The organism is Chryseobacterium capnotolerans (assembly GCF_021278965.1).
Classification (GTDB): Bacteria; Bacteroidota; Bacteroidia; order Flavobacteriales; family Weeksellaceae; genus Chryseobacterium; species Chryseobacterium capnotolerans.
Genome location: NZ_CP065589.1, coordinates 62,672 through 178,014, shown reverse-complemented (window position 1 = coordinate 178,014; position 115,343 = coordinate 62,672). Strand labels below are relative to the sequence as shown.

At 35.1% G+C, this 115,343-nt stretch carries 106 protein-coding genes, 1 tRNA gene and 1 pseudogene (2 of these 108 running past the window's edge); 57 read left to right on the top strand and 51 right to left on the bottom strand.

The features are described from left to right. Positions 1-196 carry the 5' end (the start) of an MATE family efflux transporter gene (locus tag H5J24_RS00780; protein WP_068944810.1) on the bottom strand. The gene continues 1,199 nt to the left of window position 1, outside the view, so the window shows 196 of its 1,395 coding nt (coding positions 1-196); it begins with the start codon at positions 194-196; the stop codon falls past the left edge of the window. A gap of 216 nt (positions 197-412) precedes the next feature. On the opposite strand from H5J24_RS00780, the gene H5J24_RS00775 reads away from it, so the two are divergent. The 5 genes from H5J24_RS00775 to H5J24_RS00755 all read left to right on the top strand — a co-directional run bounded on the left by H5J24_RS00775 (position 413) and on the right by H5J24_RS00755 (position 4,155). Then, positions 413-997 (top strand): DUF2975 domain-containing protein, encoded by a 585-nt coding sequence (locus H5J24_RS00775; protein ID WP_068944811.1) that lies wholly within the window; start codon positions 413-415, stop codon positions 995-997. 2 nt (positions 998-999) lie between these two features. Beyond that, entirely contained in the window at positions 1,000-1,203 is a 204-nt protein-coding gene (locus H5J24_RS00770) for a helix-turn-helix domain-containing protein (protein WP_068944812.1), read from the top strand. 11 nt (positions 1,204-1,214) lie between these two features. Then, positions 1,215-1,658, top strand: coding sequence for an ankyrin repeat domain-containing protein (locus H5J24_RS00765; protein ID WP_068944813.1), 444 nt, complete (start codon positions 1,215-1,217; stop codon positions 1,656-1,658). 169 nt (positions 1,659-1,827) lie between these two features. Next, positions 1,828-3,582 (top strand): aspartate--tRNA ligase, encoded by a 1,755-nt coding sequence (gene aspS / locus H5J24_RS00760; RefSeq protein WP_068944814.1) that lies wholly within the window; start codon positions 1,828-1,830, stop codon positions 3,580-3,582. Between the two features lie 36 nt (positions 3,583-3,618). Next, positions 3,619-4,155, top strand: coding sequence for a hypothetical protein (locus H5J24_RS00755; RefSeq protein WP_068944815.1), 537 nt, complete (start codon positions 3,619-3,621; stop codon positions 4,153-4,155). 12 nt (positions 4,156-4,167) lie between these two features. On the opposite strand, the gene H5J24_RS00750 is transcribed toward H5J24_RS00755, so the two are convergent. Continuing rightward, positions 4,168-5,436 carry an adenylosuccinate synthase gene (locus H5J24_RS00750; protein WP_068944816.1) on the bottom strand — a complete coding sequence of 423 codons (1,269 nt, stop codon included), beginning with the start codon at positions 5,434-5,436 and terminating at the stop codon, positions 4,168-4,170. Positions 5,437-5,715: 279 nt separating this feature from the next. After that, on the bottom strand, positions 5,716-6,288 hold the full coding sequence (locus tag H5J24_RS00745; protein ID WP_068944817.1) for a Crp/Fnr family transcriptional regulator: 573 nt from the start codon (positions 6,286-6,288) through the stop codon (positions 5,716-5,718). A 226-nt stretch (positions 6,289-6,514) separates the two neighbouring features. Between H5J24_RS00745 and H5J24_RS00740 the strand changes: the two genes are divergently transcribed. Then, a complete protein-coding gene (locus tag H5J24_RS00740; protein WP_068944818.1) occupies positions 6,515-7,063 on the top strand; it encodes a hypothetical protein in 549 nt (182 codons plus the stop codon). Between the two features lie 57 nt (positions 7,064-7,120). Here H5J24_RS00740 and H5J24_RS00735 read toward each other — a convergent pair whose 3' ends face one another. From H5J24_RS00735 to H5J24_RS00705, 7 genes are all read right to left on the bottom strand, one after another. Then, positions 7,121-7,972 carry an IS3 family transposase gene (locus tag H5J24_RS00735; protein ID WP_068944819.1) on the bottom strand — a complete coding sequence of 284 codons (852 nt, stop codon included), beginning with the start codon at positions 7,970-7,972 and terminating at the stop codon, positions 7,121-7,123. A 14-nt stretch (positions 7,973-7,986) separates the two neighbouring features. Next, a complete protein-coding gene (locus tag H5J24_RS00730) occupies positions 7,987-8,256 on the bottom strand; it encodes a hypothetical protein (RefSeq protein WP_068944820.1) in 270 nt (89 codons plus the stop codon). A gap of 116 nt (positions 8,257-8,372) precedes the next feature. Beyond that, complete coding sequence (locus tag H5J24_RS00725) at positions 8,373-9,218, bottom strand: mechanosensitive ion channel family protein (protein WP_068944821.1); 846 nt, start codon at positions 9,216-9,218, stop codon at positions 8,373-8,375. A 319-nt stretch (positions 9,219-9,537) separates the two neighbouring features. Then, positions 9,538-10,272 (bottom strand): SDR family NAD(P)-dependent oxidoreductase, encoded by a 735-nt coding sequence (locus H5J24_RS00720; protein ID WP_068944822.1) that lies wholly within the window; start codon positions 10,270-10,272, stop codon positions 9,538-9,540. A gap of 267 nt (positions 10,273-10,539) precedes the next feature. Next, positions 10,540-10,884 carry a preprotein translocase subunit YajC gene (gene yajC / locus H5J24_RS00715; protein WP_232815967.1) on the bottom strand — a complete coding sequence of 115 codons (345 nt, stop codon included), beginning with the start codon at positions 10,882-10,884 and terminating at the stop codon, positions 10,540-10,542. Between the two features lie 10 nt (positions 10,885-10,894). Continuing rightward, complete coding sequence (locus H5J24_RS00710) at positions 10,895-11,404, bottom strand: DUF1573 domain-containing protein (protein WP_068944824.1); 510 nt, start codon at positions 11,402-11,404, stop codon at positions 10,895-10,897. 1 nt (position 11,405) lies between these two features. After that, positions 11,406-12,311: a transcription antitermination protein NusB gene (locus H5J24_RS00705; RefSeq protein ID WP_068944825.1), complete on the bottom strand. Its 906-nt coding sequence runs from the start codon at positions 12,309-12,311 to the stop codon at positions 11,406-11,408. Between the two features lie 91 nt (positions 12,312-12,402). Here H5J24_RS00705 and H5J24_RS00700 point away from each other — a divergent pair, with 91 nt between their 5' ends. Further along, a complete protein-coding gene (locus H5J24_RS00700) occupies positions 12,403-14,064 on the top strand; it encodes an ABC transporter ATP-binding protein (protein ID WP_068944826.1) in 1,662 nt (553 codons plus the stop codon). Positions 14,065-14,163: 99 nt separating this feature from the next. Next, a complete protein-coding gene (locus H5J24_RS00695; RefSeq protein WP_002976288.1) occupies positions 14,164-14,499 on the top strand; it encodes a DUF3276 family protein in 336 nt (111 codons plus the stop codon). 110 nt (positions 14,500-14,609) lie between these two features. On the opposite strand, the gene H5J24_RS00690 is transcribed toward H5J24_RS00695, so the two are convergent. Both H5J24_RS00690 and H5J24_RS00685 read right to left on the bottom strand, forming a co-directional pair. Then, positions 14,610-19,499: a DUF4132 domain-containing protein gene (locus H5J24_RS00690; protein WP_232815966.1), complete on the bottom strand. Its 4,890-nt coding sequence runs from the start codon at positions 19,497-19,499 to the stop codon at positions 14,610-14,612. A 183-nt stretch (positions 19,500-19,682) separates the two neighbouring features. Further along, positions 19,683-20,117 carry a hypothetical protein gene (locus H5J24_RS00685; protein ID WP_068944828.1) on the bottom strand — a complete coding sequence of 145 codons (435 nt, stop codon included), beginning with the start codon at positions 20,115-20,117 and terminating at the stop codon, positions 19,683-19,685. Positions 20,118-20,172: 55 nt separating this feature from the next. Between H5J24_RS00685 and H5J24_RS00680 the strand changes: the two genes are divergently transcribed. Then, complete coding sequence (locus H5J24_RS00680; protein WP_068944829.1) at positions 20,173-20,451, top strand: hypothetical protein; 279 nt, start codon at positions 20,173-20,175, stop codon at positions 20,449-20,451. Positions 20,452-20,483: 32 nt separating this feature from the next. On the opposite strand, the gene H5J24_RS00675 is transcribed toward H5J24_RS00680, so the two are convergent. The 11 genes from H5J24_RS00675 to H5J24_RS00625 all read right to left on the bottom strand — a co-directional run bounded on the left by H5J24_RS00675 (position 20,484) and on the right by H5J24_RS00625 (position 30,971). Continuing rightward, positions 20,484-20,559 (bottom strand) — tRNA-His (locus tag H5J24_RS00675). Positions 20,560-20,594: 35 nt separating this feature from the next. After that, complete coding sequence (gene bshB1, locus H5J24_RS00670) at positions 20,595-21,314, bottom strand: bacillithiol biosynthesis deacetylase BshB1 (protein ID WP_068944830.1); 720 nt, start codon at positions 21,312-21,314, stop codon at positions 20,595-20,597. A gap of 81 nt (positions 21,315-21,395) precedes the next feature. Then, positions 21,396-23,048 carry a tetratricopeptide repeat protein gene (locus H5J24_RS00665; protein ID WP_068944831.1) on the bottom strand — a complete coding sequence of 551 codons (1,653 nt, stop codon included), beginning with the start codon at positions 23,046-23,048 and terminating at the stop codon, positions 21,396-21,398. A gap of 91 nt (positions 23,049-23,139) precedes the next feature. After that, on the bottom strand, positions 23,140-24,018 hold the full coding sequence (locus tag H5J24_RS00660; protein ID WP_068944832.1) for a PstS family phosphate ABC transporter substrate-binding protein: 879 nt from the start codon (positions 24,016-24,018) through the stop codon (positions 23,140-23,142). Beyond that, positions 24,008-24,205 carry a C4-dicarboxylate ABC transporter gene (locus H5J24_RS00655; protein ID WP_185124664.1) on the bottom strand — a complete coding sequence of 66 codons (198 nt, stop codon included), beginning with the start codon at positions 24,203-24,205 and terminating at the stop codon, positions 24,008-24,010. Before H5J24_RS00655 ends, H5J24_RS00660 begins: the two co-directional genes overlap by 11 nt. Positions 24,206-24,281: 76 nt before the next feature. After that, the gene (locus H5J24_RS00650; RefSeq protein WP_068944834.1) at positions 24,282-25,124 is read right to left on the bottom strand and encodes an energy transducer TonB; all 843 of its coding nucleotides are present in this window, start codon (positions 25,122-25,124) and stop codon (positions 24,282-24,284) included. Between the two features lie 27 nt (positions 25,125-25,151). Beyond that, positions 25,152-25,718 carry an ExbD/TolR family protein gene (locus H5J24_RS00645; RefSeq protein WP_068944835.1) on the bottom strand — a complete coding sequence of 189 codons (567 nt, stop codon included), beginning with the start codon at positions 25,716-25,718 and terminating at the stop codon, positions 25,152-25,154. A 10-nt stretch (positions 25,719-25,728) separates the two neighbouring features. Continuing rightward, positions 25,729-26,337: an ExbD/TolR family protein gene (locus H5J24_RS00640; RefSeq protein WP_068944836.1), complete on the bottom strand. Its 609-nt coding sequence runs from the start codon at positions 26,335-26,337 to the stop codon at positions 25,729-25,731. 57 nt (positions 26,338-26,394) lie between these two features. Then, positions 26,395-27,258 carry a MotA/TolQ/ExbB proton channel family protein gene (locus tag H5J24_RS00635; RefSeq protein WP_068944837.1) on the bottom strand — a complete coding sequence of 288 codons (864 nt, stop codon included), beginning with the start codon at positions 27,256-27,258 and terminating at the stop codon, positions 26,395-26,397. Positions 27,259-27,498: 240 nt separating this feature from the next. Continuing rightward, on the bottom strand, positions 27,499-30,312 hold the full coding sequence (gene leuS, locus H5J24_RS00630) for a leucine--tRNA ligase (protein WP_068944838.1): 2,814 nt from the start codon (positions 30,310-30,312) through the stop codon (positions 27,499-27,501). Positions 30,313-30,491: 179 nt separating this feature from the next. Beyond that, positions 30,492-30,971, bottom strand: coding sequence for a lipocalin-like domain-containing protein (locus H5J24_RS00625; protein WP_068944839.1), 480 nt, complete (start codon positions 30,969-30,971; stop codon positions 30,492-30,494). Positions 30,972-31,169: 198 nt separating this feature from the next. Between H5J24_RS00625 and H5J24_RS00620 the strand changes: the two genes are divergently transcribed. The 3 genes from H5J24_RS00620 to H5J24_RS00610 are packed head-to-tail and all read left to right on the top strand — an operon-like array spanning position 31,170 to position 33,553. Continuing rightward, positions 31,170-32,147 carry an acyltransferase family protein gene (locus H5J24_RS00620; protein ID WP_068944840.1) on the top strand — a complete coding sequence of 326 codons (978 nt, stop codon included), beginning with the start codon at positions 31,170-31,172 and terminating at the stop codon, positions 32,145-32,147. Between the two features lie 24 nt (positions 32,148-32,171). Then, the gene (locus H5J24_RS00615; RefSeq protein WP_068944841.1) at positions 32,172-32,927 is read left to right on the top strand and encodes a glycosyltransferase family 2 protein; all 756 of its coding nucleotides are present in this window, start codon (positions 32,172-32,174) and stop codon (positions 32,925-32,927) included. After that, entirely contained in the window at positions 32,927-33,553 is a 627-nt protein-coding gene (locus H5J24_RS00610) for a calponin homology domain-containing protein (RefSeq protein ID WP_068944842.1), read from the top strand. The genes H5J24_RS00615 and H5J24_RS00610 overlap by 1 nt, the downstream gene beginning before the upstream one ends. On the opposite strand, the gene H5J24_RS00605 is transcribed toward H5J24_RS00610, so the two are convergent. The 7 genes from H5J24_RS00605 to H5J24_RS00580 form a co-directional block, all read right to left on the bottom strand. After that, complete coding sequence (locus H5J24_RS00605) at positions 33,545-34,783, bottom strand: 3-deoxy-D-manno-octulosonic acid transferase (RefSeq protein ID WP_096788323.1); 1,239 nt, start codon at positions 34,781-34,783, stop codon at positions 33,545-33,547. The two genes, H5J24_RS00610 and H5J24_RS00605, sit on opposite strands and share 9 nt — an antisense overlap. An 11-nt stretch (positions 34,784-34,794) precedes the next feature. Further along, positions 34,795-35,259, bottom strand: a complete 465-nt coding sequence (locus H5J24_RS00600) for a DUF1648 domain-containing protein (RefSeq protein WP_068944844.1) — start codon at positions 35,257-35,259, stop codon at positions 34,795-34,797. Positions 35,260-35,262: 3 nt separating this feature from the next. Then, complete coding sequence (locus tag H5J24_RS00595; protein WP_068945220.1) at positions 35,263-35,979, bottom strand: C40 family peptidase; 717 nt, start codon at positions 35,977-35,979, stop codon at positions 35,263-35,265. Positions 35,980-36,065: 86 nt separating this feature from the next. Further along, entirely contained in the window at positions 36,066-36,713 is a 648-nt protein-coding gene (locus H5J24_RS00590) for an O-methyltransferase (RefSeq protein ID WP_068944845.1), read from the bottom strand. A 129-nt stretch (positions 36,714-36,842) separates the two neighbouring features. Beyond that, the gene (locus H5J24_RS26090) at positions 36,843-36,998 is read right to left on the bottom strand and encodes a CCPGW family putative bacteriocin (protein WP_407918889.1); all 156 of its coding nucleotides are present in this window, start codon (positions 36,996-36,998) and stop codon (positions 36,843-36,845) included. Positions 36,999-37,486: 488 nt separating this feature from the next. Then, positions 37,487-39,982 (bottom strand): M1 family metallopeptidase, encoded by a 2,496-nt coding sequence (locus H5J24_RS00585; RefSeq protein WP_068944846.1) that lies wholly within the window; start codon positions 39,980-39,982, stop codon positions 37,487-37,489. Between the two features lie 193 nt (positions 39,983-40,175). After that, on the bottom strand, positions 40,176-41,009 hold the full coding sequence (locus H5J24_RS00580; protein ID WP_068944847.1) for an OmpA family protein: 834 nt from the start codon (positions 41,007-41,009) through the stop codon (positions 40,176-40,178). An 87-nt stretch (positions 41,010-41,096) separates the two neighbouring features. Here H5J24_RS00580 and tilS point away from each other — a divergent pair, with 87 nt between their 5' ends. The 8 genes from tilS (at position 41,097) to H5J24_RS00540 (ending at position 49,712) form a co-directional block, all read left to right on the top strand. After that, positions 41,097-42,449, top strand: a complete 1,353-nt coding sequence (gene tilS / locus H5J24_RS00575) for a tRNA lysidine(34) synthetase TilS (protein ID WP_068944848.1) — start codon at positions 41,097-41,099, stop codon at positions 42,447-42,449. Then, positions 42,422-42,982, top strand: coding sequence for an RNA polymerase sigma factor (locus H5J24_RS00570; protein WP_068944849.1), 561 nt, complete (start codon positions 42,422-42,424; stop codon positions 42,980-42,982). The genes tilS and H5J24_RS00570 overlap by 28 nt, the downstream gene beginning before the upstream one ends. Positions 42,983-43,061: 79 nt before the next feature. Beyond that, complete coding sequence (locus tag H5J24_RS00565; protein WP_068944850.1) at positions 43,062-44,021, top strand: redoxin domain-containing protein; 960 nt, start codon at positions 43,062-43,064, stop codon at positions 44,019-44,021. Between the two features lie 299 nt (positions 44,022-44,320). Further along, positions 44,321-46,390, top strand: a complete 2,070-nt coding sequence (locus H5J24_RS00560) for a protein-disulfide reductase DsbD family protein (protein ID WP_068944851.1) — start codon at positions 44,321-44,323, stop codon at positions 46,388-46,390. Between the two features lie 325 nt (positions 46,391-46,715). Further along, complete coding sequence (locus H5J24_RS00555) at positions 46,716-47,105, top strand: ExbD/TolR family protein (RefSeq protein WP_346729942.1); 390 nt, start codon at positions 46,716-46,718, stop codon at positions 47,103-47,105. A gap of 159 nt (positions 47,106-47,264) precedes the next feature. Beyond that, positions 47,265-48,047 (top strand): alpha/beta fold hydrolase, encoded by a 783-nt coding sequence (locus tag H5J24_RS00550; RefSeq protein WP_068944853.1) that lies wholly within the window; start codon positions 47,265-47,267, stop codon positions 48,045-48,047. Positions 48,048-48,051: 4 nt separating this feature from the next. Then, positions 48,052-48,864 carry a hypothetical protein gene (locus H5J24_RS00545; protein ID WP_068944854.1) on the top strand — a complete coding sequence of 271 codons (813 nt, stop codon included), beginning with the start codon at positions 48,052-48,054 and terminating at the stop codon, positions 48,862-48,864. Between the two features lie 44 nt (positions 48,865-48,908). Next, complete coding sequence (locus tag H5J24_RS00540; RefSeq protein WP_068944855.1) at positions 48,909-49,712, top strand: patatin-like phospholipase family protein; 804 nt, start codon at positions 48,909-48,911, stop codon at positions 49,710-49,712. A 67-nt stretch (positions 49,713-49,779) separates the two neighbouring features. Here the strand turns inward: H5J24_RS00540 and H5J24_RS00535 are convergent, their stop codons facing one another. Further along, positions 49,780-50,784, bottom strand: coding sequence for a DHH family phosphoesterase (locus tag H5J24_RS00535; protein ID WP_068944856.1), 1,005 nt, complete (start codon positions 50,782-50,784; stop codon positions 49,780-49,782). A gap of 235 nt (positions 50,785-51,019) precedes the next feature. Between H5J24_RS00535 and rpmH the strand changes: the two genes are divergently transcribed. Together rpmH and H5J24_RS00525 are read left to right on the top strand one after the other, a co-directional pair. Beyond that, positions 51,020-51,178, top strand: coding sequence for a 50S ribosomal protein L34 (rpmH, locus tag H5J24_RS00530; RefSeq protein ID WP_039365072.1), 159 nt, complete (start codon positions 51,020-51,022; stop codon positions 51,176-51,178). 154 nt (positions 51,179-51,332) lie between these two features. Continuing rightward, positions 51,333-52,043 (top strand): cell division ATP-binding protein FtsE, encoded by a 711-nt coding sequence (locus H5J24_RS00525; protein WP_068944857.1) that lies wholly within the window; start codon positions 51,333-51,335, stop codon positions 52,041-52,043. Between the two features lie 39 nt (positions 52,044-52,082). Here the strand turns inward: H5J24_RS00525 and H5J24_RS00520 are convergent, their stop codons facing one another. Genes H5J24_RS00520 through H5J24_RS00510 form a run of 3 tightly spaced genes read right to left on the bottom strand, consistent with a single transcriptional unit; the run spans position 52,083 to position 54,827 of the window. Beyond that, the gene (locus tag H5J24_RS00520) at positions 52,083-52,787 is read right to left on the bottom strand and encodes a tRNA1(Val) (adenine(37)-N6)-methyltransferase (RefSeq protein WP_068944858.1); all 705 of its coding nucleotides are present in this window, start codon (positions 52,785-52,787) and stop codon (positions 52,083-52,085) included. Continuing rightward, the gene (locus H5J24_RS00515) at positions 52,787-54,241 is read right to left on the bottom strand and encodes a sensor histidine kinase (RefSeq protein ID WP_068944859.1); all 1,455 of its coding nucleotides are present in this window, start codon (positions 54,239-54,241) and stop codon (positions 52,787-52,789) included. The genes H5J24_RS00520 and H5J24_RS00515 overlap by 1 nt, the downstream gene beginning before the upstream one ends. Before the next feature lies 1 nt (position 54,242). After that, a complete protein-coding gene (locus H5J24_RS00510; RefSeq protein WP_068944860.1) occupies positions 54,243-54,827 on the bottom strand; it encodes a riboflavin synthase in 585 nt (194 codons plus the stop codon). A 48-nt stretch (positions 54,828-54,875) separates the two neighbouring features. Here H5J24_RS00510 and pdxA point away from each other — a divergent pair, with 48 nt between their 5' ends. The 13 genes from pdxA (at position 54,876) to H5J24_RS00445 (ending at position 66,194) form a co-directional block, all read left to right on the top strand. After that, positions 54,876-55,967 carry a 4-hydroxythreonine-4-phosphate dehydrogenase PdxA gene (gene pdxA / locus H5J24_RS00505; protein WP_068944861.1) on the top strand — a complete coding sequence of 364 codons (1,092 nt, stop codon included), beginning with the start codon at positions 54,876-54,878 and terminating at the stop codon, positions 55,965-55,967. An 84-nt stretch (positions 55,968-56,051) separates the two neighbouring features. Further along, positions 56,052-56,582, top strand: coding sequence for a YceD family protein (locus H5J24_RS00500; protein WP_068944862.1), 531 nt, complete (start codon positions 56,052-56,054; stop codon positions 56,580-56,582). A gap of 67 nt (positions 56,583-56,649) precedes the next feature. After that, the gene (gene rpmF / locus H5J24_RS00495; RefSeq protein WP_002976251.1) at positions 56,650-56,853 is read left to right on the top strand and encodes a 50S ribosomal protein L32; all 204 of its coding nucleotides are present in this window, start codon (positions 56,650-56,652) and stop codon (positions 56,851-56,853) included. A gap of 127 nt (positions 56,854-56,980) precedes the next feature. Further along, positions 56,981-57,466: an acetyl-CoA carboxylase biotin carboxyl carrier protein gene (gene accB, locus H5J24_RS00490; protein ID WP_068944863.1), complete on the top strand. Its 486-nt coding sequence runs from the start codon at positions 56,981-56,983 to the stop codon at positions 57,464-57,466. Between the two features lie 98 nt (positions 57,467-57,564). Beyond that, positions 57,565-58,920 (top strand): acetyl-CoA carboxylase biotin carboxylase subunit, encoded by a 1,356-nt coding sequence (gene accC / locus H5J24_RS00485; RefSeq protein WP_068944864.1) that lies wholly within the window; start codon positions 57,565-57,567, stop codon positions 58,918-58,920. A 213-nt stretch (positions 58,921-59,133) separates the two neighbouring features. After that, positions 59,134-59,706, top strand: a complete 573-nt coding sequence (locus H5J24_RS00480) for a Crp/Fnr family transcriptional regulator (protein ID WP_232815965.1) — start codon at positions 59,134-59,136, stop codon at positions 59,704-59,706. Between the two features lie 77 nt (positions 59,707-59,783). Further along, positions 59,784-60,905, top strand: coding sequence for an FAD-dependent monooxygenase (locus H5J24_RS00475; protein WP_068944930.1), 1,122 nt, complete (start codon positions 59,784-59,786; stop codon positions 60,903-60,905). 60 nt (positions 60,906-60,965) lie between these two features. Beyond that, positions 60,966-61,517 (top strand): YdcF family protein, encoded by a 552-nt coding sequence (locus H5J24_RS00470; protein WP_068944931.1) that lies wholly within the window; start codon positions 60,966-60,968, stop codon positions 61,515-61,517. A 23-nt stretch (positions 61,518-61,540) separates the two neighbouring features. After that, entirely contained in the window at positions 61,541-61,843 is a 303-nt protein-coding gene (locus tag H5J24_RS00465; RefSeq protein WP_068944932.1) for a hypothetical protein, read from the top strand. A gap of 342 nt (positions 61,844-62,185) precedes the next feature. Beyond that, on the top strand, positions 62,186-63,436 hold the full coding sequence (rocD, locus tag H5J24_RS00460) for an ornithine--oxo-acid transaminase (protein WP_068944933.1): 1,251 nt from the start codon (positions 62,186-62,188) through the stop codon (positions 63,434-63,436). A gap of 2 nt (positions 63,437-63,438) precedes the next feature. After that, complete coding sequence (locus H5J24_RS00455) at positions 63,439-64,236, top strand: DUF5672 family protein (RefSeq protein WP_068944934.1); 798 nt, start codon at positions 63,439-63,441, stop codon at positions 64,234-64,236. Between the two features lie 2 nt (positions 64,237-64,238). Continuing rightward, complete coding sequence (locus H5J24_RS00450) at positions 64,239-65,237, top strand: WaaS/CpsH family glycosyltransferase (RefSeq protein WP_068944935.1); 999 nt, start codon at positions 64,239-64,241, stop codon at positions 65,235-65,237. Positions 65,238-65,243: 6 nt separating this feature from the next. After that, positions 65,244-66,194, top strand: coding sequence for a glycosyltransferase family 2 protein (locus H5J24_RS00445; RefSeq protein WP_068944936.1), 951 nt, complete (start codon positions 65,244-65,246; stop codon positions 66,192-66,194). A gap of 16 nt (positions 66,195-66,210) precedes the next feature. Here the strand turns inward: H5J24_RS00445 and H5J24_RS00440 are convergent, their stop codons facing one another. After that, positions 66,211-66,987: a class I SAM-dependent methyltransferase gene (locus H5J24_RS00440; RefSeq protein WP_082811297.1), complete on the bottom strand. Its 777-nt coding sequence runs from the start codon at positions 66,985-66,987 to the stop codon at positions 66,211-66,213. A gap of 26 nt (positions 66,988-67,013) precedes the next feature. Further along, positions 67,014-69,089, bottom strand: a complete 2,076-nt coding sequence (locus H5J24_RS00435; RefSeq protein ID WP_167387040.1) for a glycosyltransferase — start codon at positions 69,087-69,089, stop codon at positions 67,014-67,016. A gap of 375 nt (positions 69,090-69,464) precedes the next feature. Between H5J24_RS00435 and H5J24_RS00430 the strand changes: the two genes are divergently transcribed. Continuing rightward, positions 69,465-70,508, top strand: a complete 1,044-nt coding sequence (locus H5J24_RS00430; protein ID WP_068944939.1) for a glycosyltransferase — start codon at positions 69,465-69,467, stop codon at positions 70,506-70,508. A gap of 196 nt (positions 70,509-70,704) precedes the next feature. On the opposite strand, the gene H5J24_RS00425 is transcribed toward H5J24_RS00430, so the two are convergent. Further along, positions 70,705-71,469, bottom strand: a complete 765-nt coding sequence (locus tag H5J24_RS00425) for a hypothetical protein (protein ID WP_082811298.1) — start codon at positions 71,467-71,469, stop codon at positions 70,705-70,707. A gap of 458 nt (positions 71,470-71,927) precedes the next feature. Between H5J24_RS00425 and gltX the strand changes: the two genes are divergently transcribed. Both gltX and H5J24_RS00415 read left to right on the top strand, forming a co-directional pair. Further along, positions 71,928-73,655 (top strand): glutamate--tRNA ligase, encoded by a 1,728-nt coding sequence (gltX, locus tag H5J24_RS00420; protein ID WP_068945228.1) that lies wholly within the window; start codon positions 71,928-71,930, stop codon positions 73,653-73,655. Positions 73,656-73,704: 49 nt separating this feature from the next. Next, positions 73,705-74,661: an acetyl-CoA carboxylase carboxyltransferase subunit alpha gene (locus H5J24_RS00415; protein WP_045501208.1), complete on the top strand. Its 957-nt coding sequence runs from the start codon at positions 73,705-73,707 to the stop codon at positions 74,659-74,661. 56 nt (positions 74,662-74,717) lie between these two features. Here H5J24_RS00415 and H5J24_RS00410 read toward each other — a convergent pair whose 3' ends face one another. After that, positions 74,718-75,266 carry a DUF6759 domain-containing protein gene (locus H5J24_RS00410; protein WP_232815964.1) on the bottom strand — a complete coding sequence of 183 codons (549 nt, stop codon included), beginning with the start codon at positions 75,264-75,266 and terminating at the stop codon, positions 74,718-74,720. Next, complete coding sequence (locus H5J24_RS00405; protein ID WP_232815963.1) at positions 75,266-75,481, bottom strand: hypothetical protein; 216 nt, start codon at positions 75,479-75,481, stop codon at positions 75,266-75,268. Before H5J24_RS00405 ends, H5J24_RS00410 begins: the two co-directional genes overlap by 1 nt. Before the next feature lie 144 nt (positions 75,482-75,625). On the opposite strand from H5J24_RS00405, the gene tsf reads away from it, so the two are divergent. From tsf to H5J24_RS00355, 10 genes and pseudogenes are all read left to right on the top strand, one after another. Further along, complete coding sequence (tsf, locus tag H5J24_RS00400) at positions 75,626-76,450, top strand: translation elongation factor Ts (RefSeq protein WP_068944942.1); 825 nt, start codon at positions 75,626-75,628, stop codon at positions 76,448-76,450. A 250-nt stretch (positions 76,451-76,700) separates the two neighbouring features. After that, positions 76,701-79,988, top strand: coding sequence for a T9SS type B sorting domain-containing protein (locus tag H5J24_RS00395; RefSeq protein WP_167387041.1), 3,288 nt, complete (start codon positions 76,701-76,703; stop codon positions 79,986-79,988). Positions 79,989-80,191: 203 nt separating this feature from the next. After that, entirely contained in the window at positions 80,192-82,924 is a 2,733-nt protein-coding gene (locus H5J24_RS00390; RefSeq protein WP_232815962.1) for a T9SS type B sorting domain-containing protein, read from the top strand. A 113-nt stretch (positions 82,925-83,037) separates the two neighbouring features. Continuing rightward, positions 83,038-86,433, top strand: coding sequence for a T9SS type B sorting domain-containing protein (locus H5J24_RS00385; protein ID WP_068944945.1), 3,396 nt, complete (start codon positions 83,038-83,040; stop codon positions 86,431-86,433). A 193-nt stretch (positions 86,434-86,626) separates the two neighbouring features. Then, positions 86,627-87,432 (top strand): annotated as a pseudogene (locus H5J24_RS26085) (hypothetical protein). 247 nt (positions 87,433-87,679) lie between these two features. Next, the gene (locus H5J24_RS00375) at positions 87,680-88,114 is read left to right on the top strand and encodes a hypothetical protein (RefSeq protein WP_232815961.1); all 435 of its coding nucleotides are present in this window, start codon (positions 87,680-87,682) and stop codon (positions 88,112-88,114) included. Continuing rightward, on the top strand, positions 88,002-88,454 hold the full coding sequence (locus H5J24_RS00370) for a DUF6759 domain-containing protein (RefSeq protein WP_232815960.1): 453 nt from the start codon (positions 88,002-88,004) through the stop codon (positions 88,452-88,454). The genes H5J24_RS00375 and H5J24_RS00370 overlap by 113 nt, the downstream gene beginning before the upstream one ends. Positions 88,455-88,554: 100 nt before the next feature. After that, on the top strand, positions 88,555-89,232 hold the full coding sequence (gene trmB / locus H5J24_RS00365; protein ID WP_068944947.1) for a tRNA (guanosine(46)-N7)-methyltransferase TrmB: 678 nt from the start codon (positions 88,555-88,557) through the stop codon (positions 89,230-89,232). A gap of 21 nt (positions 89,233-89,253) precedes the next feature. Then, positions 89,254-89,949, top strand: a complete 696-nt coding sequence (locus H5J24_RS00360; protein ID WP_232815959.1) for a DUF6759 domain-containing protein — start codon at positions 89,254-89,256, stop codon at positions 89,947-89,949. Beyond that, on the top strand, positions 89,946-90,383 hold the full coding sequence (locus H5J24_RS00355; protein WP_068944949.1) for a DUF6759 domain-containing protein: 438 nt from the start codon (positions 89,946-89,948) through the stop codon (positions 90,381-90,383). The genes H5J24_RS00360 and H5J24_RS00355 overlap by 4 nt, the downstream gene beginning before the upstream one ends. 259 nt (positions 90,384-90,642) lie before the next feature. On the opposite strand, the gene rpsB is transcribed toward H5J24_RS00355, so the two are convergent. The 3 genes from rpsB to rplM form a co-directional block, all read right to left on the bottom strand. Next, the gene (gene rpsB / locus H5J24_RS00350; RefSeq protein WP_034692922.1) at positions 90,643-91,404 is read right to left on the bottom strand and encodes a 30S ribosomal protein S2; all 762 of its coding nucleotides are present in this window, start codon (positions 91,402-91,404) and stop codon (positions 90,643-90,645) included. 207 nt (positions 91,405-91,611) lie between these two features. Then, a complete protein-coding gene (gene rpsI, locus H5J24_RS00345) occupies positions 91,612-91,998 on the bottom strand; it encodes a 30S ribosomal protein S9 (protein ID WP_047373582.1) in 387 nt (128 codons plus the stop codon). 6 nt (positions 91,999-92,004) lie between these two features. Next, entirely contained in the window at positions 92,005-92,460 is a 456-nt protein-coding gene (gene rplM / locus H5J24_RS00340) for a 50S ribosomal protein L13 (RefSeq protein ID WP_027375420.1), read from the bottom strand. 490 nt (positions 92,461-92,950) lie between these two features. Here rplM and H5J24_RS00335 point away from each other — a divergent pair, with 490 nt between their 5' ends. Further along, entirely contained in the window at positions 92,951-94,075 is a 1,125-nt protein-coding gene (locus tag H5J24_RS00335) for a DUF3667 domain-containing protein (protein ID WP_068944950.1), read from the top strand. A gap of 37 nt (positions 94,076-94,112) precedes the next feature. On the opposite strand, the gene H5J24_RS00330 is transcribed toward H5J24_RS00335, so the two are convergent. Further along, positions 94,113-94,529: a hypothetical protein gene (locus H5J24_RS00330; RefSeq protein WP_315094549.1), complete on the bottom strand. Its 417-nt coding sequence runs from the start codon at positions 94,527-94,529 to the stop codon at positions 94,113-94,115. Between the two features lie 172 nt (positions 94,530-94,701). On the opposite strand from H5J24_RS00330, the gene H5J24_RS26080 reads away from it, so the two are divergent. The 4 genes from H5J24_RS26080 to H5J24_RS00315 all read left to right on the top strand — a co-directional run bounded on the left by H5J24_RS26080 (position 94,702) and on the right by H5J24_RS00315 (position 100,107). Next, positions 94,702-95,037 (top strand): cobalamin-dependent protein, encoded by a 336-nt coding sequence (locus H5J24_RS26080; protein ID WP_429832047.1) that lies wholly within the window; start codon positions 94,702-94,704, stop codon positions 95,035-95,037. Beyond that, positions 95,037-98,048 (top strand): methylmalonyl-CoA mutase family protein, encoded by a 3,012-nt coding sequence (locus H5J24_RS00325; RefSeq protein ID WP_429832045.1) that lies wholly within the window; start codon positions 95,037-95,039, stop codon positions 98,046-98,048. Before H5J24_RS26080 ends, H5J24_RS00325 begins: the two co-directional genes overlap by 1 nt. 93 nt (positions 98,049-98,141) lie before the next feature. Continuing rightward, positions 98,142-99,023, top strand: coding sequence for a hypothetical protein (locus H5J24_RS00320; protein ID WP_068944953.1), 882 nt, complete (start codon positions 98,142-98,144; stop codon positions 99,021-99,023). 109 nt (positions 99,024-99,132) lie between these two features. After that, the gene (locus H5J24_RS00315) at positions 99,133-100,107 is read left to right on the top strand and encodes a hypothetical protein (RefSeq protein WP_068944954.1); all 975 of its coding nucleotides are present in this window, start codon (positions 99,133-99,135) and stop codon (positions 100,105-100,107) included. A 106-nt stretch (positions 100,108-100,213) separates the two neighbouring features. Here H5J24_RS00315 and H5J24_RS00310 read toward each other — a convergent pair whose 3' ends face one another. Then, a complete protein-coding gene (locus H5J24_RS00310) occupies positions 100,214-102,946 on the bottom strand; it encodes a M16 family metallopeptidase (protein WP_082811301.1) in 2,733 nt (910 codons plus the stop codon). Between the two features lie 126 nt (positions 102,947-103,072). Between H5J24_RS00310 and H5J24_RS00305 the strand changes: the two genes are divergently transcribed. Further along, the gene (locus tag H5J24_RS00305) at positions 103,073-103,783 is read left to right on the top strand and encodes a Dph6-related ATP pyrophosphatase (protein ID WP_068944956.1); all 711 of its coding nucleotides are present in this window, start codon (positions 103,073-103,075) and stop codon (positions 103,781-103,783) included. 63 nt (positions 103,784-103,846) lie between these two features. Here the strand turns inward: H5J24_RS00305 and H5J24_RS25810 are convergent, their stop codons facing one another. Both H5J24_RS25810 and H5J24_RS25805 read right to left on the bottom strand, forming a co-directional pair. Continuing rightward, on the bottom strand, positions 103,847-104,470 hold the full coding sequence (locus H5J24_RS25810) for a pyridoxal phosphate-dependent decarboxylase family protein (protein WP_346729979.1): 624 nt from the start codon (positions 104,468-104,470) through the stop codon (positions 103,847-103,849). 26 nt (positions 104,471-104,496) lie between these two features. Next, complete coding sequence (locus H5J24_RS25805) at positions 104,497-105,210, bottom strand: pyridoxal-dependent decarboxylase (RefSeq protein WP_346729939.1); 714 nt, start codon at positions 105,208-105,210, stop codon at positions 104,497-104,499. Positions 105,211-105,431: 221 nt separating this feature from the next. Here H5J24_RS25805 and H5J24_RS00295 point away from each other — a divergent pair, with 221 nt between their 5' ends. Then, complete coding sequence (locus H5J24_RS00295) at positions 105,432-106,538, top strand: serine hydrolase domain-containing protein (protein WP_068944958.1); 1,107 nt, start codon at positions 105,432-105,434, stop codon at positions 106,536-106,538. A 95-nt stretch (positions 106,539-106,633) separates the two neighbouring features. Then, positions 106,634-107,164: a 2'-5' RNA ligase family protein gene (locus tag H5J24_RS00290; protein ID WP_068944959.1), complete on the top strand. Its 531-nt coding sequence runs from the start codon at positions 106,634-106,636 to the stop codon at positions 107,162-107,164. 25 nt (positions 107,165-107,189) lie between these two features. Here the strand turns inward: H5J24_RS00290 and H5J24_RS00285 are convergent, their stop codons facing one another. Both H5J24_RS00285 and H5J24_RS00280 read right to left on the bottom strand, forming a co-directional pair. Then, positions 107,190-108,551 carry a T9SS type A sorting domain-containing protein gene (locus H5J24_RS00285; RefSeq protein ID WP_068944960.1) on the bottom strand — a complete coding sequence of 454 codons (1,362 nt, stop codon included), beginning with the start codon at positions 108,549-108,551 and terminating at the stop codon, positions 107,190-107,192. After that, positions 108,548-109,036, bottom strand: a complete 489-nt coding sequence (locus H5J24_RS00280) for a hypothetical protein (protein ID WP_068944961.1) — start codon at positions 109,034-109,036, stop codon at positions 108,548-108,550. The genes H5J24_RS00285 and H5J24_RS00280 overlap by 4 nt, the downstream gene beginning before the upstream one ends. Positions 109,037-109,222: 186 nt before the next feature. Between H5J24_RS00280 and ruvC the strand changes: the two genes are divergently transcribed. Then, the gene (gene ruvC / locus H5J24_RS00275) at positions 109,223-109,777 is read left to right on the top strand and encodes a crossover junction endodeoxyribonuclease RuvC (protein WP_068944962.1); all 555 of its coding nucleotides are present in this window, start codon (positions 109,223-109,225) and stop codon (positions 109,775-109,777) included. A gap of 82 nt (positions 109,778-109,859) precedes the next feature. On the opposite strand, the gene H5J24_RS00270 is transcribed toward ruvC, so the two are convergent. The 3 genes in view from H5J24_RS00270 to H5J24_RS00260 are tightly spaced (at most 50 nt apart) and all read right to left on the bottom strand, a layout consistent with a single transcriptional unit that may run on beyond the window. Further along, positions 109,860-110,318 (bottom strand): hypothetical protein, encoded by a 459-nt coding sequence (locus H5J24_RS00270; protein WP_068944963.1) that lies wholly within the window; start codon positions 110,316-110,318, stop codon positions 109,860-109,862. Beyond that, on the bottom strand, positions 110,318-112,552 hold the full coding sequence (locus tag H5J24_RS00265) for an RHS repeat domain-containing protein (RefSeq protein WP_232815958.1): 2,235 nt from the start codon (positions 112,550-112,552) through the stop codon (positions 110,318-110,320). Before H5J24_RS00265 ends, H5J24_RS00270 begins: the two co-directional genes overlap by 1 nt. 50 nt (positions 112,553-112,602) lie before the next feature. Further along, positions 112,603-115,343, bottom strand: partial view of a SpvB/TcaC N-terminal domain-containing protein gene (locus tag H5J24_RS00260; protein ID WP_232815957.1) — the 3' portion only. 1,657 nt of this gene lie beyond the right edge of the window; only the last 2,741 of its 4,398 coding nucleotides appear in the window; its start codon lies beyond the right edge, outside the window — the gene reads right to left on this strand; it ends in the stop codon at positions 112,603-112,605.

Genomic DNA, 115,343 nt, shown 5'->3' with positions numbered 1-115,343 from the left:
CCGTCTGAATGGCAAAACCACTCTCCTTCAGATGTCCTACAAAATACAAGTCTACCAATGCAAATACTGACTCCATCGCCATTTCCAACATCATAGGAATGGCAAGAAGCAGAACAGCACTCCTGATATTTACTTTTGTAAAATCAGTTTCTTCTCCACTAAAGGCTTTTTTAATAAAGTCAATATACTTTGCCATAATTCTTCTTTGTTTGAAATACAAAAATATTCATTCAGAAACAATTACGGATTAGCATATGGAAAGTTTTTCAGGCTAAAAAATATGATCTGCTTAATAAATACTGGTGTATTGATGGTAAGAATTAATATTATACAATATAACAAGAGCAAAAAAACAATATTTTTTTATTGTAATACGATAATTATTTATACATTTACAACAAAATAACAGTATATGAAACTCATTGGAACAAATTCACTATCTACAATCTTAAATAAAATACTGCTCATAGGATGCATTGGTCAATTGCTGTATTTAGGCTATCTCCTCTTTGGATTTATGGTCATTTACATCAATCAGAATACTGGTACAGATTATTTATCTGAGATATTTAAGCTTGGTAATTTCAATAACGAAGGAGGAAAACCTGTTTCTGATTCTTTAAAATTTCAATTCAGCATACCATTCTCCGATTCCGTTACTACAGGAGATTATAATTTACATACTCTATTTTCTATTCTATTTTTCTTAGGGTTCTACAGTGTATTCACTTTTTATTTATTTAAAATATTTAAAGGAATGAGCAATGATATTATTTTTAACAAGGAGGTAATTCGTTCACTAAAGCAGTTTGCCTTTCTTAATATTCTGTTTATCCCGCTGTTTTCAATCACTCTATACTTTATAAATCAATCTGTGTATGATATTGATCCCATGTTTATATTAATTCATCTATCCATGGGAATTGTTATTCTCTTCATCATAGAGTTCTTTAAAAAGGGATACGAATTACAGATACAAAACGACTTAACAATATAATTATGCCTATCATTATCAATATTGATGTAATGCTCGCCAAACGAAAAATGCAGTCTCAGGAATTGGCAGAAAAAATAGGTATTACTCAGGCTAATCTTTCCATTTTAAAAACCGGAAAAGCCAAAGCTTTAAAAATCTCAACCTTAGAAGCCATTTGCACTGCGTTGGACTGCCAGCCAGGTGATATATTAGAATTCAAACCATAAAAATCAATACTATGAAACAATTTCAAACACTCAAAAAAACATTTCTTTCCCTATTGATAATATTCTCTGCTATTAGCTATAGCCAAGAGCTAACCCATGAGCATAAGCAAATGCTGAAATATGATAATACTGCTTATTTTGCAACAATTATCAACAAAGAAAATATGAATACCTGCTATCAAATAGAAAATAATAGTTATACTTTACTGGGGCTGGCTATAAAAATGAACAGCCAGCAAGTATTTCAAAAACTTATTGAGGAAAAAGCAGATCTGGAAAAAGCTTGTGACGGAAAAACACCATTAATGTTTGCTGCTAAGTATGGTCATGCAGATTTCACTAAAAAACTTCTGGCCAATGGTGCTAAAAAGGATACCAAAACAGACAAAGGATATACAGCACTGGATTATGCCCGAAAATATGAAAAACCGGAAATCATCAAACTTCTGGAATAAAATTCATCTTTATTTTTTACATAAATGTCCATTAAAAGACAAACCCAATATTCAAAAGCTTCCTTTTCGGAAGTTTTTTTGTTTTAAAAACCTTCAAAAATCTTATCTTTGCAAACGTAAAAAAAGGTTCTAAGCTGAACCTTAAACATTGAACTTTAAACAAATAATTATGTTTCGATCACACACCAACGGAGAGCTATCTCTGAAAAATCTGAATGAAGAAGTTACACTATCTGGATGGGTACAGACTATCCGTGATAAAGGATTTATGATTTGGGTAGATCTTCGAGATCGTTACGGAATTACCCAGCTGGTATTGGACCAGGAGCGTTCTTCTGCACAATTAATGGAAGAAGCTAAAAAATTAGGCCGTGAATTCGTTATTCAGGCTACTGGAAAAGTAATTGAGAGAGTAAGTAAAAATCCTAATATTCCTACAGGAGAAATTGAGATTTTAGTTGAAAAACTAACCATTCTGAATGATTCTCAGCTTCCACCTTTCACTATTGAAGATGAAACTGATGGTGGGGAAGAATTAAGAATGAAATACCGTTACCTGGACATCAGAAGAAATCCTGTAAAAGATAAATTGATCTTCCGTCATAAAATGGCTCAGAAAGTAAGAAATTATTTATCTGATGAAGGTTTTATTGAGGTGGAAACTCCTGTTTTGATTAAGTCTACTCCGGAAGGGGCAAGAGACTTTGTCGTTCCGAGCAGAATGAACCCGGGACAGTTTTATGCTCTTCCACAGTCTCCACAGACTTTCAAACAGCTTTTGATGGTAGGTGGAATGGATAAATATTTCCAGATTGTAAAATGTTTCCGTGATGAGGATTTAAGAGCCGACAGACAGCCGGAATTTACACAGATAGATTGTGAGATGGCTTTTGTAGAGCAGGAAGACGTAATGAACGTTTTCGAAGGAATGACCAAAACGCTTATCAAAGATATTACAGGTCAGGAATTTGGAGATTTCCCAAGAATGACCTTCGCAGATGCAATGAGAAAATACGGAAATGACAAACCGGATATCCGTTTCGGGATGGAATTCGTAGAATTGAACGAGCTTGTAAAAGGAAAAGACTTTAAAATATTTGATGAAGCTGAACTGGTTGTCGGAATCAATATTGAAGGATGTGCAGACTATACAAGAAAGCAGATTGATGAGCTTGTGGATTGGGTAAAACGTCCACAGATTGGTGCTTCAGGAATGGTTTGGGTTAAATTCCAGAATGACGGAGTGAAAACCTCATCGGTAAACAAATTCTATAACGAAGAAGATTTAGCGAAAATCATTGAAAAATTCGGAGCTAAAGAAGGTGACTTAATGTTGATTCTTTCTGGAAACGAGAACAAAGTAAGAGCTCAGCTTTCTGCATTGAGAATGGAGCTTGGTAACCGTTTAGGGTTAAGAAAAGGAAACGTATTTGCACCACTTTGGGTTGTTGACTTCCCTCTATTAGAATGGGATGAAGACACTGAAAGATATCACGCAATGCACCACCCTTTCACATCTCCAAAACCTGAAGACATTCACTTACTGGAAACAGATCCTGGAAAAGCAAGAGCCAACGCTTATGATATGGTACTTAACGGTAACGAAATCGGAGGTGGATCTATCAGAATTTTCGACAGAGATCTTCAATCTAAAATGTTTGACCTGTTAGGATTCTCAAAAGAAGAAGCAGAAGCTCAGTTTGGATTCTTAATGAATGCATTTAAGTACGGAGCACCGCCACATGGTGGTTTAGCATTCGGATTTGACCGTTTGGTAGCGATCCTTGATGGAAATGAAGTGATCAGAGATTATATCGCATTCCCTAAGAACAATTCCGGGCGTGATGTAATGATTGATGCGCCGGCTTCCATTGCTGATGCACAACTTGATGAACTAGAGTTAAAATTAGATTTAAAAGCATAAATTTAAAGCGGGGTATTTGCCCCGCTTTTTTATACTATGGAAATTTTTATTCAGATACTTACTTTAATTAAATATGTATCATTTTTAGGAATTGCAATATCTATAATACTGATCCTACTAAAAAAAATAATATATCATCCTCCCAACACAATAAATCAAGTTAAAGTAAAATCTTCAAAATACCAATCCATATTCGGTTTATGCCTTTCATTAAGCATTGCCTGTATTGTAGGCAGCAAAGCACTTATAAAAGAAGACTTTCAAAAAATGCTGAAAGAAAATAAGATTCTCTTAGTAGAAATCAACGGATTTTCTTTCGTTCAGGAAGATGCCGCTGACCTTTTCACAAAATTTGAAGGTGATCCAGGGCGTTTTCATTGTGAATCTTATTTAGGATATATTACTTTTGAAAATAATGAATCAATTCCTATCGAAGTTATTCAACATTGTTATGAGGAAAATAAATACATTATTGTCTCCAGGAAGTACTCAACTGATAGTACCATTGGAATTATAACGACTTCAAAGTTCAATTATATAAAAAATAAAATTTCTTCTACTGATCAACAATAGTGCTCAAGATATCTATCTCATTTTCAAAATCTCTTCTCTTCCCGGACCGATAGAAAGGTAGGTTACCGGAACTCCTACTTCTTGTTCCAAAAAGGAAAGAAAGTTCATCAATTCCTGTGGAAGAGCAGAAGGATCTTTAATCATTGAAAAATCAGCATTCCAGCCCTCCAGCCATTGGAATACAGGTTTAGCATTTTCAGGAAGTGTTCCGGCAGTGGTTTCAATAGTTCCATCCTCCAACTCATAATGAGTACAAACTGCTACTGATTTTAATCCGCTTAAAACATCCGCTTTAGTCAGAACCAATTGGGTAACGCCATTGATCATTACTGCATATCGTAAAGCAGGAAGATCTAACCATCCTGTTCTTCTCGGACGACCAGTGTTAGAACCAAATTCATTGCCCTTTATTCTGATTTCCTCACCCATCTCATCAAACAACTCCGTTGGGAATATTCCGTTTCCTACTCTTGTACAATAAGCTTTGGCAATACCATAAATCTCACCGATCTTTTTCGGAGAAATACCCAATCCACTGCAAGCTCCAGATGCAATCGTGGAAGAAGAAGTTACATAAGGATAAGTACCATGATCTATATCTAATAATGTGGCCTGAGATCCTTCTCCTAATATTGTTTTTCCTTCAGCTAAAGCTTTGTTAAGGAATAAGTCAGTTTCTGCACAATTGAATTGCTTTAAAAACCCTACCGAGTTAAAAAATTCTTCACGAATTGATTCTAAAGATGGTAATTCCATTCCTCCATCAGCCAAAAACTGATAGTCTCTCTTCAGAATATGATCTACCTTTTCCTCAAAATCCGGTAAATACATATCTCCAATTCTTACATTCTGTCTTAAAATTTTATTGGAATACGCCTGAGCAATTCCATTCTTTGTTGTTCCTATGGTTGTATAAGCCGGATTTTCTTCCATGAAAATATCCATAAGCTTATAAGTAGGCAGAACAAAATGAGCCTTTTTAGAAATAATCAGATTTTTCTCTGGCTGAAGCGTTTCATCAAACTTCTTTAGATTCAGAATTTCATTTTTAAAGCTTACAGGATCAAGAACAGTTCCCGTCCCGATCACATTCTGTACTCCCTGCATAAAAATTCCTGAAGGAATCATTTTAAGAGTGATTCTCTTACCGTTTCTTTCAATACTGTGGCCAGCATTCGAGCCACCATTAAAACGGGCTGCAATATCATAATTTTCACTGATAAGATCAATAAACTTTCCTTTTCCTTCATCTCCCCATTGAAGTCCTAATACAATATCCATATCATTATTTTTATGATGCAAAGCTATGGCAGTTTAAAAGAGAGACCATTGTCATTTGGCAAAAACGTGTGTTGCAGGAATTTATAATACAAATATTTATGAATTTGATCCGAAATTTATTTTTGGGGTTTAATAGGTTTTGGCTAAAAGCCGATGGAATATTTTGTTAATAATAGAATGAGCTAAAGTCCATTCCTATTGAATTTACCATTCGCATGTATATATTAAACAAAAAATAAGAAGATCGGAGACCTTGTATTTTACTATGAGAAGACTGTATTACTCATTGATCGTTCTCCTGATCCTGCTCAACGACGAAGGCGTCACCCCAAGATAAGAGGCCAGCATAGATTGGGGAACCCTATTGGCTAATCCCGGATAATGAGTGAGAAAATGAATGTACCTGGATTTTGCATCCTGATTAAGCATAATGCTTGCCACTTTAAGCTTATTCTCAGCAACAAAACCATGAATACGGGCAAATAAAACAGGCCATATTGCTATTTTTTCCTCTAATATTTTAAAGTGACTAAGATCAATAACAAGTAAAACGGCATCGGTAATTGCTTCTATGTATTCATGAGCAGGAAGCTGATCGGTAAACCCCTGAAAGTCTCCAATAAAACGACCTTCATAAATAAAATAACGGGTAAAATCATCACCCTCTTTATTATAATACAGAGACCGGAATACTCCTTCTTTAACAAAAGCAATCTTTTGACTTACTTTTCCTGCTTCTACAAAAATTTCGCCTTTCTTTACAGCAATTTCCTGAATACCCTCTGCAATCAGAAGTTCATCCTGTGGTTTTAATAATCCGAATTTTTTGATGTAATTGAAAAGCTCTTCCATATTATTTTATCCACAGAATGTGGAAAAGTAAAGGTATAAAAGTAGAATGTAAAAACAATTGTCATTTGGCAAAAAGAACTTCCTTTTCATATTCTTTAGCTTGGATAAATTATCGTATTCTGGCTTATAGGAAAGGATTAAATATAAATCGAACTTATTCTGATCTGCACTGAAAATCATCAAAGAATATTGATTATTTTCTATATTTTTGCCCAAAACTATAATTATGGACGAACCTATTAAACTGGAAGTTCCTTTTAATGAAAATGCAGAACGCGAGCAACAACAATTTTTCTTCCGCTACAAATGGAAAAATGGGTTTACTGAACTTAAAAAATCAATTATATACTCGATAATATTTCTGTTTCTAGGCTTTTTTTCTCAATCAAAGTTTATTAACAGTAATCCTGCTTCTACTGTATTCAGATATGCAGGGTTTATTTTTCTGGGTTATATCTTCTTGCTTCTTTATCAATATTTCACACGCAAAAAGAAGTTTCATGAACTCATGGAAGAACAAATCAATGATATTAAACGAAAGGATGAAAAATACAGTGTTGTAATTCTTAATAAAGATAGTATTACTATAGAAAATTCATTGAGTACAATGGGAGCTGTATGGAATAAAACCAGCTATAAATTTGTGGATAAATACCTTATTTTAGGTATTCTTAATAACAGCCTTCATTTTATTTTTACCGAAAATGACTTTAAGGAAAATGATTATAAGACTCTCATTGGGTTTCTTGAACAATATGCAAAGAAAGAAAAGTAAAAAATATCATGACTAGTCCTGAAAATCTGATAAAGATTATAGGACAAAAATAGATAATTAAACCAGAGCAAAGTTTTTTTTGCTTTGGTTTTTATTTTTATAAGTTCTCATTCTAATTTTTGTCTGTTTATGCATTTGATTTGGGGTTAAATAATAATTTGAAAAATGAGGACGTAGATTATTATAGGTTTCAATGGATTCATCTACTAATTTTCTTCTTAAAGCATTGCTTATATGATGTCTATCAATATTAAATTCATGCTTCAAAATACCATTTATCCTCTCTGCCACTGCATTTTCATAAGGATCTGAGTTCTGTGTCATGCTGCATTTTAATTGATGTTTTTGCAAAACTTTCTGATATTCATTCGAGCAGTATTGTAAGCCACGATCAGAATGATGGATTAATGAGCCTACCATACCTTTGTGATTCTTTAAAGCTCTTTTCAATGCTATAAGACTACTTTCTGTATTTAAATTATCTGCTACAAAATGCCCCACTATTTTCTTTGAATAAGCATCAGTTATTAAGCTTAAATAGCTTGGATCTTTTCTGTTTCCTATGTAAGTAATATCAGCAACCCAAACCTGGTTGGGCCTTGTGATCTGATAGTCCAGAATCAAATTTTTGTGCTTTCTGAAGCGATGATGGGAGTTGGTAGTAACATGATAATTTTTCCTAGGTGCAATTAATAAGTGATTGGCTCTTAGGATATCAAAAAACTTATCTCTTCCCACTTTCATAGAGCTTAGGGATTCTTGTAACATAAAATATAGTTTTCTGCCTCCTAATCGGGGCATTTTAACACGAATACTCTCTACCAGCTCTACAACCTCTGAAGCCCTGTTCCTACAAATTTTTGTACGCTTGATACTTCTATAATAGATTTGTCTATTTAACCCTAACAATCCACAAGTAAAAATCAAAGTTTCTTTTTCTTTACTGCGGAAGTCATCGATTGTTCGGGTGGTGAGTTTTCCATGGCATAAGGTCTTTGGTTTTCCCAATCAAAGTTACCATATTTTCTGAGCCAATTTAAAATAGTCCCGTGAGATTGTATACCATATTTCTTGCGACAAGTACTAATGGTAGATTCTCCGGATTCAACTTCTTTTACTATTTGAAGTTTTAAACTTAAACTGTAATCTTTCTGTGTACGTTTGATGTACTCTGATTTTAATTGTTCTTCCATAACGATTTGTTTTTGTGTATCGATATTTCAGGACTAGACATCATTTTATAATAAAAAACTCCTGCATTACTTTAATACAGGAGTTTTTTATTATTTGTTTAAATTATTTTAAAGAACTATTTATTGTAAACATGGATATCTCTCTGTGGGAAAGGAATTCCGATTCCAGCCTGATCTAAAGCTTCTTTACAATCAATGATAAGTTCTTCGTTCAGTTTCCAGAAATTTTCTGTATTGGCACTCACTCTCACAGATAGATTAATCGCGCTATCTCCTAATGCAGTTACCATTACCTGAGGTGCTGGCTCGGAAAGAGCATATTGATTCTTATGAATTACTTTCATCAAAACTTCTTTCGTCTGTTTAAGATCTGCATCATAAGCAACTCCAATATCCAGAGAGGTCCTTCTTGTTCCTAGCTGAGTAAAGTTGGTAATACTGTTATTAGAAACCACTCCATTAGGAATAATGATTAATTGATTTTGTGGAGTAATCAGTTTCGTATGAAAAATATCAATAGCATCTACTGTTCCTGAAACACCAGAATTAGTGGAAATAAAATCTCCTATTTTAAATGGTTTTAATAATAGAATAAGGATTCCACCAGCAAAGTTTGTCAAAGATCCCTGTAAAGCCAGACCTACCGCTAAACCTGCAGCACCAATCATGGCTACAAAGGCAGAAGTCTGCACTCCTAATTGAGTAACTACTACAATAAAGAGAAGAATATTAAGCCCCCAATTGATAATATTAAGTAGGAAATGCTGTAAAGAAGCTTCCATATTACGTTTTTTGAAACCTTTCGCAACAAGTTTCTTAATGATTCTGATCATCCATGATCCGATCAGGTAAATCAATAATGCAGAAACCACGGCTGTAAAGATTCTCGGAGCCCATGAAATGGCTGAAGTTATTAAGGTATCCCAATGTTTTTGAATGTTGTTCAATTGTAAATCGTCCATTTTTTATACTACTTATTTTATATATTACTATAGATATTCGTTCCTTGAACGACAAGATTTCAAAATGAATCTGAAGAGAAAGCATCGTTTTTTCAAAAAAAATGTAACCTTAACTCTTTGGAAGTTAAAATCAATGGTTATATGCATCACAATAGATTGACAGCAGAACAGATAATTTCTGCTTACTCAATGATTATTTTAGAAATTGAATCTTGCGGGAAGAATAATTCGGGGGTATCATTACAAAAAAAATACCGAAGTCTCTTTTCAAGGGAAAAATCTTCCTTAAAATAAATTTTCAACCTTAAAAATTAAAAAGCTATGGCAGTTTTGCAGCCAGGCTTTCCGGTAAAAGTCTCAGGATATGATAAATAATTTTCCATTTAAAATTAGGAACGATGGTAAAGGAATTTCCGGCATTCACAATGAATTTTGCCACATAATCCGGTTCCATGATTAAGGATTCATTCAATTCTAGTCCTTCATTAATTTTTGTACGGATATACCCTATCACCAAAACATTCACTGTAATTTTTCTGAAAGCCAATTCTTGTCTTAATCCCGCCAGATATTGGGTAAATGCAGCCTTTGTACTTCCATATACAAAATTACTTTTTCTGCCTCTCACTCCGGATAAGGAAGATAGACCTATGATTCTTTCCAGGTTTTTATTGCTTTCGTCCATCGCAATTATATTCAGAATAGAAACGCCCCCCATATAATTAACCTCCATCATTTGCTTGGCTCCTTTAAAATCTCTCAAAGCTTTTTGATTATCAACGAGAAATCCTGCCGAATATACTACAATATGAGGTTTTACTGGAAGTTCACGGTAAAACTGTTGATGAGAATTAAAATCTGCAGCATCAAAATACAAAACCGTTACTTTGTTCTGATCCAAACTATTTGACACGATAAAATCTTCTAATGATTTTGTGTTTCTGGAGGCCGCTATCACAGAAAATCCTTTTTCAAGGTATTGGATGATGCATTGCTTCGCTACGTCTGAATTAGCGCCTAGAATGAGAACTGTTTTGCCTGTGTTTTGATTCATAAGGCAAAGATAATTTTTTATTGACTATTAATTTCATGGATAGCCATACAAATGGATTGATATACTTATGATGCTTTTGGGAAACTTATCATTCTCAGATTCTTGATTATGTTTCGCTTCATTCAGAATGGCACATACAGGTTTTTAATCGAGATGTCCTTAACAAATATGTAATTATATATAAAAAAATTGCGGCGGGTGAACTTCGTTCACCCGCCGCAGCTAAATATTTTCAAACTGAATTAAATTATTTTTTTTCTTCAGTTTCTATTTCTTTTTATCTGCTGGTTTATCGGCAGTTTTTGCTTTATCTCCAAAACGACTTTGAGTCATTTCTCTGGAAACAGCAGCTTTTTCAAACTTCAGTTTTCCGGATAATGTTTCGATAACAAAACCGTCATCCTGAACCTGAGCAATTCTTCCGTGAAGACCTGAAGTAAGCACAACTCTGGTTCCTACCTTAAGTTCTTCCTGAAAGTTTTTTTCCTGTTTCTGCTTCTTCATTTGTGGTCTGATCATCAGGAAATAAAACCCTACAAACATCACACCCATCATAATCAGCATCATAGATGAAGAACCTTGTGGCTGTGCCTGTAAAAATAATGTTAACATATTTTTTAAATTATGGTTGAATGTTCGCAGTGAACGTTAATTTGATTGGAGACTTTTCTACGTTTGCAAAAACATCTGCATATTTCTGAACGTTTCCATCAAAGTTTGAAGAGTCAAAATGTAATGTAATTTTTCCTTTTTTACCTGGCATGATAGGCTCTTTTGTAAAATCAGGAGCTGTACATCCACATCCAGGCTTCACTTCAGAAATAACCAAAGGATTTTTCCCTGTATTGGTAATTTCGTATACGTGCTCTACTTTATCTCCTTTTTTAATTTTTCCAAAATCGAAGTTGCTTTCAGATAAAGCAATAGAAGTAGATGGTTCGTTAGAAACCGGTGCAGCAGGAGTTTCTCCTGTTACAGGTGCAGCTGTAGAATCAGTTGGTGCAGGAGTTCCTGCAGCCGTAGAGTCAGTAGTGACTGCATCAGCGCTTTGAGTTTCTTTGTTTTCTTTTTTACAAGAAACTAATCCAAAGCCTATAATTGACAAGGCGATAATTGATAACGTCTTTTTCATTTTATATTCTATTTTGATCTTTACAATATTTATCTAAAATACCATTAATGAAGATATTCGAACGGTCTGTAGCAAACACTTTTGCAATCTCAATATATTCATTAATAATTACTCTTGAAGGGGTGAAGGCGAAGTTATCAAGCTCAGCAATAGCAGTTGAAAGGATTACTTTATCCATTAGGGAAATTCTTTCAAGATCCCAGTTTTCCAATCTTTCTTCCAGCTTTTTCTCGTTGTTTTCCCAGTTGTTCAGGGTATCTTTCAATAATTTTGCCGCGAAAGTTTTGTCATCTTCATCTTTAATCATTTTGATTAAAGTTCTGCTTTCTTCATCTTCTCTTAGGAACCCGATTGTTTTTTGTACCATGGAATTGGCAATATGGATATCGTCATACCATGAAAGTTCTTTATCTCCAAGATAATCGTGGAAATCATCATTTTCAGCAATATATCTTAAAAATAATTTCCCGATAAACTTCTGATCCTCTTCAAAAGAAAATCCTTCTTCTTTCATGAAATCCTGGTAACGTTTTCCAGCAGTAATTCTTTGGAAAGTCTTTACCAATAAATCATCATGCATATCCCACTTCAACTGCTTGTGCTGACCTGTGAAGAATAATCTCTCTGGATTTTCTTCCAGCTTAAGCAATACCTGGTTGTTGATGAATTTTTGGTTAGGATTAATATCAGCATCGGTTTTAAGATATTTATTCTTACCGATTTCAATTTGATGTTCAGCTAATTCTTTTAGACCTACTAAAAAATTAAGCTGATAGATATAGAGATAATAGATTTTCTCTATTCCAGCGAACATGTTTTTCTCTAAAACATCAAATTTTACAGGGTTCTGATAGTATGAATACACCGCCTGTACTACTTTTTCACGAATTTGTCGTCTTCCTAACATTCAAAGAGCTTTTTAATGAGTGCAAAGATACAAAATTTAAAATTGATGAGATTCGTAGTCTGATGACATTTTTGTAATTTTGTAAAACTATATGAAAGCGCTAAAAACCTTAAACCCCTATTTTTGGAAACACAGAATCCTATTGTTTTGGGGTGTATTATTTATCATTGCCAGTAATTTTTTCAATATATATAAAGTTCAGTTTGTAGGAAAATCCGTAGATGAGCTTACCAAAAGCGGAAATCTTGGTTTCAATCAGCAGGTACTTATTTATGTCGGAATTATTGTAGGCTGTTCACTTTTAACAGGATTCTTCACTTTTATGATGCGGCAGACCATCATTGTGGCATCCAGAAGAATTGAGTACGAACTTAAAAATAAGATCTACAGACATTATCAGGATTTATCTTTAACAGACTATAAACAGACTACTATTGGGGATTTAATGAACCGATTAAGTGAAGATGTAGTGGCGGTAAGAATGTACCTTGGTCCTGGAGTAATGTATGTGGCCAACCTTATTGTTCTTGTACTGATCACTGCTATCTATATGATAAAGACAGATGCATCCATGACTTTATGGACTTTGCTGCCTCTTCCTATTTTATCATTTGCTATTTATAAGGTGAGTTCAATTATCAATAAAAAGTCGAAGGTAATGCAGAAAAGCCAGTCTGCCATTTCAACTTTTGTACAGGATAGTTTTTCAGGAATCCGTGTTGTAAAATTTTTCGCAAGAGAAAAATATATTCAAAAAAACTATGGAATAAAAGTTACTGATTACCAGAATAAAGCTTTGGACCTTGCCAAAACAGAAGCTTATTTTTTCACCATTATTCTGTTTGTAATCGGCTTACTGAATGTTGCCATTATCTGGATTGGAGGAACAAAATATATTGCTGGAGAATTAAGCATCGGTAAAATAGCTGATTTCTTCATGTACATTAATACACTGATCTTCCCATTTTCTATGGTAGGCTGGGTAACGTCTGTAAATCAAAGAGCAGAAGCTTCTATGCAAAGGATCAATGAATTTATGGATAAAAGGTCTGAGATCATCAGTACTAACTTTGAGACATATCCTATTAAAGGAGATATTGAGTTCAGAAATGTATCGTATGTTTATCCCAATACGGGTATCAAAGCACTGGAGAATTTAAGTTTTAAAATCAAAGCCGGAGAATCCCTTGCCATTATGGGGAAAACCGGAAGCGGAAAGTCTACTATAGCACTTCTTTTATGCAGACTGATCGACCCTACTGAAGGAGAAATCCTTATTGATGGTAAAAACCTTAAAGAACATAATCTCGAGAACTATAGAAACTTCATTGGGTACATTCCTCAGGAAAGCTATTTATTCTCTGATTCTATTGAAAATAATATCGGATTTGCCATTGATCATCCATCTCATGAGAAAGTAATTGAGTATGCTCAGATTGCAGATGTCCACAAAAATATTGTTGAGTTTAAGGAACAATATAAAACACTTGTTGGTGAACGCGGAGTCATGCTTTCGGGAGGCCAAAAGCAAAGAATTTGCATTGCCAGAGCCCTGATTAAGGACCCAAATATCATTATTTTTGACGATTCTTTATCGGCTTTAGACACCGAAACAGAGCAGAATATCCTTGAAAATATTGACCGAAAAATCAGTAATGCGACCTCCATAATTATCACACACAGAGAGTCTAGCGCTCAAAAAGCAGACCAAATTATCAACCTCACCGAAATTACCAATTCTGTAACCGCATAGCTGTTTCGTTCCTAATTGTTAAATAAATCATAAAAAAAATTTTGTGATTAAAAGAATTCTTTTATATTTGTTCTTAACAAGATTAAAAAATATCTAACAATGAGTGAATACAAGGAACGCCATGAAAATGAAATTTTCACGAAGGTGTTAAAAGCAGGAAGAAGAACTTATTTCTTTGATGTGCGCGAGACGAAAGCAGGAGATTATTATCTTACCATCACTGAGAGTAAGAAAAATTTCGGAGAGAATGGGGAAGCTACATTCGAGAAGCATAAAATTTACCTTTACAAGGAAGATTTTAAGAGTTTTCAGGAGATGTTTAATGAGTCCACAGATTTCATCATTAATGAAAAGGGTGAGGATGTAATTTCAGAAAAACATGACAAAGATTTCAAAAGCAGATCTTATACAATAGATTCTGACGACGAAGTTTAAAAAAAGAATATCTAAAAACACAAGCATCTGGAAAAGATGCTTTTTTTTATGCTCTGAAATTAGCTTATGGCAAAATAAAAGGTACACTTTGAGAAGCATACCTTTCTATTTTATACATACTCTCGCTTGATCTGCGACAATATAGTTGGATCCTGAATTTCATTGTCCTTAGCAAGTAATAATACTTTAGACAATACTTCTGCTGATTTCGGATCATCATCTGCAAAAGGTAGGAATAATCGTCCTCGATGCTGAGAATGAACCGGAAGTATAGATAAATACAGTCCTGGAGTCTGATGTACAACAGCACTTCCTAAATGCACACTGTATTCTGCCATCTTCCCTTTTATTAATACATGAGCTCCTTCAATTCTGACATTATCCAGTTTAAATAAACGGGCTGTCTCTCTCATCAGCACGGCTCTCATTTCAATAGATGAATGACTGGCTTCAGGGTCTACTCCGCCTACATGGGCCACGGAAACCACCAGATCTACATCCCGCATTACCTCAGAGAATAATCTTGGATTAATTTCTTCAAAAGGAATATTCTTATAATCCTTTAATGAATGGAATTCTATCGTTTCCAGAGTCGGACTTTCTATATCTGCCGGAGAAAACCAGTCTGCCATGGCATACAGCTTCACCTGGAACCCTTCTTTATGATACACTTTCTGCAATCCCTCCTCATAATCTACCTTCCAGCCTCTTGTTTTTAGCAATGCCAATGTTTGCTTAGGCTGAATCTGATGTCCTGCATATCTGCGGGAAATAGATTTTTCCTTCAATTCATCAGGAGTCGGAACATACAATTCTCTGAAGATCTGCTTGAACGGCTGAATAAGCTTTTCTTTAAAGCAATAATGCTGATAATCACTCCATACAGAATGTTCATGAAGGTCTATACAATGTGCAATACGTAAAGTATTTTCTTCATTTAATTTCTGGATCTCGCCATGAGCATTAACAAGAATTCCATCATGGTAGAAACCTATTTTATCATCGTTGGAAATAAATACTAGCTTCTCTAAATGTTTAACAATAATTGGATGTTCAAAAAGAGTTTTAATTTCTTTTAAGAAAAATTCATCACCTCTTATCATAGCTTCTTCTAACCCTTTTCTGGAGCGGGTCCATTGTTCCCGCATGGCCTTCCGATTGTTGGTTAGTTCCACAATGGATTTATCTTTCTTAATTTTCGGCGGAATAGATTTCAGCTGTTTATCATCCCTGAATACAACCAGTTCCGCTTTTCCATTATCCTCTATAATCAAACCTACAGTCACACCATCAATGGTCACTTGAGTTTCTTTTGATAAAAGCAATTGAATCTGCTTGGTTTCCATAGCCCATGTCAATCTTATCGGATCAGGATACCCTGCATTTCTTGCCAGGTTTTCAAGAGCCACACGAATTGCTAAAGCTTCACTCGACTGCTTCATAGAACCAAACTCTTTACTCTCTTTTTTGAATTGCTGAATGTATTCGTATCTGCTCAATACATCCTTTTCCGGATTTGTTTTGCTCAAAGGAACAAGCCCATAGACACGAAGATAATCCTGATCACGCTTGTCTTTTACTTTAGCTGTTACTTCCTTGATTTTTAAGCTTCCGGATAAGGTATCAGAATACAACCTTGCTCTTCGGTGTCCGTTTCCGTCTGAAATGTATTTTGCAGACTCATATAACATCTCCCAACGGGCTTTACCTAATTCTTTATAGGCTTTTGTAAACCAATCTTTATCTACTGCTCCATCTTTAAATTCTTGAATATCGACTGATGAATATTTGGCAACCTCACTTTCCAGTTTAGCATTCTGTTCTTCATACGCTCCGGTTTTCGTATGGGCATGCATCCACCAAATCGCGGAATCCAAGCCCTTCCACCCCAAATAGCTACTAACAAGTGACTGCCATTGCGGTGCATACACTGCAGCCTGAATCAAACGAAGCTCAGAAATTTTTTCTTTCTTCATGATTTCATTAAATCCCTTCTGTGTATCACTTTCTAATGGATAACATTCGGAAATTAATTTAGAGAATAGCTTTTGCTTGGTCATACTTTGATTACCATAGCTATAAATATAATTGGCATATAAACCTGATTTACCAAGTCCTTTCAGAATCTGTGCAAAACGCTGGGCTCCATATATTGTCTGAAAATCCTGTACAAAATGAGATACAGCAGTATTAGCATCTCCCCTTATAAGTTCTATGTCAAGGAATTTATCCTGAATTTCCACAATCATAGGTTTCAGGAAAGGAAACTGTTCAAGATATTTTTCTTTATTGTAATAATTAGTTTTCACCGTAGTAAGTTCTCTTATTGCTGAATCAGCGGTCAGAATCCCTTCATACAGTTCTTCTTTTGTGATGAGTTTTAATTCATATGCTTTACAGAAAAAATAAAAATCAGGAACAGATTTTTTAATATTTTCTTTCAAACCATTATACTGCATCCATCGGTATAAATTCCATTGCTTGGTATGTTGTTCATCGGTAAGATTTGTTTTTGGAACAGCCCATAAGAAAGGCATGAAAAAATCCAGTTTCTGCCAGCCATTTCCCTGGTCCTGGTAGTAATAATCATTACTGTCTTTTCCTTTATAGCTGATAACATTTTCAGGAAGGTTAGCAAAAATTGTACTGGTAGCATCTAATGCAAAATCTATACGCTCTTCAAATACGAATTTATCCCTTAACGACTGCAGAATCATGATGATTGGATTTTCCCATGCATATCTTCCTTTCAGAGGATTTATTAAAAGATCTTTGTAGTAGAATACATAATTCTCCATAAAATCTCTGAAAATTTTTCTGTCACAACTCTCAGCCAATGTCAATAAAAATAGATCTCTAGGCTGTAATCCTGAATCCAGATACCATTGTTCCCAGACCTCATGCAAAGGATAATTTTGCGCCATTTGCTCCAAAGTAAACCCCTCTGTATTCCTTTTAATTTGACGGAAAGTATTTCCCATCAGCAAAGTTGTTACAGAGCCATCCCATTCATCAGATTCATATTCATGATCTTTATATTGAAGAAATAAATCATTAAGCTTCTTTATTTCCGCTTTTATCTCATCCATAGGTTTTGTAAACCCATATTTATCTTTTTTAACAGCCTGTGCATATATTGAGTTTGATTCTACTTTTGGCAAAGCAAACTTTGATATCACACCAGGACTATAAAAACCATATCCATTATCTTCAGAAAGAATGGTCTGATCGCCGGATGGGTTGATCTGATCCAATAACCCTTGCTCTCTTTCTGTTATTTTTGGTCTTTCAGTATATTGTTTGGTCCAATTGGTAATCTGAGCAGATACTCTTTTTTCATTTTGAAGCTGAAGCATAATGTCCAGAGATGCTGCACGTTGCTCCAGATCTCCTTTAACCATCAATTCATCGACTAATGGAGAAATGACACCATCTTCCTGCTGAAGAACTAATTCTATAAGCTTTTTACGAAGTACTCCACCTTTTCTTTTAAATAAGTCAAAGAAAGCCATGATTTCTTCTTTGCTTAAAGGGTCTTGCAGCAATACATTAATTCCGGAGGCTACCAGTGCCTCTCCTCTGTCTTTTAAAATTTTAAAAGCAAATTCTTTTTGGAAAGCTGTTACTTTCAGTTTCTTTTTTCCTGTTGCATACGACAGGGAGTAACAGTAAAACTCACGTAATATATTCCGGGTCAATAATTCACGTAGTGAAAGGTCAAATTGGTCAAAATAAGAAAGTAGCAGATCCAGCTTATCACTATCCTCTCCTACCAAATAAAACATGGAAGCATACAGATCACTTTTTTTGAAAGTAACATTCAGCCATGAGAATACCTTTGCTTCAAATTTCTTTTCCTTAATCTCAATTTTTTGAGTCAGCTCATGAAGTTTTTCAAAGAAGTCCGGATAATCTCCACTATTGATAAAAAATTTCGTTTCTGTATTAGCACTCAGTAGTGTTGACATAGGGTCACCAGCAAAAGCCAGTACTTCTAAGTTACCATTCAATACAGCTTTATAATACAAAGGCATCTGAATGTAGGGGTCAGCTGTTTCTGTGGCAAATTTAATAGCCAGGCATTTCTTTTCCGTATCACCTTTATCAAATAGCTCATGCAGATAAGGAACTGTTTTTTCAACATCCCATACCGCCTGTACCCACAGTGCCATATAGACTTCGTTATTGTTCTTACTTTTTACCGCTGTTGAAATTTCTGTTGGATTTTTAAAGTAATGATCCGCTAATGACAAAATACTTTTCACTACAGATTCTTTTTCTGCTTCCCAGCCTAAGCCGGTCCAGGTATCTACAGCCCTTACAACAGATGAAAATCGGGTAAGTTTTTGCTCAATAATTACATTCGTCATATATTCCAAAGCCCCAACGCTTGTTTCATCCAAAGCTTCAAGGATTGTCTGCCGTAAGCCTTCCTGCCTTTGAGCAGCCAGTAAAAGCTTTTCTACCAATTCCCAACATTTCTTCTGCTCACTATTGAGTAAAGCTTTGATAATATTCAGAGAAACTTTTCCTTCTGGATGCTTATTAAAAATAACATCTTCAATTAATTGATAAATAGCTGTATTTCCAGTATCTATTGCGGCAGACCAAATATAAAAACGGCTTGAATTATGCGTAAATTCATTATCATAAATAATTTGTTCTTCTAAAGACAAGTCAAAATTCTGATCTCCATTATAAGAATAAATACAAGGAAACATCATCAGTTCCCGTATAAAGTTAACCTGATTGAGGAGTGTATAATCTTCACGGTGAGGTGCCCGGAACGAACGTCTGAAATAACTGCTCTGATACATTTTATAAGGCATTTTATTCCATACATATTTTACCAGCTCAGCATTCTCCCCAAAGAAATAAACCAATAAATCATAATAATTCGGATCTTCCCAAATATCAGTTTTGATATATTCTTTAAGTTTTTCAGCGTCTTTTGAACCTAAGTTTACTCTTTCAAAATAATTAGGCTTACCTTTCAGCAATTTACCTAGCTCTGCTACTTCTTTTGTAAGGATAGGTCTGCCTGGAAAGAGCGAAGAAGGAACTCCTTGTTCAGAATGTTCTAACAGGTCTTTCCTCTGCTTTTCATAAAAGTTTTTAACAAGTTTTTTTCGATTCTAATTTTTTTGTGATTTCCATGTATCTTGTTTATTAATATAGTTTGACTACCAATAACTTCCTGCCAAAAATGCAAGTCTGATAAAGGTAAATGGGTGTTGTAGATTCAAATCGATAGCTTGGTTAAGTTTTTCAAGTTGTTCATCATTGTAAAATACAGCAAACATCCCGTCTTCAAATGCCTGAATTGCATTATCCTGAGCTTTTTGTACATCTGCTTTTTTAAGATTATAAATACTTCCAAAACCAACCTTACCCGTATCCGTAAGAATGTTCAGATAATTGTCTGTGGGAATTTTGGTATCATCTTCGTCTTCAAGTTCAAATGATTGAGCATTAAACTCCGCTACCTGCTGCTGAACGATGAGCCTTAGTAAATTTTCTAATGAAATATTGGAGTCTTCATAATCGATTTCTATTATTTGTTCCGAAAGAACAGGATGTTTCCTGCCCAACTGCTTTACAGTGACTTTTATTTCCATATTTGAACTTAGTGTGTTTAAATATAGTGAAATTTAAAACCCTTATTGTATCAAATTGAGATTTCATGACGAATATCAAGGTTTTGAAAATGAGATAGGAATAAAAAGTAAATGGCCAAACGGGAGTTTTGCTTTGCAGTTGAATCGTAATAAGATGAAAAAAGAAATTAATGCTATTACTTATGAAATTAACCCTGATAAAACGGTTAGATCGCAAAAAGCAACACCATTTTTAGGCACTGACGTAGGGTGTATGAGTAAGCAGAGGGAAAAAGCTTCTGTGAAAAAGATAAAAAAAGGATATTATTTCACCATCAAAACAGATACAAAATAAAAAAGTACACTTTCAAAAAGTGTACTTTCTTTGGGTGAATGAGGGGTCTCGAACCCCCGACCTTCGGAACCACAATCCGACGCTCTAACCAACTGAGCTACAATCACCGTTTTCTGAGTGCAAATATAGGACAAATTTCTCAACTACCAAACAATTCCATCAAAATTTTTCAAAGAAATTAATCTTTCTGACGTAAAGCCCTCAGCGTAAGTAACTCCCGATAACCGCCCTAAATCCTGTGCACGGTAAGTTAAACTCTCAAAGAAGTCTTTTGTAGTAATTGGAGTCTCAGGTTCCTTAGAAGTAGGATCATAAAATTGGGTTTTGTAAGCCATACATGATGCAATCTTTTTATCAAGAAACTCTGAAATGTCAATAACGAACTCCGGTTTAATATCTTTCCATTGGATATAATGAAAAACATGCTTAGGCCTCCACACTTCCTGAGCTTCCCCGTCTATTACAGTCTCAATTTTTCTCAGCCCGGACAAAAAGCACGCATCCGACACTAATTTCGCTCCTTTTGCATGGTCTGGATGTCTATCATCAATAGCATTGGCTAAAACGATTTCTGGCCTGTATTTGCGAATCATTTTTACAATCCTCATTTGGTATTCTTCGGAATTCACCAAAAAGCCATCTTTCATTCCCAGATTCTCTCTTGCGGAGAGTCCAAGAATTTTGGCAGCATCTGCCGCTTCAGCTTTTCTTGTTTCATCTGTACCTCTTGTCCCGAGTTCTCCCCTGGTAAGATCTACGACAACACATTTTTTTCCTTCAGAAACCAATTTAGCAATTGTTCCTCCACATCCTAATTCTACATCATCAGGATGTGCACCAAAAGCAAGTATATCTGTTTTCATAATATCAAAGATAAGTTTAAAATAAAAACTTCCCAAACATTACGAATGGGAAGTTCTTATATCTATAATTTAAATTTTAAATTATTTGTTGATCTCTGCATTTAATTTTACAGCATCCTGATAAGTAGGATCTAGCTGTAAAGATTTAGCAACATAATCTTTTGCTTTTGCAATATCAGAATCTTTGCTCATGTAAGCTACTGCAAAATAAGCGTAAGCAAGGGTCTGCTTATTAGCTTCCTGATCAGCAGGTTTTACAGTGCTGATGAATTTTTCGTAAGCAATCTTCGCCGCGTCATTATTACCTGCCTGTTGGTAAGAATATCCCTGGCTGTAATAAGCTGGAGCCCAATCAGGAAGAAGTGCTGACATTTTCTGCCATGTAAGAATTGCTCCACTCCAGTTTTTAGCATCCTGATAAGCAGTGGCTAATTTGAATAAAGCATCAGAATCCTGGCTATTAGCAGCTACTTGCTTCTTCAATGCTTCGATTGCCGGGTTTGTAGGTCCTTTATCAACATCGGCCTGAGAAGCACCACCACCTCCAGCGATATTTGCCAATTCTAAATCCCACTTCATTGTTTCGTCTTTCGCAGCTTTAGCAATAGCAATTTTTTGCTGAGATTCCGCAGTTAAAGCAGATTTTTTAGCAGCATCTTTCTCATCTTTTGCTAATCCGGCAGCGATAAGTCCTTGTAGACCTTCGTCAGCTGGCAATACTCTTGTTTTTTCAGCTTGAGAAACAAAAGTATCCATGTTTTGTTTAGCACCTGCATAGTTTTTATCTGCGTACTCCTGGTAAGCTCTTAACTTGAACTTAATAGGATCTTCAATTTTATCAAAGATCTTATCTAATACTGTTTTAGAGTTTGCGTAGTCTTCATTAGTGAAGTATAATTTTGAAATCTCCAATTGAGTATAGGGATCTTCGTCAGCATATTTTGTATAATTGATAAGGTCTTGTGTAGCCTTAGCATTTTGCTGGTATCTGATATCGTATCCAGCTAATGCTTTGTATGCAGGGGCATAAGTAGGGTCTACAGCGATAGCTTTATCAACACTTTCTTTCGCTTTCTGCCAAATTTGTGCAGCCATCCATAAAGTAGCCATTCTTGTATAAACGGAAGCTTTATTTTTAGCTAAAGGTAATGCTTTGTCATAAGCGGACATTGCTTCACCCGGAGATCTTTTTAATCTGTAGGCATCTCCTAATGTATAATAGTAATGTGCAGGAACTCCTTTCTTCTCAGCTTTTTCAATCGCCTTAGTCAGGTACTGAATGGCAAGGTCCGGAGAACTGTTCTTTTCAAATAAAGTTAACGCTTCTGCTGCTCTGAATAATACTTCAGCATCTTTTTCTTTAGAATCGGTTACTATTTTCTGAATTTCTGCAACAGCGCTTTTATCGCCTTTTCCTAATTTTACGGTAGCTAAACCGATTTTGTTAACAAAGCTTTTAGCATCAGCAGCTAAACCTTTATTAAAGTTTTCAGTAGCCTTTGCATAATCAGGCTCTCCTTGCTTCAGGAAGGTATTTCCTAAATAGAAGTAGTTCTCAGCGGTAGGCTCTTTAGCGATCATATCAGTGAAGTTTGTTTTTGCCTGAGCAAATTTATCACTGTCTATACTGTTAATACCATCCTGCAATGTCTGTGCAGTGGCAAAACCGGTAAAAAATACCACGGCTGCTCCAAAAGCAATCTTCTTTACATTCATATTCATTATATCTTTCATTTTATATTTTCTAATCAATTGAGTTATATTCTACACAATTTTCAGACCAAAACACTTTATGGATTGGAGGTAAATTGTGAAATTGTATTTTTTAACGCATCTGTACCTCTCTTTTGTAGAGGTTATAAGGTTGCAAACCTTCTTTCTGTACAATTTTTTGTCCCAAATGGGTACATGAGAATCTTATAAATCCATTGGCAATATTGAATCCACTTTCGTTATTAAGGAAATAAAGAACTCTTGTAAATGGATATTTCATGGTGCGAAGTCCTTCGGAATCGGCATTGTATGTTATTCCTTTATCGACTACCGGAAGTACTTTAACCATTTCTCTAAGTTTCTCTGAAGTTTTATCGTAAGGACGGCTGAAAGTATTAAGTCCTATAACGCCTATTTTATTCGGATATTTTCCTAATTCCTCTATCACCTTCTGATTTCCAGGAATAATGGAAAATTTAAGGTCTTTAGGCTGTTTTTTAATTTTCTCAGCCACAAAATTAAGATTACTGGAATTTGTCCCGTCAAAAATAAAATCTTTTTTTTCAGAAAGCAGGCCATTAGTGATCTCATCTATGGTAATACTTTCTTTCGGAGAGTCTTTTGGAACCACAAAAACCACAGCGTCTGCGGCAAATCTTGCAGGAAGGAATTTTAATTCTGTTCTTTCTTCGTAACTCTTTATTTCTTTTGCAGTCAGATTTCTGGACATCACAATAATTTTTGCTTTGTCATTCAGTAAATCCACAAACCCTAAGTCTTCTTTTTTGGTTTCTACTTTAATATGTGTTTCAGGATAACTGATCATGTAACCATCAGCCAATGCTTCTGTAACACTCTGAAAAGACTCATCAGTAAGAATTGTAAGATTGCCTTTATTATAAGAAGGACTTGTATCATCCTTTTTTTTGCAGCCTATCAGTATTACACTAAAAGCAAAAACAGCTGCAGCTTTAAAAAAGCTATTCTTCATCTCTGGATTTTTTGATTTGTGAAACGGCTCTATAGATTCTGAATACACCATAAAGCGCAAATACCCCACCTAAAGCATAGGCAACAATAGGGTCTAAAATAGTAAAAAAGAATCTGTAGACAATGACTACAATTCCTAAAACAATATAAAACAATCCCGCGATAAGGGATAACCACTTGAACATCATGTAACAAAAATACAAAAAAAATAAAAGAGAAGCATAAGCCTCTCTTTTTATTTATATTCTGAATGAATAAGTTTAATTATTCAAAGTTCATCGTAAATGGTACGCTATAGTAAGATCTAACGCTCTCCCCGTTTCTTTTCGCAGGAGTCCATTTTTTAAGTTTCTTAACTACACGAATTGCTTCATTGTTGAAGTCGCTATTTGGAGATTTCTCTTCAATAGTAACAGCGGAAACAGTTCCGTCTCTTTCTACAACGAACTTAAGCTTAGCTTTAAGGGTACCTTCACCTCCTTCCATTAATGAAGTATCGAAGTTTTCACCTAAGAATTTTCTTAATGCGCCCATACCTCCAGGATATTCTGCAGATTGGTCTACATCTTTGTAGATTTCGTTAGGGTTATTCGCTTTCACTTCCACAGTTGCAGTTTTTGTACCTGTAGATGGTGGTGGCGGTGGTGGTGTATAAGCCGGAGCTTTTACCCCCTCCTGATTATTCAAACCAGTTGTAGTTTCCAACTGCTTAGAAATTGGTGGAGGTGGAGTTTCAATTTTCGGAGCTTTTACAGGCTCTGGAACCACGTTCTGAATTACCTCAATTTTTGGTTCCTCTTTTGGAGGAGGTGGTGGTGGAGGTGGTTCTTCTTCTTTAGGCTGCTCAATAATCGGGTCCTCTTCAACAATATTCAAAAGATCTGCCTTAACTTCTGTTTTAGGCGGAGCTGTAAGATTCTTAATTGTAAGATAGATGAACGGAGATAAAGCTACCAAAAGAAATATAGATGTTCCAACAATAAATGATTTTGTCAGAAGTCTAGGATACTGATGTCTAAGATCATAGGCACCATATTCCTTGTTTCTATTTTCAAATACAATCTCATCTAAAGTAAGATTTTGACCGTATACATTTTCATCTGCCATAGATAATATAACAATTTTATGGTTAAATTACTTTGTAGCAGCCGGTGCAGCAGCACCACCTACTTTTCTCTCATAAACAGCTTTTTCCCAAGGTTTGATATCAGTAACACCGTACTGCTCACTTTTGGTAATTGCCATTTCGTCAAGAATATCAACAAAGTTCTTATATACAGCATCGTCAGTTGGCTTAATGATCACAGTAAATTTACTTTGATCTGCAGCTCTAGATTTTGCCTGTTCAATTATTTTTCTAATTCCCTCTCTGTCAAAACTAGTTTCCATAAGAGTCTGGTCATTCAAGGAAGTTGCATCCTGCTGGTGCCAAAACACTTTATTGTCTTTTCCTAGTAATATAGAAATTGAATTTGAAAGCTTAATTTCTGTTGGAGGTGGTTTTTGTTTTTCATCTTTCGGTTTAGCCGGAAGACCCAAATCCATTACATTCGGTTTACTAAAAGTTGACGTAAACATAAAGAACATCAATAGTAAGAAATTAAGGTCAACCATCGGAGTCATATCGACTCTGGGGTTGTTTTTCTTGGATCGAACCTTGCCACCCTTGGCACTCTTATCCTGTACTTGTACTTCTGCCATTTCTTATTAATTATTCATTAGGTTTACCTTCTTGTGATGTAATCAACCAAAATTTAAGAAAATCGATATCTCTTAAACCCTCAAATAGGCTTTTAACTTTAGGGTATTTAGTCGTAACGTCACCTTTAATGGCTAACTTGTAGTCAGGGTTTACGCTTAAACTTTCTTTTACCCAATCAATTAATTGCTTATTTGTACTATCCATAGGAATCCCTGTAGGACTCTTGTAACTTTTTTGCTCATCTTCAGGCATATCCAAATAACTTTTCAATTGGTTCATTGGAACTCCAATTGCCTGAACTTTCTGGAAAGCTGCTTTTTGATTATTATCAAAAGTAACGCCATACTTTTGACCCATCTTATCTAAAAGTGCAAGTCTTTCTGATGCATTTTCTACTGGCTGGAAATAAAATTTTCCGTCCGGTGTAGCATTGATAGTCATTAAACTAGCATCAGGAAGTAATTTTTCCGAAATTGAAGATGGCGGTTTGATCTGCTCCACATCAGGTTTTTTAAACTGCGTGGTCATAATAAAGAACGTAAGTAATAGGAACGTAACGTCGCACATCGCGGTCATGTCCGTAACTACTCCATGTCTTTTTGGTTTAATTCTCGCCATTATTTTTTATATAATTATTTTTTAAACTTCTTTTATTGTGCAAAACACAGTTCCATCTTAGTGGAATTCAGCAAAAGACTGTTGGATGCTCATTGCGATCTCGTCGATCTTATAAGTTAATCCGTCAATTTTAGAAGTAAAGAAGTTATAAAGAATAATCGCTACTGCAGAAGTACCAATACCTAACGCCGTGTTAATCAAGGCTTCAGAGATACCGATTGATAGAGCTGCTGCATCTGGAGTACCTCCTCCAGCACCTAAAGCAAAGAATGCTCTAATCATCCCGATTACCGTTCCTAGTAGTGCTACTAACGTTGCAACAGTACCTAATGTAGAAAGGATCATCATGTTTTTCTCAAGCATTGGCATCTCAAGAGTTGTAGCTTCTTCGATAGCTTTGTTAAGCGCTACCATTTTCTGCTCTTTATTTAAAGTAGTATCGTGAGCAAGTGCTTTGTAAGTAGTAAGACCTTCTTTTACAACGTTCCCTACAGAACCTTGTTGTCTGTCACACTCTTCTAGAGCTTCGTCAATTTTGTTTCCGTTTAGTAAGCTTCTTACTTTTACTACAAAGTTGTCTACGTTACCTGTACCTGAAGCTTTGTTTAATACAAAGTATCTTTCAAATGAGAAAACAATAACAGTAATCATGAATGTTACAAGTAATGGTACAATAATACCTCCCATGTAGATCATCCCTAAAAACCCTTCTGGATGCATCTCTTTACCTTCTACATCAGAAAACGCTACTGATGCACCTGCTAATCTTGGATCAGCTTTAAAATTACCTGGGTTACCTAAAACGAATAACCAAATACAAATCCCTATTACTAATAAGATAGGAATAATAACAGCTGGATTTAAACCTCCCGCTTTTCTAGCAACTACTTGCTCATCATTTTTTGAAACATTCATTTCCATATTTAACTAAATTATATTGTTTTAAAATTTTACAGGGTGTAAATTAAAGGCAAAATTAATTAAAATGCAAGAGTCTTAATTAAACATTTTGATATTTTTTAATAAAGAAAATTTAATACGATTTTGATATTATAATTATTCGCAATTATTTTATTTATTTTCCTCAAATTTAACATTTGAGTTAAAAAATCTAAAAAATAAGGACTTCATTTTTTTTAATTTCCCAATGTTAATTTTTTTTTAAATTACGATATTCACAATACGGTGAGGGACTACAATGATTTTTTTAGGGGTTTTACCCTCCAAAATCTGTTGCATTTTCTCATTTGAAATCACCAAATCTTCTACCTCCTTCGCAGATAATTGAGCCGAAAGAGAAATTTTGAACTTCATTCTACCATTTATGCTTACCGGATACTCAATTTCATCTTCTACCAAATATTCCTCATTTAATACTGGGAATTGTTCAAATTCTATGGATGTATCATGTCCTAATAAACTCCACAATTCTTCACAAATATGAGGCGCATATGGAGAGATGATAACGGCTAACGGTTCTAAAATATTGCGTTTGTTGCATTTTATTTTCTGAAGCTCGTTTACAGCAATCATAAATGAAGATACTGATGTATTGAAAGAGAAGTTTTCAATATCGTAAACAACCTTCTTTATTAAAGTATGTAAAACTTTATACTCAGCTTTTGTAGGTTCTTCATCAGAAACTTCAAATACATCTCCATTGAAATAAAGGTTCCAGAATTTTTTAAGGAAACCATATACTCCACTTAATCCTTGTGTATTCCAAGGTTTGGACTGCTCCAATGGTCCTAAGAACATTTCATACAGTCTTAATCCGTCTGCTCCGTATTCTTCACAGATGTCATCAGGATTCACCACGTTGTATTTTGACTTGGACATTTTTTCTACTTCACGATCTGTGATGTATTTTCCATCTTCCAAAATAAATTCAGCTTCTGCATAGTCTGGTCTCCATGCTTTGAATGCTTCAGTATCCAATTCATCAGATGTTCCTTTTAATAAGGATACGTCAACATGGATCTGCTGAGTTTGATATTCGCTTGCTAAATTTTTAGATACATATTGATTAGTACCATCAATTCTGTATACGAATGCACTCATCCCAAGAATCATTCCCTGGTTGATTAATTTCTGGAAAGGTTCATCATGGTTGATATATCCTCTGTCTTTTAAGAACATATTCCAGAAACGGGAATACAATAAGTGACCGGTTGCGTGTTCGCTGCCTCCTATATACAGGTCTACCTGTCCCCAGTAGTCTGAAAGATTTTTTGCGGTGAACTCTCCATCATTCTGAGGATCCATATATCTAAGGAAATACCAAGAGCTTCCAGCCCACCCCGGCATTGTAGATAATTCTAAAGGGAATATAGTCTGGTCATCAATTAGATCTGTAGCGACTACTTTCTGATTTACTTCGTCCCATGCAAATGTTTTAGCATTTCCTAGTGGTGGATCTCCATCTTCAGTTGGCAGATATTTTTCAACTTCAGGAAGTTCTAATGGCAAAGCAGAAACTGGTAATGTGTATGGCATTCCATCTTTATAATAGATAGGAACCGGTTCTCCCCAATAACGCTGTCTTGAGAAAATCGCATCACGCTGTCTGTAGTTCGTAGTTCCGTGACCGATTCCTTTCGTTTCAATTTCTGAAATTATTTTTGATTTGGCATCATTATAACGCAATCCGTTTAAGAAATCTGAATTTACACAAACTGAGTCTTTAGATTCAAAAGAATTTTCCTGAACGTCTTCTTCTGTTTCTACAACTTTTTTAATTTCTAAATTAAATTTCTTTGCAAATCTGTGATCACGCTCGTCATGTGCAGGAACAGCCATTACAGCTCCTGTCCCATAGCCCATCAATACATAGTCTGAAATATAGATCGGCATTTTTGTTCCGCTGAAAGGATTGATTGCATAACTTCCTGTGAAAGCTCCGCTCACGTTTTTCACGTCAGACATTCTATCTCTTTCAGTTTTCTTGGAAGTTTCTTCTATATATGTATCTACTTCTGCTTTTTGAGCATCAGTAGTAATTGTATCTACTAATGGATTTTCCGGAGCAAGCACCATAAAGGTTGCTCCAAATATAGTATCAGGTCTTGTGGTGAAAACCTCAACAATTTCGTCATGACTTTCTACCTGGAACTGAACCTGTGCTCCCTGAGATTTTCCAATCCAGTATTCCTGAGCATCTTTCAACGGTTGCGGCCAGTCTAATGTAGAAAGACCTTGTAGTAATCTTTCAGAGTATGCGGAAATTCTCATGCTCCACTGCATCATTTTCTTTTGGAATACAGGGAATCCTCCTCTTTCAGATTTTCCGTCTTTTATCTCATCGTTTGCCAAAACGGTTCCCAATGCAGGGCACCAGTTTACAGTCGTCTCTGCTCTGTATGCAAGACGATAGTTTAATAAGATATCTTCTTTATCAAGATCAGAAGCATTAGTCCATTCTTCAGCCGTGAAATTCAATTCATCATTTTGATTGGCATTTAACCCTTCTGTTCCTTTTTCTTCAAAATGTTTGATTAGGGTTTCGATAGATTCTGCCTTATCTGTATTTTTATTGTACCAAGAGTGATACAACTCAATAAAGATCCACTGTGTCCACTTATAATAAGATGCATCTGAAGTTCTCACTTCTCTGCTCCAGTCAAATGAGAATCCGATTTTTCTTAATTGCTCTTCGTATCTGTTAATATTTTGTTCTGTAGTGATGGCAGGATGCTGTCCTGTCTGGATTGCATACTGCTCAGCAGGAAGCCCGAAGCTGTCATAACCTACCGGGTGGAGAACGTTAAACCCTTGGTGTCTTTTATATCTCGCATAAATATCTGACGCAATATATCCTAGTGGATGCCCTACGTGAAGTCCTGCTCCGGATGGGTACGGAAACATGTCGAGTACATAAAATTTAGGTTTATCGGTATTGTTGGAAGTTTTATACGTTTGATTATCCTCCCAGTATTTCTGCCACTTTTTTTCTATCTGCTGATGATCGTAAAACACTTTATATAGATGTTTATATGTTAGACTTTAATATTGAATTGTTTTTCTTGAAAACAAGACTCACAAAAATAATGATTTTAAAGGAAATAGAAATTTAATTTATGATGAATTACAATTCCTTATTAAACAGAAAGATCCCACCCGAAGATGAGACCTTTATTATATCTTGAAGTATACTATTAAGGCTGAGGCTTTACTCTTTTAAAAGTAATCGTTCTTGTTTTATATATTGTAGGATCTTCAGTTTCTACTCTTATTGATAAGTTGAGTGTAGTTGCATCCAATGTCATCACTTTTGTATTCTCCGGTGCTACGACTCCCTGATATTTTATCTGAAGAGTTTTACCGCTTTTGTCATAGCTGTAAGTAAAGTTTTTATCAGGTAAAATATTACAGGCTGTTCCTGTAATAGGATCTTCCACATCTATTCTTTTTCCAGCTACTTCCGTATTGAACCACCATCTGGATTGTTTCTGGCAGTCGGTATACGTAATCACATCTGAAATTGGCTGCTCCCCTACCTCAACAGTAGTAACCACCTCTTTTATCGGTTGCCAGAGTCCAATAACGGGTTCATCTATAACAATATCGTTGCTATTATTACATCCGGTGGTCACCAATAATGATAAACCAAAAAATAGTAGTGCTAATTTCTTCATAGATCAATTTTTTCAAGCGCTAAAATTATAATTTTTTTGATTTATATTACTATTTTTTGTGAAAAATTATTTCATCAGCTTTTATTTATACATATTTTAAAACATCAAGCGGTCATATTGCCTTTATTTAAAAAATATTGAACATATGAAAACTCCTCTGTTTTATTAAAAAAGTTATTTTTGTAGGAAAGAAAAAAAATGCAAGCTATAACGAAAAACAATTTTGACTTCATCCGTGTTCTCCTCGCTTTTATTGTCTTTGTAGGGCATTTGGGTGCTTTAAGCGCCTCTGAAAAGCTTTCATTTTTAACGCATAGCCCTGTTGAAGTTGCTGTTTTCTCATTTTTCATTGTAAGTGGTTTTTTAATTGCGAGAAGCTACGAAAGGTCTTCCAGTTTAAAAAGCTATGCTAAAAAAAGGTTCAACAGAATTGTTCCCGCTTATTTACTTGTTGTATTTCTTTGCACTACATTATTGAGTCTTGTCAGTACTTTACCTTTCTCTGAATATTTCAGCGATACACAGGTCTATAAATATTGGTTCTGGAATTCAATATTCCTCAACTTTAAGGCGCCTTGGCTTCCCGGTGTATTTGGAAACCAGGCTGTAAATGGGGCATTATGGACGCTTAAGATCGAAATGTGTTTTTATATAGCTGTCCCATTGATGTTTTTATTGTTTGGAAAAAATAATAAATACCGTACTACCAGCTTAATTGTTCTGTATTTTCTTTCTCTGATTTATCTTAATTATTTCGAAATGACTGGAAAAGCCTCTATTTCCAGACAGCTTCCAGGCTCATTATGCTATTTTATCGGAGGAATGCTTTTGTATTTTCATTTTGATAAATTTATTCAACATAAAAATGTTCTTTTTATTATTGCTATCGTTACGGTTTGGATTGATCTTATTTTTGATATAAAGCTATTCTCACCCATGATGATTAGCATTATTGTTCTATACATTGCTTATTCTTTTAAATTCCTAAATAATTTCGGAAAATACGGAGATTTCACTTATGGAATTTATATTTTCCACTTCCCTATCATCAGAGTATTTGCTACGTTGGGACTTTTTGCCAACTACAATCCATACCTTATGAGTATTGTGTGTATGTTTGTGGTGATTGGAGTAGGAATTGCTTCATGGCACCTTTATGAAAAAAGATTTTTATAATTTTACCGATATTTTACAACACGAATGAAAGACTTAGTCTCCATTATCACCCCCTGCTACAATTCTGCTGATTTCATTGAAGAAACGATACAGTCTGTCCTTAACCAAACCTATGAAAATTGGGAATGGCTGATTACTGATGATCTTTCTAAGGATAATACCGTTGAAATGATCAGAAAATACAACGATCCGAGGATCAAGCTTCAGGTTCTGGAGAAAAACGGAGGTGCGGGAAATGCAAGAAACAACAGCCTTGAGAGAGCTCAGGGCCGATATATTGCTTTTCTGGATTCTGATGACTTCTGGTATCCTGAATATCTGGAAACGATGACAGAATATATGCAGGAACATCATGCCGAGCTTGTCTACTGCAATTATTCAAGATGTGATGAACAGCTTCAGCCTATATTAAAAGATTTTCTTGCAGATAAAATCGTTACTTTTTCCAACCTATTGAAGACCTGCCGACTGGCTCCAGTTTCCACAATGTATGACACAAAAAGAGTCGGGAAATTTCTGTTTCCTGTAAAAAGCAAGCGCGAAGACCATGTAATGTGGTTAAATCTATTGAAAGTAATTCCGGAAGGGATGCCTATCAATAAGACAATGGCTAAATACAGAATGCGCGAGAATAGTGTATCTAGAAAGAAAAAAAATATTATTAAGGACCAGTATCTGGTTTATAAGGATTTTATGGGATTCTCCACTTTAAAATCATTGTATTATACAGCAAACTGGGCGGTAAACGGATTCATGAAATATTCAAAAATATTCAACTAATGGAGTATTCAAAAGAGTTTAAAGCGGCATTGAGTGCATTTTCCAGCACAGAAAAGGATAAACTTATTTTCAGACTCCTGCGAAAGGATAGATTATTATCTAAAAAACTGTATTTCGAGCTTATTGACCCGGAAACTACCGACGATAAAAGAAATACAATGGAAAAAGATGTGGAAGAAAAAATTCTCCTGGCATCAAAATACATTGGCAACACTAAATATTTCCTGACTATTATCCGGAAAATTAGTGCAGAAATCACTGAGCATATCAAAATAACAACAGACAAGTTTGGTGAAGTTTCCCTGAATCTGCTGATGGTTGATAAAATTTTGGATTATAATACTGATCTGAGCAGACAACGGTTTGATAATGTTTACAAGCTTTACATTTACATCATCAATAAGATATTCAAATCTCTGACTTTAATTAGGAAACTGGATGAAGATTACTGGATGGAATTTGATGAGCTTTTAAGAAGCCTGCAACAAAAGGTTTCCGAAAACCATTATCTCCAAAAGCTATGCATCAATAATGGTCTTGACCTTAACTGGTTTGAATCTGAAAGCATTCCTGAAAATATCGAACAAATCATGAAGGACATCAAAAGTCAGGGATTCTTAAGATAAAATCTTCTGAAGGATCATTTGTGTAGAATTCGGTTTTTCATCAACAAAATTCTTTGCATTTTCAGACATTCCTGCAAGCTCTTCTTCATTATCCTCATTGGCAAGGAATAAAACGAATTCTGCAGCCGTAGGATCATCTGTGAAAGATTTCCCGCCGTTTTTACTGATAAGATCATCAGCTTCAGGATTCTTTTTATAATGACTTCCAAAGATCACAGGAACCCCAAAAGTGGCAGCCTCCAGAATATTATGAAGCCCCGCAGCATGGAATCCACCACCTACAACTGCTATATCAGCATAGGAATATAGTTTTGACAACAGCCCTATGCTATCTATAATCAAGATTTGAGAATTAAAGGTTAAAGGCTCAGAACCTTTAATTTTGCTATACAATAAAGCATCGGGAAAGGTATTTCTCAGGTGCTCCACTCTCTTCAGATCATGAGGGGCAATGATTATTTTGATGGTGTTGTTTTTACGGGAAACCATTGCTGCAATTTTCTCTTCTGCCTGCCATGAGCTTCCAAAAACAACCGCTTTACGGTCTGCTATAAAGTCTGTAATATATTCAACATGATTATCACGATCCCGCAGCTGTTTCACCCTGTCAAATCTTGTATCTCCTGTTACAGAAGATTTCACCAATCCTACGCTTTTAGCCAAAGCCAATGAGAATTGGGTCTGGTGGAAAAACCAGTCTACATCTTCTTTAAGCTGTTTTACAAACCATTTTCCATAAGAGGTAAAAAACGATTGATGCTCATAGAACAAGGCAGAAATCACATAGATCTTTGCTTGTTTTTCTTTCAGCGCCATAAACAGGTTATACCAATAATCATATTTCACCGTAAAAAATAGTTTAGTATCGAATTGTGCTATAAATTCGTTTACAATACTCTTTTTATCAAATGGTAAATAGCAGATCACATCTGCAATATGTTTCTTTTTAATTACATTTTCATATCCTGACGGGGAAAAGAAAGTCACCAGAATCTTATGATCGGGCAGCTGAACTTTAAGTTCTTCCAGCACAGGCAAACCTTGCTCATATTCTCCTAAACTGGCAGCATGCATCCAGATTACTTTATCTGTTTTTGAAAAAGCAGATTTCACCTTATCTAAAGACTCTTTTCTTCCATCAACGCCTTTTTTAGTTTTATCATTAAATAATGAAAAAACCTTCATTCCAAAAATGAGAAGACTGATAAATATGTTATAAAGTAAATTCAATTTTGATAGATCTAGTCGTTTGATTTTGTTTTACTATCTCGAAGTGATTTTATGAGTCCTATGGCAATTACAGCAAACAATAATCCTAAAATATAGAAAACAGCATCACTAAGCTCTGTCTGTCTTCCTTCTGCAACACGGATACTTTCAACAACGATATCAAGAAACAGTATCATTATGGGAAGTTCCAGAGAAAACAGATATAGTTTCAGCGTTCTTTCATTGCGGAAACTTTGAGGTACATTCACAAGCGGTGAATTTGGATCTTTTATTCCAATAAAAAGGAGATGAATAAAAGCAGCAATGCATGGCAAAATCCAAATTGTAGTTTTCCCGGATTCTCCATCTACATTTCCATGAACATCAAAATGGGTAGGGATAATTTCAGGTAATCCAGCATACTTGATTCCTGTAAAAACCCAGATTACAATCAGTAAAAGAGTATTCACAATTAATAATATACTGGAAACTCTCATGTTTTACATAATGCTTTTAAGCACTCTCAGTTTGTGAGTATGTTTGTTCATTTCCTTATTAAAGATTCCGGTAGAATCCAGCGTATCAATTCTTACCTTTCCTGAAGCATGAATAATCTTCTGGTTCTCCAGCATAATCCCTACATGAATAATCTTTCCTTCAGCATTTTCAAAGAATGCTAAATCTCCGGGCTTTGTCTCTTCTACAAAAGTAAGATCTTCTCCTATCTCTGCTTGTTGTGAAGCATCTCTTGGAATTTTAATCCCATGAACTTTGTACACCAATTGAGTAAATCCGGAACAGTCTACCGCGAAAAAGCTTTTACCACCCCATAAATAAGGAACATTAAGGAATTCTTTAGCTGTAAGAGCAACACTTTCCCTTATATCATGACTTCTTCTTGAAGCCACTACCGGAAACTCCACTTCAGATCCCATAGAAAGTAAAGTTTTGCCATCATTCATCAATACAGAGGAAAAATCTTCTGTAACAACAGTCACTTTTCTATTGGCCAGTTCTTCATCTGTTACCATTTTCAGCTGTTTGGTATCCATCCATCCTTCATAGCCATCATAATGCATCTTTATTTTAGTCCAGTTTTTATTAACTTCTAAAATATCTGCACTTTCTCCAAACAATATTTCCGTAACAATTTCAGCTCTGTCTGAACCTTCTGCACGAACCGGCGCTACTGTTACGATACAAATTCCTTTATTCATTTTATTCATTTAGAAATTAGGAAAATTAAGAGATTTAGAAATCACATGTATGCTTTATTTCTAAATCTCTTACTCTTTTCATTTGATTACTTCCTGCGAAGGAAGTTGACTCCATCCCGCAAAGGTAAAATAAGATTTTCAAAATCTTCGTCTTTTGCCACTAAATCGTTCAACTCCTGAATAGACTGTGTAGATTTCATCTTAGGATTTTCTTCCAAGACTTTTCCATACCATAAAACATTATCAAACATCACTACTGAGCCTGATTTTGTATGAGGTTTGATCAGTCTGAAATATTCTGCATAATTTTCTTTATCGGCATCTACAAAGATCAGGTCAAAAAATTGATCTGTTTCTTTTAAAAATTCTTTAGCATCCTGAAGCCTGAAATCGATCTGAGCAGCATATTCACTGGATTCAAAATATTTTTTCGGCAGATAAGCCAGATCTTCATTTACATCCAGTGTGGTAATTTTACCATCTTTTGCTAATCCTGAAGCCAGGCACAACGTAGCATATCCGGTAAATGTACCAATTTCAAGAATGTTTTTAGGCTGCAGCATTTGGGAAATGATTGTTAACAACCTACCCTGCTGATAACCCGAAATCATATGAGGTTGTGTTGTTTTCTGATAAGTTTCTCTTCTCAGCTTTTTCAGAATTTCTGATTCTGAGGAAGCATGTGCTTCCAAATATCTATCCATTTCAGGATTCTTTTCTTCAAAAAAACTCATACCATTTTAATTTAAACAAATTTACGGATTTTAAACTTCTTTTTAACCAAACCGCCTCTGTTCAGTATTAGATACAAAAAGAGAGGATTATTTCCTCTCTTTTGTATCTAATTTTTATTTAAAAAATAATTATAGAGCTATACAATATTGTCTTATACCAGCACAAACCCATCCTGGGCAACACTTTGTCTGTGGACTACTACAAAATATCTGTGGATTACACCCATTAATAGCGCCTTTTACAGTTTTCATTTCTCCTCTTGAAAGTTTTTTTGAATTTTTCATAATTATTTTGTTTAGTATTAATTTCCTACTCTTTAAGATTTTCGGATCCCTCTCTTTTTATTTCCTTTTATGGAGATTTAAATATACACATTCTTTTATTAATCAGACAATTATATTTAAAATAAAATATTATATAGTATTTTATCATCTAATGTTCGGGAAAAAACCCATACAAAATACCGGGAAAATACGGATGTTATTTCCGCGGTAATAGTTATAAGTTTGCAAAGAGAACGAAGGGGTAAAAACACTAGAAAACAAAATGATTGCAGAAGATCAACCACAAACTAATCATGAGAATCAAAAAAAGTACCTCCAAAAGGAAGTACACAATCTTCTGCAAAAAACAAGACTGAAATATCCAATCATTTTTTACGACGAATTATTTCCTTTCTAAAAAAAGAAGAATTAATTTGATTAAAAAAATTTCCCGAATTTCTTCGGGATTTTTTTTTTGAAAGGTTTCAAATGATGAAATCCTACAAACTTTATTTATATTCTTCTATAAGTTGTTTCAATGCAATAATCTGCTTATTAACACTTTCTTTGTGTTGCGGATTGCTTTTTAAATATTCATTCTTTTTATTCAATCCGGCTTCCAGCATATTATAGATTGCTTTTTTCGTCTCAACATTTTTCATCATTTCAGATTTTGCCTGAATTAAAATTCTGACAATTCCTTCTGTAGCCTTGCTATTATCAGACTCCATAATCCTGTTGAATCCTTCTTCCGCAACTTTACCCAATTCCGGATTATTAGGTTTTATTAATGGATAAAATGCCACAATGGAAACAATATATTGCATTTGGGAATCTATTTTATTTTCAACAACAATGGGAAGCATTCTGATGATTATGTCTTTAGAAGCCCCTGAGAGATCCAGCCGATCAATCACTGTTTTCATTTTTAAAGAATCTGTGGTATTGATGGCAATTAATGAATTTGCTTTTACCGCATTGGACACCGCATCCATTCCTTTTTCGAATAATGGAAGATATTTTTTATTTTTGGTCTTTGCCAAGGCAGAAATAGCAGCAGCCTGTACCAATGTTCTTGGATCTTGAGTCGCTAACTTCTCAACATCAGCCACCAGATTTTTATTTTGATTTGAATTGGTAAGATCTAATATCTCCAATGCTTTAATTCTGATTCTGAAGAAAGGGTCCTTTAATGCAGCTGATAATAATTTAATAGACGCGGGGCTGTTTAAGTCATTCTTAATTCCAGCAAGTGCTTTATACCGGCTCAAAAATTCTTTGGAATAAGTAAATTGTAAGAGATTTTGTTCCGCCGTCTTTTTATCTGCAATTTCAGAAAGCAATATCCCATCGGCATTGATATTGATCAAATCAGGTTTTCCAGAAACATTAAAGCTTAAAGTATTTCTTGCTTTAGCATTGATCCATACATTATACCGCGTTGGTTTTCCATTATCATACACATCTATTGCTAAAGGAAACTCAAAAGGCTTTTCCTGTAATTGATTAATAACTACTTCCACCTGCTTTTTAACAGGCTCAAAAGTATATGAATACTCTAATTTGGGATTACCACTTCCATAATACCACTGGTTAAAAAACCAATTAAGGTCTTTTCCTGATATTTTTTCAAATGATAATCTTAATTGCTGAGCCTCCGCGTTTTTATATTCATAAGTCTTTAAAAAATCACTTGTTCCTGCGAAAAAAGCATCATCACCCAAATAATTTCTCAGCATATGAAGAATTCCACCTCCTTTCTCGTAAGATACCACATCAAAAACATCTTCAGGAGCATCATAACTGAACCTTACAAGATCTTTCTTACAATCCTCAGGACTGTTGAAATATTTATTAACATTAGACATTAAATGATAATCTGCCTGATCTTTTCCGAATTTGTATTCGTTCCAGAGATATTGAGAGTAGTTGGCATAGGATTCATTCAGCGTAAGATTACTCCAGCTCTCTGCGGTTACCAGATCCCCGAACCAATGATGAAACAGCTCATGAGCAATATACTCCTCCCATCTATTTTCATCGATCAGTTGCCCCGGCTTCTGCATAACTCCCATATTATGAAGAGTAGCAGTAGTGTTTTCCATGGCTACACTTGGATAATCTCTTGCAGAAATTTGTGAGTATTTTGGCCAGGGAAAATCATAATTTAATTTTTTAGAGAAAAACTCCATCATTTCAGGCGTATGTCCATAGATCTGCCTTGCATAAGGCTCATATTCCTTTTCCACATAATAAACTATAGAAATATTTCTCCATTTATCTTTTACGATACTATATTCTCCTACTCCCATAAAGAAAAGGTACACCGCATGCCTTTGATCCATTACCCAATGATCTGTTCTCATATTTCCGGACCCTTTTTGGGATTCTTTTAAAACGCCATTAGAAAGCGTAATATATTTATCAGGAACTGTCATATAAATTTCCTGAGTTGTCTTTTGATTAGGCTTATCTATCGTAGGAAACCACACTGATGAGTATTCAGATTCACCATCTGTCCAGATCTGAGTGGGTTTATCAGGATCTTTTCCATTCGAATTGATGAAATACAGCCCCTTGGCCGGGCTCCCCTGCTGTTCAACTACATTAGGACGGGACGTATACTTGATATAGACAGTATAATCCTGATTCCGGTTATAGGTTTTATCAAGATTAATTTTAAGAATATTGTTACCATAATAGTACTTTAACGGAGTCCTATCCCCGCCTCTATCTATTGCCACCTCATGAATCAACATCCCTTTTGCATCCAGCACCAATGAGTCTGATGGATAAAAATAAGGTGAAGCTGTAAGCCATTCTTCACCATTCATTTGTTCATTCTGATAATCAAAATTTACTTTCAGTTTGGTGTGCTTCAGTTCTGTACTTTTTGTATGGGTTGCTTTATATATTCTTTCTCTTCCTGAAGTCTCCGTTTGTGCAAGAGCTGTTCCGGTTAAAGAAGATCCTAATAAGCTTACCAATAGAATAATTCTTTTCATATCACTATTATATTTATGGTAAATTCTTGATAAGTGGCGGCACCCCTCAGCAACAACACATCTCATTGATTTCCAAAGACTATATCAATTATTTTCTAAATAAGTAGAACTCTTTCTTTAAAAGTTACATCCAATTTACTGCATAAAAAAAGATCCCAAAAATCGGGATCTTTTTTACTGTATTTATCAGTAATTATTTTTTGGGAGCAATATCCATTAGTTTCATGAACTCATCCAGCTTAGGCATAATGATGATTTCTGTTCTTCTGTTTTCTGCTCTTCCGGAAACGCTCATATTAGTAGCTTTCGGATTGTATTCAGAACGTCCTCCTGCTGTAATTCTTGCAGGGTCTACTCCAAACTGAGTCTGAAGAACCTTAGCAACAGAAGTACCTCTTAATGCAGAAAGATCCCAGTTGTCTCTTGGCAGGTTTGCAGAATTTAATGGAGCATTATCTGTATTTCCTTCAATCAATACTGAATATTTATCATAATCATTGATTACTTTGGCTACTTTACCCAGCACTTCCTGAGCCGCCGGTAAGATATTGTAATCTCCTGTTTTGTATAACATTTTGTCTGAAAGGGAGATCATTACTACTCCTTTCAATACTTTTACCTGTACATCTTCATCTGATACATTATCTAAAGATCTCTTCAGCTTGTTAGACAAAGCGAGGTTTAAGCTATCATTTTTAGCATTGCTTGAAATCAACTGCTTGATATATGAATTGGAAGCATTGATCTCTCCCACAAGTTTATCAATATTAGCAGAGCTTTTTCCTGTATTGGATAGACATGCATCTAATGATGACTTTAAAGCATCATGCTGGCTTTTTAATAAATTATTTTCACCTGTTAATGCAGAGTTTTGAGATTTCAAATCCTGAATTTCTCTCTGTCTTTCTCCGATATTTTCAATACATTGCTTATAGTTTGTGCTTAAGGCATCATACTGCTTCTTGCTTACACAAGAGGTCATCCCCAACGCCATTGCAGAAACCGCTAAAATTTTTAAAATCTTCATAAGTAATCATTTTTAGACTACTCAAAGTTAGGAAAATTCAATTGAATTATATGGATTATCTTTGTATAAAAGAAATTCTCAACACCTATGTTGAAAAAATCAAGCTTTAAAAAACAATTAGAAAATCTTATTCACCAGCCTGAAAAACACACCTATCTTTTAGCAGTGAGCGGTGGGGCTGACTCTATGGTGCTGGCCTCTTTATTCCTTGGTTCCAGGGACAAAAAAGAGAATCCAGCGTATTCATTTCAAATAGCTCATATCAATTATAAACTTCGTGGAGAAGATTCTGATAGAGATCAAAAAGTGGTACAGGATTTTTGTGAGAAAAATCATATCAGGTTTCACCTGTATGAAGTTTCGGAAAAGGATAAAAAACCGGAAAATTCCATTCAGCTCTGGGCAAGAGAACTTAGATATGCATTTTTTAAGGAAATTCAGGAAAAGGAAAAACTGGAATTTCTGGTTACTGCCCATCACCTAAACGATCAGCTGGAAACGTTTATCATTAACCTTTCCAAAGCAGCAGGAATTAATGGACTGAGTGGCATTCCTGCCAATGACAACCATATTCTTCGTCCACTTTTACAGTTTTCTAAGCAGGAAATTTATCAGTTTGCAGCAGAAAACAAGATTGAGTTTCGGGAAGATTTGTCCAATACAAAGAGTGATTATCTAAGAAACAAGATCAGAAATGACATTGTTCCAAAATTACAGGAAATCAATGATCATTTTCTGGAAAACTTCAAAAAGAGCTCTTCATATCTAAACCAGACCAAAGATTTTGTTCAAAAACAGATTCAGGAAATAGAAAATCGCCTTACGATATTTAACCCAGACCATAAAATCTTATCAAAGGAAAAGCTGGATCAGGAAAGTGATTTCGTGAAATTTGAAATTCTAAAAAAATACGGGTTCAATCAGGAAGAAGAAATCCCTAAATTTTTTAAGGCAGAAAATAACAGTTCTTTTTTTTCAAAAGAATATCAGTTGATAATCAATCGTGATGAACTGATTTTTATGGAGAAAAATAATGTTTCGAAAATCGAAGAAGAAATCATACTGATCAATCATTTTGATTTTTCCGAAAACCAAACCATCATCAATCTCGTAGATCATATTGAAAACATTAATGAAATCAATAAAAGATTTGAATGGGATTTTGATGTTGAAAAGCTTCAATTTCCACTCTATTTGAGAAAACAGCAGGATGGAGATGAGTTTTATCCAATAGGTTTTTCGGGTAAAAAGAAAGTTTCTAAATTTTTTAGAGACGAGAAGCTATCTATTCTGATAAAGGAAAAGACTTGGTTATTGTGTGATTCAAGAAACCATATTCTGGGAGTAATCCCACTGAGACAGGACCGCAGATATCAGACTGATAGAAATACTCAAAAAAAGGTAACTGTAGTATGGACAGAAGAACAACTAACTCGTTAGCGGTTGATGATTTTAAAAAAGACAGCAATATAGCTTTTGGTGTTTTATACCAACAGTATTTCGGGTATACAAAAAAATTTATCCTTAAAAATAAAGGTAATCAGGAAGATGCAGAAGATATTTTCCAAGATGCCATGCTAATCCTTTATGAAAAATTGCATGCTGACAATTTTAAGATCCAAACCTGCCTGGGAAATTATCTCATTGGAATTTCTAAGAATTTGTGGTTAAAAAGATTGAGAAATAGAAATTTTTATGTAGAGTCTCCTGAAAACTATTTAACAGACAATTACCAGGAAATTACCTCTGCTATCGAAAATGAAAAATATTATTGGGAGAAGCTGGTTGGCTATGTTCAGTCTATCTCTCTGCACTGCCAGAATCTGATCCATGATATTTTTATTGAAAATAAAAGTATTGAGGAAATTCAGGACAAATACAAATATTCCAGCAAGCATAATGCCCAGAACCAAAAATATAAATGTGTTGAACAAATCAAAAAAATAAGAAACAACAGCAATTTTCCAACCTAAAAATCAACACATTACATAATAAAAATAAATTAACGGGTGATTTTTCCTTTTTTAATGGAACATATAAAAAAGAAACATTATGTTCAAAAAAATAGTATTGAGTCTCCTCATATTAGCAGGAGTTTTATTTAATGCACAAAACACTGGTATCAATTTTCAAAAAATTGATTTAGAGGCAGCGAAAAAAATCGCAGCTAAAGAAAACAAACTTATTTTCATTGATCTGTATACTACCTGGTGTGGACCTTGTAAACTTATGGCAAAGAATACTTTCACCGATCCTCGAATTGGAGAGATGTTCAACAAAAATTTTGTAAATATTGCTATAGACGCAGAGAAAGAAGGGGTAAAACTGGTAAAAGAGTTTAAAGTTGTCAACTATCCCTCTTTTTTGTTCCTGGACCCAAAGGGTAAACTGGTTCAATATGATTTTGGATATTATAATCCAGAACAGTTTTTAGAAGTCGGAGCATCTGTTTTAAGAAAAAAACGTTCTCCCTCAGGCCAAACTCTTGATCAGGTAAAAGGAAAAATGATTGGAGATAAGATTGATAATTTCAATGCTAAGGATCATTTGGGCAATACATTTTCTTCATCAAAAGAAAACGAAAAAATGGTTGTTGTTTTTATCAGAGGACAGTGGTGCCCGTTTTGTAATAAATATATTGAAACATTACAGAATATTGCACCTGAACTAAAATCCAAAAACGCTAAACTCGTTATTATATCTCCAGAAAAACCAGAGTTCATAGAAAAAACAATTAATAAAACAAAAACGGAGTATACTGTTTTATATGATGAAGGTTATAAAATTGCAGAAGCTTTTGATGTTCTTTATACTCCTAACAGTGAAACCCTGAATTTCTACAACTCAAAACTGAAAGATGATTTCACCAAAAGCAGGTCAGATAATTCGGGAAGACTTCCTGTTTCTGCAACATTTATACTTAATGAAGCTAAAGAAATAACTTGGAGGCACTTTGACCCAGACTATAAAAAAAGAGCTTCTGTAGAGGATATTTTAGAAAACTTACATTAATTTTTCGCAAGTATTTTTTACTAAAATAAAATTATTTATAAACAAAATCAATAATGGTTTAGAAATATCAGAAGGAGCAATTCTACTATGAGACTGAATATTTTACCCATTGGGGGCAAAAAGAAAGTTTCTAAGTTTTTTAGGGACGAAAAATTATCTATTTTAGCGAGGCAAAAAATCTGAATAGTGACTGACAGCAATGATTCTCTATACTCGGGGACCATTTCTTTCAGACAGGATAGAAGATATACAGAATGAGAAGACTAAATGAAGTCTTAAAATTTTTAATGAAATGAACAATGAAATTTAGAAATTGGTTTTTATTAATTCTGCTGTTTTTAGCAACAGGAATTAATGCACAAATTAAAAATCCTGTAAAGTTTAAGTTTACGATCAATGATCTGGGCAACAACCAGTATGAGGCAGTTTTGAATGCCACCATGGAAAAAGGCTGGCATATTTACTCTAAAGATCTTCCTGAGGATACAGGGATTCCGACAGAGTATAAAGTTTCAGGAAAGAATATTGAACTTATTGGCAAATTTACCGAGGTGGGTAAAAAACATGAAGAATTCTCTGAAGCTTTTGGAGGAACTATTGTTTTTTATTCAAATACAGCTGGATTTAAGCAGAAATTCAAACTGAAAGATCCTGCCAAACCAGCTGATGTAACGTCTGAAATTACTTATCAGACCTGTGATGACAGGGTTTGTCTGGCTCCAAACACTTTAGAATTTAATCAGAAAGTTACTCCAAAAGGAGCTACAGAGGAAGCCGTTACTGAAGAAACTACAACCCCTGCAAAAGATTCTGTAAAAGTTGTTGAAACAGTTACTGAAAACCCATCCAAGACACAAGTTAAGATTGCCGAAACCTCAACATTGGATCCTAAGCAGCTGAAAATTGAAACGCTGGATTTCAAAAAACCATTAACGGATTGTGGAACTGCATCTACAAAGGTAGATGAGAACTATTGGACTTATTTATTCTTAGGGTTTATTGGAGGTCTAATTGCCTTACTGACGCCATGTGTATTCCCGATGATTCCTTTAACAGTTTCATTCTTTACGAAAGGAAGTAAGGATAAGGCAAAAGGTAAAAGAGATGCATTGATCTACGGCTTTTTCATTCTTCTTATTTTCGTTTTATTGAGTATTCCTTTCCACATTATCGATGGGATTGCAGGAAACATCTTCAATGAGATCTCTACCAGTGTATGGCTTAATATCGCCTTCTTTATCATCTTTATATTCTTTGCCGGAAGTTTCTTCGGGTACTATGATATTACATTACCTAGCTCTATTGCCAACAAATCTTCAAAAGCTGAGGAAGCTGGTGGTATCATCGGTATCTTCTTCATGGCATTAACGCTGGTTATTGTTTCTTTCTCTTGTACAGGACCTATCCTGGGAAGCTTATTAGGAAGTGCTGTAACAGGTTCTTCAAATGTTCCTATGTTATTAACATTTGCACTGGCTGGATTTGGATTAGCATGGGCTATCATTTTCGGACTATTAGCTTTATTCCCTCAGGCATTACAAAGTCTACCGAAATCTGGCGGCTGGATGAATACGGTAAAAGTGGTATTAGGTTTTGTAGAATTGGCACTGGCTTTAAAATTCTTATCAAAAGCAGATCTTGTATCTAAGACTTTCTTCTTAAAGAGAGAACTTTTCATCGCGATCTGGATCATTGTTGCTTTGGGATTAGCGCTATATCTATTCGGATTAATCAAGTTTCCGCATGATGATAAAAAGCCTAAAATCTCCATCACCAGAAAAATATTAGGTGCATTAGGAATTGGATTCGTGATCTATTTGATTCAGGGATTAGTACCTTCTGATCGTCCGAAGCTCCAATTATTAAGTGGAATTTTGCCTCCATTGAATGTTAGCTATTTCCATGATGAAAAAGACGGTATTTTAGGAATGCATCCGGAACATGATTTCTTTAAAGCCATAGAAATTGCTAAAAAGGAGAACAAACCAATCTTGATTGACTTCACAGGGTACGGTTGTGAAAACTGTAGAAAAATGGAAGAGTTTGTATGGAGCGAACCGGATATTTTACCTATACTTCAGAATGATGTTGTTTTAGCCTCTTTATATGTGGATGACAAAGAAGAACTTCCTGAAGATCAAAAAACAAAGATCGATCTTGGCGAAGGGCAGATCAAAAAAGTTAAAACGATTGGAGACAGATGGAGCTTATTCCAGCAGGTTAACTTCAACAACAACTCTCAGCCGCATTATGTTTTAATCACTCCAGACGGAAAAGTAATTAATACTCCTGTTTCCGGGTATATGCCGAAGGAAGATTTTAAAAAATTCTTAGAATGCGGAGTTAATTATTTCAAGAAAAGCAAATAAATAATTTATATAAAATTTTAAACTCACACTTCCACAGTGTGAGTTTTTTATTTTCACGATGATAAAGATTATCAGCATTCAACTCAATTAGACATAATTTTTAACGTTATTTAAATACAATTTTTCAAAAAAAATAAAAATTTGTTACATATTTTTAATTTTAGGTATAAACTTTGTATCAGTTTTTTTAAATCACGATCGGATTTTCAAAGTTTTCATCAAATACCGTTTAACAATTTAAAATATGAATCATGGCTGAAGTAATAGCACAAGAACAACAAGCTGGCAAGCAAAAAAGAAATTAATTAAAATTGACATGACCCCAATGGTAGATCTCAATTTTTTACTATTAATGTTTTTCATGTTTACCACAAACTTTACAAAACCCAACGTGATGGATCTTGGGCTTCCTGCAAAGGGAACACCAACAACCGATCCTGTAATGAATCAAAAAAACCAGGTGACATTTATTCTTGGGAAAGACAACAGAGTATTTTATCACCAAAGCAATGCAACAGATTTAAACACTACTAATCTTAAAGAAACAGATTTTAGCGGAGTACATGTTTCAAAAATTATTTCTGAAGCCTATAAAAATGCTCCAAATCAGGAAAACTTCACAGTAATCATAAAGCCTACTGACGAAGCCAACTACAAAAATTTTGTAGACATGCTGGATAATCTGACTATCGCTAAAAAGAACGCTATGGAGTAACAGATATCAAACCTTGGGAAACAAAGATTTACAAAGAATTAACTCAATAAAAAGAAAAGGGCATTTTTAAAATGCTCTTTTTTGTTTACATTTGAAAGGAAAACTAAACTACAGCAAACAAAATGCTGTATTATTTTTAATCTATAAAATGTTGGAATCATGCTGAACTTTGAAAGAAAAGGAAATGGAAAAGAAACATTAGTACTCCTTCACGGTTTTATGGAAAATCTATCCATCTGGAACGATATGGAGCCTCACCTTTCCAAAGATTTTTCACTGTTAAAAATTGACCTTCCCGGTCATGGACAATCTGAAATTATGGGCGAAGTTCATACTATGGAATTGATGGCTGATGAAGTAAAGAAATTACTAAATGAACAGAATCTAGAGAAAATACATTTATTGGGACACTCTATGGGTGGATATACCTCTCTGGCTTTTGCAGAAAAATACCCGGAAACATTAAAAAGCTTAACACTATTCTTCTCCACTTATTTTGCAGATGATGAAGAGAAGAAACAACAGCGTATCAAAAGCTACAGAATCATTAAAGATGCCTTTGCTCACTATGCAAGAGCTGGAATTCCAAATTTATTCAATCCCAACGAAAGAGATATTCTGGAAGGAAAAATTGAAACAGCGCTGGAAACAGCACTTTCTACCAATAATCTAGGAGCTCTTGCTTGTGTAAAAGGTATGGTAGAAAGAACGGATAAAAAGCACATCATGCAGAATCTGGAGTCTAAAATTCTGGTACTTGCAGGTAAACATGACAATGCTGTAAAAACAGACGTTACCATCAAAAATCTTCCAGACAGAACGAATATCAAATCTTACGTATTAGATTGCGGCCACAACGGTCATTGGGAAAAACCCGCCATCTGCGCTGAAATTATCAATACAGAGCTTTTACATAATCTTCCTAAAAAATTAGTATTGTAAAAATATGAGAATTGCGATCATTTCCATCTTTCTGCTTTCATTTTTAAGCTGTAAAAAGAACAACCATCCGGCTTCCAATACGACATCAGCAGATAAAACTAAAATAGTATCTCCAAAAGCTGATCCTGTAATCTCCGTTCAACCTAAACAGGAAATGTTCCAATTTGTAACGGAATTATGTGATAACAAAGGATATTTTGACAGTAACAAATATTCCAGAGAAGAAATTGAAGGCACTTACAAACTCTGGTTTGAACTGAGCGGATCACTATTGAACACTCCTTTCATTCACAATCTCAAAGACCTTAATGAAATAAGAAACAATACAGATCAGGTTCTGGCAAAACTGGAGAAAGATTTTGCAGAAAAGAAAGCTCAGATCATGAATCTGAAAATCGTCAATGTCCCTTACTGGCAGAACGTCAAAAAGAAAAATCTTGAAAGTCTTGCGCAAACGTATGAAATGGAGAAAACCCAACTCATCGCGTACTCTGATCCTTCCATCCTTCTCAAAAACAATACCTGTTCTAATTTTTCCAAGGCATTAAATTCAACCGATGAACAGATGTTTGCAGAATGGAAAAAGCTTCGTGAAGAAATGAGCAAAAATAATGGTAATCCACAACGTATTATCAACCAGTTCAACGAACAGCTTAATTCTTCAGATAAAAGAGATTATGCTATCATTGACCTGATTACTTTTGGCTGGGGCAATTGTGCAAATGATAAAATACAGCGTGTTTCTCATGACGAAAAAATGAATAATGAGTTTAACGCCTTATTTATTAAAATCGACTCTGAATGCGACGAGCCATAAACATTTAGAAAAATCCTGTATATTAGTGTGGTATAATTTTCTCAATGGGAATATTCTCGTTTAAAAAAAAGACACCTCCGAAACCACCAGTTATCGGACTTACACTTTCAGGCGGAGGAATGCGTGGAATTGCCCATATTGCTGTTTTAAAAGCCCTGGAAGAATACAATCTGAAGCCCCATATCATTTCAGGAACCAGCGCAGGTTCTATCATTGCTGCTTTTTATTCGTTTGGAAAAACGCCGGATGAAATGATGGAAATTGTAAGGCAAACTTCATTTTTTTCGCGGTCAGCCCTGAAGCTATCGAAAAATGGAATTTTCAGCTCTAATTTCATCTTAAAACTTTTCAGAGACTACTTTCCTGAAGACAATTTTAATATTCTGAAAATCCCTGTTTATGTTGCCACTACAGAAATGACTCATGGGATTGTTGATTTCTTTTCTGAAGGTGAACTTTTCACTCCCCTCCTGGCCTCATCAAGCGTACCTTTTATTTTGCCTCCGGTAAGAATAGGTGAAAAGATCTATGTAGATGGCGGCGTCCTTGACAACCTTCCCATTGAACCCATTATGGATAAATGCGATTTTCTGATTGCCTCTCATGTCAACTCTATAAGCTATGACGAGTTAAACAAAATGAGCCTAATGAAAGAGTTTGATAGGATTCTCCATTTAGCCATTGCAAAATCAGTTTACTCCAAAGTCAAACACTGCAATATATTTTTAGACCCGCCTAAAATGACAAAATACAGTCTTTTCAACAAAAAATATATGGATGAAATGTTTCAGCAGGTATACGAATATACCTGTATGGAACTTGAGGAAAAGGGCTACATTAAGGGTTGAGAGTCTTAGAGCTTGAGGGTTTTAGAGCCTTAAGAAATTGAGTTATCATTTATCTTTTAACGCCTTTCTACAAATTTTCTTCGATTAGTCTTGATTTGAATATTTCTATAGTTCCTGGCAAAGAATCATTGGATTTACCTCCTGCTGCATTAATGTGCCCGCCACCATTAAAGTATTTTCTGGAGAATTGGTTTACATCTACATCATCTTTACTTCTGAATGAGATCTTAATAAAATCTTCATATAGATCTTCCATAAAAAATGCAGACATTTTAACTCCGGCAATACTTAATCCATAGTTTACAAAACCTTCCGTATCTCCTTTTTGGAAACCAAATTCTTTAAGTTCATTTCTTGTCAGGCTTAAAATCGCAACCGTTCCATCATTCACCACTTCTATCCTTCCCAAAACCAAGGCCAGTAAGTGAAGACGGGAAACTGTATTGGTATCCCAGGTATTAGAAGTAATCATTGCAGGATCTGCTCCTTTTTCTATTAAATTAGCAATAATCCTATGGGTAGTTGCACTGGTAGAACGAAAACGGAAACCTCCTGTATCCGTCATAATTCCGGTATACATACATTCTGCCATATCCTGATTGACTAGTTTTTCATCATTTAATGCTTCGATGAAATGATAAACCATTTGTGAAGTGGCAGGAATTACTGTATCTGAATATACAAAGTCAAACGGTTCCGGCTGTTGGTGATGGTCAATAAGAATTTTTTTCCCTTGAGCTTTTACCAGCCACTCACCCAATAACCCGATTCTTGAAGGAGAATTAAAGTCAAGGCAGAAAATAACATCTGCTGCTGCAATCATATCAGCTGCCAATTTTCTTTTATACTCTGCAATAATGACTTTTTTAGCCTCCGGCATCCATTTCAGAAACTTAGGAAAATCGTTGGGTACAATAACTTCTGCATAAATTCCTCTTGCCTTTAAATAATGTTTTAACCCCAGACTGGAACCAATAGCATCACCATCCGGATTATAGTGGGTAAGAATAACTATTTTGTTTTCAGGTGTAAGTAATGTATTGATCTCTAAAAGTTCTGCTGGTGTAAACATCTTGTGTTTATTTTCGTTAAAAATTAAGTTTTCAAAGATAGAGCTTTTATATAAATCATTTAAATATTATTTTTGCACGAAGAAATTCAGGTTTCTATAAGGGTTTGTAAATATTTTTGGAAAAAGCATCACAGATAATTTTTAAAAAAAATAATTTAAGTTTGTATCTTATAAAAATTTATATATCTTTGCAACCTGAAAATTAATAGATTAATTACGATTTAAACATATAGTAATGAGTAAAAGAACATTCCAGCCATCAGAAAGAAAAAGAAGAAACAAACACGGTTTCAGAGAAAGAATGTCTACGCCAAATGGAAGAAGAGTTTTGGCTGCTAGAAGAGCTAAAGGCAGAAAGAGTTTAACTGTAAGTGCTGCACGCGCTAAGAGATAATCTTTTTATTATCATATACAAAACATGCTTGAGAAGTTTCTTTTCAGGCATTTTTTGTTGTTAAAATTTATTAAAATTAGAGTCAAATAGACTTCTTTTTTCTATTTTTAAAGATTGAAAATTTTTTGTTAGAAATAGCCTTTAAAATTAAATTATGCCACATACAAATATCTCCGGAGACAATATTATAAGTTTACAGCACGCCAAAATTGCGCAAAAAAACTTTACTGTTCTTTCTGATGTAAATCTTAACATTAAAAAAGGTAGATTCTGCTACCTTATTGGAAAAACAGGTTCCGGAAAAAGTTCCCTTCTGAAAACGCTTTATGGACACATTCCATTAGCATCAGGACATGGATCTGTGGTAGGATTTGATCTGGCGAAACTAAAGCCGTCTGATATTCCTAACCTTAGAAGAAAACTAGGAATTGTATTCCAAGATTTCCAGCTGCTTTCCGACAGAACCGTTGAAAAGAACCTGAAATTTGTTTTGGAAGCTACAGGATGGAATGATAAAGTCAAAATAGAAGACAGAATTAATGAAGTATTGGGAAGCGTGAACATGAAGAGCAAAAAGCACAAAATGCCACATGAACTTTCCGGAGGTGAACAACAGCGTATCGCCATTGCAAGAGCCCTGCTTAACCATCCGGATCTCATCTTAGCGGATGAGCCGACAGGAAACCTTGACCCTGAAACTTCCAACGAAATCATGACCTTACTAAAACAGGTTGCCCTTGAAAACGGAGCTGCTGTAGTAATGGCAACACACGACTACCATATGATCCAAAACTTCCCTGGTGAAGCGATCAGATGTGAAGATGGAAAAGTATCAGTATTGGATACAGCAGAACTATTTGAATAAGAATAATAGATTGAGAATAACAGAATATTTCTTTTCTGTCTAATCCTCAACCTCTTTAAAGACATGAAACTCTTTGGTGAGTTCAAGATATTGGTCCGAGTATTTTCTCGGACTTTTTTCTATAATAAATTCGGATTCCAGAAGGCTCTTTTGGATTGATGAAAACTCTAAAACCAATCTTTTTGCCTTTGAATTTTCAATGCCTTTGATATTCACCTTTCTGTTCAGAAACAGATTATTGTCTTCAGCAATTGAAATAAAGACTTCTCCTGCTTCAATCGGGATAATTACCGAAAGAAGTCCATTCTCGGATAATAGCCGGGCAGATTGAGTGATAAGCTGCCTAAAATTCAATTCTACGGTCTGGCGTGCAATTTTATCTTTATCAGATCCCGATTCTTCAAAGTAAGGTGGATTTGAAACAATCAGGTCAAACTTTGCTTCTGTTTCAAAATTCTTAAAATCCTGGTGGATATTCTTCAGCCTTGCATGAAAGGGAGCATTTTGAAAATTAAGCTTTGTAAGAGCTACAGCATCCGCATTGATATCCAATCCTAGAAAATCTGCTTCGGAATTTCTTTGAGCCAGCATTAATGAAATCAACCCCGTTCCCGTTCCTACTTCCAACACATGAAAGGCAGACTCTATATCTGCTAAGGCTCCAAGCAACACCCCGTCTGTTCCTACACGGAAGACGTCTTTGGATTGCTGAATTTCAAACTGTTTAAATTTAAAAGACTTCACTATAAATTAGTAGGCAATGTTATGATGAATGTAGACCCTTTTCCTAGTTCTGATTTTACCGAGATCTCTCCTTTATAGTCTTCAATCATTTTTATTACCATAGACAATCCAAGTCCCATCCCACTGGTTTTAGAAGTAAAATTAGGTTCAAAAATTCTTTCATACATACTTTCAGGAATTCCAACACCGTTATCCTGAACAGAGACAATCACCCTTCGCTGGTGCTGTTCTACATCTACATTAATGATCAGTTTTCTTTCATCACTTTCTGCCTGTTTAGCATTAGTCACAAGATTGGTAATGATTCTGGACAAATAAATCCTGTCCATATTAATCATAATATTACTCTTGTTGGCATGCATGAAGATACTGTCATCATTGAATACACGGAGGATATCTTCGACTTCGGTATTCAAATTAATCACTTCATTATTTTTTTCGGGAAGCTTAGCAAATTCAGAGAATGCAGAAGCTACTGTAGCGATCAGATCAATCTGATCCACCATCGTTTTACTCATCAACTTAACTCTTTCCCTTATATTTGGATCTTCCGGATCAAACTTTCTTTCAAAATTCTGAATGGTTAGTTTCATAGGAGTAAGTGGGTTTTTCACCTCATGAGCAACCTGCTTCGCCATTTCTCTCCATGCCTCTTCAGATGCTTTAAACCTCAGTCTCTCTTTCTGATCCTGAATCTGTAGAATCATTCTATTGTAAGCTCTGGCCAAAGCATTCAATTCATCATTTTTATAATATCTGATAGGACGCATTTCATTTTCGAACAATGTAATACGGGTAATCATATCAGAGAATTTTGTAATGGTCTTGGCCAGACTATTAGAAGTCACCCAGCTTATCCAGATACTGAACAGAATAAGAAAGATATCGACTAAAAGAATATATTTTACATACTGATGCAATACATCCAGATAGGCTGATTCATTATGATATAAAGGAATATAGACAATACCAATTGGCTCCAGCTCGTTATTCTTCAATAAAAGATAAGAAGAAGTAAGCTTGGCATCTTTAGCAGCATCGTATCTGGTCATATCAACTCTGGCATCCGTAGAGAGAATTTTGTTGATAATTTCCATGGAAAGTGTTTTCTGATCGATCAGACTTTCATCTTTATTAGAAAGTACATAGTTTCCCTTCAGATCATAAATAACAATATCATGCTGGTTAATATCTGCAATTTCAAAAATCTTATTGCCTAAAACCTTTGGCAGATCCTTTGTCTCTACCAATGTACGGCTTACTGCATAATCCAGATATCTCATCACTGCATTGGTTTTCTCCTGCATATCAATATTACTCTGCTGCAGGGAATTATTTCTCAATACAAAATAAGGAACCAGCGATGTTGCCACAACACTTAAAAAGCATACCAATAAGAAACCGAAAAACACACGGTTTCTTAAACTATATCCTTTATATTTATTTAACGACATCCTACTTTTTAATTAACCTAGCAATATACTTACCAATAATGTCAAATTCTAGGTTCACTTTATCTCCAATTTTCAAGTGTTTCATATTGGTAAATTCCCAAGTGTAAGGAATAATAGCTACCGAGAATTGTGTATCCTCGCTTTTTGCTACCGTTAAACTGATTCCGTTTACAGTGATAGATCCCTGAGGCACAGTCACAAAGTTTCCGTCTGCTTCATATTGCATGGTGATGAAATAGCTTCCGTCTTTATTTTCAATTCCTACAACTTCCCCGGTTTTATCAACGTGTCCCTGAACAATATGGCCATCTAACCTTCCGTCCATCTTCATACAACGTTCAAGGTTCACAACCGTTCCCAGCTCCCATTTCCCAAGGTTGGTTTTCTCAAGAGTTTCGTTGATTGCTGTGACTACGTATTGACTGTCTTTAATCTCCACAACAGTAAGGCAACATCCGTTATGTGCCAGGCTCTGATCAATTTTAAGTTCGTTTGTAAAAGGGCATGTCAGGGTGAAATCTATGTTACTTCCTTTCTCTTCAATCTTTTCAATAACACCAACTGCTTCAATAATTCCTGTGAACATATTATTTTTTGCTAAATTTGTAAATTATAATCTTCAAAGATAATCAAAATGAGCCCAAAAAACCATAAAGTACGAGTAGGAATTTCAATCGGTGATTTCAACGGCATCGGTCCGGAGATCATTATGAAGTCTCTGAAAGACAAAACCATTACAGATTTTTTCACGCCTGTAATTTTTGGTTCGGGGAAATTATTCACTTATCAAAAAAACATTTTCAAGCTGAATCTGAATTTCAACTATGTAAATGAAGCTTCTCAGGCACAAGCCGGTAAGCTGAATATGGTAAATCTGACCAAGGAAAACGTGAACGTTGAGCTGGGTGTTCCCACTGAGGAATCTACCCAAATGGCTATTGATTCTTTGGAAGCAGCAACTGAAGCTTTAATAAAAGGTGATATTGATGTTTTGGTAACCGCTCCTATCAACAAAGATGAAATGGTGAAGATGGGCTTCAAGCATGCCGGACATACCGGATATTTTGAAGAAAAATTCAGTAAGAAAGGATTAATGTTCCTCGTCACTGAAGATCTTAAAGTGGCAGTATCTACTCATCACATTCCTATTGCGCAGATTGCAGAAAATATTTCCAAAGAAAAAATCAAGAAACAAATCAGGGTATTGAACCAAACACTTATCGAAGATTTCTGTATTCAGAAACCGAGAATTGCTGTATTAGGATTAAATCCACATGCTGGAGATGGAGGTGTAATCGGTACTGAAGAAATAGAAATTATCAGCCCGGCCATCCAGGAACTTTCAGATCATGGAATACTGGCATTTGGCCCTTTCCCGGCAGACAGCTTCTTTCAACCGAACAAATACAAAAACTTTGATGCCGTTTTAGCCATGTATCATGATCAGGGGTTGGCTCCATTCAAAACATTGGCTTATGAAGAAGGGGTAAATTATACAGCAGGACTTCCGTTTATCAGAACCTCTCCGGATCATGGGGTTGCCTATGATATTGCGGGAAAAAACATTGCAGATGAGCAAAGTTTTACAGAAGCTATTTTCACTGCTATTAAGGTTTTCAAGAACAGAAGTGAATACAACGAACTGATGAGCAACCGTCTTCAGCCTAGAAAAATAGCTGTAGATAACGGAATCGACGAAGATCTGCCTGAGGAAACTGAAGCATAAACCGTTAAAACAAATTTTAAATTAATTTGTTTTAGATTTTATTTGTTATTATAAAAAAAATGCATATTTTTGCACACTCATTTTATGGACAAGTTAAGAAACTATGACGTAAGCTTTTCCGGACTTAAAAACGGAAAACACGAGTTCAAGTTTGAGATAGATAAAACGTTCTTTCAATTATTTGACACTGAGCAGGAATTTACAAATCCAAGAATAGAAGTGAATGTCTTTTTAGACAAACACACAACTTTTCTGGAGTTTGAGATTAAAATAAAAGGTTTAGTTGAGCTAGTTTGTGATATTACAAATGAAGATTTCGACTATCCTATTGAGAATGAAATCAAGATTCTGGTGAATTTCGGGGAAGAATATGATGACAGCAATGAAGATGTCATTACCATTCCTACCGCAGAGCATGCTTTCAATGTAGCGCATTTGATCTACGAAAATGTAATGCTTTCTATCCCGATGAAAAAGATTTCACCGAATGTAAGTGATGAAGATATCAAAATCCTAGATCAGTTCAGTCCGAAAGATATTGAGGAAATTGAAGAGGAAGAACATGAAAGTGACCCAAGATGGGATGCTTTAAGAAAATTAAGAGACAATAATTAAATAGAATAATTTAAATATGATGAGATGATGAATCTCATCGCTCATCAATTAAAAAAGTTATTAGAAAATGGCACATCCAAAGAGAAGACAGTCGTCGACAAGAAGAGATAAGAGAAGAACTCACTACAAAGCTGTAGTTCCTCAATTAGCTAAAGATGCAACAACAGGAGAGCTTCACCTATACCACAGAGCTCACTGGCATGAAGGAAAACTTTACTACAGAGGTAAAGTAGTATTGGAAAAAGAAGTAGCTGCTACTGAAGAAAACTAAGAGTCGCTTTTCACTGAAAAAGCCTCATTTTAATACAAAAACCGCCCAATTTTGATAAAATTTGGCGGTTTTTTGTTGTTTTTTACGTTTTTTTGGTATCTTTGAGCCAAAATCAAATATCAAATTTATGGACATTAAAGACATACAGAATCTTATTAAGTTTGTATCTAAGGCTGAAGTTTCAGAAGTGAAGTACAAGACTAAAGATTTCGAAATCACTATTAAAACTCCATTAGCTGGAAGCGAAGCTGTTTATGCACAACCAGCAGTATACCACACTGCTCCGCAAGCGGTAGCTTCTCCAGCACCTGTTGCAACTCCTGCTGCGGCTCCTGCTGCTGAAAAAACTGAGGCTGCATCTGATGACAGTAAATATATTACGATCAAGTCTCCAATGATCGGTACTTTCTACAGAAAGCCATCTCCGGATAAAGACGTATTTGCAAATGTAGGTGACGATGTTTCTGTTGGTAAAGTAGTTTGTGTTATTGAAGCAATGAAATTATTCAACCAGATTGAATCTGAGGTTAGCGGAAAAATCGTTAAAATCTTAGTTGACGATGCTACACCTGTAGAATACGACCAACCATTATTCTTAGTAGATCCATCTTAATTTAGGGGTTAGATGTTAGACATTAGATGTTAGATTAAATTCTACATTAAAATAACATTATCTAATTTTCAAATTATCTAATTTTCAAATTGAAGAAGATGTTCAAAAAAATATTAATAGCCAATCGTGGCGAAATTGCAATGCGTATTTTACGTACTTGTAAAGAAATGGGGATCAAAACTGTAGCTGTATATTCTACTGCTGATAAAGACAGTCTTCACGTAAGATTTGCTGATGAAGCGGTTTGTATTGGTCCAGCAATGAGTAAAGACTCATATCTTAAAATCCCTAACATTATTGCTGCTGCAGAAATTACCAATGCAGATGCTATTCACCCAGGTTACGGATTCTTATCTGAAAATGCTAACTTTTCAAGAATTTGCGAGAAAAACGGAATCAAGTTCATTGGAGCTTCTCCTGAGCAAATTGAAAAAATGGGAGACAAAGCTAACGCTAAGGCTACCATGAAAGCGGCTGGAGTACCTTGCGTACCAGGTTCTGACGGATTGATTGAATCTTATGAGCACGCTGTAAAAGTTGCTGAAGAAACAGGATATCCCGTAATGATCAAAGCTACTGCCGGTGGTGGTGGAAAAGGGATGAGAGCAGTTTGGAAAGCTGAAGACCTTAAAGATCACTGGGAGTCTGCAATTCAGGAAGCTGTAGCTGCCTTTGGAAACGGAGGTATGTATATGGAAAAACTGATTGAAGAGCCTAGACACATTGAAATTCAGGTTGCAGGTGACCAATTCGGTAAAGCTTGCCACCTTTCTGAAAGAGACTGTTCTGTACAGAGAAGAAATCAGAAATTAACGGAAGAAACACCTTCTCCGTTTATGACGGACGAACTTCGTGAGAAAATGGGTGATGCTGCTGTAAAGGCTGCAGAATTCATCGGATATGAAGGAGTGGGAACTATTGAATTCCTTGTAGACAAACACAGAAATTTCTATTTCATGGAAATGAATACAAGAATCCAGGTAGAGCACCCTATTACTGAACAGGTAATTGATTATGACCTAATCAGAGAACAAATTCTTTTGGCTGCAGGAACTCCTATTTCAGGAATCAACTATTATCCTAAATTGCATTCTATCGAATGTAGAATTAACGCTGAAGATCCTTACGCAGACTTCAGACCGTCTCCAGGAAAAATCACAGGATTAAATATTCCTGGCGGACACGGAATCAGAGTAGATACTCACGTATATTCCGGATATACAATCCCTTCTAACTACGACTCTATGATTGCTAAGCTTATTACTACGGCTCAAACCCGTGAAGAAGCAATTGCAAAGATGAGACGTGCTCTTGAAGAATTCTATATTGAAGGAGTAAAAACAACTATTCCTTTCCACAGACAGCTTATGGATAATGAAGATTATCTTGCAGGAAACTATACTACAAAATTCATGGAGGATTTTGTAATGGATAGAAAATATGATAATCATTAAAAAAATATCATTCATATAAAAAAGGCGTCTAAAGACGCCTTTTTTAGTTACAAACATCTATCAATTTTTATATCGTTCTAATATGCCAACATAGAGAATATTCCCCCTTCATAAAAAGCCAAAGTAATTTTATTTTTGAAAATAAGATAAGTTATTTTTGTACTTACAAAAGATAGAACTTGTTGTAGTATAAACAAAATTAACATAAAAGCAATGGAACCAGCAATACAAGAGAAATTAGCAGAGACTCTTCAAATTTCTATGGAACGTGCGGAGGAATTTCTGGAAATTGGCTACATCATAAACTATGATAAAAACAAAATGATAGAACCTAAAAATGGAGTTTTTGACCGTTTAGGATTCATTTTGAATGGCGCTGTCCGAATTTATTACATCAATGAAAAAGGAGAAGATATCAGCTATCTTTTGCAAGTAAACAATGATGTTATTGGTGATTATGCAAGTTATATTACTGGGAAAAAATCAATGGCAGTTATCCAAACTCTTCTAAAAACAGAAGTTTTATATTTTGACAAAAAAGATATTGAGGCTTTGGTGCAGAGGGATACTTTCTGGCTGGGATTAGCAAAACATATCTCTGATTTAGCATTTTTAGATGCAAAGCAAAGGCTAGATGAGCTATTTTTTTACACCCCGGAAGAGCGTTATATCAATCTCCTGAAAAAGTCGCCTGAAATCCTGAACAAAATTCCGCAGAAATATATTTCGTCTTATTTAGGAATTACACCACAGTCGCTAAGCAGAATACGAAAAAGAATTTACTAATTCATAAATTACCTTAAGTGAACGTTTTTGGCCTTTCTGACCTTTAATTTTGTCTCACAATATAAATGTAATCAACAATGAAAATAGCAATTATCGGTGGCGGAATTGGCGGTTTAGCAACGGCTCTAGCTTTACAAAAAAATAATCTGGATATTACCATTTATGAAAGTGCCTCCGAAATAAAACCTGTAGGTGCCGGAATTATCATGGCCAATAATGCAATGCAAATTTTTGAAAAGCTTGGTATTCGTCACAAAATCGAAGAAGCCGGGCACAAAATTTCGACTATTAAAATTACTGATCCACAGCTCAGAACCTTATCGGATGTACCACTGAAAAAATTTGAACGTAAATATGGGGTACACAATATTGCTATACATAGGGGCGACCTACAGATGATTTTAGCTAAAGAAATTGGTTTTGACAACATTAGACTCTCCAAACGTTTATCTAAAATTGAACAAGGAAGCAGCTATCTATTAACTTTTGAAGACGGAACTACTGCTATTGCAGACGCTGTTATTGGAGCTGATGGCATTAAATCAGTAGTGCGACAGCAAATTTTAAACATAGGAAAACAAAGATCTGCCAATCAAAAATGCTGGCGTGGCGTTAGCGAACTCGATTGGACAAAAAAATACAGCCATCAAGCCTATGAGGCATGGGGAAAAGGTAAACGCTTCGGTTTTGTCAGAATTAATGAGCAACAGCTCTACTGGTATGCTGTGGTTAACGATAACTTGGTTAAATATCCTACCCAGCTTGCAGAACTTTTTAGCGAATTTAACTTAGACGTTTCCAGAATAATTTCCGAAACCCCAAAAGAAAAGATATTTATCAATGACATTATCGATTTGGAGCCAATTTCTCAATGGCAAAAAGATCGCGTTTGTTTGATTGGTGATGCAGCACATGCAACGACTCCTAATATGGGACAAGGGGCTTGCCAGGCAATTGAAGATGCGTATGTGCTCGGAAAGCTTTTTAGTGAAGGAAAAAGTGTGGAAGAAACTTTCAAACAATATGAAGAAATGCGTATGAAAAAAGCGCATTACATTGTCAACACGAGTTCAACAATTGGTAAAGTTTCTCATTATGAAAACAGCCTGGCAGTTTGGCTTCGTAACACTTTATTAAAAGCAACTCCTAGCTCCACCAATGAAAAGCAAATGGAAAAAGTATTTGACATTTCGTACTAAAAGCAATAGATTTTGGACCAAATAAATGCAAAAAAGGTTCCCTGATATAAAATAAATAATATGCTGAAGATTATCCTCAAATACATGTTCATTGCAGGGCTTTCCTGGCTTACTATTCATTCATTGTACATCACTTATGATGGCCTTACAAATTGTAAGCAAAAAGCAGAGCTTGCCGTGGTTTTCGGGAATAAAGTAAACGAAGACGGCACTCTTTCTCCACGATTAAAAGCAAGATTGGATAAAAGCATTGAACTCTATCAGAAAAAACAAATTAAAGAAATCATGGTCAGTGGCGGCTTAGGGAAAGAAAGCTATTGGGAGGGTACAGAGATGAAGAAATATCTGATAAAAAATAAAATTCCTGCTCACTATATTCTCGTGGATAACTTTGGAAATAACACTGAGAAAACCATTATCAATGCCATAAAAATTGCTGATAGCCTCAAGTATAACCGTATTATTTCAGTTTCGCAGTTTTATCATCAGACCCGAATCAAAAAATTATTCAGGGAACATCATTTTAAAAATATTGAAAGCTCCAGCCCTGAATATTTTGAATTAAGAGATTTTTATTCTGTTTTCAGAGAGTTTTTTGCTTACTATTTATAAAGGAGCTTCATGAATAAAATCTTATGAAACTGCACAAAAACATAAACAAAACATTAAAATGGATACTCATAGGAATAGCAGGTACAATTCTCCTCTATTTTCCTGCAAGTTTTATTGCTGTTTTCATGCTTACCTATTTCAGTTCATCCAAAAGAATTGAAAATAAGGGTGAGGAAAAGTATTTGAAAAAATCAAAAGAGACTATCATATTGAAGAGCTGGAATGATATCCAAAATACGAAAGAGAAATCAAAGATAAAGATACCATTACTTATACTTTATATCTCTACAGTAAAGATCTTTGCAATATCCAAACTGATTCTGTGAAGAAAAATCTTTGAAAATTGCTAAGGAAATCAACATCGTAAATCTGGATCCAAAATTCCATCAATATCGTTTGGTATTCTGATGCAAGCTTTATAATCCTGTTGGAACCACGATTCAATATGCAAGAAAATATCTTACACCATAAAAATATAGAATAAACTTCCCCGCATAATTTCATAACTGCTAAAGATAGAATACCTGCAACAATTTATCTGCTAAGAAAATATTTTCGTTACGGGGTCTTTTACCCTCAAAATATACTTTAACAGCCTCATTCTACCCTATTCTACTTTTGTTTATTCATATCATTAATATTGCGTAAATTTGTCGAAAACCAACAATATGTCAACAGCAGAAACAACAAAAAACTCACAGTACTTTATTGACCTTGAAGACAAACATGGAGCGCATAACTATCACCCTCTTCCAGTAGTTCTGGACCGCGGCGAAGGTGTTTTCGTTTGGGATGTAGAGGGCAAAAGGTATTATGATTTTCTTTCAGCATATTCTGCTGTCAACCAGGGACACTCACACCCTGCAATTGTAGCTGCTTTGGTAGAACAGGCAAAGAAGCTGGCTTTAACTTCAAGAGCATTCTACAACTCTAAATTAGGAGAATACGAGCAGAAGATCACCACTCTTTTCGGGTTTGATAAAGTGTTACCTATGAACTCTGGCGCTGAAGCCGTAGAGACTGCGGTGAAATTAGCCAGAAAATGGAGCTATGAAGTAAAAGGAATTTCTGAAAATGCAGCAAAGATCATCGTTTGTGAAAACAATTTTCACGGAAGAACAACAACAATTGTTTCTTTCTCTAATGATCCGGATGCCAATCAAAATTACGGTCCTTTTACCCCAGGATTTATCAAAATTCCTTACAATGACCTTACCGCATTGGAAGAAGTATTAAGCAGAGAAGCAGGAAACATTGCAGCATTCCTTGTAGAGCCTATTCAGGGAGAAGCAGGAGTATATGTTCCGGATGAAAACTTCCTTAAAAATGCTTCCGAACTATGTAAAAAGCATAATGTTCTTTTTATTGCTGATGAAGTACAAACAGGTATTGCAAGAACCGGAAGACTGATCGCTTGCCATCATGAAAATGTACAACCAGATATTTTAATTCTTGGAAAAGCACTTTCAGGAGGAATGTATCCAGTATCTGCAGTATTGGCCAATGATGAAATCATGAATGTGATTAAACCAGGACAACACGGATCTACATTCGGAGGAAACCCTATTGCCTGTGCGGTAGCGGTAGCAGCATTAGATGTAGTTGCTGATGAAAAATTATCTGAAAGAGCAGAAGAACTTGGTCAGCTTTTCAGAGCTGAGATCAATAAACTGATAGAAAAAACAGATCTGATTACTAAAGTAAGAGGAAAAGGACTTTTAAATGCGATTCTGATCAATGATACTCCTGAAAGCTCTACAGCATGGAATCTTTGCCTGCAGTTAAAAGAAAACGGATTATTGGCAAAACCTACTCATGGTAATATCATCAGACTTGCTCCACCATTGGTTATTACAGAAGAGCAATTGCTTGATTGTGTAAAAATCATCGAAAAAACGGTATTAGAATATTCAAAATAACATTGGTAGATATTATTATTCCAATCTATAGGGAAATACCTGAGGGGGATGATTTGATTGCACTCAATCAGGTATTTCATATTTTAGGACAGTATAAAATCACTTTTATACATCCTAAAAGCCTGTCTCTTGAAGCTTATCAAAGCTTTAAGGCTTCTTTTCTCAGCTTTGATGATCATTATTTTAAAGGAATCTATGGGTATAATCAACTCATGATGAGTTCAGAGTTTTATAAAAAATTTTCTGAAAAATATATACTAATTTATCAAACAGACTGTTTTATATTTAAGGATGAACTAAAATACTGGTGCCAGCAAGACTACGATTATATTGGAGCACCCTGGATACGAAGTGCAGAAAAGATTCCTTTTTTTAAATTAATTTTTGATAAAACCATTTCCGGAATTAAATCGTTGATCAATTTCAAAGGAAACGGAAAGTGGCAGAAAGATAAATCTCTACTCTACAATAATGTAGGAAATGGAGGCTTATCTCTAAGAAATAGAGAAAAATTCATTAAGGTTCTTGAAGCAATACCGGAAGTAGTGAGTATTTATCTGGATCCTAAAAATTCAGGCCAATTTTATGCTGAAGATGTATTTTTCAGCATTGAGCCAGAAAGAAATGGTATAATTTTTTCTAAACCTAATTATAAAGAAGCCTGCTTCTTCTCAATTGAGAATAAACAGGAGAAAGCAATGAACATCAATAAAGGAAAACTTCCTTTTGGCTGCCACAGATGGAATAAGGAGAAGGACTTCTGGAGACCTTATTTTTCTGATGCAGGATATTCAATATAGAAATGAACGACTTTAAAGATAAAAGTATCATATTAGCAGTTCCAAACCATTTTGGATTGCCAGAGGTTTTTAAAAAAAATCTTGAGTACCTCGGTTTTAAAGTATTTACTGTAGAACATGATTGTTTACAAGTAAAACTGAGTGCTGAAGAGTCTTTAATCCATATTTACAAAAAGGCATTCAGCAACAACAAAACATTTAAAGCCAAAGTACTGGCCGAAAAAAAGGAACATCCCCAGCTGTTTTTTCTTGACAAAATCAGCCATGCCGATTATGCCCTGATTATCCGCCCTGATTTATTCAGTAAAAATGTCTTGGCCAAAATTCAAAAGAAAAGTACCCTTACCGTAGCCTATCAATGGGATGGAATGCAGAGGTTTCCTCTGGCTGGAGAAACCATAAAATATTTTGACCGCTTTTTTGTATTTGACGAAAGAGATACTATAAGATATCCTCAGACCCAGCATATTCATAATTTTTATTTTGATTATCTGCCCACAAACTCCGAGATCAAACAGGATCTGTTTTTTGTAGGCACCTTTATGAAAGATCGTATAGAGGAACTTTGTAAACTTTCGATATTATTTCAGGAAAAAAATCTGAAAACCAATATCAATGTAATCTATACTAAAGAAAAGCATATCAAGAAGTACCGGGAATATCCTATAAATTTCACAAAAACCGGAATGAGTTTTGAGGAAAACATGAAAAATGCCAAAGCATCAAAAATTATTCTTGACTTTCAAAACACAGTTCACAAAGGACTTTCTTTCAGGGTTTTTGAGGCTATAGGATACAGAAAAAAATTAATCACTAATAATGAATTAGTGAAGGGATATAGATTTTATAATCCTAGTAATATATTTCTGCTGAATGATGATAATATGTCTGAAATTACCAATTTCCTGGCAGAGGATTATATTGAATCTTCTGAAGAAACTTATCAGAGATATTCATTTAGTAATTGGATCCAAATTTTGTTCAGTCAATTTTATAAATAAGGCTCCATGAAAACCTCAGTTGCTCTTTGTACCTACAACGGAGAAAAATATATAAAATACCAGCTCGATTCTATTTTGAACCAAACGGTTCCAATAGATGAAATTATTATATGTGATGACGGCTCTACCGATTCTACTATTTCTATTTTAAATTCTTACCGGGAGCAATACCCCAGCATTTTCAAAATCCACACTAATGAAAATAATCTTCGGAGTGTAAAAAATTTTGAAAAAGCCATTTCTCTGTGTAGCAATGAATTTATTTTCCTAAGTGATCAGGATGATATATGGGCTGACCATAAAGTTAAGATACATTTAGATTTCTTTAAAAAACATGAAAATATCAATGTAATAGCTACAAATGGTTATTGCATTACTGATGATGGTGAAAAAAAGGAAATGTATTCTTTCTGGGATCTTCCTGCTATTGCAAAATCAGCTGATAAAAACTTCAGTATAAAGGAAACTCTTTCTAAAGTAACCAATATTGCAACAGGAGCATCAATGTCTTTAAGAAAGTCTTTTTTAAAGGAAGTAATGCCTATTCCGGACTCTGAAGGTCTTCATCATGATGAATGGATCGCCTTCATCGCAGCCCAGAAAGATTCTTTTGTTATGCTGGATGAAAAATTATTTTATTATAGAATTCATGAAAATCAGCAAATTGGCGGCGTTTTTTTTGAAAGGAATGAAAAGTCCTTGCTGTTTCTTAAAAGAACATTTGGTCTTGTTCATGATTTTAAAGGTCTTTCCAAATATATAAAACGCTTAAGCAGCAGTTATAAAAAAAATCAGCTGTACCTAAAGATCCAGCCTCATCATCATCAAATGATAAAGAATAACATGAAGGAAATTGAAAGTATCTATACGGAGAAAGTACAATTAATGAAGAATCAGTTTCCCGTAAGATCAGCCATTTTGTTTCTTACCGATTTAAAAAATAAAAGGAGACTCTAACGTCTCCTTTTTACTTTTATAGCTTTGTTGTAATAAAAACAATATTATTGTCTCCTAAAATTCCGTTTATTATATTTCGTTCTCTGTTGAGAGCTACTTTAAACCCTATAAGCTCTAGCTTCTTCTGCATTTCTTCTGCAAAAATAGTGTATACCAGAATCCCTTCATCACTTCTTATTGGATCTCCATGATATTCAGGCTCCATGGTATAAACAATGTTATTGTTATCATCTAAAAATGCCCTCACCTCATCTTTTTCTGTATTCTCATAATAAGGTACTGTAAAAACATGTGAGCCTCCTTTTTTTAAAATTCTGTGTACTTCATGAAAAGCTTTATAAGGATCAGGAATATGTTCAAAAACTTCAGTTGATACAACAAGATCCAATGTATTATCTTCAAATGGAATATTCATTAAATCTACATTCAAAATTCCATTCTTTTCTTTACCATGTGTTTCATAAGGTCCAAAATATTCACTACAAATATAATGATCAATATGTTTAAGGTAATGATGTAGGGCTCCATTGGATTCAACATTATAAATTCTCAATCCCGAATCTTTACTTATTTCCCTAAGGCTGCTATAAGAAGTATTATTTTTCCGATTTATTAACTCTAAAATAACCTTAGACAAATGCCTTTTTCTGGAAATGGAATTACACTTTTTGCACGTGGCATCTTCTCTTAGATTATTCGTTCGTATTTTGATTTTTCTAATGCTTCCACAAACATTACAAAATATAAAACTGAAACCTATTCTAGTTAATTGTTTTTCTATATAATTAATCATGATTATTCAAACTTAGGCAAGCAACTTTATTTCTTATACAGCGATGAGATTAAATTAAGCACATTTTTCCCCTGTACTTCTCTTGAAAAGGGATATAAAGCCTTCTTTGAATTCTCTTTTAATGTATTCCACATTTCTTCATTGGAATACAATTCGAGAATATGATCGGCGAAAGCCTGTGCATCACTGATATCACTTACCAGCGCATGAATACCGTGTTGAAGGTTCATCCCCTCTACTCCTATGGGTGTAGTGACAATTGGGAGTTCATATTCCAGAGCCTGTCCTATTTTTCCTTTTACTCCGGCTCCGTATCGTAATGGTGCTACAAAAACCCTGGAGGAATCAAACCACTCATCAACTGTTTCCTGGTATCCAAGAATTCTGACTTTATCTGAACTGTATTTACCGGTAAGTTCTTCGGATAGCTCAGGGCCGATAACATTCACAAAAATAGAATCATTTTTTTTCCACACCAGCGGCATAATATCTTCTACAAGGAATTTTAATGCATCGATATTGGGAAGATGCCTGAAACCTCCGATAAATAACAACCCCTCTCGGTCTGAAAATCCATTTTTATTCACTTGATCCAGTGTATGGAAATTACTTACCACATGCACTTTTTTAATATCGATTCCATTCCGGGAAACAATTCCTTTTTCTACATCACTGATGGCAGCCACTGCATCAGAAGTCTGCATCGCTGAATATTCAAGCTCCTTGGTCTTCTGATTTTTTCTCTCCATTTTCGGTGTGGTCGGCATATATTCCTTTTCCCTTTCCACCCTTAAATAATGAAGATCCACCATATCATAGATCAGTTTCTGTCTGGTGATATGACTTTTAAGAACTTTATGCCAGTTTTTAAACCCATTCGGCCTGAAAATCCAGATTAAATCAACCAATGGAAGTTTTTCAATAATCTGATCATTGATCTTGACAATTTTATTTTTAGGTGTCACAAAGTCCTGAAATACTTGAATCCCAAGAGACTCACAATATTCTATATATTTCTTGTCTGTTTCATTAAATGCAGGGATCCCCAACAATATTTTATGATTGTTGGCAATAAGGATTTTGAAAATTTCATCCAGCCTTCTTGAACCACTATCCTGATCATACTTAGGCATAGATTCCTCAAGGAAAAGAATCGTAGGCTGATGAAAGTTCTTATAGATATTCAGGTGTTTTTTATGGGCAATTTCCAGCCATTTATCGCTTTCAAATCTGGAATTCCAGCGGTCTTTGAATTTTTTTGCATTTTTTTCCAGTAGTTGTTCCTTATTGGAGTTCTTTCCTGTATAACTTATATTTTCAAAATGAAGAATTTCAGATTTCGGCTGATAATAGATATCCATATTCTGTACGTATTTCAGTCGCTGGCAGAAATCAGTTTCTTCATAATAAGCAGGTAAGAATTCTTCATCCAGGAAGTTTAAATTCCCGTTAATGTCAAGTTTTTTAAATAAAAGGCTGCATCCTGAGCAATAATCAACTTTTCTTAAAAAATTGAAAGATGGGTCATCAATAGAACTGAATCGTCCAAGATTTACAATTTCACAGTCTTTGAATATAAGACAGCCAGCTTCTTGAAGCGTATTATCTCCAAAAATCATTTTTGATCCTACAGCTCCCACATTCTCTTTAGTTTCAAAAACATCAAGAAGTGAGCTTAAATAATTCTCCTGAACTTCCGTATCATTATTCAGCAGGTATATGAATTCACCTTTTGCTGCCTGAATTCCTTTATTGACATTTCTTAAAAAACCAAGGTTTTCAGCATTATTAATAATTGTAATTCCCTTTATTTTGTTCAGGTATTCCAAAGTCTCATCTGAACTATTGTCATTGATAATGATAATTTCTCTGGAAACATTCTGATCATGTTGTTCAATGGTATATAGACAGTTAAGCGTATATCTGATCTGATTATAAACAGGAATAATAATAGAAACCTGAGGCGTATGGGAATCGGTATTTAAATTGAATTCATAGCGTTTAAAGAAATCAAGATCAAAATGATTAATTTCGATTTTTCTTTTATTTTTTATGAATTTGTAGTCTTTTATTTTATTTTTGAAAAATCTTTTAATTCCCATTTTAAATTTATTATTTTGTCGGATATAACCAATTAAGGAAACGAAATTAAGCATTTATTACAAATTATGATAGTAATAAGTCTGTTATCTTTACCCTGTGATTATTCATATTTTCACTTCTGTTAAGTATATTATAATGATGTTAATAGAAGTGTTATAAGATATCAATCTTGTAAAAATATAGTTTGAAGTTGTGTTAGCTCAAGAGTTCTATAATGCATTACAAAACTGTTTTTTTATGTTTAAGAAATACAAAATGATAAACGAAGAAAGTGAGAATACAAATTATTAAACAGAGATCGTTTTTTTTACCCAGGCAGGTCTTTATAAAAAGAATTACCAACAGATTAGTTCAAAAAAAACATTCATATTATTATGAAAGAAAGAAAAATATATTTTGTATGCCCGTCAGTTTCAGTGCCGTTTGGGGGTATAAAGCAAATCTACAAATATGTAAATATTCTAAACAATCACGGTTATAATGCTGCTGTCTTGCTTAAGAAAAATAAGAAAAAAGTTAATATTTGGTATCCATTTACAAAGATTTCTTATAATTATGAGCTTATTAAGAATATTGAAAACAGCAGTAGCTCTAAAAATCATAAAAACAGTTTATATGAAAAATTAAAAATTTTCTTTCATCGTTTTTTTTCACCTCAAATAGAGAAAGATGCACTATTTGTTTTTCCGGAAATATATGGAAAATCATTTCATAAAACCATTCCCAATCATCAGTATGTAATCCTTAATCAAAATTGTTATTATACTTTTCAGGGTTACGGATATGATTATAGTGAGGAGAATCCTTATTTAAATAAAAACTGTATGGGAACTATTGTAGCATCAGAAAATGCGAAGGAGTACTTTGATCTTGTTTTTCCTTCTCATAATTTATATAAAGCACGTTTAGGAATTGATACTCAAGTCTTTAATTTTGGAAATAAAAAAAAGCGAAAAATTGCTTTTATGCCAAGGAAACTTTCTGAGGATTCTTTGCAGATTATTAACATTATAAAAGCACGCAAAAAATTGTATGATTGGGAGTTTTTTCCAATTGATAATATGAATGAAAAAGAAGTTGCACAACATTTAAAAGAATCTGTTTTTTTCTTAAGCTTCAATCATAGAGAAGGTTTTGGACTTCCTCCTGTAGAAGCAATGTCTTGCGGATGTTTTGTAATTGGGTATTCTGGACAAGGGGGAAAAGAATATTTTAAAGAAGAATTTTCTTGCCTTATTGAAGAAGGTAATATTATTGATTTCGTTGAAAAATTGGAACATTATGCTTTAGAATATAATACGAATTCAGAACTCTTTTTTGAAAAGGGTAAAATAGCATCACAATTTGTTTTAGAAAATTATTCCCTGGAAAATGAAACAAAAGATTGGACCAATATATGGGAAAAGATAATTTCATAAGATTATAAAGTTAGTTTTTGTAAAAAGTAAAACCTGTGAAATAAAATATTCATCAAACTACAAAAAGTTCAAACAAAAAATGAGGCCGTCTCACAACTCGTGAAAACGGCCTTTTTTATGAAATTTTCCTGTATCCGAGGTTTAAGCAATTCTCAACCCACATCGTTTAGTTGTGATACACCTTCTTTTTCTATATTTATTTTTTATTTGCCCAGACTATACTTCCATCATTATTGTATATCACAATATTACCATCATTCTGAACTGAAAGTCTATCAATATTTGAAGAACTTACCCCTGTACTGTATACAGGTCTATTTGAAGAGTCATAAACTACCAGATTTCCATCGTCCTGAAAAATAGCACTTTTTCCTCTTCCTGCTGTTGCACTAGACCAGATATCATTTTTAAATCCATTACTATACATTACTAAATTACCATCTGTTTGGAAAATTAAATAATAGTCATTATTTTCAGAAAATATTTTTTTCCCTTTTACAAATCTAAATCCTTTGTAAATATTACCTCTACTATAACTTCCGGTATTGTCTGAATTCCAATTAGAATTTCCATTAGAATTATCGTTAGAAGACCACAATGCATTTCTTCTTCTATTATAAATTACCAGATTACCATCATCCTGCATTTCAAGGCTGGTTGCATTTTTATTAACTGTATTTGTACTAAATACAGCATTTCCTGAGAAATTATAAACTACAAGATTGCCATCATCCTGAAAAATTGCTCTAGCACCCTCTCCTTGTGTTTTAGAATCCCATTTCGGTTGGTTCCTACGATTGTAAACCACCAAATTTCCATCATTTTGAAAAGTCAGAAAATACTGTCCATTTTGAGATTCATACCTTCTATCTTTTATCAAATTAGTTCCTCGTGTAAAACTTTGGGCCATCATGCAAATACTTGCAAATAGACCAAACATTACAAATAAATTTTTTCTCATAATTTAATTGATATATTTTAATATATAAAGATAAATAATAAAAATCATTTTTCTATTATCTACCCTCCAAAAGTACCTCGCTCGGCTAACAAAAATTCAATGGTAAGAACTTTCCTTTTTCTCAATACAAAATATTAACGAATTTATTTTCTCTACTTTAATGAAATTTCCATAAAAAAGCATTGTCTTCTGGTTTATTTCGACAATATAATTGAAGTTTAACTCAGAAATTTATTTTTAATATACCTATTATTCATTAGAAAAAAAAAATTGACAAAAAATTGCAGTCATACAAATCCGGTAAATCAATTTGAAGCCCAAAACTTCTGATTTAGAAAATAAAAATCAATTTATACTAAATGCACAACAGGTTTAAATATAAAAATCGGAAAATACACATTCAGAAATCATCTCCTAAACACATAATTTTAAGTAAATTTGCAAAAATTAAAATTGAAATGGAGAAAGTAAGAGTACGTTTTGCTCCAAGTCCTACCGGACCTTTACACTTGGGAGGCGTAAGAACCGCATTATATGATTACCTTTTTGCTAAAAATCAAGGGGGAGAATTTGTATTGAGAATTGAAGATACAGATACCGCAAGATATGTAGAAGGTGCTGAAGAATACATTGAAGAAGCTTTAGAATGGTGTGGAATCATCCCTGATGAAAGTCCTAAGAAAGGAGGAAAATTTGCCCCTTACAGACAATCTGAAAGAAGAGATATCTATGACAGGTACACGGAGCAGATCTTAAAAACAGATTATGCTTACATCGCTTTCGATACTGCGGAAGAGCTGGACGCTGTTCGTGCAGAATATGAAGCAAGAGGTGATGTTTTCTCTTATGACAATAAAACCAGAAACCGTTTAAGAAACAGTCTTGCTCTTTCTGAAGAGGAAGTTCAGAAATTACTGGATGAAAAAACGCCTTATGTGGTAAGATTCAAAATGCCTGTAGACAGAGTATTGAATCTAGAAGATATCATCCGTGGAAAATCATCTGTAAATACCAATACTTTAGATGATAAAGTTCTGGTAAAAAATGATGGAATGCCAACATATCACTTCGCGAACATCATTGATGACCACGAAATGGAGATCTCCCACGTAATCCGTGGTGAAGAATGGCTGCCATCTTTAGGATTACATACTTTATTATATGAAGCAATGGGCTGGGAAGCACCACAGTTTGCCCACCTTTCTTTAATTCTGAAGCCTGATGTTTCTGCATTAATCAATAAAGATAATATTGACGGGATTACAAAGTCTTTTACAGATGAATTCGTAGCAAAAAACAGTCAGTTTAATTTTGATGAATCAGCACCTATCATCAAATCATTCTTCTCAGAAGTAAAGAGTCCTAGATTCAAATCAATGCTGAGCGAAAATGATAACGACAACCCATTAATGGCTGCTGTAAAACAATTTTTAAAAAAGGGTCTTTCAGGAAAATTAAGCAAAAGAGATGGTGATAAATTTGGGTTCCCTGTATTTCCACTTGATTTCAAAGATCCGGCAACAGGTGCTGTTTCTAAAGGATACAAAGAAAACGGATACCTTCCTGATGCGTTCATCAATATGGTGGCTTTATTAGGATGGTCTCCCGCAGATGATAAAGAAGTTCTTCCTCTGGAGGAAATGATCAAGGAATTTGATCTTCATAAAGTACACAAGGCAGGAGCAAGATTCAGCAAAGAAAAATCAGAATGGTTTAACCATCAGTATATTCAGATGAAGTCAGATGCAGAGCTTCTTGAGATGCTTAAAAATTCAGGGCTTGACCTTTCTCATGCTTCAGATGAAAAGCTGCTAAAAGTAATTCCTCTGATGAAAGAAAGAGCTACTTTCCCGAAAGACATTTATGAAAACGGAAAGTTTTTCTTTGAAGCACCAACATCTTACGATGAAAAAGCTTCGAAAAAAGCATGGAATGATGAAACTTCGGCTATTTTAGGAGAATTGGCTACCACATTTGCTTCTACAGAATTCAAAGCGGAAGTATTAAAACAAACTATGCATGATTTCGCAGAAAATAAAGGTTTAGGCATGGGTAAAGTAATGATGCCACTGCGTTTGTCTTTAGTAGGAGAATTGAAAGGACCAGACGTTCCGGACATTCTGGAAATCACTGGAAAAGAGGAAAGTATCGCCAGAATAAGCAATGCTATAAATAATTTTAAATAAAATTACCATAATTTTTCATACATTTGAAAGATTTAATTTACTTCAAGAAATGGAATATTTAAGTTTCGAACTTCCTATCAAAGAATTGATGGACCAATACCAGACGTGTTCTTTAGTAGGAGAAGAAAGTGGTGTTGATGTAAAATTAGCATGCAGCCAGATTGAGGATAAGATTTTAGAAAAGAAAAAAGAAATCTATAGCAATCTTACACCTTGGCAAAGAGTACAACTGTCCCGTCACCCGGATCGTCCTTATACTTTGGACTATATCCACGGAATGGCAGACAAAGGCAGTTTCTTAGAACTTCACGGAGACAGAAATTTCGCTGATGACCCGGCAATGATTGGAGGATTGATTACCCTTGATGGTCAGAGAGTGATGATCATAGGAACTCAAAAAGGAAGAACGACTAAGGAAAGACAGCACAGAAGATTCGGGATGCCAAATCCTGAAGGATACAGAAAAGCTTTAAGACTAATGAAGCTTGCTGAGAAATTCAACATTCCTGTAGTGACTTTAGTAGATACACCGGGAGCTTATCCAGGATTAGAAGCTGAAGAAAGAGGACAAGGGGAAGCTATTGCAAGAAATATTTTTGAAATGGTTCAGCTGAAAACTCCGATCTTCACTTATATTATTGGAGAAGGAGCTAGTGGTGGAGCGTTAGGAATAGGTGTAGGTAACAAAGTATATATGTTAGAAAACACATGGTATACTGTAATTGCACCAGAAAGCTGCTCTTCTATCTTATGGAGAAACTGGGATCACAAGGAAGATGCAGCTAATGCATTAAACCTTACTCCACAGGATGCTCTAAGAGAAAAGTTCATTGACGGAATTATTGAGGAACCACTTGGTGGTGCTCATTACGATCAGGAGACGACTTATCTGAACTTGAAAAATTCTATATTACAAAATATCAAAGCTTTCTCCAAATTTACAGGACAGGAGCTTGAAACCCAGAGACAGGATAAATTCATTGCGATGGGTCAGTTTAAAGGATAAAAATAAAAAAGGTTAAGAAAATTTCTTAACCTTTTTTGCTTTAGTTTTCTTCCTCATTAATCAGCGACATTAAGTGCAATCTCTATATCCTGAGTAATTTTCTTTAGTGAAGAATATTTGGCGTCACATACCATCGTTGTCAGCACATATTCTCCTTTATCAATCAAAATAAAGTTTTCCCCTCTGGCAGGAACACTTAAATTATAATATTTTTTACCATTTATTTTCACGATCAGGTTGCAGCTTGACCTGTTTTTAATATTCACATAAGCCTCATTTTTATTAATATCATTATTAAAAAGATGTGTCAACATGGCTGCTGTTTTTTTATTGGCTTCACTGGGCTCAGATTTCACCGAAGAGCCCGCACTTTTTGCAGCTCCTGCCGAAGCATAACTTGCCAATCTTTCTTCTTTCAATGCATTGATTGCATTATTTACTTTATCAGTATTCTTGGTATTCTTTGCTGTAGATGCTTTATTGGAGGCCAGCACCTTACCACTATTCAGCTCATTATTTTTAACAATATTTTCTATTTTTTCTTTGCTGATCGGCTTTATGGTTGGTTTTGCTTCAGGAGAATTATCCGCCATAATAATATCCATCAGTCTTTTTTGAAGAAATCGTTTTTTGCATGCCCAGGATTCTGCTTAATAAAACCAGCGATCACCCTTGCTTCTTTTGAGGACTCTGCTTCTTGTTCCGTATAAATAATCACGGTTTCTTTTTCCACTACAGCCTTAGATTTTGTTTTTTTCTTTTTTTGAGAAAAACCAAGCGCAAAAATGCATACAAAAAGGAGGAGGAAGATTTTTTTCATTAATCAAATCTTTAAAATAGTATTAAATATATTAATAACGTGAAAAGTCATTTTTTAGTTTATCATTAAAATCATTATCTTTGCACTGCTCTAAAAATAAGCTAAAAATTAATACTAATCTTAAATAAAAAAATAATAGATATTATGTCTTATACACCAGTTGCTGCAGACGTAGCTAAATTAAGAAACCAAACAGGTGCAGGTATGATGGACTGCAAAAAAGCTCTAGTTGAAGCTGAAGGAGACTTCGAAAAAGCGGTAGATATCCTTAGAAAAAAAGGACAAAAAGTTGCTGCTAACAGAGCTGACAGAGAATCTACTGAAGGAGCTGTAATCGCAAGAGTAAATGAAGATAACACTTTAGGTGCTATTATCTCTTTAAACTGTGAGACTGACTTCGTTGGTAAAAACGAAGCTTTCATCGAGCTAGCTTACGAATTAGCTGAAATGGCAATCTTCGCTGCTACTAAAGAAGAATTATTAGCTACAGATTTCCACGGAATGACTGTTGCTGAGAAATTAATCGAGCAGACAGGTGTTATCGGTGAAAAAATCGAAATCGGTACATTCGAAAGAATTGAAGGACCATTCCTAGGAGCTTACATCCACGCTGGAAACAAAATTGCTGCAATCACTTCTCTTTCTGCAAAAGTAGACGGAGCTGACGAAGTTGCTAAATCTGTTTCTATGCAAGCTGCTGCAATGAACCCAATCGCTCTTGATGAAACTAAAGTTTCTCAAGAAACTATCGACAAAGAATTAGAGATCGAAAGACACAAACTTACTGAAGAAGGTAAGCCTGCAAACATCATCGACAATATCTTGAAAGGTAAAATGCAGAGATTCTACAAAGACAACACTTTGGTACACCAAGATTTCATCAAGGATTCTAGTATCTCAGTTGCTGACTATGTAAAATCTGTAAACGCAGATCTAAAAGTAACAGGATTTATCAGAGTAAGCTTATAATCCAGCTTTTAAAAATATATAATCCCGGTGAAAATTTCACCGGGATTTTTTTATGGATTATCTTAATGAATATGAACGCAAAATGAAGCAAATTTTAACTATTCAACAATTCTAAAGCAAATCAAGATTCCAAGATTTTTTAATATAAAATTGTGACTATTAATACTTAAATTTGCGGCCCTTATAGTAACGCATGAAAAAATTTCTACTCGCTTTTTGCACTTTTTTTTGTTTATTAGTAAATGCCCAATTGGACACTGAACACTGGTTTGCGCCTATGTCTGCAAGCAGTCTTCAAGGCACTCCCAAAGGCTATCTGTACCTGTCTACTAATGAAACGGTACCTTTTACAGTACAGGTCTTTAATAACAACAATGTAATTGCCACAGTACAGCTCAGCAAGGGAAATCCTGTAACACAAACTATTTCCAATAATATGATGATTGCTTCTACAGCATCTAATCTGTTTAAATCTGTATCAATGGGGTTGCATGTGAAGGGGAGTAAGAAATTTTTTGCCAGTTACAGGTTTGCTGTTCAGGATCAGGCAGAGTTTATTACTTCAAAAGGGTTAGCTGGTCTTGGAAAAACCTTTTTTACGGGAGTTGCACCCAATACAACAGCCAAGCCATATGTAAACGCTAGTATTGGGATTATCGCGACAGAAGATAATACTACGGTGACTTTATCCGGATATAACCAGAGTGTTGTTTTCTCCGATTTAATATCTGCTCCCTCAAGAACTTTTATTCTTAACAAAGGAAAATCATATATTATTGAAGCACAGAGCAATCTGAATCCTAACAACTTAAAAGGACTGGTAGGAGCTAAAATTGTTGCTGACAAACCTATATCTGTAACCAATGGAAACTTTAACAGTATCTATACCACTAAGAATAGTACCAATGTTGATGTATTGATGGATCAGGCTGTTCCTGTTGAAAGATTAGGAAAAGATTTTATCATGGTAAAAGGAAACGGACCTTCGAATTCAGGGATGGAAGCGGCTTTAGTTATTGCCACAGTAGACAATACCAAACTTACAGTAAACGGAAATCTTCTTAACAGTATTACCCTTAATGCAGGAGACCATTATTTGGTACAAGGAACTTATTATACCAGCCAGGTTAACGGAAACTTTAACATGAGTATTTCTGCAAACAATAATGTATATGTATATCAGCTCCTTGCCGGAACTTCCTCTGGAAATATTTATGCTACGGGAGGAATGAATTTTATCCCGCCTTTAAGTTGCTTTTTACCTACAGAGATCAATGAAATAGGACGTATTAATGAAATAGGAACTGATTACTTTAATGCAAGACTCAATATCATTACCCAAACAGGAGCAATAGTAACAGTTAACGGAAATCCGGTTACGGCCAATGGGCCTGCACCTGTAGATGGAAATCCGAATTGGGTGACCTACTCTATCCCAAGTGTATCAGGAAATATTACAGTGAAATCAACAAAACCTGTTACTGCAGGGATTGCAGCCGGAAACGGAGCTGTAGGATATGGTGGATATTTTGCTGGTTTTTCTTCTATCCCAGTAATTACTAAAACAGGAGACTGCTATAATGGAATTCGTTTACAGGTAGAACCTGGCTATGACGATTATAAATGGTACCTTAATGGGACTGAAATCACAGGAGCTACCACCTTTACCCTTGATCCGTACTCGTATGGTTCGGGAATTTATACCTGTAAAATCACTAAAGATAACTGCGAAACAAGACTTACTGCGGAATATGACTATACATCATGTCCTCCTATTACAACCACAACTTATCATATTGGTTCATGTAATACACAAGTAATTACTCCGGCTTTTACCCATTCAACTCAAACTGTGGTTCCCGCCAATACCAGTATTGTGGCACAGCCCACTAACGGAACAGTTGCAATTAATCCTACAACCGGACAGATCACTTATACTCCTAATCCAGGTATGACTGCAGATTTCACAGATACCTTCACTTATTATATTCAGGGAGATGGAACCCCTGCTGCCTTTGAGTATTTTAAAATTGTAGTGAATGCACATGTTTTAAAAGTAGCTAATGATGTCCTATTTTCTTGTGCAGCATCCAATGGAGATGGCACTTACAACCTGAAGGCGGCCAGCATTACTTCAATTCCAGGAATTACAGTAGATTACTTTACTAATGCTAACTTAACCGGGCCTATTGCCAATCCTGCAAATTATATCGGGCCCGCAGGAACAGTATACGCCAATGTAACTTCTTATGGATGTTCTAAAGTGGCAACCATTACTTTAAATACATTTCCAATCCCTGTTATCAATACCACCAACTTCAATGCAAACAGCTGTGGAAGTGATCTCGATGGAAGTGTTCATATTAACTTTAACAATGTTACTCCACAAATTGTGGCTAATTCAGCTAGTTTTACAGTAAATTATTACCTTAATCAAGCTGATGCTATTGCCGGAAACAGCAATACACTTCCTGTAAACTGGTCCTATACAACAAATACTACGGTATATGTAAGAGCAACAGGAAATACAGGCAACTGTCCGGCAGTCTTAGGTCAAATTAATTTTACTATAGGGAATAAAGTTTCTTTGATTACGGATAACGTTAAAGCTGACATCTGTGATAATGATATTAATGGTTCAGAACCCGCCAATCTGAATGATTATAAAGGATTATTCACCATTGATCCGAATGTTATTTTATCATTCTATACTTCCGCAACTGATGCTCAGACAGGAACTAATCCAATCTCAGCATCACAGGTCATCACCTCTACAGGAAGTATTTTCTACGTAAGATTCCAAAATACTACAGAATGTGCTAATACAGGTATTTTAGCACTTACTTTAAGAACACCTAAAAAATCAGCAACCCTTCAGGATCAGGTGATCTGTTCTAATGAAAAAATCCTTTTAGATGCAGGACCTGGATTTACATCTTATTTATGGAGCAATGGAGCCACTAGCCAAAGCATCAGCGCTTCTGCCGGTAATTATTATGTAGATCTTGGATTTAACGGGTGTATATACCGTCAGCACGTTAAAGTTACTACCGCCCAATCTCCTGTCATTTCAAAAATAGAGGTGTCCGGTACTACTGCTGCTGTTTATGTAACAGGTGGAACGCCTCCTTACAGGTATTCATTGAATGGTATTGACTATCAATATTCTAATGTTTTCAATGGATTATCAAGAGGTACTCATACGGTTTATGTGCTGGGTTCAGACGGATGCCGTCATGTCACTAAAAACTTCCTGATTGTTAATATTATCAATACGATTACCCCCAATGGAGATGGCATTAATGATACCCTGAATTATTCAGAACTAGGAATAAAGCAAAATGTATCAATAGAAGTTTCGGATCGATATGGAAATCCCGTGTATAAGTCTTCTGACAAAAATTATATCTGGGATGGAAAATCAAATGGAAGAAATCTTCCTACAGGAACTTATTGGTATGTTATAAAATGGATTGAACCGGACACGCAATTACCAGTTTCATATTCAGGATGGCTTTTAATTAAAAATCGGGAATAATTTTCAACTTTTATTTACATTTTATTAAAAGTATTTGAATTTTTATTTTAATTTTGTAGAAATCCTAATTCCATACACATGAAAAGATTTCTACTCAGTTTGGTATTAATTTTTTTACAATTAATACTCTCTTCGCGCAAAGGGATACCGAACACTGGATAGCACCTTATTATACAAACCCTGTTGGAGGTTTTCAAAATAAGGTGTATTTATCTACTGATTCTACTACCCCTTTTGCCGTACAAATACTTAGCAACAATATCGTGATAGGTACTGTTACCATTGCTAAAGGGGACCCCAAAACATTCGATGTGGATGAAACCCTTATTTCTGCCAATGGTGTTACCGATGCTTTTGTTGTAGGTTCAAAAGGACTTTATTTGAAAGCAGAAAGACCTTTCTATTGCAGTTTACGACTTGCCAATGGTTCCCATGGAGAAATTATTACCAGTAAAGGAAAAGCGGGTATTGGTAATAAGTTTTATGTGGCAACCAGCCCTAATACAAGAACAGAAGCCAACTCAAGTTCCAGTACGGATAATTTTACAGCAGGAATCCTTGCTACTGAAGACAATACCTCTGTTACCGTAAGCTGGAAAACTCCCGGATTAAAATTCGTTAATGGAAACCTTTCTGTTCAAAGCTATTCGTTTGTTTTAAATAAAGGACAATCTTTTATTTTTGCAGGAAAAGTAGAGGATGCATCTGCTAATAGCAAAGGCTTCATTGGTGCTAAAATTGAAGCAAGTAAACCAGTAACCCTTACCAATGGTAGCTGTAACGGTAACTTTTCAACCCCAACACCTCTTAACGATCCTAACGCAAGTCTAGATGGTTCTGATCCTATTCTTGACCAGGCTGTACCTGTAGATAAATTAGGGAATACGTTTGCCATGGTAAAGACCAGATCTACCAAACCAGATTCCAATATGGAAGGAGGTCTTATCATTGCCACTGAAGACAACACGCAAATATTCATCAATGGATCAGGTTCACCTGTTGTTACCCTAAACGAAGGAGGCTGGTATAGAATCAATGAAACAAGCTACGCAGCCCAGAGTGGTGGAGCACATTCTAATATGTTCATTTCTGCATCCAAAAATATATACCTTTATCAATTCGTTGGGATTACAGATAGTGATGCCACCAATGGTTATAATTATATTCCACCATTGAACTGCTTCTTACCAAGAAAAATTGACGAGATTGGTAAGATCAATGAAATGCCAGGCATTACTACATCCTCTATTAAACTAAAACTTAATATATTAACTGAAGCTGGAGCCACTGTAACGGTGAATGGAGTTCCTCCTACAGCAGCTGAGGGACCATACCCTTTGACGGGAAATACTCAATGGGTAACTTATTCTGTAGAGAACTTCCCACCAAACCTTACTATTATTTCTAATAAAGCAGTAACTGCCGGGATTAACGGTGGATATAGTTCAGCTGGATACGGTGGATATTTTGCAGGATTCTCATCAACGCCATATATTACTAAAAAATCAGGAGAATGTGTTCCTGGATTGATTCTGCAAGTAGAGGAAGGTTATGATACTTACCAATGGTCTCTTAATGATGCTCCCATTTCCGGTGCAACTACTTATAGCTACTCGCCAACACAACCTGGTTATTATACTGTAAAAGTAACAATGGGAGCATGCCAATCAATTGTAACAGCTCCTTATAAAGTAGTTAACTGTCTAATCAAGAGCACTAAAGAAGAAGCGGCTTGTTCTACTAAGATTATTACACCAACATTCTCTTCTTCAACTCAGACTCCGGTAAAAAGTACAATTAAGATCCTTACCCCTCCTACTAATGGAACAGCGGTAATAAATGCAGATGGTACCATTACTTATACACCGAAACCTAATTTTGAAGGAACTGATAAAATCGTTTATACATTCTGTGGAGACTCTGCTGACTTTATGGATTGTGAAGAAGTTACCCTAAACCTTAAGGTTGTTCCTTTCATTGTAAAGGATGATGCAATTAAAGCTTGTTGGTATGATGTAGCACCTTATGCTTATTTTGACCTGACAAAAGCCAACATTACAAACTATGGAAATGCAACAAAAAAATATTATCCTACATTAAAAGATCTTACTGCAGGAACTAACGAAATAACAACAGCAGCAACTACCAACTATCCTTCAACAGGAGGATTTGTATATGTGAAGCTTACCACTGTGGAAGGATGTTCTGCAATTGCAAAAATTGAACTTATTACACTTCCTGTTAAAAAGTCTCCGATTCTTGTAGATAAATATATTTGTATTGATGCTAAAACAGATCTTGATGCAGGACCTGGATATGATTCTTACCAATGGAGTACAGGAGGAACTACTTCAGGAATCAGAGGGGTAGGAGTAGGCGAATATACTGTAATTCTTGAGAAAAACGGATGTTTCATTACACAGGTAGTAAGAGTGAGAAAAGCAGTTGATCCTGTTATTCAGCAAATTGAAATTAACAATTCTACAGCTACAGTAATTGTGGCAGGCGGTAAAGCTCCTTACAAATATGCCGTTGACGGAACTACGAATTGGCAGGATTCAAACTCCTTCCCAGGATTAAGCAGAGGCCAGCATACTTTCTATGTAAAAGATGCTTACAACTGTACCCCTATTTCAGCGGAAGTTACAGTTCCAAATTTATTGAATGCCATCACTCCTAATGGGGATAACATCAATGACTATATCGATTATAGTGATCTTGCATACAAAGACAATCTTAGCTTTGTAGTGTACGACAGATATGGAAATATGATATTTACTGGAAATAAATTCAATAATTACAAGTGGGATGGAAGACACTTCGACAAAAAACTGATCACAGGTACATACTGGTATCATGTTTCCTGGAATGAGTCTAACAAAGAAAAAACAGAAATAAAATACACTGGCTGGATTATGGTAAAAAACAGAGAATAATCATCCGGATTTAAAACTTTCAAAACCACGATTTTAAAATCGTGGTTTTTTTATTACATTTTCAATACTTCAATGTTTTTTATTATTAAATTTGTGATAAATACGATCACTGAATGAGAAAAATTCTATCTTTTTTATTTATATTTCACATATTCACCTCTGTTTTTGCACAATTAGACAGGGAACATTGGTTTGCTCCAATGATAGACAGGTCAGGAGCACCCTCTCCTTATCAGAAACTTTATCTTTCTACCAGCCGAACCACACCATTTCCGGTGAGTATCTATAATAATAATGTTTTGATCGGGACAGTCAATATCAGTAAAAATAATCCGCAGAAATTTGATGTCTTAAGAAATTATATTATTACCACTCAGCAGACAGATTTGTTTACTTCCACTACAAAAGGATTATACCTGAAAGCTGAATTTCCGTTTTATGCGAACTTAAGATTTTCAGTATTTAATCATGCAGAAATCATTACTTCTAAGGGGATTCCTTCAACAGGAAAGAGTTTCTTTGCGGCATCAGCTCCTATCAGTGTAAGTAATGAGATTCTTAATTTCATGACCAGTATTCTGGCTACAGAAGATAATACTACGGTTACCATTACAGGCTACAGCCCTCTTGTGCAGTTCTCAAATGGGACCACAGGAGCTACCAACCCTACCATAAATATAGCTTTAAACAAAGGGCAATCCTATATTCTTGATGGTATTGGAAATATTGCCGGCAACTTTGATGGATTTATTGGAGCTAAAATCACCTCAAACAAACCAATTAATGTTACCAATGGAAACTTCAATGGTCAGTATGCCGGAAATTTCCCAACCAGCTCCGATATTTTAATGGATCAGGCTGTCCCTGTTGACAGGCTTGGAAGTGAATTTGCTCTAGTCAAAGGGAACGGAAGTATTGGAGCCAATATGGAAGGGGCTTTGATTATTGCTACACAAGACAATACTCAGATCTATGTAAATAATGAATTAACCCCTATTGCAACACTGAATACAGGAAAATATTTTGTAATTCCTGATACTAAATACAGTCTTCAGGGTGGCGGTCATTATAACTTATACATTAGAACTTCCAAGAACGCCTATGTTTATCAGATCTTAGCAGGAGATTCAAATACAGGAAATGAAGTAGCTACCGGAGGATTCAATTTTATTCCGTCTTTAAACTGCTATCTTCCCAAACAAATTAATGAACTGGGACTTATCAATGAAAACTTTGTTCACTCTAATGTAAACCCGTCCGGAGTCCTTAATATCCCTACAAAACTGAACCTTATCACAGAAAAAGGGGCAATAGTTACAGTAAATGGAGGGACTCCACCCGCCTCTACAGGTCCTTACAATATGACAGGGACCAATAATTGGGTTACTTATGGAATTCCTAATGTGACAGGAACCATAACGATTGTTTCAAGTAAGGCCATTACAGCAGGAATCACTGCTGGAAGTGACGCGGTAGGATATGGAGGTTTCTTTGCAGGCTTTCCTACGCAGCCCGTTATTTTAAAATCAGGAGGATCCTGCGTGCCCGGAATTGAACTTACTGTAGATCCTATTATCTATGACACTTACCAATGGTATAGAAACGGAACACCTATTTCAGGAGCCAACAACGCCTCTATCACTCCTACCCAATCCGGATATTATACTTGTTCTGTAACAATGGGAAGCTGCGCTCCTTTAGTCACTGAGCAATATAAAGTGATGAACTGTATGAAGCAGACCAATATCTCATATGACATATGTACTTCACAGGTAATTACTCCTGCCTTCAGTACTTCTTCACAAATTCCTGTGCCATCTACTGTAGCCATCACCACTCCACCAACCCTGGGAACTGCAGTAATAAACCCTGCTACCGGAATTATTACCTATACTGTAAATACTCCTGGCACAGCTGGAACTGATACCTTTACCTATACTTTCTGTGGAAATGATCCTGACTTTCCTGACTGTGAAACGGTAACTGTCAATATCAATATTAAAGCTATCGTTGTTACGAATTCAGTATTATTTGCTTGTGATGTGAACGGGAAGGGAACATTTGACCTTACAACAGCCAGTGTAACAACGAACACTCCGGTTAACAAAACATATTATCCGACCCTAGCAGATGCACAAACAGAAAACCCAGCAGCTCAAATTACCAATCCTAATGTTTATTCAGCGGCAGATGGTACTATTATCTATGTTGTAGTTAAAAATTCTTTAGGATGTAAGAGCATTGCCCAGATAACATTATCGCTTTATAATAAAGCCATTGTTCCGGATAATTATAATGGTGTGTTCTGTGATGATAATTTCGATGGAACAGTCAATATCAATCTTTCTAATATCACAGCTATTGTACTTAATACGCCAAATAATTTCACAGTCAGATATTACTCAAATTTAGCAGATGCAAATGCTGGAAACGCTAATACACTTCCCAATAACTGGAGCTACACTACAACCACTACAATTTTTATCAGAGTAGATTCTCCTAATGGATGTACCCCTGTTATCAAACCTTTAAAATTCAGTATTGGAGACAAAATAAAGCTGGCAAGCCAGTCTGTAACAGAAAACGTATGTGATGATGATCTTGATGGAATAAAAACGGTAACCCTTTCCCAATTTATTCCGATGTTTATAGTAGATCCAAATGTTACTTTTACCTTTCATGGCAGCCTAGCGGATGCACAAAACAATGTCAGCCCATTAGCTCCAACTGTAAATATTACAACCACACAGACATTCTACATCCGCTTTGAAAAAAATGGAGTATGCCCTGAAGTAGCTTCCCTTAAAATTACTATTAAAATTCCTAAAACATCATCCCTTCTGGCCGATCAGATCATCTGTCCTAAAACTACAACAACATTAGATGCTGGCCCAGGATTCGATAAATACTTATGGAGCACTGGAGCGACCAGTCCTTCCATTACTAATGTACCTGCCGGTAGTTATTGGGTAGAACTTACCTCTAACGGATGCACCTACAAGCAGTCTGTGAACGTTACCGAATACACAATCCCCATCATCACTTCCATTGAAATTGAAGGAACAACCGTAAAAATTGGAGCCAGCGGCGGTAATCCACCTTATGAATACTCATTGGATGGAGTCGTATGGCAAACTTCAAATATTTTCTATAATGTACCAAGAGGGGCACATTATGTAGTGGTAAGAGACTCTAAAATGTGTGGTGAAGCGAAAAAAGAATTCGCCATTATTAATCTTATCAATACCATCACTCCCAATGGAGACGGACTGAATGAATCTATAGACTATTCTGCATTAATGTCAAACGAAAATCTTGTTTTCAGGATTTTTGACCGATATGGAGCAGAACTTTTCAGAGGAACCCGTGAAAACCGGTTTACCTGGGATGGAAGAGTTGGCGGAAGATATACTCCCACAGCCACATATTGGTACTTTATCAGCTGGACAGAATTTGGATCTACAGTTTCCATAAAATACTCAAGCTGGCTGCTGGTAAGACATAGATAAAAAGCATTTAAAAGGTTGAAGGAAAGGAATATTCTTTCAACCTTTTTTCTAGTATACCAATTCATATTCAACGCGAAAATATATTTATAACATTCATTAACAATTCAATACTAAAGTTTAATATAACTTTAACCACTATTCCTTATCTAAATAAGCACAAATTGCTTTATTTCTATGTAATTTTGCCAATTATATGAAGAAACTGTTTACTCTGTTGCTGCTGATTTTTCTGGCAAAAATCAATGCTCAAATATATTCCGGAGAAGTATTTCTAAGGGATAATTCCATCCTTTATCTTAATCAGGTATATGTTACCAATCTTAATACTCAAAAGACTGTTCTTGCTGATTATAATGGTAATTTTAATGTTTCTGCCAATCCCGGAGATGTTATCCGTTTTACCTCCATTGTTACAGAAAGAAAAGATGTTAAAATGACTCCCCAGCTATTAGGGCAGAAGAATTTTGTAGAGCTGAAAATAGCCTATTATGAAATTCAGGAAATTGTGCTGAGCAGGTTTAAACCCACCGGAAATCTACGATATGATGTAAACTCTCTCCGAAAAGAAGATAAAGCATTAGCCATCAAAAAGTGATTGGACTTCCTGAGCCTAAAGGAGACGGGACGCCTCCGGAACTTCCTGTTGCCGGATTAAGAGATGGCGGGCTCACCTTCAGTCTTGAAAGTATTTATGATATGCTTTCCGGTGAAAGAAAGAAAAAACAGCGCTATCAGGCTTACGAGAATATGAATACTTCGATCACTCAGATTAAGAATTATTTAGGGAAAGATTATTTTACAAAATTCAAGATTCCTGAAAACCTGATCGATAACTTTTTACAATTTGTGTATACCTCAGAAAATATACAGCCCTATGTTTTAGCAGGAAACTTTGAAGCTATCAAAATTCCTATAGAAAAATATATGCCTATTTATCAGAAGAGATTAAAGAACTCACATCTTCAGGAGGTCGTAACTCCTCAACAGACCGAAAAATAATAATTCAGATCGATATCAAAACCATGTAGCTTTACATGGTTTTTTCTTTTATATCAAATTAACCTTTCATTATCAATCATTCAAGTTTTTTAAAATACATTTCATTTATATTTACAAATATGCTTACTTTTATATCACGATCACGTGTTTAAAATAAAAACAATACTATTTCGTTATCCTAGAAAAGACTAATTGACCCAAACACAAATTAAGGAAAGTACCCCATTTTTAACTTAATATTATATTAATGAAAAAAATACTTTTACTTCTTGCCTCGGTCTTGTTTTTCAGTATGTCTGCCCAAAAAAAGGGAAAAGATTACAGCGAAATTCTGAAAAGCAATAACATCTATGAGATCAATGCATTCTTAAGAGATGCTCATCCTGATGATCCCAGAAGATCAGTATTGAAGCCCCGGGTTATGGAAATGATGAAGGAATATATCAAAAACGCCCATCCAGAAGATCAAAAAGTAAAAGACATGCAGGAAATGCTGGCTTTATTAAGAAGACGGCCTTCTACCAAGATCACTTTTGATGAAATGAATGCCATTATCAAACAAAAACAAATTGCCAAATACAAGGCAGAACTTGCAGCCAAAAAAATCAACGGAAACCTATACCCCAAGTACCCCACAAAATACTTTTGTAGTAAACACAGCCGCCAATACAGCTATTCCTAATGCAGAAGCAGAAGAATTTAATATGCTGATGAATGTTTCCCCCATTGAGCATCAAAACAAAACCGTTAAGATCCTCAATTCATTATTTGATAATGATCCCAATGCCAAAGAATGTATTGTTCTTATTCAAAACCAATCTGACTGTAATATTATCGTAAGAATGGAAGGAGTGGGAACTACAAAGTACAGGCTTGCTGTTCCTGCTCACAAAGACAACTCCATTGTAGTGGAAAAAGGGCAGTATCTTTTTACCAGTCTGGTATGTGGTGCGCAATATGCATCACAAAAAACCATTCAGAAACCCATCATGGTTGCATTAGGCAGCGCAACAGCAAAATAATCAAAACAATATAATAGTTTCACCATAGGTCTTTTAGCTTTAAAAGACCTCAATTCTCTTTAAATTTTCTTATTTTTGCACTCATTTTATAAATGACTCAATGGGCAAGAATAAATTAGCAAGATTTGCAGAAAACAAGATATTACCGAATGTAATTCAACCTACAAGAGATGAGGCTTTGGAAGGCTTTGAGCTTAAGGGAAAATGGAGAGAAAATTTCTTTAAAAATGATAACCCAATTGTCCTGGAATTAGGCTGTGGAAAAGGAGAATACTCTGTGGGATTAGCCAAAACATTTCCTGAAAAGAACTTTATCGGAATTGATATTAAAGGGGCAAGATTCTGGTTCGGGGCAAAAGAGGCCGTGGAAAACGGGATGACTAATGTTGCCTTTCTAAGATCACAAATTGAACTTGTAGATCATTTCTTTGCTGAAAATGAAGTGGATGAAATCTGGATTACCTTCCCAGACCCACAAATTAAATATAAAAGAACAAAACATAGATTAACACACCCGGACTTTTTAGCCCGTTATAAAAAATTCCTGAAGCCAGGAGGGATTGTCCATCTGAAAACAGATTCGGAATTCCTTCACGGATATACACTTGGATACTTACAGGGAGCTGGATATGAGATTATAACTGCTCATCATGATATCTACGGTGCACCGGAATATGATCCTAATACGCCTCATTTGAGAGATATCCAAACGTATTATGAACAACTATTCTCAGCAAAAGGAAAAACAATAACCTATATAAAATTCCGGATCCACTGATGAAATAAACAAACACTATTGATGAAAAAAAAATTTTTGACGATTTTATTTTTCACTTTCCTTACTCCCGGCTTTACATATGCACAGAAAAGCAGTAAAGACATTTTAAAAAGCACAAATATCAAGGAAATTGAAGAATATCTTAAGACCGCACACCCTGACGATCCTAAAAAGAGCGTGCTGAAGCCTAAACTTATTGCATTAAAAAACTCTGAGTGGACAAAAGGAGCAAGTACAGCTAAACCTATGGAGGCAAGACCTGTTATTGCAGATATTCCTAAAAATGCGATGAAAGATCCCAATTCTAGCGAAGCGGAGGAATTTAAACGCTTAATTGCCGAAACATCAGCAGAGCATAAGGAGAAAACCGCACAGCTTCTGAATACAATGCTTAATGAAGACATTACAAAAAAAGAATCAATCCTTTTATTTAAGAATAATTCAGACTGTAATATTGTACTCCGGATAGAAGGAAAAGAGTATTATAATCTTGCAGTTCCTGCTCACGGAGAAAACTTCATAATCGTTAATAAAGGCTCTTATACACTGAATAGTAATGTCTGCGACATGAAATACTTCTCTCAAAAAGATATAAAAAGAAGTATATTTGTAACCATAGATAACCCTGCCCAGCCTGCAGCCCAGCAGAGCTCAGCGATAAAGGCTTCACCTGAGAAACCATTAAAAAAAGAAAAGCAAAAAAATAAACAGGTATGAAAAAGCTATTAGTTCTTACCGGGATTTCAATGATCCTTACCAGCTGTAGTGTTAATTATGGTGGTTATCCCATTAGAAATCCCTACCCTACCAATTCCGGTAGCGGCAGTGCAGCTAATACAGAAAGAGAATATAATGAACTGATGAAGACTCATAAACCTGAAACAGCTGAAGTTCTAAGTGATCTTCTCAATAATGATGACCCTGGCAATCCCAGAACATCTATTTCAATTAACAATAATTCTTCTTGCAATATGGTATTAACAATAAGTGGAAACAATTTCTTTAAAAAGATTCCCATAGGTGCTGGAAAAACAGGCTATACAATGGTCTTAAAAAATCAAAACTACAACTTATCTGGTATGGTTTGTAATTCAAGATATCAATCTAATAAGTTTATAACAACCTCTTATTCTATAACACTTAGAAACTAAAAATAGACCTCACAATGATTTGTGAGGTTTTTATTTATATACTGATCAAAAACAATTCATTTCTACTCTCTTATCGCATTATTACCCATTTCGCCACAGATATCAAGACAATGATTTAAAGTCATTATTGGGCTTGTATGGGATTATAAAATACCTTATTAATCTTCAATTGTCAGCAAGATGTGTGAGACCATATATAAAAACAAAAAAACGCTGGATCGAAATCCAGCGTTTTTCCTATATTAAAGAAAATCTTTAATTATTCAGCATCGAAATCAGCATCTGTATCAGCAGATACTTTTTCTCCTTCTTCTTTAGATTTTTCTTTATCAGCTTTTCTTTGAGACTGACCTTCTTTGATAGATTCAGAAACTACGCTAAGGATCATATCAATAGACTTAGAAGCATCATCGTTTCCTGGGATAACGAAGTCAACTTTTCTAGGGTCAGAGTTTGTATCAACGATACCGAAAACTGGAATACCAAGTTTCTTAGCTTCAGTTACCGCGATGTGTTCTCTTAAGATGTCAACTACAAATACAGCAGAAGGAAGTCTCACCATGTCAGCGATAGAACCTAAGTTCTTCTCTAGGTTAGCTCTTTGTCTGTCAACTTGTAATCTTTCTTTTTTAGATAAAGTTTCGAACGTACCGTCTTTTTTCATTTTGTCGATAGAGTTCATCTTCTTTACCGCCTTTCTGATAGTAACGAAGTTCGTTAACATACCTCCAGGCCATCTTTCTGTAATATAAGGCATATTAAGTTCAGAAGCGTGTTTTGCAACTACTTCTTTCGCTTGCTTCTTAGTAGCTACGAAAAGAACTTTTTTACCTGCAGAAGTTAATTTTTCTAAAGCGCTGCACGCTTCATCTAATTTAACTGCTGTTTTATGTAAGTCTACAATGTGAATACCGTTCTTCTCCATAAAAATGTATGGAGCCATATTTGGGTTCCACTTTCTAGTCATGTGACCGAAGTGTACGCCAGCCTCTAAAAGGTCTTTTACATTTGCTTTTGCCATGTTTTCTGTTTTTGTTAGTTTACTTTCCGTCTTTTAAACAATCAACAACTTCTTTAGATGGGAGAAGCGTTTGGATGCTAAACATAACGGGCAATGGGCGTTTGGCTTTTCGCTTTTGGCAATAGGCTTTTCGCCGAGATTAAGTTTAAATAAAATGTAGTACATTTCTGCAGCCAATAGCCATAAGCCATTCGCCAACAAGAAATCTTAACGTTTTGAGAATTGGAATCTCTTTCTTGCTTTTTTCTGACCTGGCTTCTTTCTTTCCACCATTCTTGCGTCTCTTGTAAGTAAACCAGCTGGCTTTAATGCTAATCTGAACTCAGCGTTGATTTCGCATAAAGCTCTAGAAATACCTAATCTGATAGCTTCTGCCTGACCTGTATTACCACCACCGAATACGTTTACGGTAACGTCATACTGACCAACAGTCTCAGAAAGGATGAACGGTTGGTTTAATTTGTAAACCATCACGTCTGTAGAGAAATATTCTTTAGCATCTTTACCGTTTACTGTAATGTTTCCAGAACCTGGTCTTACATAAACTCTTGCTACAGAAGTTTTTCTTCTTCCGATTTTGTGAACTATAGACATAATTAATTATTTAAATTCGTTAACATTAATTGTTTTAGGCTGTTGAGCTTCATGTTTGTGCTCAGTTCCTTCATATAAATAAAGGTTCTTAAGGATAGCAGCACCTAATCTGTTTTTAGGTAACATACCTTTTACAGATTTCTCTAATACCTTTAAAGAATCTTTCTTTTGAAGTTCAGCCGCAGTCATAGACTTCTGTCCACCAGGATATCCTGTATGCCAGATATAAGTCTTATCAGCCCACTTGTTTCCGGAAAGTGTAATTTTCCCAGCATTCAAAACGATCACGTTATCACCACAATCTACGTGAGGTGTAAAGTTCGTTTTGTGCTTACCTCTCAAAATCTTTGCAACCGTAGAAGCTAGTCTTCCTAACGGCTGTCCTTCAGCGTCTACCACAACCCATTCTTTATTAGCAGTAGCTTTGTTCGCTGAAACAGTTTTGTAACTTAATGTATTCACACGTTTTAGTTAAAGATTAAACATAATTTACCCCTAAAAGGGTGTGCAAAGGTACAAATTATTTTTGTAACCCAAAAACATATTTCATTTAATCTGTATAACATCTGCTATTCAGCCGACTAACAATAGATTTTAACATTATTTATATTTTTGGCATAAAACTTGTAAAATGTTGTGGCGATGAAAAAAACGTTTAGAAGATTCTAAAAACACAAATTATGATAAAGTAAGAGTTTTTTCCCTCAACTCTTTCTTTATTACCTTTTCGCTGAAATTTCCATAAAAGTTTATTCTCTTATTTCATAACCTGTATCCAAAGGTTCTTTATTTTAAGTTGCTTTCAGTATTCAATATTAATTATACCTATCTTCACTTCTATCAGGAGTAATAAGTCCTCAATTTTAATTTTTCTTTAAGAATTTCTTCAAAAGCTTATCGATCTCTTTATTTATTTCCCGAAATATTTATCTTTGTTGTACAAACATGTACCATGAGCCACGGAAAGATCCGAGAAGATAAAACCTGCCTGAACTGCGGGCATCAAGTAGAAGAAAGATTCTGCCCTCATTGCGGACAGGAAAATACTGAGCGTAGACAACCCTTCTATTTTCTTTTTACCCATTTCATTGAAGATTTCACTCATTATGACGGCCAGTTCTGGGGAACCGTAAAAAATCTGTTATTTAAACCAGGTAAACTAACGAACACCTATCTTGAAGGCAAGAGACAGAAATTTGTACCCCCTGTAAAACTCTATATTTTTGTCAGCTTTATTACATTCTTCCTATTTGCTCTATTTCCTCCTTTCAAAATCAATTATGGGCATACTGAAAAAAAGAAACACGACGTTGCGCAGAATAATACATCCAAAAACCCAGTTGTACAGAACATTGTTAATGGAATTGAAGCAGAAAAACAGCAGATAAAAGACTCAGCAAAAATAGCTGAACTCAATAAAGCACAGTCTTTTATTCAAGATTCCCTGAAAAAAGGAAGTTTCCAAGAAGGTCTTATAAGCACAATGGATACTGATAATAAAATATCTGATAATTCAGGTTTTTTGGGATACAAAACTCAGGAAGAATATGATAAAGGAACTGCTGATAAAAAAAACCTTTTCAGTTTTATCAATGATCCGTTTGCCCGTAAGTTTTTTAGTTTGAAAGAAGAAGGAGTTAAAAAAGGAGATATTCTGAGAAATCTGGTAGAAACATCTTTCCATAACCTTCCCAAAGCCTTATTCATTTATCTTCCCATTTTTGCATTCTTTTTATGGATATTCCACAGTAAGAAAAAATGGTGGTATTTTGATCATGGCATTTTTACATTGCATTATTTTTCATTTTTACTTGTGAGTATTTTGCTATTAGCTCTGTTCATTAAAGCAGCAGACTTATTAGCAGGATATACATTTTTTCCTTTTCTAATCTCACTTTTTATATTTGCAATTTCAACATACGGATTGATTTATTTTTTTATTGCCCATCGCCGGGTCTACAAATCACATGGTATTGTAAGTATTATGATTGGTGGAATTATATTCTTTCTCAATCTGTTTGCATTCATATTCTTAGCTACAGGATTAGCATTGGTAAGCTTCCTGATGCTCCACTAAATAAAAAAAGAGGCTGTCGTATCAGACAGCCTCTTTTTTATTTTCTTAATGACTTAGTTGCTCTAAAGCTTGCGATTACATAATAGGCTACAAAAACCATTGAGAATTTCAGTATAGATGGAATAGCCAGTTCAAGCTTAAAAATTAAAGTTCCTACTACAACCAAAATCCCCATCACCACAAAGGATAAACCTAATTTTTTAGGTAATGTAAAATCCGGGGTATCCAGATAATAAGCAATGCCCCAGGCAGCTCCAAAGGCAACGGCATAATAAAATTCCAGGCCGATATTCTCTGAACTTAAAAGGAAATAATTGATAAGGAAGCTTACTACGGTTCCCAACGCGAAATATATTAAGGCTTTCTGCATGTCTGTAAAATATGGTGCAAAAGTAGAAATTTTAATTTGAGAAACTAAGGATATATCAATTTCCAAAAAAAATTGACAAGTCATTTTTAATTCTGTAACTACCGAACCTGAAGACTTTTAAATTCTCAAACCTAAAATCGGAGCTATTTTATTAAATAAGGCAACCCAAGCAAATGATAATCAATACAATAAAATCAAACACAAGGTTCTTTTTTTATTATTATATTTGAAAACTTAGAAACTTTCTAGAATTTTTATGGAAACCCAAAAATATACTCCAACCAACAAGGTAAGAATCGTAACCGCTGCGTCATTATTTGACGGACATGATGCTGCGATCAATATTATGCGTCGTGTCATCCAGGGAACTGGATGTGAAGTGATTCACTTAGGACATGACAAATCAGCAGAGGAAGTTGTAAACACAGCGATCCAGGAAGATGCCAATGCGATTGCATTAACTTCATATCAGGGTGGTCACAATGAATATTTCAAATATATTTATGACCTCTTAAGAGAAAAAACTCACCACAGATCAAAATTTTCGGCGGCGGCGGCGGTGTTATCCTTCCGGAAGAGATTAAAGATTTGATGTCTTACGGGATTGATAGAATTTATTCTCCGGATGATGGCCGTGAACTTGGTCTTCAGGGAATGATTGATGATTTGGTACACCGTTCGGATTTTGCGACAGGAAAAGATGTAACCGCGGATGATCTGGATTCCATCAGTTTTGAAAATTCTACAAGCATTGCCAGAATTATCTCTGCTGTGGAAAACTTTTCAGAAGAAAAACCTGAATTGGTAAAGGCTATTGATGAGAAATCAAAAGATTTAAATATTCCGATTATAGGGATTACAGGAACCGGAGGAGCCGGAAAATCATCTTTAACGGATGAACTGGTAAGACGTTTCCTGCGTTCCAACACCGATAAAAAAATAGCCATCATTTCTATTGACCCTTCTAAAAAGAAAACAGGAGGTGCACTTCTTGGAGACAGAATCCGCATGAACGCCATCAATGATCCAAGAGTCTATATGCGTTCAATGGCAACGAGAGAAAACAATGTTTCAGTTTCGCCATTCATTCATTCTGCATTAAATGTATTGAAATTGGCTCATCCGGATGTAATCATTCTTGAAACTTCAGGAATTGGCCAGTCTGGATCAGAGGTTTCTGACTTTGCAGATGTCTCTATGTATGTAATGACTCCTGAATATGGAGCTTCTACTCAGCTGGAAAAAATCGACATGCTAGATTATGCTGACCTGGTTGCTTTAAACAAATCTGACAAACGTGGAGCTCTTGATGCGCTTCAGGCTGTAAGAAAGCAGTTCCAGAGAAATCATCTTTTATGGGAAAGCCCATTGGAAGAGATGCCTGTGTATGCTACAAAGGCATCCCAGTTCAATGACCATGGGACAACAGAACTTTACAACAGATTGGTTTCAAAAGTAAATGAGAAGTTTACAGATCTGGGCCTTAGCACTTTTGTGGAACAGGAAATTACAGATGAAGTAACCATTATTCCACCAAAAAGAGTTCGCTACCTTTCTGAAATTGTCGAAAACAATAAACAATATGATGCTAATGTCGAAAAACAGGCTGAACTTGCAAGAAAACTATATCATATTGAAGGGGTAAAAAATATCATTTCCAACGAAGTTTTAGATGCTGAATACCAAAAGGCTGAAAAAGAACTTCAACAGGAAAATATTGACTTCCTGAAAACATGGGATGATACGAAAAAAGCTTTCCATGCAGAGTTTTACTCCTATTTTGTAAGAGGAAAAGAGATTAAGGTAGAAACATCTACGGAATCTTTATCTCACTTAAGAATACCGAAAATTGCTTTACCAAAATACAACGACTGGGGTGATCTGATTCAATGGAAAGGACAGGAAAACCTGCCAGGAAGCTTCCCATATACTGCCGGAATTTATCCTTTCAAGAGAACAGGTGAAGATCCAACAAGGATGTTTGCTGGAGAAGGCGGTCCGGAAAGAACCAACAGAAGATTCCATTATGTATCGGCCGAAATGCCTGCAAAACGTCTGTCTACAGCATTTGACTCAGTAACATTATATGGGCAGGATCCTGCTTTACCACCGGATATCTACGGAAAAATTGGTAATGCCGGGGTTTCTATTGCAACACTGGATGATGCTAAAAAACTATATTCAGGATTTGATTTGGTGAATGCATTGACTTCTGTTTCCATGACGATCAATGGACCTGCACCAATGTTGTTAGCTTTCTTCATGAACGCTGCCATTGACCAGAATGTAGAAAAATACATTAAAGAAAATGGACTGGAATCCAAAGTTGAAGCTAAGCTTAAAGAAAAATTCGATGATAAAGGTTTAGAAAGACCAAAATATAAAGGTGAACTTCCTCCATCCAATAACGGATTGGGATTGCAGCTTTTAGGATTAACGGGTGATGAAATTATCCCTGCTGATGTATACGCTGAAATTAAGGCTAAAACAATTGCTACGGTTCGCGGTACTGTTCAGGCTGATATTTTAAAAGAGGATCAGGCTCAGAATACCTGTATCTTTTCTACTGAATTTGCTCTAAGATTAATGGGTGACGTTCAGGAATACTTCATCAAGGAAAAAGTAAGAAACTTCTACTCTGTTTCTATTTCAGGATATCACATTGCCGAAGCAGGAGCTAACCCGGTTTCTCAGCTTGCATTTACACTGGCAAACGGTTTCACTTATGTGGAATACTACCTGTCAAGAGGAATGGACATCAATGATTTTGCTCCAAACTTGTCATTCTTCTTTTCTAACGGTATTGATCCTGAGTATTCAGTGATCGGACGTGTAGCAAGAAGAATCTGGGCAAAAGCAATGAAACTTAAATATGGTGCTGACGAAAGAAGCCAGATGTTGAAATACCACATCCAGACTTCAGGACGTTCTCTTCACGCACAGGAAATTGATTTCAACGATATCAGAACAACGTTACAGGCGCTTTATGCGATCTACGACAACTGTAATTCACTTCACACGAATGCTTATGATGAAGCGATTACGACTCCTACAGAACAATCTGTAAGAAGAGCAATGGCGATTCAGCTGATTATCAATAAAGAATTAGGTCTTGCTAAAAACGAAAACCCGCTTCAGGGATCATTCATTATTGAAGAGCTCACTGACCTTGTGGAAGAAGCGGTGTATGCTGAATTTGACAGAATTACTGAAAGAGGCGGTGTATTGGGAGCTATGGAAACCATGTACCAGCGTTCTAAAATTCAGGAAGAATCTATGCATTATGAATGGCTGAAGCACACCGGGGAATATCCAATCATCGGGGTGAATACCTTCCTTGGAAAAGATGGTTCTCCAACAGTACTTCCGGGAGAGGTTATCCGCTCTACTGAAGAGGAAAAGCAGGCACAGATTGAATCCCTTCACAACTTCCAGAAAGCGAATGAAACAAAATCTGAAGAAGCATTGAGAAAACTACAGCACGCAGCAATCAATCAGCAAAACTTATTTGAAGTAATGATTGATGCGGTTAAGTTCTGTTCTTTAGGACAAATCACCAACGCGTTATTTGAAGTGGGTGGTAAGTACAGAAGAAATATGTAAGTAGATCATTGATTACAAAAACTATAAATTAAAACCTCAAGGAATTTTCTTTGAGGTTTTTTCGTACTTTTAATCTAACAAAAACTAACAGTCATGAAAAAGGATTTTCAAATTAAAGAACCTTGCTCTGTTGCCCGGGAAGATATGCAGGAAATTTCCGGTGGAAGCTTTTGTGATCTTTGTGCAAAGAAAGTATATGATCTCTCAGATAAAACAGATGATGAGATTAAATCTTTATTACAATCCAATAGTTCTGTTTGTGGGAGGATCCAACTCCATCGATTATATATTCCTGAAGAAAAATCAGAAACCCAATACAATTTTTTTCAGCTGCCTTTCAGAAAAATTGCCGGAGGAATCTTTCTGTCTATTTTATTTACCTCAAACCTCAACGCACAAAAAAGGAAAATAGATACCTTAGGTGTTGCAGAAATTCAGGGAATGATTATGGTCGCCCACAGACCAGATAATATAGACTATGATTACCCTGAACCAGTCATCACCAGAAATTTGAACATAAAGCCTTCAGGAAATACAGGAAACCTCATCAACTATCAGTTTATTACTATTCTTACTCCTTTTAAAAGGTTCAGATCCAGCTCTTTTTCAAAAAATCAGATCAATATTCCTGAAGATAATGTCAGAATGAGCAATATATTCGTTTTTGAAGAAACAGATTCTCAAAATGGAGTTCTGAACGACAACAAATATTTTCTTTTAGTTAATAGGAAACACATTAAAGAAGATGGTACACTGAATCTCAATCTGGAACAGGCTAAAAACTGGCCTTATAATCCTAAAAATAAAGACTTCATTTATTTCCTGGATGGTGAGGAAATCACTAAAAAAGAGTTTGAACAATACCAGCAAGAACATAAGATTGACTCCTATTTTCTACCTGAAATCTATGCGGAAGAACTTTTTGGTTCCGATTATTATTTTGAAAATGGAGCTATTGCAGCCTATCGAAAATAAACCTGACCATTATTTATTCCCATCCAAACCATCACAAAAGACAATAATTATGAAAAACGATTTCAAAAGATTTTTACTTTTAGCTGTTTTGTGTTTTACAACATTAATAATGGCACAGAAGAAACCTGAAGAATTTACCATCAGCCTTCCCACTAAGAAGCTAGATAAAAGTTATTATAAAACCATTATACTTCTTGACCGAAGAATGGATACTACTTCATTAGGAACTATCCGAACCGGACTTTTAAATAACCCTGCCAATTTGTTTGCTGCCCAGCCCCTTTCTGATCAGTTTCAAAATGTTTTAAACAGTCTCAATGGAGAGAATGCAGAAAACGGAACTTTAGTCGTATACCTTAGACAGCTTTATTTTTCTGAAATCGCCGTTCACGTCTATTGTTATTTTCAGGCATTTTTATTTTCAAAAAATGAGGATGGCACTTATTCTTTAATGGATCAGGTGAACCATATCATTGACCACAAGGCGAAGTCCGATGTTACCAAAGAAATGCTTCAGAAAGGCAGTGAGTTCCTTGTTGATCTTATTGCTGTAAATGCCTCTAAAAAACCACAAACCAGCCATCATTACACCTATCAGCAAATTAAAGACTTTGAAGGTGCTGCTAAAGAATCTATCAGTATTTTCAACGCTTCTGCATTGAAAGATGGAGTATATAATGATTATCAGGCTTTAAAAAATCAGCTGCCCAATAAAGAAATTACCCATGTGAAATTCTATGGTAATGCTCCTAAAATAGTAAGAATCTATGAAACAGTGGATGGCAAAGAAAAAGAGATTAAAAAAGACAATATCTATGCAATTATATACAAAGGTGAGCTTTATCCCTATCTTTCCGTAGAAAACCTGTTTACAAAAGCTGAGAAGAAAGACAACGATTATTATTTTGCCGGAAAGATAAAGTTAAATCCCAATTCGCCTAATTTAAACATTCTCCCCTCATTCTCCTATGGAAGTGTGGGAGTTTCTATCATGAGTACTCCTATTGCTCCTTATGAAATGAAAATTGATTATTTCAATGGTGATTTTATCCCTATCAGAGAAATTGAAAATAAAAGATATTAAGTAAAATGCAGGAAGCTGAAAGAACGATAATAGAAGTTATTATCAAAGATATTAAAAAAATAAAACCACAGAGGACTCTGCGGTTTTTCTTTATATGTGTCTGAAATTATTTCTTATTAAAATCCCCTGCAAAAACAGAAGTCAGCTTATCTTCACTGATATATTTTTTAAGAACATCGTTTACCTGACCTACCTTTAAGGCTGAAACTTTTGCTTCCAGTGTATCATAATCCTCCAAAGGAATTCCATATTGAAGCTGAGAGTTGACAAGCCCCATCAGGGTACTATCATTTCCTAAGCTTGTTTTTCTTGAAGTCAGCCATGAAGTTAAGTTAGATTTAAATTCCTCCTCAGTAAACCCTTCTTTCACCGCTTTATTCACCTCTTCTTTTAAGGCTTTGTTTACAGCATCTTTTTTAGTTGGATTAAAGAATGCATACCAGCCCCATGATGCTACATCATTATCTGCCGGAACGCCCATATATGAACCTGCTCCATAACTGATTCCTTCTTTTTCACGCAGTCTCATAGGAATTCTTGCCGTCATGAATCCTCCACTACCCAGCATTTCATTAGCAATCAATAATGCCGGATAATCAGCACTCTGTCTATTCATAGAGAAACTAATCTTTCCAACAGCAGCTCCGTTTTCTTTATCCGGAGTTAAATAGACCTTATCTTCTTTTTTCGTAGCAAAAAGCTCAGGTTTGATTTGTTCATAGTTAGATTTGGAGTTCCATTTCCCGAATGTATTTTCCATTAATGAAGAAGCTGTTTTTGAATCCAAATCTCCAATCATGGTTCCTACTCCATTATTACTTCCTATAATCTTATTGTAGAAGTCTACAAGCTCCTGTCTTTTGATTGTTTTATTGGCTTCAATCTGTTCTTTGAAAGATGGAGTATAATAAATACTTTCTTTAGGATAGTTTTCTGTAACTTTTCCAATCTCTGTAAATGCCAATGCCTGTGGGTCATTTAAAGAACCTTCCAGATAGGTATTGTATTCATTGACGGTTTTGGCTAATTCTGCTTCAGGGAAGTTAGATTCTGTAAGGATTTCTTTCATAAGATCCATTACTTTCGGTAAATGCTCTTTGTATGTACTTACATTAGCAGATAATGTCTGCCCTTTGAATGAGAAGCTGATGGAAGATTTCCATTGATCCAGCATATCCTGAATCTGCTCTTTGGTGTGAGTCTTAGTCCCCGTTTTCATTACTTGGGCCATTAAAGCTCCTATTTGAGATTTTCCGCTTAAGTCTTTGGCATTACTTACAGGAAAACGGAAGCTTCCCAATACTTTTCCACCTTTAATTTCTTTCTTAATAACTCCATACTTCATTCCGTTGCTTAATTTTCCTTCAGAAAGATTAGCTTTTAGGTTTTTAATGCTTGCTTCAAAAGGAGCTACTTCTTTTTCTAAAGCTTTTCCTTTGTAATCTTTCGTTAGAGCAGCAATCTGGCCATCAGAATATTCTATATTTTTAACTCTTATCTCATCTTTAGCAGGCACAAATACCCCTACTGTCCGGTTATTGGTTTTAAAATATTTATCAGCAACTCTCTGGATATCGGCCAAAGTCAGTTTTTCAATAGTATCGCGGTATAGCATTCCTAACTTATAATTTCCAGCTCCAACAATTTCAGTAAGCTCAATCGCGAAATTGATTGTGTTGTTTTTTGTATTCTCTATTTGCTTTAAAATTTTAGCTTTTGCTCTTGCAACATCCTGCTCTGTATACTTAATGGTTGAAACTTTATCCAGCTCTGCTCTGAACTCGCCCTCTACCGCTTTCACATCTTTATCTGCAGGAACTTCCAAACCGAAATACATAAATGCCGCATCTCTTACCGTTGGCTGGTAAGAATAAACAGAGGCTGCTTTATGTGAATCAATCATGGCTTTATATAAGTATCCTGAAGGATCTGCCGTTAAAATTTCCGATAACGCATCTAGTGCAGCATAATCTTTATCTGCATAAGGTGCTGTATGATACAATGCCCCAACGATTTTGCTGTCTCCTGAACGCTTCAGTTCTACAAAACGTTCTCCGTCCTGAGCAGGCTCTACAGTATAGGTCTGATCTAAAACTCTTGAAGGTCGCGGAATCACCGAGAAGTATTGAGAAATATAATTTAAAGCCTGTTTTTCATCAAATTTACCTGCTACAACAAGAGTAGCATTGTCTGGCTGATAATGTTTTTCATAGAATTTTCTAAGCGTTGGTGCTTTTACTCTTTCAATATCTTCTTTACTTCCAATGGTACTGTTTCCATAGTTGTGCCATAAATAAGCCGTGGAAACTATACGCTCCATTAAAACGGATCCAGGATTATTTTCACCGATCTCAAATTCGTTTCTTACTACAGAAAACTCTTTATCCAAATCAGATTGAAGAATCGTTGCATTCACCATTCTGTCAGCTTCCATTTCTAAGGCCCATTTCAGGTTTTCATCACTGGAAGGAAAGATTTCGTAATAATTTGTTCTGTCATACCAGGTTGTCCCATTGGCATCACCTCCTTTATCTGACAATTGTTTTTTAATATCCCCTAATTTCTTAGTGCTTTTAAATAACATGTGCTCGAGTAAATGAGCCATTCCCTTTTCTCCATACCCTTCGTGCTTAGACCCTACATTGTAAATAATGTTTACCACCATATTACTTTGTGAAGAATCCGGAATCAAAAGAACTTTCATCCCGTTACCCAGGGTATATTCTTTTACTCCCTCTGTATTGTTTACAAATTTTGGAGCTTCCGCTTTCTGCGAAAATAGTGGGGTCGCGATTCCCGTGAAAAATAGGACAGCCGTCCCAACCAATAGATTTTTCATGTGTTTTATTTTAAATCTGTTTAATTTTGAGTGTTTTCAAGTCTATTATAACAATTAGACTCTATAAATCACCAAAATGTTACAAATTTTGTCATAAAATTGCAGGATAAATAGAAATTTGGAGTAATGAAGCCTAAAGCCTTATTTAATTGGAGCAGCGGAAAAGATTCTGCATTGGCTCTTCACAAAATTTTACAGGAAGATCAGTATGAAGTCTATACCCTCTTAACCAGCATTAATAAAGAGTTTCAAAGAATTTCCATGCATGGTGTTCATATTCTTCTGTTGGAGCAGCAAGCTTCCCTCCTTGGCATTCCCCTTATTAAAATGGAACTCCCAAAAGAACCTTCCATGGAAGAATATCAGGAAATAATGAATACCACAATGGCTGAAATACAAGCTCAGGGTATTACCCATTCCATTTTCGGAGATATTTTTCTGGAAGATCTTCGCCAGTACAGGGAAAAACAATTAAATACCATCGGAATGCAGGCTGTCTTTCCTCTTTGGAAACAAAATACCTCAGACCTCATCCGGGAATTTTTAAAATTGGGATTTAAAACAATTGTAACCTGTGTAAATGGTACTTATCTTGATAAAAGCTTTGCGGGAAGAATCATTGACCAGCAGTTCCTTGATGATCTTCCTGAAAATGTAGATCCTTGTGGAGAAAATGGGGAATTTCATACGTTTACTTTTGATGGCCCTATTTTTAAAAGTCCGGTTCAGTTTGAAATTGGAGAAACAGTAAAAAAGACATATCCTAAACCGAAAACCAATCCGGAGGATGAGGATGAAGAATATGTTTTCTGGTTCTGCGATCTGATTCCAGAATAAAACCCCTATTTTTTTGCCACGAATACCTTTAGATTTGCAAAAGGTATTCGTGGCATTAAAATTTTATTTTAACTGTGTAATAATATTGTTCATCGTATCAAAGATTAATTGAACATCTGTTTCTGTGGTTTTCCAATTGACAAAAGCTGCACGGATGCCTTTATGCTGATTATAAAAAGTGGGAGTCATAAAAACTTTTCCTGTATGATTAAGCATTTCAAGAAATCTTCCTACCTCACTCTGTTTGTCATCATCTTTGAGAGTAAAACATACTGTATTGAGGCGTACTGGAGCTAAAAGTTTAAAATCATTGCTATTTTCAATCAGTATTCCAAAATTTCGGGCCAGTGAAACATTATTTTCTACAATGTCCCGATATCCTTGCTTACCATAGGCCATTATAGAAAACCAGGCAGGAAGCGCCTTTAATCGTCTTGAGTTCTCAGGAAGAAAATTTAAATAACTGAAATCAGCCAGCGGATCAACTAAATAGGGAGCATTTGAGTTCTGAAAAGTTTCTACCTGCAAAATATTATATTGTTGTTTTACCAGAAATATAGCACTTTCGTAAGGTACATTCAGCCATTTATGACAATCTATGGTAATACTGTCTGCATACTCCCAACCTTCAACAAGATGCTTATAATGATCAGAACAGGCTGCGAAACCTCCGAATGCTGCATCAATATGCCACCAGAAATTATATGTTTCCTTTAACTTTTTATTTGTATAAAATCATCAAAATCCACAGTATTTACTGTTCCTCCGCTGGAGATCAATATAAACGGTTCACCATTTAGCTTTATAATTTGTTCTTCCAGATCTTTAATAGAAATGGCTTCACGATCATCCCCATCTGTTCTAATTTTGATGATGTTATTGCTGCCCATCCCTAAAAGAGATAAAGACTTTATAGATGAAGAGTGGGGAGTTGCCGTAAGCACTTTGATGGTTTCAGAAATTCCTTCTTTAGCAAAATCTCTTCCTTTTTCTTTTCCCAGCCATTGACGGGCAACTGCCAGACAGGTAAAATTCGACATTGTTGCTCCTGTTACAAAACCACCTAAAAAGCTATCAGGAAGTTCCAACAGCTCCAGGATAAGCTTTATTGTTTCCATTTCTACATTTGCTGAAATATCTCCCTGGCCTTTTGTGGATTGGGTATTTTGGTCATAAATGCTAGTAAGCCAATCACCTGCCACAGAAGCTGGAGTAGCGCCTCCGGTAACAAATCCAAGATATCTCGGTCCAGCCGACCCTACCATAATAGGTTCAAATCTTTTATTGAATAGTTTTATGACTTCTTCCGTTCCGTAGCCATACTCCGGAATATCTATTGCTTCTGATATAAACGTGCTAGTGATAGAGGTTGGTCTGTCTGCAAGACTGTTCAGATATTCAGTACTTTGTTTTTTTATAATGTCCAATAGATGGCTTATGTTCACTGAATCATTTTTCAAATGCTCTTTCATGATGTAAGGATTACATATAATCTATTCAAATGTATTGAATAGTCTTCAAAGAACCATTAAATGTACATTAATTACGTTAAATATCCCTTCTTAGCACGCATTTTGCATCCTACAACGCTCTTAAAAATTTCAGTATCTTTAAGAATATCAATTTTAATTTCAAAAAATAAACACCCGTGATCAAAAATTTATTGTTCCTTCTTCCCTTTTGTTTTTTATTATCATGTAAAACAGAAACTCCACCACCACCCGTTGATAAAAAAGCCATTGTTGATTCTACCATCACTGCTTTTCAGAAAACCCTTTTGGAACAGCAGATTGATTCTGTATTCAAAAAGTATCATTTCAATGGAAGTATTGCGGTTTTCAAGGATTCCCTTCCTCTTTACAGAAAAGAAAGCGGGTATTCTGATTTTAAGAGAAAAGCTAAAATAGACAGCAATACCATTTTTGCCATCGGATCTGTAAGCAAGCAGTTCACTGCCGTTATGATTTTACTTCAGATGGAGCAGGGAAAATTAAATGTGACGGATAAAGTTTCTAAGTATTTAAAGGAATTTCAGATCAAAGAGTATGAAAATATTACGATTCATCAGCTTTTGAACCACACTTCAGGATTGAATTTGATGGGTGGGAAACTGATGTTTAAAAGTGGAACAGATTTCTACTATTCCAATGATGGATTTAATGCACTAGGAAAAATTGTAGAAACGGTATCTGGAAAATCATACGATGACAATGCGTTGGAATTGTTTAAAAAAGCAGGAATGGCCCAATCTTCAACCGGAGATATTTTTAAAGGCTCTAATTTTGCATCAGCCTACCTTGGAAATACAAATCAGTTTCAGGAAGTTCCCAACATGCCCAAAAGATTAGGAGGTAAAGAAATCGGGACACCTGCCGGAGGAATTCTTTCTACTATTCAGGATCTTCATACATGGAATAATGCATTGTATAGTGGAAAAATTCTAAAACCTGAAACCCTTACACTTTTCATGGCAAAAAGTGCGGAAAGAAGACATGCTATCTTTGGAAAAATGGGCTATGCTTATGGAATCATGCTCAACATAGGCAAGCCGAATTCTTATTTTCACAGTGGATATGTAAAAGGCTCCCCTTCCCTGAATATCTACTACCCTGAAACGAAGACTTCCGTGATTATCCTTTCTAATATTGCAGATGAAGAAAAAGGGAAAGGCCTGGTCTTTAAACCTCATATTGAAGTGAAGAAGATCACAGATCATCTTGAAAATACTCTTAATCAGCTTAGATCAGGACACTAGTTTTTATCTAGTACTGAAGATAAATAATAAATAGGTGAAAAGCCCGCATTTTGTGCAGTTTTTTATACATTTAAATTTATTTTTTAATTTGCTTTATGAAAAAAATGTACTTCATAGCCATCTATCCGCCTGAGGATATTATTGAAGAAATAAAGGTTTTCAAAAGAGATATGGCAGTTTCTTATGGTAATTCCAAAGCCTTAAAAAATGAAGCCCATATTACTCTTTTCCCTCCTTTCTCCAGAGAGCTGGAATTGGAAGAAGATATTCACATTGCATTTCAAAAAATTAACACCAGCCTTTCACCCTTTGAAATTGAATTGAATGGCTTCGGCAGTTTTGCCAATCCCAAAAATCCGGTGATTTTTGTGCATCCTGAAGACAATCTCTCTTTAACAGATCTTCACGATAGGGTAAAACAGCAGTTTAACTTTACAAAATATTCTTTTACCCCACATATGACTGTAGGATACAGGGATCTTAGCTGGGAAAATTATCTTAAAGCCTGGGAAAAATATGAGCACCAAGAATACAAAACTAAATTTTTAGTTAATAAAATTCTATTGTTACGCCATGATGGGAATTGGGTTCCTATTGCAGAGAAAAAGCTAGCAGAGATCAACTAGTTAGTCGATCTCTGCTAGCTTAAATTTATTCTTTTATAATCTTTTGGGAAATAATAATGTTTTTATTTTCAATGATATTCATCAGATAAGTTCCGGTCGGAAAGTTTTTAATATCAATTTTGATTGATGCGGGTTCGCTTAGCTCAAACTTATTAGGAATACGTTTTCCTGAAGCATCATATATTTCAACATTCACATTTTTCGAGAAGTCTTTTTTTCCTTTTATATAAAATTCACCTGTTGTAGGGTTCGGATAGATGCTGAATCTTCTTTCTTCCGCATTCACTTCAGAAAGTCCAAGGGTAGATTTTATTAATGTCCAAGAAACATTCGTAATATGTATACTGCTATGATTATCCACTTTCAAAAGAGGATTGTCATCTACAACAGAAAAGAGTAATGTATTACTTCCCGCATTAAGTTGTGAAGGGCTCAGAGTAAGTGTATTTCCCGTGGCTGTAAGTGTGGTTCCGTTCAGCTTCCAAGAATTGACTAGAGTATTAGGAACAGGAAGTATTTCATTCACTGTAAAGGTAACATCCGCTGAAGCATTTACTGAAGAGGTATTTGCTGGTGTAAAAGAATCCACAGGAGAAACTAATGAATGGATTTTTTCAATGATCGTTTCTTTACACACGGAACAAAATTGTCTGTCAAGAAATCTCATCTCGCAATTCTGATGAGGTCTGAACCATGTTGGGCTCTCTGTGTACGGATTGATTCCTATTCCATTTATCCCGATCCAGTTTTTCCATTTTATTGTAGCAGGATTAGAATTCTGGGTCTTATTGGGTGATTCAAGTGAACCTGCAAACCAATATTCATCGGCTAACTCCCCAAATGAGTGTCCTAATTCATGAACTACAATCTCATTGGACGCAGCCGCTAAAGAAGCAAAAGCATAAGTGCCGCCACATCCTCCATATTCTGTGGAGTTACCTAATATGTATGTAATGTCATAATCAGGAATACTAGCAGCCAGTACCTGTCCTACTTTATTAGTGGTATTACTGTAGATACATCTGTGAACGCCAAAATCAAATGAAGAGCCAAGATAGTTGTTGGGATTAGACACAGGAATTACCGGCTCAATAACATCTGTAGCAGTTCCCGGGTGTTTCACTCCAGATTCTGTGGAGACAACTTTAACAGCATAAGCATTGAAGTAATTTTTATACTGATTATAGGGGCTTTTTGTAAAAAGATAATTTATAGTAGTAGTCGCTGATGCCGTAAATGCAGCTTGTTCAGAAGTGGTAAATCCATCTCCTAGTACAGCAATCACTACACGTTTACTGTTATCGCCGTTTTGTAAAAGAGGAACCGTTTCAAATACCTGAGCAAAACAACTGCTGCTTATCAAAAGGGAGAATAAAACTTTTTTCATAATGATAGTTTTTGAGTGAATAATAGTTGAACTCCTGACTCTGTTACTTTCTCAATTTTTACAAGTTGGATATTTTCAGAATAAGAAAACCTTGCACTGAACTCTACATTCTGAAGAGATGCTTTTTGTCTTGTAATTCCTTCTTTTTCGTAAACTTCTAATGTAGGGTTGAGCGGATTTTTTATAAGCTGTTGGGCTATTTCTCTTCCTCCCGATTCTGCAAGTGTAATGATATAATCCCCTTTTTGAGCTTCATTTCTTTTAAAAGAAACACTGTATTTCAATCTTCCATTTGAAATTCTGCTGTTTTGGAGAACGATTTTGTCAATCCCTGATTGATCTTTATCTGCCTTAAAAAACAGATAAATAATTCTGTCATTTTCTGTTGCAACAGTGGCATTAGCGGATAACTCTGTCTCACTTTCTTTTTGAAAACTACATAATAAAAGCGTGAGAATGATTAGACCATTGAATAATTTTTTCATAATCAATTTTTATTTAAAATTAATAAAGTATTCAATTAATTTTAATCAAAAACAGAAAAAAAAATAAAAAACATAGGAAAAGCATCAAAGCAGTCAATGTAAAAATGAAAATTTTAAATATAATTGAATATTTAAAATATATTTTCCCACTCTTTAAAACATGAGAAAGCCCTATCTTTGATCCCAATGATTGCAGAGAAGATAATTTTAGGTATTGATCCCGGAACAACCGTGATGGGATTTGGTCTTATTTCCGTTAAAAAAGATAAAATGGAGATGATTGCCCTTCATGAATTGATTCTAAAAAAATACCCCAACCATGAGACCAAGCTAAAATATATTTTTGAAAAGACATTAGCATTAATTGACGAGTATCACCCTGACGAAGTAGCACTTGAAGCCCCATTCTTTGGGAAAAACGTACAGAGTATGCTTAAGTTGGGAAGAGCTCAAGGGGTTGCTATGGCAGCCAGCCTATACAGAAATATTCCCATCACTGAATATTCTCCTAAAAAAATTAAAATGGCCATTACCGGAAATGGGAATGCCAGCAAAGAGCAGGTAGCAGGAATGCTTCAGAATCTTTTTAAGCTGAAGGAATTTCCAACAAAATATTTAGATGCTTCCGATGGTCTTGCCGTTGCCGTATGTCATCATTTTAATTCCGGAACGATTACAGATACCAAGTCTTATTCCGGATGGGATAGTTTTTTGAAGCAGAATCCGGATAGGTTGAAGTAATACTTACTCCCTAAATTTAATTAAAATTTTGTTACATTTTGCCGTTGAACAACTCTTACCTATAGCTTGTCTGAAAACAATTTTATTGTCTTTTAAAGTAAATCCAATCGCTGCTTATAAAATGACAGTTTTTACAGATTCTTGTTTCTAAAGAGACTTTAAAACGATACCATTTATTTTTTTCTAATGGAGAAGGGCTAAAAATATTGAACTTATATTGCTTTGCCCTATTCTTTTTAAGTAAAAACGTGTAGGGAAAGCACGGCTCTACAAAGCAATCAAAATGTTTTTTAGGATAATCGATATCTTCATACCCTTCGGCTTCAGTATCACTTTTCTGGAATGCTGTAACTATTAAAGCATTATTATCAATATTGTCAGAAACCCTAAGTGATTTTTTATTAGGGTTTCTGATTTCAAGCATTACTTCTCCCATATTAATGTTATCAATATGAATCTTATAGGTGTATTCCGTTTGTTTTTCCTGTCCTAAACAGGTAATAAACAAGAACATAAAAATTGAAAAAATAATTGGTTTCATTAGCGTAGTAAAAATTGAAAAGATAAATTCATCAAATACTTGCTTTTAACATGTGCAGGAACAGCTTCTCTTCCATTAGTGCCATTCCAGTATTCACTTATACTTTTAGTCCATTGCTGCATTGCTGAACTTTCTGCAGGCGGCAGGAATGGGTTAGTAACCGTTTGAATATAAGCATCAAATTCCCTAAAAGAATGATATTCATAGCTCTTATCAAATTTAATTAGGATATAGTTTTGCTTTATGTGGTGCCATTCATGAAACAATGCTCTTGTAGCAGTTCCAAACTCTTTCAAGAACCCAGTATGGATTTCGATCCATGCGCCATCTTTAGCTTCTGAATGAGTTACAAAAAATGTTTGATCGTCTTTTCTTATATCGTATCCACAAAAATATTCTACTAATCCTTCATTAAATTTAAATGTACTTGTCAGAAGGTTTAATGCGCCTTCATATTTTCCTTCTTTTAGCATTTTATAATAAGCTGTTTTTGTTTCCTTATAACGATCTTTATCTTCTTTCGTCGCAGATATATCTTCACCAGCTTTTTCAAATGCCATGTGTCCTAAATGGTTCAATCCACTAGTTATTAATCCCTGTCTCATTCCCATCCAAAAATTCCCTCCAGCAATTACAGAAGACATTCCTCCACTTAATCCACCTGACACTAGCATAATAGCTTTTAACAAATCTGGATTTCTACTTCCAAAGTTACTATATTTTCCGGCAGTACTTATTGCTCCTCCAGCTCTTCCTAAAAATTCTATTCCGCTTGAGATTATGGAAGAAACAGCTCCTGAAAGAAAACCTGAACCAAAGTTACCGGTTTCAAGGGTAGACATAATTCCTCCTGCCATTGCATGCATACCGGCTTGGAGCGCTGCCCTTCCTATGAATCCAACTGCGGCACTTGATGCCGCCGATCCAATTCCAAAGCTTACAGCTCCCATAACGGTACTTATTACAGCTGCTTTGCCTAATCCGTACCAGATTGGAATCCCATTAATTGCATTGATAATAATATGAGTTGTAATTCCTATAGCAGCAGCAATTACGAGAGTTAGACCAATACCTATGGAAACAGGATCATTTCCGTCAAGATCAATATACAATAGAGGATTATTATTTACATATCCATAGAGGTCATAACTTTGAGTATTAAATACATCCGGCACCAGATTATCAGGACTTAAAAACTTCCTTAAAATAGGATCATAAAGACGTGCATTCATATTAACAAGACCTACTGTCCATAGATGTTCATGCCCTGTGTAACCTCTGTCTAAGAATAATTTTGCATTTGCTAATTCTTTGGTGTTTGTTGTTGTTTGCCCCGCAGAATTCGTTAAAGCTTTTAAATTACCCCACGCATCGAAAAACCGTTTTTCAACTACTGATCCATCGGCTTTTGTAATTCCCAAAATACTTCCCAGATTATCCCGGTGGAGATAATAATTATTACTCTCTGCTAGAACACCATCATTTAAGATTTCTTTCTTAATATATTCACCGGAATAAGGATCTCCGGTAAGGTAGGTAACAATTTCAATATTTTTAACAAGCACTCCGTTAGCCTGTCCAATTCCACTTTTAATTTCTATCGAAAAATCAGAAGAATAATATTTGACATTGTTGTTTTTTCTTGATTGCATTGCATATCTTGTTCTGAGAATATTATATTCAAAATTTATATCCTCTTTCCCTAAAGTAATCTTATTAGGGCTTTTAAATGCATTATAAGTAATATTGGAAAATCCTCGCTGCTTAATAACGCTTTCTCCATTTACATTAAAATCAATCCCGTTTATTTTATAATCATTTGAATTATATTTATAGGTTCCCAGTTCTCTATTTGAAGTTAATCTGCCTCTATTATCGTAAGTATATTCATTAGTTAAAGCACCATTTAAACTCTCGGAGAGTAAACGATTGAGAGTATCATAGGTAAAGTCTTCTCTTCTCCCAAAAGTGTTATTCTGTCTACTGTTTAAGATTCCTTTATTAACATCATAATTATAATCAACATCAAGAACTATATTTCCATTATTACTATTTTGATGTTTTATATTGGTTAATGATTGATTTGCAGCATTATACTGATTGGTTATTGTATACCCATTCCCATACTCCATTTGTGTAATCTGCCCTTTACTATTAATACTGGAAAGGTGCCAAATCATATTTCCTGCAACATTATCATTCTTTTGAATAAGAATTCCATTGCTATCATACACATTTTTGATTGAAGAATTTGAAGTATATCCTGAGATTTGTGTTGAAATATTCAGAATATCAGCTCGTCCAAAATCATCAAATGTGGTAGATGATGAGTATATAAAGTCGGGCGTTTCTTCTTTTTCCCTATTATTCGGTAATATTGATCATAATAAGTAGTATATACAAAAGATTTTCCGTTACTAGTTCCTGTTATAGTCTTTGGCAGTTTGGTTTGTCCATCATATATGTATGTTTTTTCAATATTTGTATTTTCAGCAGTAGTTTTTCCATATGTTTTTTCAGTCTGCGGTCTGCCTAAATCATCATATGTATACAAAGTATAACCTTTAGGATTTGTTTCTTTAGTAATCCTGCTGAAATTATCATATTCATAAGTAAACATTCCAGCAGTAGGATCTGTTAATTTTATTTTATTTCCCCAACCATCAATTTCTATAGAGGTTTTTATTCCTTCATAACTTGTGTCTCTTAAAGCTCCGTTAGGATAATAAGAAAAGTTAATAACACCGCCATGATCCTGTTGTTTGATAACATGTCCCATTGCATCCAATGTTTTGGCCGTTTTTTTACGACCATCATCTACTGTTACTTTCAGACCTTCATAACAAGTTGTAATCACTTTTCCTGTAAAAACGATATTCTTTACAGGTCGATTTAGTTCATCATATTCAATTGTGTTCCATTTTATGGTTTCTCCATCAAAAAATGGTTCTGATGTTTTTATTTTTCTGCCGAAAATATCATACTCTATTTTAGAAACGAACCATTTTCCATTTACAGCCTGGCTTTTAGTTTGAACTTCTCGATCAAATCGATCAAAAGTTACAATAGACTCAATTCCACCCTCTCTCTTTTTATGTAAATTGTAAACACCTCCTGTAGATGCATCTGCAACTGACTTGGAAATAGTGGTCTTTTTACCCAGAAAATCTATAACCTCTATAATATTTCCCCATTCGTCATAATTATATGAAGTATTTAATCCTAGTGAAGAAGTTTCAGAGCTTGTGCGTCCTAATGTATTAACTATAGCCGTTGAAAATAATCCGTCAGGAGAGGTTGTCTTTACGATGTAACGATTAGTATTATCATAATCATAGCTCTCAGTTTGAGAGGCAAGTCCTGTTGTTGATACCGTTTTTGATTTAGTATTTCCAAAAGAATCATAAATAAGGGTTGTTACAATGGGTGCTGACGCTGCACTATTTCCATATTTTCTGATCTGAGAAACATTTCCATTAGCATCATAATCTGACTCATCCTTAGTGGTAAATACCAAACTTCCTTTGCTGGTTGTATTCTCCACAGAAGTTATTTTACCATAAAAATAATGTCCTCCATTAGAAAATTCAGGTTTATAAGAATAACTAGATACAGATGAGCCTATTCCGTTATAATCAGTGGTTGCTTTTTTTAGTTTCAGATTATCAGTCTCGTCATATTCATACCTTTTGGTAATTTTAATATTTCTCAGGTTGTCTTTATTGATTTCATCTGTGGCCAAAATCATATACTGATGATTTCCTTTATCAAACCTGAAATTGAAGATATTATTATCTGTAATAAACCTGTTTATTCCTCCATAAGTACTTCTGATAATAGCATTATCCATTAAGGGGTCTCTGGTTGTATTTGTCCAGAAAAGCGCCTTCATAGGTGCTTTATTTATATATTTCCCATCTTTAAGCTGAGACTCATAAGCATCACTCACATAAGTTTTCTGAAAACCCAAAAATCCTTTACCCCATAGATGCTGTATTGCATTTTCATATCTGTATTCCTTGGTAAGAATTTTCCCATCAAACAGGGTATTTATTTTATTGACAAGATAAGTAGAACCATTATTTTTATGAACATAATAAGGATATCTGAAATCTCCGGTACTGATGTTATTGATATAACATTTTTCCAGATTATTATTCGTATCAGTCATCATTGGTTTATAATCTACCAGCTGATCAACACCTGACCCATTGGACACCTTTTTAATGAGCTGTTCTGTAAACTTATCATTATCAATAGTAAAAGAAAGTTCCTTTCCTGTAAATGGATCTGAAATAGCTAGCTTTGACCTGTAGGTATTAAGGAAATTAAAGGTCGTATACTGTAAAGGAATAGAAAATGGAGAAATTAAATCTGCATTTAGAGGCAATACGGTATTTAAAGTGCTGAAGCCTGTATTATTATTTTCATGGAAGAAAATCTTATTGGTATACAGTGCATCTTTCAAGAACCATGGAAATGTTCCTCCATTAGGATCAAAGTATTTCACATCCAGATTCTGCACTTCTGCCAATCCCAGCTTTTGTGTATCACTATATTTTACTTTTCCGAATTTGCTGAATGAAATAAGATCTGTTTTCCCATCATTATTGAAGTCCATTGGAATAATGGTAGTTGCACCATATTCAGTATAATCATACTCTACATCGGGACCAGACCAAAGCTGTTTCCAGAAAGAGCCTCCTGCTCTGAAATAACTCCTTTGTGAAGGTGTGATATAAGAAAGCTTCTGTGCTGTATAATCTTTTGTGCTTGATATAAAACTTTTTCCAGTACTGATGTACTGCCACCACATTTGCGGTTCGGTTTCCATTCTTTTAGCTACGTCTCCGGCAGCATTATCTTTATCAATAAAATAAATTTTCTTTGGAGTCATGAAGTCTGTTAATCCATCACCATTGAAGTCTCCGAAAATAAGGGGAGTAAAACGCTTTGTATAAATGTTATTAACAAAATCCGGTAAAACAACTCCCTGAAGATTATCCATTGGAACTAATCTTTTAT

Bases quoted from the DNA above. Each gene is read 5' to 3' on its own strand.
- H5J24_RS00775 (WP_068944811.1), top strand. From the start codon at position 413: ATGAAACTCATTGGAACAAATTCACTATCTACAATCTTAAATAAAATA.
- H5J24_RS00770 (WP_068944812.1), top strand. From the start codon at position 1,000: ATGCCTATCATTATCAATATTGATGTAATGCTCGCCAAACGAAAAATG.
- H5J24_RS00765 (WP_068944813.1), top strand. From the start codon at position 1,215: ATGAAACAATTTCAAACACTCAAAAAAACATTTCTTTCCCTATTGATA.
- aspS (WP_068944814.1), top strand. From the start codon at position 1,828: ATGTTTCGATCACACACCAACGGAGAGCTATCTCTGAAAAATCTGAAT.
- H5J24_RS00755 (WP_068944815.1), top strand. From the start codon at position 3,619: ATGGAAATTTTTATTCAGATACTTACTTTAATTAAATATGTATCATTT.
- H5J24_RS00750 (WP_068944816.1), bottom strand. From the start codon at position 5,436: ATGGATATTGTATTAGGACTTCAATGGGGAGATGAAGGAAAAGGAAAG.
- H5J24_RS00745 (WP_068944817.1), bottom strand. From the start codon at position 6,288: ATGGAAGAGCTTTTCAATTACATCAAAAAATTCGGATTATTAAAACCA.
- H5J24_RS00740 (WP_068944818.1), top strand. From the start codon at position 6,515: ATGGACGAACCTATTAAACTGGAAGTTCCTTTTAATGAAAATGCAGAA.
- H5J24_RS00730 (WP_068944820.1), bottom strand. From the start codon at position 8,256: ATGGAAGAACAATTAAAATCAGAGTACATCAAACGTACACAGAAAGAT.
- H5J24_RS00725 (WP_068944821.1), bottom strand. From the start codon at position 9,218: ATGGACGATTTACAATTGAACAACATTCAAAAACATTGGGATACCTTA.
- H5J24_RS00720 (WP_068944822.1), bottom strand. From the start codon at position 10,272: ATGAATCAAAACACAGGCAAAACAGTTCTCATTCTAGGCGCTAATTCA.
- yajC (WP_232815967.1), bottom strand. From the start codon at position 10,884: ATGTTAACATTATTTTTACAGGCACAGCCACAAGGTTCTTCATCTATG.
- H5J24_RS00710 (WP_068944824.1), bottom strand. From the start codon at position 11,404: ATGAAAAAGACGTTATCAATTATCGCCTTGTCAATTATAGGCTTTGGA.
- H5J24_RS00705 (WP_068944825.1), bottom strand. From the start codon at position 12,311: ATGTTAGGAAGACGACAAATTCGTGAAAAAGTAGTACAGGCGGTGTAT.
- H5J24_RS00700 (WP_068944826.1), top strand. From the start codon at position 12,403: ATGAAAGCGCTAAAAACCTTAAACCCCTATTTTTGGAAACACAGAATC.
- H5J24_RS00695 (WP_002976288.1), top strand. From the start codon at position 14,164: ATGAGTGAATACAAGGAACGCCATGAAAATGAAATTTTCACGAAGGTG.
- H5J24_RS00685 (WP_068944828.1), bottom strand. From the start codon at position 20,117: ATGGAAATAAAAGTCACTGTAAAGCAGTTGGGCAGGAAACATCCTGTT.
- bshB1 (WP_068944830.1), bottom strand. From the start codon at position 21,314: ATGAAAACAGATATACTTGCTTTTGGTGCACATCCTGATGATGTAGAA.
- H5J24_RS00665 (WP_068944831.1), bottom strand. From the start codon at position 23,048: ATGAAAGATATAATGAATATGAATGTAAAGAAGATTGCTTTTGGAGCA.
- H5J24_RS00660 (WP_068944832.1), bottom strand. From the start codon at position 24,018: ATGAAGAATAGCTTTTTTAAAGCTGCAGCTGTTTTTGCTTTTAGTGTA.
- H5J24_RS00655 (WP_185124664.1), bottom strand. From the start codon at position 24,205: ATGATGTTCAAGTGGTTATCCCTTATCGCGGGATTGTTTTATATTGTT.
- H5J24_RS00650 (WP_068944834.1), bottom strand. From the start codon at position 25,124: ATGGCAGATGAAAATGTATACGGTCAAAATCTTACTTTAGATGAGATT.
- H5J24_RS00645 (WP_068944835.1), bottom strand. From the start codon at position 25,718: ATGGCAGAAGTACAAGTACAGGATAAGAGTGCCAAGGGTGGCAAGGTT.
- H5J24_RS00640 (WP_068944836.1), bottom strand. From the start codon at position 26,337: ATGGCGAGAATTAAACCAAAAAGACATGGAGTAGTTACGGACATGACC.
- H5J24_RS00635 (WP_068944837.1), bottom strand. From the start codon at position 27,258: ATGGAAATGAATGTTTCAAAAAATGATGAGCAAGTAGTTGCTAGAAAA.
- H5J24_RS00625 (WP_068944839.1), bottom strand. From the start codon at position 30,971: ATGAAGAAATTAGCACTACTATTTTTTGGTTTATCATTATTGGTGACC.
- H5J24_RS00620 (WP_068944840.1), top strand. From the start codon at position 31,170: ATGCAAGCTATAACGAAAAACAATTTTGACTTCATCCGTGTTCTCCTC.
- H5J24_RS00615 (WP_068944841.1), top strand. From the start codon at position 32,172: ATGAAAGACTTAGTCTCCATTATCACCCCCTGCTACAATTCTGCTGAT.
- H5J24_RS00610 (WP_068944842.1), top strand. From the start codon at position 32,927: ATGGAGTATTCAAAAGAGTTTAAAGCGGCATTGAGTGCATTTTCCAGC.
- H5J24_RS00600 (WP_068944844.1), bottom strand. From the start codon at position 35,259: ATGAGAGTTTCCAGTATATTATTAATTGTGAATACTCTTTTACTGATT.
- H5J24_RS00595 (WP_068945220.1), bottom strand. From the start codon at position 35,979: ATGAATAAAGGAATTTGTATCGTAACAGTAGCGCCGGTTCGTGCAGAA.
- H5J24_RS00590 (WP_068944845.1), bottom strand. From the start codon at position 36,713: ATGAGTTTTTTTGAAGAAAAGAATCCTGAAATGGATAGATATTTGGAA.
- H5J24_RS26090 (WP_407918889.1), bottom strand. From the start codon at position 36,998: ATGAAAAATTCAAAAAAACTTTCAAGAGGAGAAATGAAAACTGTAAAA.
- H5J24_RS00585 (WP_068944846.1), bottom strand. From the start codon at position 39,982: ATGAAAAGAATTATTCTATTGGTAAGCTTATTAGGATCTTCTTTAACC.
- H5J24_RS00580 (WP_068944847.1), bottom strand. From the start codon at position 41,009: ATGAAGATTTTAAAAATTTTAGCGGTTTCTGCAATGGCGTTGGGGATG.
- tilS (WP_068944848.1), top strand. From the start codon at position 41,097: ATGTTGAAAAAATCAAGCTTTAAAAAACAATTAGAAAATCTTATTCAC.
- H5J24_RS00570 (WP_068944849.1), top strand. From the start codon at position 42,422: ATGGACAGAAGAACAACTAACTCGTTAGCGGTTGATGATTTTAAAAAA.
- H5J24_RS00565 (WP_068944850.1), top strand. From the start codon at position 43,062: ATGTTCAAAAAAATAGTATTGAGTCTCCTCATATTAGCAGGAGTTTTA.
- H5J24_RS00560 (WP_068944851.1), top strand. From the start codon at position 44,321: ATGAAATTTAGAAATTGGTTTTTATTAATTCTGCTGTTTTTAGCAACA.
- H5J24_RS00555 (WP_346729942.1), top strand. From the start codon at position 46,716: ATGGTAGATCTCAATTTTTTACTATTAATGTTTTTCATGTTTACCACA.
- H5J24_RS00550 (WP_068944853.1), top strand. From the start codon at position 47,265: ATGCTGAACTTTGAAAGAAAAGGAAATGGAAAAGAAACATTAGTACTC.
- H5J24_RS00545 (WP_068944854.1), top strand. From the start codon at position 48,052: ATGAGAATTGCGATCATTTCCATCTTTCTGCTTTCATTTTTAAGCTGT.
- H5J24_RS00540 (WP_068944855.1), top strand. From the start codon at position 48,909: ATGGGAATATTCTCGTTTAAAAAAAAGACACCTCCGAAACCACCAGTT.
- H5J24_RS00535 (WP_068944856.1), bottom strand. From the start codon at position 50,784: ATGTTTACACCAGCAGAACTTTTAGAGATCAATACATTACTTACACCT.
- rpmH (WP_039365072.1), top strand. From the start codon at position 51,020: ATGAGTAAAAGAACATTCCAGCCATCAGAAAGAAAAAGAAGAAACAAA.
- H5J24_RS00525 (WP_068944857.1), top strand. From the start codon at position 51,333: ATGCCACATACAAATATCTCCGGAGACAATATTATAAGTTTACAGCAC.
- H5J24_RS00515 (WP_068944859.1), bottom strand. From the start codon at position 54,241: ATGTCGTTAAATAAATATAAAGGATATAGTTTAAGAAACCGTGTGTTT.
- H5J24_RS00510 (WP_068944860.1), bottom strand. From the start codon at position 54,827: ATGTTCACAGGAATTATTGAAGCAGTTGGTGTTATTGAAAAGATTGAA.
- pdxA (WP_068944861.1), top strand. From the start codon at position 54,876: ATGAGCCCAAAAAACCATAAAGTACGAGTAGGAATTTCAATCGGTGAT.
- H5J24_RS00500 (WP_068944862.1), top strand. From the start codon at position 56,052: ATGGACAAGTTAAGAAACTATGACGTAAGCTTTTCCGGACTTAAAAAC.
- rpmF (WP_002976251.1), top strand. From the start codon at position 56,650: ATGGCACATCCAAAGAGAAGACAGTCGTCGACAAGAAGAGATAAGAGA.
- accB (WP_068944863.1), top strand. From the start codon at position 56,981: ATGGACATTAAAGACATACAGAATCTTATTAAGTTTGTATCTAAGGCT.
- accC (WP_068944864.1), top strand. From the start codon at position 57,565: ATGTTCAAAAAAATATTAATAGCCAATCGTGGCGAAATTGCAATGCGT.
- H5J24_RS00480 (WP_232815965.1), top strand. From the start codon at position 59,134: ATGGAACCAGCAATACAAGAGAAATTAGCAGAGACTCTTCAAATTTCT.
- H5J24_RS00475 (WP_068944930.1), top strand. From the start codon at position 59,784: ATGAAAATAGCAATTATCGGTGGCGGAATTGGCGGTTTAGCAACGGCT.
- H5J24_RS00470 (WP_068944931.1), top strand. From the start codon at position 60,966: ATGCTGAAGATTATCCTCAAATACATGTTCATTGCAGGGCTTTCCTGG.
- H5J24_RS00465 (WP_068944932.1), top strand. From the start codon at position 61,541: ATGAAACTGCACAAAAACATAAACAAAACATTAAAATGGATACTCATA.
- rocD (WP_068944933.1), top strand. From the start codon at position 62,186: ATGTCAACAGCAGAAACAACAAAAAACTCACAGTACTTTATTGACCTT.
- H5J24_RS00450 (WP_068944935.1), top strand. From the start codon at position 64,239: ATGAACGACTTTAAAGATAAAAGTATCATATTAGCAGTTCCAAACCAT.
- H5J24_RS00445 (WP_068944936.1), top strand. From the start codon at position 65,244: ATGAAAACCTCAGTTGCTCTTTGTACCTACAACGGAGAAAAATATATA.
- H5J24_RS00440 (WP_082811297.1), bottom strand. From the start codon at position 66,987: ATGATTAATTATATAGAAAAACAATTAACTAGAATAGGTTTCAGTTTT.
- H5J24_RS00435 (WP_167387040.1), bottom strand. From the start codon at position 69,089: ATGGGAATTAAAAGATTTTTCAAAAATAAAATAAAAGACTACAAATTC.
- H5J24_RS00430 (WP_068944939.1), top strand. From the start codon at position 69,465: ATGAAAGAAAGAAAAATATATTTTGTATGCCCGTCAGTTTCAGTGCCG.
- H5J24_RS00425 (WP_082811298.1), bottom strand. From the start codon at position 71,469: ATGAGAAAAAATTTATTTGTAATGTTTGGTCTATTTGCAAGTATTTGC.
- gltX (WP_068945228.1), top strand. From the start codon at position 71,928: ATGGAGAAAGTAAGAGTACGTTTTGCTCCAAGTCCTACCGGACCTTTA.
- H5J24_RS00415 (WP_045501208.1), top strand. From the start codon at position 73,705: ATGGAATATTTAAGTTTCGAACTTCCTATCAAAGAATTGATGGACCAA.
- H5J24_RS00410 (WP_232815964.1), bottom strand. From the start codon at position 75,266: ATGGATATTATTATGGCGGATAATTCTCCTGAAGCAAAACCAACCATA.
- H5J24_RS00405 (WP_232815963.1), bottom strand. From the start codon at position 75,481: ATGAAAAAAATCTTCCTCCTCCTTTTTGTATGCATTTTTGCGCTTGGT.
- tsf (WP_068944942.1), top strand. From the start codon at position 75,626: ATGTCTTATACACCAGTTGCTGCAGACGTAGCTAAATTAAGAAACCAA.
- H5J24_RS00385 (WP_068944945.1), top strand. From the start codon at position 83,038: ATGAGAAAAATTCTATCTTTTTTATTTATATTTCACATATTCACCTCT.
- H5J24_RS00375 (WP_232815961.1), top strand. From the start codon at position 87,680: ATGAAAAAAATACTTTTACTTCTTGCCTCGGTCTTGTTTTTCAGTATG.
- trmB (WP_068944947.1), top strand. From the start codon at position 88,555: ATGGGCAAGAATAAATTAGCAAGATTTGCAGAAAACAAGATATTACCG.
- H5J24_RS00360 (WP_232815959.1), top strand. From the start codon at position 89,254: ATGAAAAAAAAATTTTTGACGATTTTATTTTTCACTTTCCTTACTCCC.
- H5J24_RS00355 (WP_068944949.1), top strand. From the start codon at position 89,946: ATGAAAAAGCTATTAGTTCTTACCGGGATTTCAATGATCCTTACCAGC.
- rpsB (WP_034692922.1), bottom strand. From the start codon at position 91,404: ATGGCAAAAGCAAATGTAAAAGACCTTTTAGAGGCTGGCGTACACTTC.
- rpsI (WP_047373582.1), bottom strand. From the start codon at position 91,998: ATGTCTATAGTTCACAAAATCGGAAGAAGAAAAACTTCTGTAGCAAGA.
- H5J24_RS00335 (WP_068944950.1), top strand. From the start codon at position 92,951: ATGAGCCACGGAAAGATCCGAGAAGATAAAACCTGCCTGAACTGCGGG.
- H5J24_RS00330 (WP_315094549.1), bottom strand. From the start codon at position 94,529: ATGACTTGTCAATTTTTTTTGGAAATTGATATATCCTTAGTTTCTCAA.
- H5J24_RS26080 (WP_429832047.1), top strand. From the start codon at position 94,702: ATGGAAACCCAAAAATATACTCCAACCAACAAGGTAAGAATCGTAACC.
- H5J24_RS00325 (WP_429832045.1), top strand. From the start codon at position 95,037: ATGTCTTACGGGATTGATAGAATTTATTCTCCGGATGATGGCCGTGAA.
- H5J24_RS00320 (WP_068944953.1), top strand. From the start codon at position 98,142: ATGAAAAAGGATTTTCAAATTAAAGAACCTTGCTCTGTTGCCCGGGAA.
- H5J24_RS00315 (WP_068944954.1), top strand. From the start codon at position 99,133: ATGGCACAGAAGAAACCTGAAGAATTTACCATCAGCCTTCCCACTAAG.
- H5J24_RS00310 (WP_082811301.1), bottom strand. From the start codon at position 102,946: ATGAAAAATCTATTGGTTGGGACGGCTGTCCTATTTTTCACGGGAATC.
- H5J24_RS00305 (WP_068944956.1), top strand. From the start codon at position 103,073: ATGAAGCCTAAAGCCTTATTTAATTGGAGCAGCGGAAAAGATTCTGCA.
- H5J24_RS00290 (WP_068944959.1), top strand. From the start codon at position 106,634: ATGAAAAAAATGTACTTCATAGCCATCTATCCGCCTGAGGATATTATT.
- H5J24_RS00285 (WP_068944960.1), bottom strand. From the start codon at position 108,551: ATGAAAAAAGTTTTATTCTCCCTTTTGATAAGCAGCAGTTGTTTTGCT.
- H5J24_RS00280 (WP_068944961.1), bottom strand. From the start codon at position 109,036: ATGAAAAAATTATTCAATGGTCTAATCATTCTCACGCTTTTATTATGT.
- ruvC (WP_068944962.1), top strand. From the start codon at position 109,223: ATGATTGCAGAGAAGATAATTTTAGGTATTGATCCCGGAACAACCGTG.
- H5J24_RS00270 (WP_068944963.1), bottom strand. From the start codon at position 110,318: ATGAAACCAATTATTTTTTCAATTTTTATGTTCTTGTTTATTACCTGT.